The organism is Paraburkholderia sp. BR13439, from assembly GCF_040948805.1.
Lineage (GTDB): Bacteria > Pseudomonadota > Gammaproteobacteria > Burkholderiales > Burkholderiaceae > Paraburkholderia > Paraburkholderia youngii.
The window spans coordinates 57,672-172,572 of record NZ_JBFPKN010000012.1 but is presented as its reverse complement, the minus strand read 5'-3'; the positions used below and the strand labels follow the sequence as shown (position 1 = coordinate 172,572).

Annotated in this window: 102 protein-coding genes and 2 pseudogenes (1 of these 104 running past the window's edge); 64 read left to right on the top strand and 40 right to left on the bottom strand. The window is 62.9% G+C overall.

The genetic code is table 11. The features are described from left to right. Positions 1-8: 8 nt before the first annotated feature. Positions 9-1,349, bottom strand: a complete 1,341-nt coding sequence (locus AB3X96_RS23675) for a type II toxin-antitoxin system HipA family toxin (protein WP_368591638.1) — start codon at positions 1,347-1,349, stop codon at positions 9-11. A gap of 1 nt (position 1,350) precedes the next feature. Further along, positions 1,351-1,605, bottom strand: coding sequence for a helix-turn-helix domain-containing protein (locus AB3X96_RS23670; RefSeq protein WP_018433135.1), 255 nt, complete (start codon positions 1,603-1,605; stop codon positions 1,351-1,353). A 229-nt stretch (positions 1,606-1,834) separates the two neighbouring features. On the opposite strand from AB3X96_RS23670, the gene AB3X96_RS23665 reads away from it, so the two are divergent. From AB3X96_RS23665 to zwf, 5 genes are all read left to right on the top strand, one after another. After that, complete coding sequence (locus AB3X96_RS23665) at positions 1,835-3,175, top strand: NAD(P)/FAD-dependent oxidoreductase (RefSeq protein WP_368591637.1); 1,341 nt, start codon at positions 1,835-1,837, stop codon at positions 3,173-3,175. A gap of 53 nt (positions 3,176-3,228) precedes the next feature. Next, complete coding sequence (locus tag AB3X96_RS23660) at positions 3,229-3,861, top strand: C39 family peptidase (protein ID WP_368591636.1); 633 nt, start codon at positions 3,229-3,231, stop codon at positions 3,859-3,861. Between the two features lie 89 nt (positions 3,862-3,950). Continuing rightward, positions 3,951-4,235, top strand: coding sequence for a hypothetical protein (locus AB3X96_RS23655; RefSeq protein ID WP_368591635.1), 285 nt, complete (start codon positions 3,951-3,953; stop codon positions 4,233-4,235). Positions 4,236-4,318: 83 nt separating this feature from the next. Next, positions 4,319-5,251, top strand: a complete 933-nt coding sequence (lhpI, locus tag AB3X96_RS23650; RefSeq protein WP_368591634.1) for a bifunctional Delta(1)-pyrroline-2-carboxylate/Delta(1)-piperideine-2-carboxylate reductase — start codon at positions 4,319-4,321, stop codon at positions 5,249-5,251. Positions 5,252-5,485: 234 nt separating this feature from the next. Beyond that, entirely contained in the window at positions 5,486-6,967 is a 1,482-nt protein-coding gene (gene zwf, locus AB3X96_RS23645; protein ID WP_368591633.1) for a glucose-6-phosphate dehydrogenase, read from the top strand. Here zwf and AB3X96_RS23640 read toward each other — a convergent pair. Further along, positions 6,959-7,186 carry a hypothetical protein gene (locus AB3X96_RS23640; protein ID WP_368591718.1) on the bottom strand — a complete coding sequence of 76 codons (228 nt, stop codon included), beginning with the start codon at positions 7,184-7,186 and terminating at the stop codon, positions 6,959-6,961. The two genes, zwf and AB3X96_RS23640, sit on opposite strands and share 9 nt — an antisense overlap. Between AB3X96_RS23640 and AB3X96_RS23635 the strand changes: the two genes are divergently transcribed. Beyond that, a complete protein-coding gene (locus AB3X96_RS23635) occupies positions 7,137-8,282 on the top strand; it encodes a nucleoside hydrolase (protein WP_368591632.1) in 1,146 nt (381 codons plus the stop codon). The two genes, AB3X96_RS23640 and AB3X96_RS23635, sit on opposite strands and share 50 nt — an antisense overlap. A 33-nt stretch (positions 8,283-8,315) precedes the next feature. Here the strand turns inward: AB3X96_RS23635 and AB3X96_RS23630 are convergent, their stop codons facing one another. Together AB3X96_RS23630 and AB3X96_RS23625 are read right to left on the bottom strand one after the other, a co-directional pair. Then, on the bottom strand, positions 8,316-9,272 hold the full coding sequence (locus AB3X96_RS23630; RefSeq protein WP_026228225.1) for a LysR family transcriptional regulator: 957 nt from the start codon (positions 9,270-9,272) through the stop codon (positions 8,316-8,318). A 738-nt stretch (positions 9,273-10,010) separates the two neighbouring features. Beyond that, entirely contained in the window at positions 10,011-11,063 is a 1,053-nt protein-coding gene (locus AB3X96_RS23625) for an NAD(P)-dependent alcohol dehydrogenase (RefSeq protein WP_368591631.1), read from the bottom strand. A gap of 336 nt (positions 11,064-11,399) precedes the next feature. Here AB3X96_RS23625 and AB3X96_RS23620 point away from each other — a divergent pair, with 336 nt between their 5' ends. Then, positions 11,400-12,368 (top strand): AraC family transcriptional regulator N-terminal domain-containing protein, encoded by a 969-nt coding sequence (locus AB3X96_RS23620; protein WP_368591630.1) that lies wholly within the window; start codon positions 11,400-11,402, stop codon positions 12,366-12,368. Here AB3X96_RS23620 and AB3X96_RS23615 read toward each other — a convergent pair. The 3 genes from AB3X96_RS23615 to AB3X96_RS23605 are packed head-to-tail and all read right to left on the bottom strand — an operon-like array spanning position 12,365 to position 14,491. Continuing rightward, positions 12,365-13,171, bottom strand: a complete 807-nt coding sequence (locus AB3X96_RS23615) for a molybdopterin-dependent oxidoreductase (RefSeq protein ID WP_368591629.1) — start codon at positions 13,169-13,171, stop codon at positions 12,365-12,367. The genes AB3X96_RS23620 and AB3X96_RS23615 overlap by 4 nt on opposite strands. Beyond that, positions 13,168-13,818, bottom strand: a complete 651-nt coding sequence (locus AB3X96_RS23610; protein WP_368591628.1) for a cytochrome b/b6 domain-containing protein — start codon at positions 13,816-13,818, stop codon at positions 13,168-13,170. Before AB3X96_RS23610 ends, AB3X96_RS23615 begins: the two co-directional genes overlap by 4 nt. A 43-nt stretch (positions 13,819-13,861) precedes the next feature. Next, entirely contained in the window at positions 13,862-14,491 is a 630-nt protein-coding gene (locus tag AB3X96_RS23605; protein ID WP_368591627.1) for a hypothetical protein, read from the bottom strand. A 247-nt stretch (positions 14,492-14,738) separates the two neighbouring features. On the opposite strand from AB3X96_RS23605, the gene AB3X96_RS23600 reads away from it, so the two are divergent. The 3 genes from AB3X96_RS23600 (at position 14,739) to AB3X96_RS23590 (ending at position 17,214) form a co-directional block, all read left to right on the top strand. Continuing rightward, positions 14,739-15,410 (top strand): heavy metal response regulator transcription factor, encoded by a 672-nt coding sequence (locus AB3X96_RS23600; RefSeq protein WP_368591626.1) that lies wholly within the window; start codon positions 14,739-14,741, stop codon positions 15,408-15,410. Further along, positions 15,407-16,807 carry a heavy metal sensor histidine kinase gene (locus AB3X96_RS23595; protein ID WP_368591625.1) on the top strand — a complete coding sequence of 467 codons (1,401 nt, stop codon included), beginning with the start codon at positions 15,407-15,409 and terminating at the stop codon, positions 16,805-16,807. The genes AB3X96_RS23600 and AB3X96_RS23595 overlap by 4 nt, the downstream gene beginning before the upstream one ends. A 104-nt stretch (positions 16,808-16,911) precedes the next feature. Continuing rightward, positions 16,912-17,214, top strand: coding sequence for a putative quinol monooxygenase (locus tag AB3X96_RS23590; protein WP_176384599.1), 303 nt, complete (start codon positions 16,912-16,914; stop codon positions 17,212-17,214). 57 nt (positions 17,215-17,271) lie between these two features. Here AB3X96_RS23590 and AB3X96_RS23585 read toward each other — a convergent pair whose 3' ends face one another. Continuing rightward, the gene (locus tag AB3X96_RS23585) at positions 17,272-18,750 is read right to left on the bottom strand and encodes a diguanylate cyclase (protein WP_368591624.1); all 1,479 of its coding nucleotides are present in this window, start codon (positions 18,748-18,750) and stop codon (positions 17,272-17,274) included. Positions 18,751-18,865: 115 nt separating this feature from the next. Beyond that, positions 18,866-19,624, bottom strand: a complete 759-nt coding sequence (locus AB3X96_RS23580) for a GntR family transcriptional regulator (RefSeq protein WP_368591623.1) — start codon at positions 19,622-19,624, stop codon at positions 18,866-18,868. Positions 19,625-19,892: 268 nt separating this feature from the next. On the opposite strand from AB3X96_RS23580, the gene AB3X96_RS23575 reads away from it, so the two are divergent. The 3 genes from AB3X96_RS23575 to AB3X96_RS23565 all read left to right on the top strand — a co-directional run bounded on the left by AB3X96_RS23575 (position 19,893) and on the right by AB3X96_RS23565 (position 21,952). Further along, positions 19,893-20,234 (top strand): UxaA family hydrolase, encoded by a 342-nt coding sequence (locus AB3X96_RS23575; RefSeq protein ID WP_217709839.1) that lies wholly within the window; start codon positions 19,893-19,895, stop codon positions 20,232-20,234. 92 nt (positions 20,235-20,326) lie between these two features. Continuing rightward, the gene (locus AB3X96_RS23570) at positions 20,327-21,502 is read left to right on the top strand and encodes a UxaA family hydrolase (RefSeq protein WP_368591622.1); all 1,176 of its coding nucleotides are present in this window, start codon (positions 20,327-20,329) and stop codon (positions 21,500-21,502) included. A gap of 177 nt (positions 21,503-21,679) precedes the next feature. Continuing rightward, positions 21,680-21,952: a cation:dicarboxylase symporter family transporter gene (locus AB3X96_RS23565; protein ID WP_368591710.1), complete on the top strand. Its 273-nt coding sequence runs from the start codon at positions 21,680-21,682 to the stop codon at positions 21,950-21,952. 13 nt (positions 21,953-21,965) lie between these two features. Here AB3X96_RS23565 and AB3X96_RS23560 read toward each other — a convergent pair whose 3' ends face one another. Next, entirely contained in the window at positions 21,966-22,169 is a 204-nt protein-coding gene (locus tag AB3X96_RS23560; protein WP_368591621.1) for a hypothetical protein, read from the bottom strand. 80 nt (positions 22,170-22,249) lie between these two features. On the opposite strand from AB3X96_RS23560, the gene AB3X96_RS23555 reads away from it, so the two are divergent. Further along, the gene (locus tag AB3X96_RS23555; protein ID WP_368591620.1) at positions 22,250-23,041 is read left to right on the top strand and encodes a hypothetical protein; all 792 of its coding nucleotides are present in this window, start codon (positions 22,250-22,252) and stop codon (positions 23,039-23,041) included. Positions 23,042-23,052: 11 nt separating this feature from the next. Then, a complete protein-coding gene (locus tag AB3X96_RS23550; RefSeq protein WP_368591619.1) occupies positions 23,053-23,430 on the top strand; it encodes a hypothetical protein in 378 nt (125 codons plus the stop codon). Positions 23,431-23,994: 564 nt separating this feature from the next. Here AB3X96_RS23550 and AB3X96_RS23545 read toward each other — a convergent pair. Beyond that, a complete protein-coding gene (locus tag AB3X96_RS23545; RefSeq protein ID WP_368591618.1) occupies positions 23,995-26,580 on the bottom strand; it encodes an adenosylcobalamin-dependent ribonucleoside-diphosphate reductase in 2,586 nt (861 codons plus the stop codon). Positions 26,581-26,864: 284 nt separating this feature from the next. Further along, the gene (locus tag AB3X96_RS23540) at positions 26,865-27,152 is read right to left on the bottom strand and encodes a DUF3331 domain-containing protein (RefSeq protein WP_013091570.1); all 288 of its coding nucleotides are present in this window, start codon (positions 27,150-27,152) and stop codon (positions 26,865-26,867) included. A 343-nt stretch (positions 27,153-27,495) separates the two neighbouring features. On the opposite strand from AB3X96_RS23540, the gene AB3X96_RS23535 reads away from it, so the two are divergent. Then, complete coding sequence (locus tag AB3X96_RS23535) at positions 27,496-28,590, top strand: AI-2E family transporter (protein WP_368591617.1); 1,095 nt, start codon at positions 27,496-27,498, stop codon at positions 28,588-28,590. A gap of 7 nt (positions 28,591-28,597) precedes the next feature. On the opposite strand, the gene AB3X96_RS23530 is transcribed toward AB3X96_RS23535, so the two are convergent. Both AB3X96_RS23530 and AB3X96_RS23525 read right to left on the bottom strand, forming a co-directional pair. Further along, positions 28,598-29,470, bottom strand: a complete 873-nt coding sequence (locus AB3X96_RS23530) for an alpha/beta hydrolase (protein ID WP_368591616.1) — start codon at positions 29,468-29,470, stop codon at positions 28,598-28,600. A 122-nt stretch (positions 29,471-29,592) separates the two neighbouring features. Beyond that, complete coding sequence (locus AB3X96_RS23525) at positions 29,593-30,705, bottom strand: OpgC domain-containing protein (protein WP_368591615.1); 1,113 nt, start codon at positions 30,703-30,705, stop codon at positions 29,593-29,595. Positions 30,706-31,232: 527 nt separating this feature from the next. Here AB3X96_RS23525 and AB3X96_RS23520 point away from each other — a divergent pair. Together AB3X96_RS23520 and AB3X96_RS23515 are read left to right on the top strand one after the other, a co-directional pair. Further along, positions 31,233-32,411 (top strand): porin, encoded by a 1,179-nt coding sequence (locus tag AB3X96_RS23520; protein ID WP_368591614.1) that lies wholly within the window; start codon positions 31,233-31,235, stop codon positions 32,409-32,411. 426 nt (positions 32,412-32,837) lie between these two features. Then, the gene (locus tag AB3X96_RS23515; RefSeq protein WP_368591613.1) at positions 32,838-33,785 is read left to right on the top strand and encodes a peptidoglycan DD-metalloendopeptidase family protein; all 948 of its coding nucleotides are present in this window, start codon (positions 32,838-32,840) and stop codon (positions 33,783-33,785) included. A gap of 251 nt (positions 33,786-34,036) precedes the next feature. On the opposite strand, the gene AB3X96_RS23510 is transcribed toward AB3X96_RS23515, so the two are convergent. Further along, entirely contained in the window at positions 34,037-34,435 is a 399-nt protein-coding gene (locus AB3X96_RS23510; RefSeq protein ID WP_368591612.1) for a hypothetical protein, read from the bottom strand. Between the two features lie 349 nt (positions 34,436-34,784). Here AB3X96_RS23510 and AB3X96_RS23505 point away from each other — a divergent pair, with 349 nt between their 5' ends. From AB3X96_RS23505 to AB3X96_RS23495, 3 genes are read left to right on the top strand one after another with little or no spacing between them, the layout of a single operon-like run. Beyond that, on the top strand, positions 34,785-35,240 hold the full coding sequence (locus AB3X96_RS23505; RefSeq protein ID WP_368591611.1) for a (2Fe-2S)-binding protein: 456 nt from the start codon (positions 34,785-34,787) through the stop codon (positions 35,238-35,240). A 1-nt stretch (position 35,241) separates the two neighbouring features. Further along, positions 35,242-37,494, top strand: coding sequence for a molybdopterin cofactor-binding domain-containing protein (locus AB3X96_RS23500; RefSeq protein ID WP_368591610.1), 2,253 nt, complete (start codon positions 35,242-35,244; stop codon positions 37,492-37,494). Between the two features lie 17 nt (positions 37,495-37,511). Next, the gene (locus AB3X96_RS23495) at positions 37,512-38,816 is read left to right on the top strand and encodes a cytochrome c (RefSeq protein ID WP_368591609.1); all 1,305 of its coding nucleotides are present in this window, start codon (positions 37,512-37,514) and stop codon (positions 38,814-38,816) included. 86 nt (positions 38,817-38,902) lie between these two features. Here AB3X96_RS23495 and AB3X96_RS23490 read toward each other — a convergent pair whose 3' ends face one another. After that, on the bottom strand, positions 38,903-39,607 hold the full coding sequence (locus AB3X96_RS23490) for an SDR family oxidoreductase (RefSeq protein ID WP_368591608.1): 705 nt from the start codon (positions 39,605-39,607) through the stop codon (positions 38,903-38,905). A gap of 399 nt (positions 39,608-40,006) precedes the next feature. Here AB3X96_RS23490 and AB3X96_RS23485 point away from each other — a divergent pair, with 399 nt between their 5' ends. The 4 genes from AB3X96_RS23485 (at position 40,007) to AB3X96_RS23470 (ending at position 42,066) form a co-directional block, all read left to right on the top strand. After that, positions 40,007-40,453: an Ohr family peroxiredoxin gene (locus AB3X96_RS23485; protein ID WP_368591607.1), complete on the top strand. Its 447-nt coding sequence runs from the start codon at positions 40,007-40,009 to the stop codon at positions 40,451-40,453. 108 nt (positions 40,454-40,561) lie between these two features. After that, on the top strand, positions 40,562-41,008 hold the full coding sequence (locus AB3X96_RS23480; protein ID WP_368591606.1) for an OsmC family protein: 447 nt from the start codon (positions 40,562-40,564) through the stop codon (positions 41,006-41,008). 69 nt (positions 41,009-41,077) lie between these two features. Continuing rightward, positions 41,078-41,350: a hypothetical protein gene (locus AB3X96_RS23475; protein ID WP_368591605.1), complete on the top strand. Its 273-nt coding sequence runs from the start codon at positions 41,078-41,080 to the stop codon at positions 41,348-41,350. Positions 41,351-41,607: 257 nt separating this feature from the next. Next, entirely contained in the window at positions 41,608-42,066 is a 459-nt protein-coding gene (locus AB3X96_RS23470) for a MarR family winged helix-turn-helix transcriptional regulator (protein WP_368591604.1), read from the top strand. A 41-nt stretch (positions 42,067-42,107) separates the two neighbouring features. On the opposite strand, the gene AB3X96_RS23465 is transcribed toward AB3X96_RS23470, so the two are convergent. Continuing rightward, positions 42,108-42,695, bottom strand: a complete 588-nt coding sequence (locus tag AB3X96_RS23465) for a winged helix-turn-helix transcriptional regulator (RefSeq protein ID WP_368591603.1) — start codon at positions 42,693-42,695, stop codon at positions 42,108-42,110. A gap of 156 nt (positions 42,696-42,851) precedes the next feature. Between AB3X96_RS23465 and AB3X96_RS23460 the strand changes: the two genes are divergently transcribed. Then, entirely contained in the window at positions 42,852-43,238 is a 387-nt protein-coding gene (locus AB3X96_RS23460; RefSeq protein ID WP_368591602.1) for an enoyl-CoA hydratase-related protein, read from the top strand. Beyond that, positions 43,228-43,407 (top strand): enoyl-CoA hydratase-related protein, encoded by a 180-nt coding sequence (locus tag AB3X96_RS23455; RefSeq protein WP_368591601.1) that lies wholly within the window; start codon positions 43,228-43,230, stop codon positions 43,405-43,407. Before AB3X96_RS23460 ends, AB3X96_RS23455 begins: the two co-directional genes overlap by 11 nt. Before the next feature lie 181 nt (positions 43,408-43,588). Here the strand turns inward: AB3X96_RS23455 and AB3X96_RS23450 are convergent, their stop codons facing one another. From AB3X96_RS23450 to AB3X96_RS23420, 7 genes are all read right to left on the bottom strand, one after another. After that, positions 43,589-44,245: an amino acid ABC transporter permease gene (locus AB3X96_RS23450; protein ID WP_152854273.1), complete on the bottom strand. Its 657-nt coding sequence runs from the start codon at positions 44,243-44,245 to the stop codon at positions 43,589-43,591. Between the two features lie 2 nt (positions 44,246-44,247). Next, positions 44,248-45,015 carry an amino acid ABC transporter permease gene (locus AB3X96_RS23445; protein ID WP_176105767.1) on the bottom strand — a complete coding sequence of 256 codons (768 nt, stop codon included), beginning with the start codon at positions 45,013-45,015 and terminating at the stop codon, positions 44,248-44,250. 62 nt (positions 45,016-45,077) lie between these two features. Beyond that, a complete protein-coding gene (locus AB3X96_RS23440; protein WP_368591709.1) occupies positions 45,078-45,890 on the bottom strand; it encodes a transporter substrate-binding domain-containing protein in 813 nt (270 codons plus the stop codon). A gap of 62 nt (positions 45,891-45,952) precedes the next feature. After that, on the bottom strand, positions 45,953-47,047 hold the full coding sequence (locus tag AB3X96_RS23435) for an ABC transporter ATP-binding protein (protein WP_368591600.1): 1,095 nt from the start codon (positions 47,045-47,047) through the stop codon (positions 45,953-45,955). A gap of 25 nt (positions 47,048-47,072) precedes the next feature. After that, the gene (locus tag AB3X96_RS23430) at positions 47,073-47,966 is read right to left on the bottom strand and encodes an ABC transporter permease (protein ID WP_368591599.1); all 894 of its coding nucleotides are present in this window, start codon (positions 47,964-47,966) and stop codon (positions 47,073-47,075) included. Further along, positions 47,963-48,946 (bottom strand): ABC transporter permease, encoded by a 984-nt coding sequence (locus tag AB3X96_RS23425; RefSeq protein ID WP_368591598.1) that lies wholly within the window; start codon positions 48,944-48,946, stop codon positions 47,963-47,965. The genes AB3X96_RS23430 and AB3X96_RS23425 overlap by 4 nt, the downstream gene beginning before the upstream one ends. A 5-nt stretch (positions 48,947-48,951) precedes the next feature. After that, the gene (locus tag AB3X96_RS23420) at positions 48,952-50,046 is read right to left on the bottom strand and encodes a PotD/PotF family extracellular solute-binding protein (RefSeq protein WP_368591597.1); all 1,095 of its coding nucleotides are present in this window, start codon (positions 50,044-50,046) and stop codon (positions 48,952-48,954) included. 492 nt (positions 50,047-50,538) lie between these two features. Here AB3X96_RS23420 and AB3X96_RS23415 point away from each other — a divergent pair, with 492 nt between their 5' ends. Continuing rightward, a complete protein-coding gene (locus AB3X96_RS23415; protein ID WP_368591596.1) occupies positions 50,539-51,432 on the top strand; it encodes a LysR substrate-binding domain-containing protein in 894 nt (297 codons plus the stop codon). A 36-nt stretch (positions 51,433-51,468) separates the two neighbouring features. Here the strand turns inward: AB3X96_RS23415 and AB3X96_RS23410 are convergent, their stop codons facing one another. Further along, positions 51,469-52,551 carry a calcium:proton antiporter gene (locus AB3X96_RS23410; protein ID WP_368591595.1) on the bottom strand — a complete coding sequence of 361 codons (1,083 nt, stop codon included), beginning with the start codon at positions 52,549-52,551 and terminating at the stop codon, positions 51,469-51,471. A gap of 298 nt (positions 52,552-52,849) precedes the next feature. Then, positions 52,850-53,209 (bottom strand): BON domain-containing protein, encoded by a 360-nt coding sequence (locus AB3X96_RS23405; protein ID WP_176384552.1) that lies wholly within the window; start codon positions 53,207-53,209, stop codon positions 52,850-52,852. 325 nt (positions 53,210-53,534) lie between these two features. Here AB3X96_RS23405 and AB3X96_RS23400 point away from each other — a divergent pair, with 325 nt between their 5' ends. Both AB3X96_RS23400 and AB3X96_RS23395 read left to right on the top strand, forming a co-directional pair. Continuing rightward, positions 53,535-54,164, top strand: a complete 630-nt coding sequence (locus AB3X96_RS23400) for a DNA-3-methyladenine glycosylase (RefSeq protein ID WP_368591594.1) — start codon at positions 53,535-53,537, stop codon at positions 54,162-54,164. Between the two features lie 226 nt (positions 54,165-54,390). Continuing rightward, entirely contained in the window at positions 54,391-54,738 is a 348-nt protein-coding gene (locus AB3X96_RS23395) for a DUF4148 domain-containing protein (protein WP_368591593.1), read from the top strand. Positions 54,739-55,013: 275 nt separating this feature from the next. Here AB3X96_RS23395 and AB3X96_RS23390 read toward each other — a convergent pair whose 3' ends face one another. Continuing rightward, positions 55,014-55,466, bottom strand: coding sequence for a CBS domain-containing protein (locus AB3X96_RS23390; RefSeq protein ID WP_176105776.1), 453 nt, complete (start codon positions 55,464-55,466; stop codon positions 55,014-55,016). 314 nt (positions 55,467-55,780) lie between these two features. Between AB3X96_RS23390 and ribA the strand changes: the two genes are divergently transcribed. The 8 genes and pseudogenes from ribA to AB3X96_RS23350 all read left to right on the top strand — a co-directional run bounded on the left by ribA (position 55,781) and on the right by AB3X96_RS23350 (position 65,279). Next, complete coding sequence (gene ribA / locus AB3X96_RS23385) at positions 55,781-56,431, top strand: GTP cyclohydrolase II (protein WP_027193807.1); 651 nt, start codon at positions 55,781-55,783, stop codon at positions 56,429-56,431. Positions 56,432-56,650: 219 nt separating this feature from the next. Then, positions 56,651-57,929: pseudogene (locus AB3X96_RS23380) on the top strand (tyrosine-type recombinase/integrase). Positions 57,930-58,644: 715 nt separating this feature from the next. After that, positions 58,645-60,288 carry a fatty acid--CoA ligase gene (locus AB3X96_RS23375; RefSeq protein WP_368591592.1) on the top strand — a complete coding sequence of 548 codons (1,644 nt, stop codon included), beginning with the start codon at positions 58,645-58,647 and terminating at the stop codon, positions 60,286-60,288. Positions 60,289-60,324: 36 nt separating this feature from the next. After that, entirely contained in the window at positions 60,325-60,789 is a 465-nt protein-coding gene (locus tag AB3X96_RS23370) for a MaoC family dehydratase (RefSeq protein WP_368591591.1), read from the top strand. 46 nt (positions 60,790-60,835) lie between these two features. Then, entirely contained in the window at positions 60,836-62,542 is a 1,707-nt protein-coding gene (locus tag AB3X96_RS23365; RefSeq protein ID WP_368591590.1) for an alpha/beta fold hydrolase, read from the top strand. A gap of 65 nt (positions 62,543-62,607) precedes the next feature. Then, positions 62,608-63,030 (top strand): TIGR01841 family phasin, encoded by a 423-nt coding sequence (phaP, locus tag AB3X96_RS23360; protein WP_176365821.1) that lies wholly within the window; start codon positions 62,608-62,610, stop codon positions 63,028-63,030. A 78-nt stretch (positions 63,031-63,108) separates the two neighbouring features. Then, the gene (gene phaZ / locus AB3X96_RS23355; protein WP_368591589.1) at positions 63,109-63,960 is read left to right on the top strand and encodes a poly(3-hydroxyalkanoate) depolymerase; all 852 of its coding nucleotides are present in this window, start codon (positions 63,109-63,111) and stop codon (positions 63,958-63,960) included. Continuing rightward, a complete protein-coding gene (locus AB3X96_RS23350; protein ID WP_368591588.1) occupies positions 63,957-65,279 on the top strand; it encodes a DUF445 domain-containing protein in 1,323 nt (440 codons plus the stop codon). The genes phaZ and AB3X96_RS23350 overlap by 4 nt, the downstream gene beginning before the upstream one ends. Before the next feature lie 13 nt (positions 65,280-65,292). Here AB3X96_RS23350 and AB3X96_RS23345 read toward each other — a convergent pair whose 3' ends face one another. Further along, positions 65,293-68,046: a LuxR C-terminal-related transcriptional regulator gene (locus AB3X96_RS23345; RefSeq protein ID WP_368591587.1), complete on the bottom strand. Its 2,754-nt coding sequence runs from the start codon at positions 68,044-68,046 to the stop codon at positions 65,293-65,295. 265 nt (positions 68,047-68,311) lie between these two features. Between AB3X96_RS23345 and AB3X96_RS23340 the strand changes: the two genes are divergently transcribed. The 5 genes from AB3X96_RS23340 to AB3X96_RS23320 all read left to right on the top strand — a co-directional run bounded on the left by AB3X96_RS23340 (position 68,312) and on the right by AB3X96_RS23320 (position 73,252). Beyond that, positions 68,312-69,061, top strand: coding sequence for an electron transfer flavoprotein subunit beta/FixA family protein (locus tag AB3X96_RS23340; protein ID WP_368591586.1), 750 nt, complete (start codon positions 68,312-68,314; stop codon positions 69,059-69,061). Positions 69,062-69,085: 24 nt separating this feature from the next. Continuing rightward, the gene (locus AB3X96_RS23335) at positions 69,086-70,033 is read left to right on the top strand and encodes an electron transfer flavoprotein subunit alpha/FixB family protein (RefSeq protein WP_368591585.1); all 948 of its coding nucleotides are present in this window, start codon (positions 69,086-69,088) and stop codon (positions 70,031-70,033) included. Positions 70,034-70,047: 14 nt separating this feature from the next. Further along, a complete protein-coding gene (locus AB3X96_RS23330; protein ID WP_368591584.1) occupies positions 70,048-71,832 on the top strand; it encodes an acyl-CoA dehydrogenase C-terminal domain-containing protein in 1,785 nt (594 codons plus the stop codon). A 119-nt stretch (positions 71,833-71,951) separates the two neighbouring features. Beyond that, positions 71,952-72,653: an OmpW family protein gene (locus AB3X96_RS23325; RefSeq protein WP_368591583.1), complete on the top strand. Its 702-nt coding sequence runs from the start codon at positions 71,952-71,954 to the stop codon at positions 72,651-72,653. Between the two features lie 161 nt (positions 72,654-72,814). Next, complete coding sequence (locus AB3X96_RS23320) at positions 72,815-73,252, top strand: hypothetical protein (protein ID WP_368591582.1); 438 nt, start codon at positions 72,815-72,817, stop codon at positions 73,250-73,252. Between the two features lie 47 nt (positions 73,253-73,299). Here the strand turns inward: AB3X96_RS23320 and AB3X96_RS23315 are convergent, their stop codons facing one another. From AB3X96_RS23315 to AB3X96_RS23305, 3 genes are all read right to left on the bottom strand, one after another. Next, positions 73,300-73,635, bottom strand: a complete 336-nt coding sequence (locus AB3X96_RS23315; protein WP_368591581.1) for a hypothetical protein — start codon at positions 73,633-73,635, stop codon at positions 73,300-73,302. Then, positions 73,632-75,962 (bottom strand): nitric-oxide reductase large subunit, encoded by a 2,331-nt coding sequence (locus tag AB3X96_RS23310; RefSeq protein ID WP_368591580.1) that lies wholly within the window; start codon positions 75,960-75,962, stop codon positions 73,632-73,634. Before AB3X96_RS23310 ends, AB3X96_RS23315 begins: the two co-directional genes overlap by 4 nt. A 362-nt stretch (positions 75,963-76,324) precedes the next feature. Next, a complete protein-coding gene (locus tag AB3X96_RS23305; RefSeq protein WP_368591579.1) occupies positions 76,325-77,023 on the bottom strand; it encodes a sensor histidine kinase in 699 nt (232 codons plus the stop codon). Positions 77,024-77,284: 261 nt separating this feature from the next. On the opposite strand from AB3X96_RS23305, the gene AB3X96_RS23300 reads away from it, so the two are divergent. After that, positions 77,285-77,584 carry a hypothetical protein gene (locus tag AB3X96_RS23300; RefSeq protein WP_368591578.1) on the top strand — a complete coding sequence of 100 codons (300 nt, stop codon included), beginning with the start codon at positions 77,285-77,287 and terminating at the stop codon, positions 77,582-77,584. Between the two features lie 38 nt (positions 77,585-77,622). On the opposite strand, the gene AB3X96_RS23295 is transcribed toward AB3X96_RS23300, so the two are convergent. Beyond that, complete coding sequence (locus AB3X96_RS23295) at positions 77,623-78,567, bottom strand: LysR family transcriptional regulator (RefSeq protein WP_368591577.1); 945 nt, start codon at positions 78,565-78,567, stop codon at positions 77,623-77,625. A gap of 560 nt (positions 78,568-79,127) precedes the next feature. Here AB3X96_RS23295 and AB3X96_RS23290 point away from each other — a divergent pair. Then, the gene (locus AB3X96_RS23290) at positions 79,128-79,802 is read left to right on the top strand and encodes a response regulator transcription factor (RefSeq protein ID WP_368591576.1); all 675 of its coding nucleotides are present in this window, start codon (positions 79,128-79,130) and stop codon (positions 79,800-79,802) included. Here the strand turns inward: AB3X96_RS23290 and AB3X96_RS23285 are convergent. Together AB3X96_RS23285 and AB3X96_RS23280 are read right to left on the bottom strand one after the other, a co-directional pair. Beyond that, positions 79,796-80,815, bottom strand: a complete 1,020-nt coding sequence (locus AB3X96_RS23285) for an AraC family transcriptional regulator (RefSeq protein WP_368591575.1) — start codon at positions 80,813-80,815, stop codon at positions 79,796-79,798. The genes AB3X96_RS23290 and AB3X96_RS23285 overlap by 7 nt on opposite strands. Before the next feature lie 134 nt (positions 80,816-80,949). Then, positions 80,950-81,321, bottom strand: a complete 372-nt coding sequence (locus AB3X96_RS23280) for a response regulator transcription factor (protein ID WP_176365831.1) — start codon at positions 81,319-81,321, stop codon at positions 80,950-80,952. 326 nt (positions 81,322-81,647) lie between these two features. Between AB3X96_RS23280 and AB3X96_RS23275 the strand changes: the two genes are divergently transcribed. The 9 genes from AB3X96_RS23275 (at position 81,648) to AB3X96_RS23235 (ending at position 92,470) form a co-directional block, all read left to right on the top strand. Next, a complete protein-coding gene (locus tag AB3X96_RS23275) occupies positions 81,648-82,451 on the top strand; it encodes an enoyl-CoA hydratase-related protein (protein WP_368591574.1) in 804 nt (267 codons plus the stop codon). A 90-nt stretch (positions 82,452-82,541) separates the two neighbouring features. Then, complete coding sequence (locus AB3X96_RS23270) at positions 82,542-83,771, top strand: CaiB/BaiF CoA transferase family protein (RefSeq protein WP_368591573.1); 1,230 nt, start codon at positions 82,542-82,544, stop codon at positions 83,769-83,771. A gap of 45 nt (positions 83,772-83,816) precedes the next feature. Further along, positions 83,817-84,566, top strand: coding sequence for an acetoacetate decarboxylase (locus tag AB3X96_RS23265; protein ID WP_176123060.1), 750 nt, complete (start codon positions 83,817-83,819; stop codon positions 84,564-84,566). 21 nt (positions 84,567-84,587) lie between these two features. Beyond that, positions 84,588-85,790 carry an acyl-CoA dehydrogenase family protein gene (locus AB3X96_RS23260; protein WP_368591572.1) on the top strand — a complete coding sequence of 401 codons (1,203 nt, stop codon included), beginning with the start codon at positions 84,588-84,590 and terminating at the stop codon, positions 85,788-85,790. 18 nt (positions 85,791-85,808) lie between these two features. Next, a complete protein-coding gene (locus AB3X96_RS23255) occupies positions 85,809-86,741 on the top strand; it encodes a 3-hydroxyacyl-CoA dehydrogenase NAD-binding domain-containing protein (RefSeq protein ID WP_368591571.1) in 933 nt (310 codons plus the stop codon). Between the two features lie 61 nt (positions 86,742-86,802). Beyond that, a complete protein-coding gene (locus AB3X96_RS23250; RefSeq protein WP_368591570.1) occupies positions 86,803-88,356 on the top strand; it encodes a phospholipase D family protein in 1,554 nt (517 codons plus the stop codon). A gap of 60 nt (positions 88,357-88,416) precedes the next feature. Further along, positions 88,417-89,217 (top strand): TrkA family potassium uptake protein, encoded by an 801-nt coding sequence (locus AB3X96_RS23245; RefSeq protein ID WP_368591569.1) that lies wholly within the window; start codon positions 88,417-88,419, stop codon positions 89,215-89,217. Beyond that, positions 89,214-90,965 carry a SulP family inorganic anion transporter gene (locus AB3X96_RS23240; RefSeq protein WP_368591568.1) on the top strand — a complete coding sequence of 584 codons (1,752 nt, stop codon included), beginning with the start codon at positions 89,214-89,216 and terminating at the stop codon, positions 90,963-90,965. The genes AB3X96_RS23245 and AB3X96_RS23240 overlap by 4 nt, the downstream gene beginning before the upstream one ends. A gap of 53 nt (positions 90,966-91,018) precedes the next feature. Then, positions 91,019-92,470: a DUF2252 domain-containing protein gene (locus tag AB3X96_RS23235; RefSeq protein ID WP_368591567.1), complete on the top strand. Its 1,452-nt coding sequence runs from the start codon at positions 91,019-91,021 to the stop codon at positions 92,468-92,470. Positions 92,471-92,508: 38 nt separating this feature from the next. Here AB3X96_RS23235 and AB3X96_RS23230 read toward each other — a convergent pair whose 3' ends face one another. Continuing rightward, positions 92,509-97,986, bottom strand: a complete 5,478-nt coding sequence (locus AB3X96_RS23230) for an AAA family ATPase (RefSeq protein ID WP_368591566.1) — start codon at positions 97,984-97,986, stop codon at positions 92,509-92,511. Between the two features lie 621 nt (positions 97,987-98,607). Here AB3X96_RS23230 and AB3X96_RS23225 point away from each other — a divergent pair. The 9 genes from AB3X96_RS23225 (at position 98,608) to AB3X96_RS23185 (ending at position 109,563) form a co-directional block, all read left to right on the top strand. Then, positions 98,608-99,270 (top strand): response regulator transcription factor, encoded by a 663-nt coding sequence (locus tag AB3X96_RS23225; protein WP_368591565.1) that lies wholly within the window; start codon positions 98,608-98,610, stop codon positions 99,268-99,270. Between the two features lie 33 nt (positions 99,271-99,303). Further along, the gene (locus tag AB3X96_RS23220) at positions 99,304-101,904 is read left to right on the top strand and encodes an ATP-binding protein (RefSeq protein ID WP_368591564.1); all 2,601 of its coding nucleotides are present in this window, start codon (positions 99,304-99,306) and stop codon (positions 101,902-101,904) included. A gap of 306 nt (positions 101,905-102,210) precedes the next feature. Then, positions 102,211-103,164, top strand: a complete 954-nt coding sequence (locus AB3X96_RS23215; protein ID WP_368591563.1) for a 3-hydroxyacyl-CoA dehydrogenase NAD-binding domain-containing protein — start codon at positions 102,211-102,213, stop codon at positions 103,162-103,164. 241 nt (positions 103,165-103,405) lie between these two features. After that, positions 103,406-103,846 (top strand): hypothetical protein, encoded by a 441-nt coding sequence (locus tag AB3X96_RS23210; protein ID WP_368591562.1) that lies wholly within the window; start codon positions 103,406-103,408, stop codon positions 103,844-103,846. 368 nt (positions 103,847-104,214) lie between these two features. After that, positions 104,215-104,574 carry a hypothetical protein gene (locus AB3X96_RS23205; protein WP_368591561.1) on the top strand — a complete coding sequence of 120 codons (360 nt, stop codon included), beginning with the start codon at positions 104,215-104,217 and terminating at the stop codon, positions 104,572-104,574. A 3-nt stretch (positions 104,575-104,577) separates the two neighbouring features. Beyond that, the gene (locus AB3X96_RS23200) at positions 104,578-104,865 is read left to right on the top strand and encodes a YtcA family lipoprotein (RefSeq protein ID WP_176123046.1); all 288 of its coding nucleotides are present in this window, start codon (positions 104,578-104,580) and stop codon (positions 104,863-104,865) included. A gap of 19 nt (positions 104,866-104,884) precedes the next feature. Continuing rightward, complete coding sequence (gene mdtN, locus AB3X96_RS23195; RefSeq protein ID WP_368591560.1) at positions 104,885-105,943, top strand: multidrug transporter subunit MdtN; 1,059 nt, start codon at positions 104,885-104,887, stop codon at positions 105,941-105,943. 9 nt (positions 105,944-105,952) lie between these two features. Next, a complete protein-coding gene (locus AB3X96_RS23190) occupies positions 105,953-108,079 on the top strand; it encodes an FUSC family protein (protein WP_368591559.1) in 2,127 nt (708 codons plus the stop codon). Positions 108,080-108,138: 59 nt separating this feature from the next. Next, a complete protein-coding gene (locus tag AB3X96_RS23185) occupies positions 108,139-109,563 on the top strand; it encodes an MdtP family multidrug efflux transporter outer membrane subunit (protein ID WP_368591558.1) in 1,425 nt (474 codons plus the stop codon). A 92-nt stretch (positions 109,564-109,655) separates the two neighbouring features. Here the strand turns inward: AB3X96_RS23185 and AB3X96_RS23180 are convergent, their stop codons facing one another. From AB3X96_RS23180 to AB3X96_RS23165, 4 genes and pseudogenes are all read right to left on the bottom strand, one after another. Then, on the bottom strand, positions 109,656-111,035 hold the full coding sequence (locus AB3X96_RS23180) for a glutamate decarboxylase (RefSeq protein ID WP_342920792.1): 1,380 nt from the start codon (positions 111,033-111,035) through the stop codon (positions 109,656-109,658). 123 nt (positions 111,036-111,158) lie between these two features. Then, positions 111,159-112,850: an aspartate-alanine antiporter gene (gene aspT / locus AB3X96_RS23175; RefSeq protein ID WP_368591557.1), complete on the bottom strand. Its 1,692-nt coding sequence runs from the start codon at positions 112,848-112,850 to the stop codon at positions 111,159-111,161. Positions 112,851-113,207: 357 nt separating this feature from the next. After that, positions 113,208-113,618, bottom strand: a pseudogene (locus tag AB3X96_RS23170) (hypothetical protein); the annotation flags it as partial. Between the two features lie 7 nt (positions 113,619-113,625). Continuing rightward, positions 113,626-113,754 carry a hypothetical protein gene (locus AB3X96_RS23165; RefSeq protein WP_368591556.1) on the bottom strand — a complete coding sequence of 43 codons (129 nt, stop codon included), beginning with the start codon at positions 113,752-113,754 and terminating at the stop codon, positions 113,626-113,628. A gap of 587 nt (positions 113,755-114,341) precedes the next feature. Here AB3X96_RS23165 and AB3X96_RS23160 point away from each other — a divergent pair. Continuing rightward, positions 114,342-114,901: the 5' portion of a response regulator transcription factor gene (locus tag AB3X96_RS23160; protein WP_368591708.1), read on the top strand. The gene runs 58 nt beyond the window's last position; the window shows 560 of its 618 coding nt (coding positions 1-560); it begins with the start codon at positions 114,342-114,344; its stop codon lies beyond the right edge, outside the window.

Sequence of the window (114,901 nt, the reverse complement as noted above, 5' to 3'; positions counted from 1 at the left end):
CAAAGCGTTCAACTCGCCGGCATCGTGTCGAGCCGGGCCGCCGAGTTTTGAAGTCCCTTAAAAATCCGCTCGGCGACCTTGGCCGGAAAGCGCTCGGGCAACGCCGCCGACACCCGCTCGATCACGCCGGGCGTCTGCTCGATCAGACGCTGGATCAGCGGCTCGGCGTTGGCGCCGTACGAACACTTCAACGCCATCGCGTTGAAATGACGTCGCTGCACGTCGCGAAACGCATCGTGCTTGCTGCGCGACCACAGACCCATCGCAAGCCGCGCCTTGTACCACGACCACTGGTTCGGGCCATTGCCTTCGACCGGCCAGATCGACATCACGTCGTAAAGCGGCGTCAGACGGTACTGGCCACCCGCGAGCAGACGGATGCTGAAGTTCTTCGCGTGGCCGTCCGGCGCGGCCAGCATCCAGAACAGGATCTGGCTCGCGAGCAAGGTCTCGAGGTCCTGCCGCGCATCGACCGACTGCTGCAGAATCCGCGCGAGATCGAGCACGCCGGGGCCGCCCTCGTTCTCATACTTGCGATGCGACGGCACGCCGTACACCTGGCAGAAATCTTCCTGCGGCAAACGCAATAGCCAGGTGCCGCTCGAATGCATCTGCCGGTCGAAGCGTTCGACGGCGAGCACACGCTGCTGGCCGAAGCTGAGCACCTCGGTGTTCGCGACCGGCAGGCCGAACTCGCGCAGAATCCGCATGCACAGCCACTCGTTTTCGACCGACGTGCTCAGATCGGCGAGCCGGTTGCCGACTAGCCCCAACGGCAGCTTGAAGATATGCGTGGTCGGCGTCGCGCCGTGCGGCCGCTGCCATTGGCCGTCGTGCCACAGCAGCGCGGTTTTCTCCTGCGCGCCGGCGAGCGAGATGCGGAAGTCGTCGGCTTCGTCGGGCGCGCCGAGCGTCGGTTTGCCGACCGTTTGCGCGAGCAGCGCCTCGATGTCGTCGTCGGAGAGCGGCGTGCCTTCGATGCGCTGAACCCCGGCCGGCGCGTCGTCTTCGCCGAGCAACTGGACCGCGCCGACGCAGTCGCGGCCGATGGCCCGCAGCAGGTCGAACGCGTCGAGCGTTTCGGTCCGGTAGCGCTGCGCGATGCGTTTGCGGATAGCGTCGCTGTCGGGCAGCAGGTTGTCGAAGTAGTTGAGCACCCGCGGCCCTTTGTGCGTCATGTTGCCGGGCGTGAACGGCAGCGACAGCGACAACGGACGACCCGCCGGCGACGCGATCCAGGCGGCGTCGTAGGCGAACTCCATCGGACCACGCGCGGGCAGGCGCCAGACGCCGACGCGCTCGCCGTTGGCCCAGACCGACAATGCCTTCGAGGCGGTTTGCCGGGCCATCTCACCACTCGACGTTCGGTGCCGGCTCGGCGCTCGGCTGATTTTTGTCGCGCAACTGCAGTTGCAGGCCGTAGGCGCCGCACAGCGCGAGCAGCTGCGTAAGCGTGAGCCCGCTCGCATCGGTTTCGAGCGCGGAAATGCGGCTTTGGCTCACGCCGACGCGCGCGGCCGCCTCGGTCTGCGTGAAGCCGGCCTGGCGGCGGCTGGCCGCCAGCAACTGCGCGAGCTGGTCCGACGTGGTGATCAGATGGAGCATGGCAGATTATTTGCGAGACGAATAAACGCAATTTATGCGTTACACGAATATTTGTCAAATATTTGCCTGACAGATAATCGACGATTATCCGTGTGACGGATAATCGCGGAATCGGCAGGAGCCGGGGCGTCGTCCCGGCTGCGACCAGCAGCGTGGCGAACTCACGCGGCATTGCGGACAATGGCCGCCACTGCGAAGATGACGCCCACGTCTCCAACCCGCCCAACCAATGACCACGACTTACCCGCTGCACTCGACCTTCACGCCCGCCGACCAACCGTTTCCCAGCCGCGCCGACGTCGTGATCGCGGGTGCCGGCATCATGGGCTGCGCGGCCGCTTATTACCTGGCGCGGCGCGGCCTGTCGGCGGTGGTGCTCGACAAGTCGCGGATCGCCGGGCAGCAGTCGTCGCGCGCGTGGGGCTTCGTGCGCCAGCAGGGTCGCGAAGCCGCCGAGGTGCCGCTGATGATGGCGTGCATTCCATTGTGGAAAGAACTCGAGCGTGAGCTGAATTTCGATCTCGAATGGCGCCAGGGCGGTTGCCTGTATGTCGCGACCAATGACGAAGACTGGACCTCGTTCCAGCAATGGCTCGAGGTCGGGCGTCAGTATGGCCTCGACACCCGCACGCTCGACCGCGGGCAGATCGACGCCGTTGTCACCGGCATGCAGGGGCCCGCGCTCGGCGGCCTATACACGCCAAGCGACGGTCAGGCCGAACCGCGCCGGGCGGCCGCGGCGTTCGCGGCGCGCGCGGCCGAAGCCGGCGCGCTGTTTTTCGAGGGCTGCGGCGTGGTCGGCGTCGAACGCGCGGGTGGCGCGATCGCCGGCGTGGTCACGGAGCGCGGCACGATTCGTACCTCGCGTTTGATCTGCGCGGCCGGCGCGAGCAGTTGGCGGCTCCTCAGGACGCTCGGTCTCGAACTGCCTCAGCAGGCGGTGCGCGGTACCTGCATGCGTACCAATCCGCTGCCGCCGATCACGGCGTCGACGTTCTGGGGGCACGGCCTCGGCATCCGGCAGCGCGCGAACGGCGCGATCAACCTCGCCGACGACATGCAGGTCGACGTCGACATGACGCTCGGCCATTTCCGCGCGCTCAAATGGTTCTTGCCGGAACTGTGGACGCAGCGCGAGAAGTTCAGCTTCCATCTGAACGGCGCCTGTCTGCGCGATCTGCGCGAGCGTCTGCCGGGCGGCGTGCCCGACGCCGAACGTGTGCTTTATCCGCGCGACCCGCATCCGCAGCCGAACCCGAGCCACGCGCCGCGCGCGCTGAACAAGCTGCGCGCGCTGTTTCCGGCGTTGCGCGACGCCCAGGCGGTCGAGGCGTGGGCCGGGCTGATCGACGTGTTGCCCGATGGAATTCCTGTGATCGATGCGCCGCCGCAGGTCCCTGGCCTGACGATCGCGACCGGTTTTTGCGGACATGGGTTCGCGATGGGGCCGATCGTCGGCAAGCTGCTCGCTGAACTCAACGATGGCGGCAACGCGTCGCTCGATCTGTCGGCGTTCCGTTTGCAGCGTTTCTTCGACGGCACAATGAAGCGGCCGCGCAGCATGCTGTGATCGTGCGCAACGCAACCCCGACCCGGTACAACTCAACCCGACCGATACCAGCGATGACCGAACCCGTTCTCCGCCACGCCGATGTTCCGTACTACACGCAATGGGGCAGCCCCGAGTGGGTGCGCGACATCGTCGAACAGCAGCGCGATCCGTGTGACGACCCGCACTGGCAGCGCAGCGGTTTCGCCGACCCCGAGCGCTATCGTTTCTGGGCGCAACGCCTGTGCGGGCTGACGTGCCTGGAATCGGCGCTCGACTACTGGGGCATCGATCACGCGCCGCGCGCCGCATTGCTCGACGACGCGCTGCGGCACGGCGTGTATCTGCTGCGCGACGATGGCGGTGTCGACGGGCTGATCCACCGGCCGTTCGCCGACTGGGCGGGACCGGCCTTCGGTCTCGATATCGACGTGATGCCGCAGGCGTCGCTCGAGGAGATCGCGGCGCGGCTCGACGCCGATACGCTCGCGATCGTGTCGGTGAGCCCCGAGATCCGCTATCCGGAGCGGCCGAACCGGCAGCGGGGCGGTCATCTGATCCTGCTGCACGGCCGGGATCGCGACGGCGTGTGGTTCCATAACCCGTCGGGTGTCGCGCCGCATCAGTCCGACGTGTACCTGCCGTTCGCGACGATGTCGCGTTTCTATGCGGGGCGGGGGATGACGCTCGGCCGCTGCACGAGCTAGCTGGCGCGCTGGGCATGACGCGGCCTTCGTGATTCGGGTCTGCTTCCTGCTGAGGCAGCATCTTCGACGTGCGACCTATCGGAGCTCCCATGAATCGAGCCTTCCGCCTGCTTGCCGCCAGCCTCGTCGTGCTCGACGCTGCCGGCGCCGCGCAGGCCGCGACCCGCGAAGAACAGGCCCATGCGTGCCGTCATGATGCGTTCCATTTCTGCGCGGCGGAGATTCCGCACCGGGCGAAGATCATCGCCTGCATGAAGCGGCACCTCGACGAACTGAGCCCGGCGTGTCGGGCGATGTTCGGCAACGGCAACGGCAATGGTAACGGCAACGGCAAGAACGGCGACCAGAACCGCGACGGTAACGGCGGGAAGTAGCCGCCCACACGACTAGTCAATTTTCTTGCGCTCGGTTACGGTGACGCCATGCCCACTCCATCCAGCATTGGACCGTCCCGCCCATGACCCGCCCGACCACGCAGATCTTCGACGCCGCCGCCACCGTGCGGCTGATGCCTTATGCGGCGCTTGTCGACGCATTGCGGCGCGCAAGCATCGACTACGCGCAACGACGCATCGTGAGCCCCGAGCGGCTCGTCGTGCCGCTGAACGCCGGCGGCATCATGCTGTCGATGCCCGCCACCGCGCCCGATCTGGCGATCCACAAGCTCGTCAACGTGTGCGCGAGCAACGGCGCACGCCATCTGCCGACGATCCACGGCCAGGTGATGGCCTTCGATGCCGATACCGGCGAGACGCTGTTCGTGCTCGACGGTCCGACCGTGACGGGCCGTCGGACCGCGGCGATGTCGATGCTTGGCATCGCGACATATGCCGCGCGAACGCCGCGCGAATTCCTGCTGATCGGCACCGGCACGCAGGCGCTCAATCATCTGGAAGCGATCGGCGAACTGTTTCCCGACGCGTGCGTGTGGGTCAAGGGCAGCGCGCCCGCGCGCGCCGAAGCGTTCTGCGCGGCGCAGTGGGGCAAGGTGCGTGAGTTGCGGCCGCTCGCGGAAACCGGCGCGACGATTCCGGCTTCGGTCGAGGTCGTGATCGCGTTGACCACGAGCAAACAGCCGGTCTACGACGAGACGGCGCGCGCCGAGCGGCTCGTGATCGGTGTCGGCGCTTTCACGCCGCAGATGGTCGAGATCGGCGCGACGACGATCGCGGGCAGCGCGCTGTTCGTCGACGACGAGGCCGGCGCGAAGCACGAGGCCGGCGATTTCATCCAGGCGGGCGTCGACTGGGCGCGGGTGGGCGGGATCGCCGCGGTGCTGGGTAAAACGCAGCCGGTGCCGGCGGGACCGGTGGTGTTCAAGAGCGTCGGCTGCGCGGCGTGGGATCTGGCCGCGTGCCGGGTCGCGCGAGACGCGCTGGCGCGCGGCTGACCGTCGGCGGTCCACCCGCCAAAATCACGCAAAATATCCCGAAAAAACAACCGCGTGGCGCGCAAGCTTGGCAACTTGCGCTAACCTGCGGCAGATGTTGCCGTGCAAACTCTCTCAAAACGTTGCACCATAGAAGTTTGCCGGAAAAAGCGCCATACCGGACGTGAGCGATAGCCCGTCCGCCCGCCGCCGATTCCTGATCGACGCCTTCCCCCTAGACGCTGCGACCGTGCCATGACGACCCATCAAGCTCCTGCCACATCCGACCTGCCGCTCGACATGATCATCTTCGGCGGCACCGGCGACCTGTCGTTCCGTAAGCTGCTACCCGCGCTGTACATGGCGCATCTGCACTGCAATCTGCCGCCGGACACCCGCATTCTGACGATCGGGCGCAAGCCCTGGTCGCGCGAGGAATACATCAGCGAATTCATGGAGCAGAAGGCCAAGCCCTTCATCGACAAGAAGGCGTTCGATGCATCCGCGTGGGACAAATTTCTCGCGATTTTCGAATACGTGCGGATGGACGTCGATTCGCCCGAGGACTACCAGCGCCTGAAAGAAGCATCGCGCGACGGCGTGAACCGCGTGTTCTACCTGGCGACGTCGCCGGATCTGTTCACCAATATCTGCGACAACCTGGCGTCGGCTGGGCTTATCGACGGTAATTCGCGTGTGGTACTCGAGAAGCCGCTCGGCCACGATCTCGCGTCCGCGCAGGAGATCAACAACGCGGTCGGCAAGCATTTCGAAGAATCGCAGATCTACCGGATCGACCATTACCTCGGCAAGGAAACCGTGCAGAACCTGATGGTGCTGCGCTTCGGCAATCCGATTTTCGGGCCGCTGTGGCAGGCGCCGTACATCAAGAGCGTGCAGATCACGGTGGCCGAAACGGTCGGCGTGGGCACTCGCGCGGGGTTCTACGACAAAACCGGCGCGCTGCGCGACATGGTGCAGAACCACCTGCTGCAACTGCTGTGCATCGTCGCGATGGAGCCGCCGGTGTCGCTCGATCCCGACGCGGTGCGCGACGAAAAGCTGAAGGTGTTGCGCTCGCTGCGGCCGATGACGCCCGAGGACATCGCCCGCGACACGGTGCGCGGCCAGTACACGGCGGGCGCGGTCGATGGCGAGGCGGTCAAGGGCTACCTCGAAGAAGAAAACGTGCCGGCGGGCAGCCGCGCCGAAACCTTCGTCGCATTGCGCGCGCGGATCAACAACTGGCGCTGGGCCAACGTGCCGTTCTTCCTGCGCACCGGCAAGCGGATGCAGAAGAAGCTGTCGGAGATCGTCATCGAATTCTCCGAGCTGCCGTTCTCGATCATTCCGAGCAATGGACGCACCTACGGTAACCGGCTGGTGATCCAGTTGCAGCCGGAAGAGTCGATCCAGCTGCAGGTGCTCGCGAAAGAACCCGGCAGCGGCATGCACATGCTGCCGGTGAACCTGAACCTGGACCTGCAGCAGGCGTTCACCGAGCGTCGCGCGGAAGCCTATGAGCGGCTGCTGATCGACGTGATCCGCGGACGGTTGACACACTTCATGCGCCGCGACGAACTCGAAGCGGCATGGGCGTGGGCCGAGCCGATTCTCGACGGCTGGGCGAAGTCGGGCGAGCGGCCGCGCTCGTATTCGGCGGGCACGTTCGGACCGGCGGCATCGACCTCGCTGATGACGCGGGAGAACGCCGTGTGGGCGGAGGAATCACAGTAATGCGCCTTTGACGGCGCGCAATTCGAGGCGGCTCGCGACGTTGCAGTGGCGTCGCGAGCCGCTTTTGCTTGCGCTGTCGTTGTGCGTTGATTGTTCGTCATTCACATGGCTTGCGCCTATGATGGTTTCCTTGTCCGCGTCACTCAGCGGCATTTCAAAGGAGGCATCGATGAGGCGAATTCTCGTGGCATTGATCTGGGCGGCAAGCGTGGCAATCACACTCGATCTCACGGCTTACGCCAGCACCGGTGTCAATGCCCGAAGCGATCCGCCGAAGGTGATCATCGACAGCGACTACAACACGCTCGGCGACGACGGGCAACTCGGCGTGATGGCCGCGCAATTGCAGGCGCAGGGTTCGCTGAAAGTGCTCGGCATTACCGTGGTGTCCGGCAATCAGTGGCTCAAGCAGGGTGTTGCCGATGCGTTGAAATCGGTCGAGCGGCTCGGCGTCGAACAACAGATCGGCGTGTATGCGGGCGCGAATTACGCGCTGTCGCACGACTTCACGACGATCCAGCGGGAACTGAAAGAATTCCCCGGCGGGGACGGTTACATTGGCGCATGGAGCAAGCCCGAGCCAAAATCGGCAAGCGAGCTCGTCGCGCCGCCGGATGGCTTCGCGACGCACACCAAGGTGCGAAGCCAGAGCGCGATCGACTTCATCGTCGAATCGGTGAAGCGCTATCCGGGCGAGGTGACGATCCTCGCAATCGGTCCGCTGACCAACATCGCGGTGGCCACCCGCGAGCACCCCGAAATCGTGCCGCTGATCAAGCAAATCATCTACATGGGTGGTGCGATCGACGTGCCGGGCAATACCACGCCCACGGCCGAGTTCAACTGGTGGTTCGATCCCGAAGCGGCGAAAACAGTGCTGCATCTGCCGATCAAACAGACGGTGATTCCGCTCGACGTAACGAATACCGTGCAAATGGACAAGGCGCTTTACGATCGCATTGCACACGATCCGGCGAAGCAGACCATCATCACGCAACTGTTCAGGACGCTGAACGGTTACGGCTACGACGGCAAGAACGGCTTCGAGACCAATCCGAACTACACGACGAACATCTGGGACACGCTGACGCTCGCGTATCTGATGCATCCGTCGTTCGCGACGCAGACCGTCGAAGAGTGGGTGGATGTGGATACGAGCTTCGGTGCCAACGATGGCAAGGCAACGGGCTACGCGAGTTCGCCGCCGCCGGGTCTGCAGAAGATGACGGTCGTCAAACGTTTTGATAATCCGGCGTTTTTCAATTTGTATGTTGATTTGTTGACGAGGCCGGTGCCGGTGCGGCCGATGGACTAATCAACGCGCGAGCGCCGCGCGCCCGCACCCGCTTTATGCGGGATGCAGGCCGCGCAGCAACTGACGCACGCGCGACAGATCCTGCTCGACGTGGCCGGCCTTCTCGAACAGCTCGGCAAGCCAATCGACGAACGCGCGCACGCGCGGCGACACGCGGCGGTTTTTCACGTACGCGACCGAGACCGGCATCGGCACAGGTTTCCATTGCGGCAGCACTTCATGCAGCAAGCCCGAGTCGAGGTAAGGCTGTGCGGCGATGCGCGCGGGCTGGATCATGCCGAGGCCTTGCAGTCCGCAGGTGAGGTACGCCTGTTCGTCGCTGACCTGCACGAAGCCGTTGAGCTTGACCTTGCGCGCTTCGCCGTCCACTTCGAAATCGAAGTCGCATTCGCGGCCGCTATGCGGCGACACGCAGTTGACCGCGACGTGCGCGCGCAGCTCGTCGAGATCGGCTGGCGTGCCGTGGCGGGCCAGATAGGCTGGACTCGCGCAGGTGACCTGATCGAGCGTGCCGAGTTGTCGCGCGACGAGATTGGAATCGGGCAATTCACCGAGCTGGATGCTGCAGTCGATTGCTTCGGAAACCATATCGACGGTGCGGTTGCTGACGCCGATCGCGAGATCGAGGTTCGGGTAGAGGGCGTGGAACTCGTCTAGCGATGGAAGCACGATTGCGCTTGCTACTGCGCTCGGCATTTCTATGCGCAGGCGGCCGGTCAGGTTGTCGGTCGAGTTGCGGATGCTGGCTTCCATTTCGTCGATGTCGGCCAGTATTTGCGCGCAGCGTTCGTAATAGGCGGCGCCTTCTGGTGTGATGCTCAGGCGGCGCGTCGTGCGGACTAATAGCGCTGTTCCTAGCAGGGCTTCCAGGTTCTGTACGATCGTCGTCGCGGTTGCGCGCGGAATGTTCAATGACTCCGCTGCGCGGGTGAAGCTGTTGGTGTCCACGATTCGGATGAATGTGCGCATTGCAGTTATTCTGTCGATCACTGGGATGCTCCAAATGAGGTTTCTTTTTTTTGCCTGCGGCGGTTCTTTTGTCTTTGTTCCTGTGGTGTTGGCCTTTCCTTGATTCCTTGTCGGTCTATTAGCGTTGCCCCTGTGCGGGGCGGCACCTACTTTCTTTGCTGCTGCAAAGAAAGTAGGCAAAGAAGACAGCTCAAACCGCTAATTCTTAAGCGGGCACCGTGCCCCACAAGCGGCAGTGGTGCATCTGGAATCCGTGCCCCCGCACATTCGACGGCAGTGACAAAGCCGTCATCCATCCCACTCCGCACTACGTGCGTCGCGGACCGGTATGCAGGGGAAACCAGTGTGTTTTTCGTGTTAGTGGGGCCATCGGCTGCGCTCGGCGACAAGCCAAAACAACCAATGGTTTGAGAACAGTGCTTCGGCGCGCGCAGCGCCGCCGGAGGTATGACAGCCTTGTCACTAACGCGGAATGTGCGAGGGCACGGATTCCAGATGCGCCACTACCTCACGCGGACCGAGGGACCCGCTTATGAGCTAGCGGTTTGAGCTGTCTTCTTTGCCTACTTTCTTTGCAGCAGCAAAGAAAGTAGGTGCCGCCCCGCACAGGGGCAACGCTAATAGACCGACAAGAAATCAAGGAAAGGCCAACACCCTAAGAACAAAGAAAAAGCGCGAAGGCAAAAAAACACAACAACAAAACAGAACCCGCGCCGCAGGCGCAAAAAAACCACCCGCTGCGCGGCAAACAAGCAGCTATTACTTCCGCAACGAATCCATATCAATCACAAACCTGTACTTCACATCGCTCTTGAGAATCCGCTCATAAGCCTCATTGATCTTCTGCATCGGAATCATTTCAATATCCGAAGTAATGCCATGCTCCCCGCAGAAATCGAGCATTTCCTGCGTCTCGGCAATACCGCCAATCAGCGAACCAGCAAGGCGCCGCCGCTTGAAGATCAGATTGAACACCTGCGGCGACGGATGATCGTGCTCCGGCGCACCGACCAGGGTCATCGTCGCATCGCGCTTCAGCAGATTCAAAAACGGATTCAGATCATGCTGTGCAGCCACCGTATTGAGAATGAAATCGAAGCTATTCACATGCGCTTCCATCTCCTGCGGATTCTTCGAAACAACAACTTCATGCGCGCCAAGCCGCTTCGCATCCTCGATCTTCGACGGCGACGTCGTAAACAGCACGACATGCGCGCCCATCGCACGAGCCAGCTTCACACCCATATGGCCGAGTCCACCGAGGCCGACAATCCCGACCTTCTTGCCCGGGCCCACGCCCCACGTGCGCAGCGGCGAATACGTGGTGATGCCCGCGCACAGCAGCGGCGCGACACCCGTGGGGTCGAGATTCTGCGGCACGCGCAGCGTGAAAGCCTCGTCAACGACCAGTTGCGTCGAATAGCCACCGTATGTGATCTGTCCGTCGACGCGATCCACACCGTTGTACGTGCCCACCCAGCCGTTCTCGCAATACTGCTCGAGACCTTCCGCGCAGCTTGAACAGGTGCGGCACGAATCGACCAGACAGCCGACCGCGACCAGTTCTCCGACCTTGTACTTCGTGACGTTCGGACCGACCGCGGTCACGCGGCCCACGATTTCGTGGCCCGGCACAACCGGGTAGATGGTGTTCTTCCATTCGTTGCGCGCCTGATGCAGGTCGGAATGGCACACGCCGCAGTACAGCACTTCCATCTGCACGTCATGGGCGCGCGGTGCGCGGCGCTGGAATTCAAATGGGGCGAGCGGCGTGGTGGCGTCGGTCGCTGCATAGGCATACGTCGTGCTCATGGGTAGCTCCAGCAAAGAGGGTGATGGCGCAACATGCGACGCGCCGGCGATGCGCAACACTGGGTTGCGGATGCGGCGGGCCGCTGCATGAACCGGAGTCGGGAGCGTGCATAGGTGGCCAACATCAGCGTCCAGCAGACTGATGGTGGCCAATTACCGCGCACGCTGCGCGCGGCGAAAAGGGCGATCCGGCAGGGTTCCCATCTTAGGAGTCCGACACCCGCCGGGGAATACCTGATTGTCTTGAAGGTTTGCCTAAAACTCTGGAGGAGCAGCGCGATACACCGTTTGGTGCTAAATTCCAGGCATTATTCTCCTGGCTGTCACCATATCGTCATGTCCACTCAAGCTGTCGATTCTGTTACGAACGATGCGGCGCAGCGCCGCGTGCTCGAACTGTTCAATCTGCTCGCGCCGAATGCCGGCATTACGCGTTCGAGCCTCGAAGGCGTCGACCTGCTGCGCGCGAATCAGCCGATGGCGCGCAGGCCGGTGATGTACGAGCCGAGTATCGTGATCGTCTGCCAGGGACGCAAGCGCGGCTTTATCGGCGATCAGGTGTTCCAGTACGACGCGCAGCAGTACCTGGTGTTGTCGGTGCCGTTGCCGTTCGAATGCGAGACCGAAGCAAGCGAACAGGAGCCTTTTCTCGGTATTTCCGTGCGCGTCGATCTGACGATGGTCGCCGAGTTGCTGATGGCGCTCAACGAGACTCAGGGTATCGCGCAGCACGAACCGGCCGGCATCTACTCGACGCCGCTCGATCCCGCGCTGAGCGGCGCAGTGAAGCGTCTGATGGAAGCACTCGCATCGCCGCTCGATGCGCGCATCCTCGCCCCTGGCATCGTGCGGGAAATCTGTTATCGCGTGTTGACCGGCGAGCAGGGCGGCGCGATTCGCGCGGCGCTCACGCACCAGAATCACTTTGGCCGCATCGCCAAGGCGCTGCGGCGCATTCATGCGGACTACCACGGCTCGCTCGATGTCGATACGCTCGCGGCCGAGGCCGGCATGAGCCTCGCGGTGTTTCACGCGCAGTTCAAGGCGGTGACCGCGACGTCGCCGATGCAGTACGTGAAGACCACGCGTCTGCATCACGCGCGTCTGATGATGGTGCAGGATGGCTTGAATGCCGGCGCGGCAGCCGCGCGGGTCGGGTACGAAAGCGCGTCGCAGTTCAGCCGTGAGTTCAAGCGGCTATTCGGCCTGAGTCCCGTCGACGAGGTCAAGCGCATGCGCGCCGCTCACGATGCGCCGCTGCCGCGCGCGCACAAGCCGGTGCCGCGTTACGTGACCGCGGTCTAAAGTCCGCTGAACCAGTTATAGCCCTGATCTTCCCAATAGCCGCCGGGGTTCGTGTTGGTGACGAAGATCGCGGCGATATGCTTGGGGTTCTTGAAGCCGAGCTTGGTCGGCACGCGCAGCTTCAGCGGATAACCGTATTTGGCCGGCAGCGGCGCGTTGCGGAAAGCGAGCGTCAATTGTGTTTGCGGATGCAGCGCGGTCGCCATGTCGAGGCTCGAGTAGTAGCGGTCCGCGCATTTGAAGCCCACGTAGCGCGCGCTCAGATCGGCGCCGATCAGTTCGAGAAACGCGCGAAACGGCACACCGCTCCATTGTCCGATCGCGCTCCATCCCTCGATGCACACGTGGCGCGTGATCTGCGAAACCTGCGGCAATTTGCGCAGCTGCTCGAGACTCCAGCTGCGCTTGTCCGCGACGAGCCCCGACACTTCGAGCCGAAAGCTCGAGCCGTCGATATCGGGTGCATCGAACTCGGGATAGAACGCGTTGAACGGAAACGGATCGGTGATATCGCGCGCGGCATAGGTCGGCGCTAGCTTGTTGCGATTGAAGAGCCACGCCTGCACGCGATCGTTCCAGCGCGACATCGCCCACAGCACCTTGTCGACAGAATCATTGTCCTGCAGGTTGCAGCCGGACAGCATCGCGAGCGCGCCAATGGATAGCGAGGAGCGCAGAAATAAGCGGCGTTGCAATTGCTCGATTTGCGGCCGGTGCTCGGCAAGCACGATGCGTGAGCGGCGCGCGCCGTCTGTGTTGGCGTGCGTATCGTTCGCCGTGTCGGTTCGTTGCGGGGCGCTCATGCGCGAGTCCCGTGTGGGGCTTGATTGATCCGCTGCGTGCGGTGCCGCGCGCGTCCAGTGAACATCGGCGGCAACGTGCGCGGCACCAGCAGCACCAGCAGCAGATGCACGACGACGAAGCCGACCACGCCGGCCATCGCGACGAAATGCACGCGCCGCGCAAAATCGAAGCCGCCGAACAGCGCGGTCAGCCACGAGAACTGCACCGGCTTCCAGATCGACAGTCCCGATGCGACGAGCAGCACGCCGAGCAGCAACACCAGCAGATACAGCGCGCGCTGCACGGCGTTGTACCGGCCGGTCTCGTGCGGCAGTCTGAAGCGCAACGCGAGCGCCGCATCGCGCGCCACGTCGCGGGCACGCACCGGCAGCAGCTTGCGACGCAAATGGCCGCTCGCGACGCCGTACGCGAAATACAGCAGCCCGTTCACGCACAGCAGCCACATCGCCGCGAAGTGCCATGCGATCGAGCCGCCGAGCCATCCGCCGACCGTCGCCCATACGGGAAACCGGAACGGAAAGATCGGCGACGCGTTATAGATCGCCCATCCGCTCATCACCATGCAGACCATCGCGAACGCGTTGATCCAGTGCGTCACGCGAACGAAGAGAGGATGAACGATCAGAGATGCTTGCGAGTCGGGCATTGGCTTCAAAGACGAGAGGGAGGAAGACGAACGAAGTGCCGCTTTACATCGGCGGCGTCACGCCATGCTCACCGGCCGAAATGAAATTCGCCGCCATCGAGCCGTCCGCCTCCTTGTGCGCAAACAGCACGACCTTCGCGCCGGGCGTCAGCAGCGCGCGGCTGCCTGGCTCCAGACTGACGATGGGCACATCCTGCGGAATCACGATCTTCTTCTCGCCGTCCTTATACTTGACGGTGATCGTGCGGCCGTTGCTGACCACCAGCGAGCCGACCGTGCCGTTCGTCATCGTGCTGTTCGCGCCGAGATCCCACGGTCGATGACCTTCGCCCGAGCCGCGCATGCTCGGCGGGAACACATGCACTTCGAGCGCTTTCAGCGTGCCGTCGGACTGCGGAATCGCGGCGGTGCCGACATAGCTGTCCGGCTTGATGTCGGTGACGTTCGCGAGCGTGACGCCGCGAATCGGCGTGTCGGCGGCGAGCTTCACGTCGACGTCCTGGCCGTCGCGCGTGTGGACTTTGAGCAGATCGCCCGACAGCGACGTGACCGTGCCGCGCACGCCGGTCGGCACGGCAGTCTGGGCCGAAGCCGCGAACATCGTTGCGAACAGCGCGACGGCGAGTGCGGGGACGGCGAGGGCGCGCAGCGTGCGTGCGCGGACAGTGTTCATGCGGGTCTTCATCAGGCAACTCCAGGAAAGGGATGCAGCGTGGTGGATGGTGCTGTCAGACTAGCCGCCACATCCGCTCATCAAGGTGACGGGAGGATGACAAAAACGTCATCAATGGCCGACGGCGGCCACGTAGAATGGCCGCCGGGGGAGCGTCGCAGGTTTCTTCGAGCGCTCCCGTCAGGCGTTTATTGCGCGCGCGAGCGCGGCCTTGCGGGTCGAATCGTGCGCAGGAGCGACGAGCATCATGAGCATTCTGGTTATCGAAGACGATCCGAAAACCGGCGACTATCTGAAGAAGGGCTTGCGCGAGAATGGCTACGCGGTAGACCTCGCGCGCACCGGCACGGACGGCCTTCACCTGGCGCTCGGGCACGACTACGAACTCGTGGTGCTCGACGTGATGCTGCCCGGCATCGACGGTTGGGAAATCATGCGGGCGTTGCGCGCGGGACGCGATTTGCGGGTGATTTTCCTGACCGCGCGCGATCAGGTCAGCGACCGCATTCGCGGTCTGGAACTCGGCGCCGACGACTATCTGGTCAAGCCGTTCTCGTTTACCGAGTTGGTGCTGCGCATTCGCACGCTGTTGCGCCGTGGCGTGATCCGCGAAAGCGACGTGTTCGAAGTCGCCGACTTGAAGCTCGACGTATTGCGCCGACGGGTCACGCGCGAGGGCCTCGATATTCCGCTGACCAACAAGGAGTTCATGCTGCTGCATCTACTGGTGCGCCGCGAGGGCGAAGCGCTGTCGCGTTCGCAGATCGCGTCGGAAGTGTGGGACATGAATTTCGATAGCGACACCAACGTGGTCGACGTGGCGATCAAGCGCCTGCGCGCGAAGGTCGATCACCCGTTCGAGAAGAAGCTGATTCACACGGTGCGCAGCATCGGCTACACGTTCGGCGACGGCGCATGAGACTCTGGACCGAACGCTCGCTGATCGCGCGCACCACGTTGCTGTTCGCGCTGATCGCCTGCGCGGTGATCGGTTCCCTCGGCGCGTATTTCTATCATTCCGCCGAAGTCGCGCTGCAACGCCGCGCCGATGTCGTGCTGAGCGGCCGCGTCGAGCATTTCAGCCGCATCGTGCACGACCTTTACTCGGTCAGCGAATTGAAGAAGCGTCCGCTGCTGTTCGAGACGATGCTCGGCGCGGAGGAGGACGTGCTGATCTTCCGGCGGCCGGGCGAAGCGCCGTTCGTCGACGTGAATCCGGGCGGCCTCGCGGTGCCTGATTTGCCGCTCGCCCCGGCAGGTGATCCGCCGCGCGCCACCGACGTCCGTCGGACGCACCTTGCCGACGGCGTGCCGGTGCATTGGGCGATCGCGACCGCGACAGCGCGCGAGGATGGCACCGAAGTCGAGGTGATCGCCGGCCATCCGATGACACATGAAATGCGCATGCTGGCCGAGTACCGCAACCGCATCGTGCTGGCGACGCTGACCGGCATGCTGGCTGCGACGCTGCTCGCTTACTGCGTGCTGCGCCGCGCGCTGCGACCGGTGCGCGAGATCGCCACCCGCGCCGCGCAAATCAGCCCGACGAATCTGGCGGTGCGGCTCGACGATCAAGCGGCGCCGGTGGAACTGCGTCAACTCACGCACGCGTTCAACGCAATGCTCGATCGTCTCGCCGACGGCTATCAACGCCTGCAGCAGTTTTCCGCCGATCTCGCACACGAGATTCGCACACCGGTCGGCGCGCTGGTCGGCCAGACCCAGGTGGCGCTCGCGCAGCCGCGCGAAGCCGACGAGTATCAGCAACTGCTCGAATCGAATCTGGAGGAGCTGAATCGCCTGAGCCATATCGCGGAGAACATTCTGTTTCTCGCGCATGCGGATCATGCGGCGTTGTCGATCGAGCGGCAGCCGGTCGATCTGCATGGCGAGCTCGTCAGAATCGCCGACTATTTCGAAGGCCTGGCCGACGAACGCGGCATGCGTTTCGAAGTCGACGCGGCAGGCATCGCGTCGGCCAATCCGATGCTGTGCCGCCGCGCGATCAACAATCTGGTCGTCAACGCGGTGCGTTACGGCGCGGGCGGCACGATCGTGCGCCTGCGCGGCGAGCAGGACCAGGCGGGCGCGCTGGTGACGGTCGAGAACGAGGGCGAGCCGATTCCGGCCGCGCAACTCGACCGGCTGTTCGATCGCTTCTATCGCGGCGACTCGGCGCGCAGCGCGTTCACGGAATCGAACGGACTCGGGCTCGCGATCGTGAAGGCGATCATGCATCTGCATGGCGGCAGCGCGCGCGTCGTGTGTCCGCTGCCGGGCGTGGTGCGTTTCGAGCTGCGCTTTCCGGGCGCGTGACTTGCTCGCGGGGTAGGTCCGGCGCCGCGTCAGACGCCGCCGCCTATACTTTTCAAAGCGCTTTGAAAGGATCATTCGCTGCCGACCTCACCAGGAGTCGCATCATGGTCAAGCTCGCTTTGTATGTCCGTCTGGAAGCCAAGCCCGGCAAGGAAAAGGAAGTCGAGGCGTTTCTGCTCGGCGGCCTGCCGCTGGTCGAGCAGGAACCGGCCACCGCAGCGTGGTTCGGTCTGAAGCTCGGTCCGTCGATCTACGCCATTTTCGATGCGTTCGACGACGAAGCCGGCCGCGACGCGCATCTGAACGGCAAGGTCGCGGCCGCGTTGATGGAGAAGGCGGCCGAGCTGTTCGCGTCGCCGCCGAGCATCGTCAGGCTGGATGTGCTGGCAGCCAAGCTGCCGGGCTGAGTGAGCTCGAGCGTCGAGCGTTGCGCCGGCGTGGCGAACGCCTGACGCCCTCGGCCGTTACTTCGCCGCCGCGTCCACGCCCGCCTGCGCGTCGTAGTGCGCGCGCTTTTCCTCATACATCAGCAGATCGGCGCGCTGCACGCCCGCTTCCAGCCGATCACCGCGCTGGCAGGTCGCGGCGCCCATCGAGAAGCTCAGCGGCGAGCCCGGATAGAACTGGTTGTTCATCTCGACCAACTGGCGAATCGCGTCGATCATCGCCGCGCCACCGCGCTCGTCGGTATCGGGCATCAGGATCGCGAACTCGTCGCCGCCAATCCGCGCCGCGTGGAACGGCGACTCCATCGCCTTCGCGAGCACTTCGCCAGCCCGCCGCAGCAGCGCGTCGCCGGCCGCGTGGCCGAGCTGATCGTTCACCCGCTTCAGGCCGTTCAGGTCGGCCATGATGATCGTGACGGGCCACGGTCCCTTGCGTTCCAGCCGGTTCAGTTCGTCCACGTAGAACGAGCGGTTGCGCAGCTTGGTCAGCACGTCGTGCTTGCCGAGGAATTCCAGGTAGGCCTCGGCCTTCTTGCGCGCGGTGATATCGGTCAGCGCGACGAGCACGAGATCCCAGTCCCGCTCGTGGCCGGGCAGCACCGAGAATTGCAGGTGTACGTGAACCTCGTTGCCGTCGAGTGAATAGTTGAGCACCTCGCGCTGCTGGAACAGCTTGTTGTCCCACAGGTCGATCAACTGCTCGCGGAAATGCGGGCGCATCTCGTCGCGGAACACGTCGGCGAGGCGCGCCAGCAGCGTCTTCTTGTCCTTCGCGCCGAACATACCGAGCGTGTGGTGGTTGACGTCGAGCACATGGATTTCCGCCATGCAGCGTTCGACGAACTCGGGATGGACGTCGGTAAACACCCGGAAATCGTTGATGCCGGCCGCGCGCGCGCCGTCGAGCAGGCGTTTGACCGCGCTGAAATCTTCGACCCACAGCGATACCGGCGAATGTTCGAAGAGCCCGCGCGCGTATGCCTCCGCCTCCGCGACACGGCGCCGCGCGCCTTCGAGCTCGGTGATGTCTTCGGTCGACACCAGCACGCGGTCCCAGCGTTGCTCGTGACCGGGCAGCACCGCACCCTTGAGCAGCACGTCGAGGCGCCGCCCGCCGAGCGTGTAGTTGACCGTGTGGCTCGTGAAGTTCGACTGGCCGGCCCAGAGCTGGCACAGCTCCTCGAGGTGCGTTTTCAGCATGTCGTCACGGAACACCGACGCGAGGTTGCTCGTCAGCGTGTCGAAATCGGCGGCCTCGAATTGCGTGAGCGTCTGCCGATTGACCTTGATCACGCGGATGCGGTGAGCGCATTCGGCAACGTGGCGCGGGTCTACGGCGAAATGGGCGCGCAGATCGGTCACGCCCGCGGCTCGCCATTCATCGAACAACGCGCGCACGCCGCTGAAATCTTCGAGCCACAGCGACACCGGCGCGAGTTCGAACATTCCGGAGTCGTCGTTGATGGGCGCCGCGCCGTCCGTGAGGGTATCCAACATGAGGTTCTCGGAATCGGAAGTGCGGCTATTTTAGACAGGTTGGCGCCGGCCGAAAATGAAAGACGATTGGCCTGTCGTTTTTGCGCAGATGTGCCTGGCGAGTGACGGTGGTCCGCTATTTCTGATCGTCGCGCGCCGCGCGCGTGCCGATGTACTCGTAGTCCTCGGTATTGAGCCGCGAAATGCGCAGTTCCACCGCGCTGCGGTGATACGAGTACGCGATGCGCCGAATCTCGAGCAGCGGCGCGCCGACATCGACGCCAAGCTGCGCGCTTTCGAGCTCATTGGCGAGCGCAACGCTCACACGCTCATCGGTCTCGACCACGTTGATGCCGAAACCGTCCTGATAGAAGTTGTACAGCGTGTTCGGCCGGTTGCGCAGCTTGCTTTCGGTCAAGCCGGGAAACAGTGCTTCGGGCACGGTGATATGTTCGATCAGCACGGTCTTGCCGTGCAGCGCGAGCCCGTTGACGAACTGCAGCACGCGCGCGCCGGTCTCGATACCGAGCGCGGCGGCCGCCTCGCGCGACGCTCGCGCCTTCTTGAACCCAATCAGCGTGACGACCGGGTAGGCCTTGTCGCCATCGCGCCGCACGATGCGAAAGAAGCGGAAGAAGTGCCGGTCGCGCTGATGCATCGCCACGAAGGTGCCGAGCCCCTGATGACGGATCAGAATGTTCTCGGCGCACAGCTCGTCGATGGCTTTGCGCAGCGTGCCGATCGACACGCCGAAGCGTTCGGCGAGGCGCTTTTCCGAAGGAATGCATTCGCCGCCTTTCCATTCGCCGGCCGCGAGCGCCGCGAGAATCGCGCTCTTTACCTCCTTGTACCGTGTGGCGCCCACTGCGGGCGCATTGATCGCGAGCGTGCTCATGAAAACCTCTGGGATACGCGAGTCGTAGCTCGCCTGCGTTGAACCTGGCCTGATTCTAAACGACCAGGTCATCTAATACATCTGGATGAATCGTATGTTGTCGGCGATTCGCGACAGCGGCAGGGGTCTTCGTTTAGTCCTCTAACACATATATATGACCTAGTTGACATTGAGTAAGTGGACGCCTAGTATCGATCCACCGCGGCGCACCTGACTGCGCTGCCCCGGCGGCACCCCCGCCGCGTTCAAACTACGAATGGAGACGCTCATGAGCAATCCCACGGCAGACATCAACGACACCGCAGCGGGCGCGTCGGCGCCACGCAGAACGATCCACATCGTGCTGCACGAGGCGAAAGACACGGTCGGCGTGGCGGTGGTCGAGGGCATCAAGGCGGGCATGCAGCTCAACGCTTGGATCATGGATGACGACGCAATCGTCACCGTGCCGGCGAAGCAGGACATTCCGATCGGTCACAAGGTCGCGCTGAAGGACATGGCCGTCGGCGACACGGTGTTCAAGTACGGCGTCGATATCGGCAAGGTGGTCGCGCCTATCAAGGCCGGCGAGCACGCGCACGTGCACAACATCAAGACGAAGCGCTGGTAAGCAACGCGCGCAATTGCTGCTTGTTTTGCCGCATCCCGCTTCGCGGCATCGAGCCGCCCCTCACTGGCATCAAACCAAATGAGAGAGACACCATGAGCGTGATTGACCTGGATACCACTTTCCGCGGCTATCGTCGCGACAACGGCCGCGTGGGCGTACGCAACCACGTGATCATCCTGCCGGTCGACGATCTGTCCAATGCCGCGGCACAGGCGGTCGAACACAACATCAAGGGGACCATGGCGCTGCCGCATCCGTATGGGCGGCTGCAATTCGGCGCCGACCTCGAACTGCATTTCCGCACGCTGATCGGCGCGGGCAGCAATCCGAACGTCGCGGCGGTGGTCGTGATCGGGATCGAGGAGGGCTGGACCAAGCGTGTCGTCGACGGTATTGCGAAAACCGGCAAGCCGGTGATGGGCTTCGGCATCGAACTGCACGGCGATCACGACACGATCATGCGCGCGTCGAAGGCCGCGAAGGAAATGGTGCAGTACGCGACCTCGCTCGATCGCGAGGCGTGCCCGATCTCGGAGCTATGGGTGTCGACCAAGTGCGGCGAGTCCGACACCACGTCGGGCTGCGGCTCGAACCCGACCGTCGGCAATGCGTTCGACAAACTCTACGGCCTCGGCACCACGCTCGTGTTCGGCGAGACCTCGGAGCTCACGGGCGGCGAGCAGATCGTCGCCGCGCGCTGCGCGAACGACGGCGTGCGCGAGCGCTTCCAGTTCATGTTCGACCGCTACCAGGACATGATCAACCGCTGGAAAACCGATGACCTGTCCGAGTCGCAGCCGACCAAGGGCAATATCGCGGGCGGCCTGACGACGATCGAGGAAAAGGCGCTCGGCAACATCCAGAAGATCGGCAAGAAGTGCATGGTCGATGGCGTGTTGGACAAAGCCGAGGAGCCGACGCATTCGGGACTGTGGTTCATGGATTCGTCATCGGCCGCGGCCGAGATGGTGACCTTGTGCGCGGCATCGGGCTTCGTCGTGCATTTCTTCCCGACGGGACAAGGCAACGTGATCGGCAATCCGATCGTGCCGGTCATCAAGATCTGCGCGAATCCGCGCACGGTCCGCACGATGGGCGAGCATATCGACGTGGATGTGACCGGTATTCTGCAGCGCGAGCAGAACCTCGACCAGAGCGGCGACAAACTGCTCCAATGCATGATGGCGACGATCAACGGCCGTTTCACCGCAGCCGAAGCGCTCGGTCATCGCGAGTTCGTCCTGACGCGTCTGTTCGAAAGCGCCTGACACGGGCGGCTTGGCCGCCGCGGCGAGCCGCACGGCTCGCCCGCCGCGGTCCCCACCTTCCCGGCGCATGCCGGCACGGAGAAGCGGCCAACAATGCCCCCGTGACCGGCAGCTCATGCGGCAGTGGCGCCGGCTCGACATCTGGCAGCAGCGAGTGGAGGAGACACCATCTTGCGCGTGCTCAAACATCTCTACGTGCAGGTCCTGATCGGACTTGCGGCTGGCATTCTCGTCGGTCATTTCGCGCCCGTGTTCGGCGTGCAGATGAAACCGCTCGGCGACACCTTCATTCGCCTCATCAAGATGCTGATCACGCTGGTGATCTTCTGCACAGCGCAGGTGGTGGCGAAACTCCAGATGTCTCCATCGATTGGTCGCGTTTGGGCAATCACCCCTTCAGCACGGCCTCGCGCGCTTCCCGAACCTGACGGGCGGCCTCGATGTCAGTAAGACGCTGTGCTTCCTACTGCAGGCCATTGAGTGTGACGCCGTCGCGCAGGAAGTTGCTGGCACCTTCGAGCACCGCGCGCAAGCACGCAACGGTGCGCATTCCCGTTTCGTTCAACTTGATGATCATCCCGTGATGATCAACACCCTCAGGTGTTCCCGTCGACAGCGCTTTGTTCTGTCTCGTCGAAGTCCGAGGAGATTTTGGGCGATCGCCCATGTACGGGCCGCCTGTCGCACGGTAATTATCTGACTGCTGTCAACCCCGGCAGCGACTTCAGATAGACCATCGACACACCTATGTCCCTGTCCGTATTTGAGATGCACTCCGTGGAGCTGTTCTGCCAGCGGCCACCGGGTGCCTGTTATGTCATCTGCGACGAATGGCACTATAAAGCATGCCTCGGCAAGGCAGCAGACCGTGAGAAGGCCAGGGCGGAGACCCGGGAATTTCTTGAGATTGCCGAACTGAATCACAGGAAGTGGGAGGAGGACCGGGAACTGGTCAGGCGTATCCAGAAGAGTGGCTGGCTGTTTTTCCATAGCGCGCGGCACCGTAACCCTGACACCGATGGCTGGTGGGTCATCGTTGCTCTTCTCGAAGAGGTTCGCCGGGGCAAGCTGCTTGCCATTAAAGGTCCGCGTAATAGCCTGTTTCCGTCACCCTACAGCAGCACGCCGTTAAGGAATCCCGTAGCGAGGACCGGCAGTAACCCGGACGGCGAGTCTGTGCTCTCTGTCCAGTACGATCCAGCCACCTGGCAAACCCGGCTGAACGCTGCGCGCGCAGCCAGAACTCGCGATAGAGCCGCATCAGCGCTGCTCGGCGATGCCCAGCCGTTCCACTTTCAGCCGCATTCCGCCGATGGCGATACATTTGAAGTTGCTGGCATTCCTAACATGACCGGTAATTCGAACTCTTGGATTGAAAGCGGCCCCGGTATGAAGAAGCAATGGCGCATGTTCGATTCTAATGGCTCGGCAGCGGTTGACATAGACTTTGATTCCCACCACGGGCAGCCTAATCCGCATGCACATAACTGGGATGGCAACGTGCGCGATCAAGGTTGGCCCGTTTCAATTCTCCCTTAGTGAGGCAAACTGTGACAGATATTGACGCAACGCTCCACGCGTATGATTACTTCCATGACTGGCATGTCGAAAGCATCGTGCTACAAAATGAATCTGACTTGACTTGTCCTGACACATTGATTCTGGGTCTCAAACTCGGTGCGCGTCGAGTCACAGCCACCTTTCAAGGAGTGACTCGTCTAGGGCTTGAGAACGGCGGTACAGTCAATATCGTGCTGTCGATGGAGAGGGCACGGCCAGACACGCAAGTTGAAGCACTTGCACGCAATCTGTTGAAGTGCTCATTGCCGGGTAAAAGAACAGCCCAACACATTGTCTATCTGCATCCGACCGCCGGCTTTGCGATCGCTATAGAGTTCGATTCGTTCATCATCCGGGAACATGCATAGTGGAGACGAATATGCCGCCCCTCACAAGTCGTTTTTTTTGTGCCTCTCTCTTCGACCGCTTCTACAATCAACCCGCCATGCCGGAGACATGCACCGCCCACTCTTCCTTCATCGGGTAGCGCTGTTCCGGCAGGTCAGTCTTGTGATAGGCAACATCAACCTTGTTCGCGACCCGACATTACGCTCCCCAAACTGGTAAGCCATGTGCTTCGAGCTTTTGATGGAAGGCGCGGTTTTGTTCGGGACGCTCAATGTGCCCGATTTCGTGAAGCTGATGTCGGGCAGTCGTTCCGGCGCATGAGTAGTCGGTGTTGTGATGGGAAAGGCCCGCCGAATCCATCGTACAACGCGGCCCGATGCGGCAGGGCAACTATCCTGCACGTCGTCGAGCCAAAAACCTGCATTCATCTCGGCGAGGGGGGCAGCAGTCGCATCGTTTTAGCCCGGGGCGACGCGGCGGCTGAATGCGACCTTTTCGGACCTCACGGCCTAGATTAGTTGCCACGGTCGCTTTGCGACCTTACGGGGGTACTCACATCCACGCCGCTCGCTCCTCACCTCCCACTACCCGCACGCCCCCACCTCCCCGCACGCGGTACAAAAATCGCAGCCATCCTTGCGAATCACCGCATTCGCGCCACACGAAGCGCATTTGCGTCCGAGCATCGTGTGCAGCCCTTGCGTGCCGTTCGGCTGCAGCAACGCGTCGGCGCTATCCGCCGGATTCGGACGCAGGCCGAAATCGGCGGACAGCGCCAAGTCTGTTTTCATTTGTCCGCGCGGCAAACGCGCAAGCATCCGCGATGCGACCTGATTGCCCTCGGCGTCGAGAAAGCCGCGTCGATACAGGATCTGCTGGATCGCGAACGCGAGCGCCGCCACTTCGGAATCGTGCCAGCGCGGCGCGCGATGACCGTCGAGCCGCTGCACGTCGCCAAGCCGCACCTGGCCGCGATCCCACGACACCTTGCGCATATCCTGTAGATTGCGCGCGACGAAGCCGCCGCGCGCGGCCAGCGACAGCGAACGCATCGTCGCGGTGATCCATTGCTGCGACTCGTCGCGCTGACCGACCGGAATGAAGAACTCGATCGGCCGCTCGATCGTCACGTCCTCGCCGCCGAGTCGCCCCGTTACCTCGATGAACGACACCGCGACATACAGCGATTTCTTGCCGGCCTGCGTCAGATACTCGACCTTCTCGATGATCGCCGGCAATTCGCCCCTGGGCCGATGATCGATCGCGATACGCAGCGGGTCCTGATCCATCTCGGCGAGCGTGTCGTCGGCCTGCGCGGACGACACGCTCAGCACCGCGCCGAGCGTGTCGTTCGGGCGATAGGTGGCAAGGCCTTTCAGCCCGCTTTTCCATGCATCGAAGTAGAGGCTTTCGAACGCGTCGAACGGATAGTCGGCGGGCACGTTGACGGTCTTCGAGATCGATGTGTCGACGTACGGCTGCACGGCCGCCATCATGTCGAGATGGTCGCGCGCGGACATCTGCAGCGCGCTGACGAAATAGTCGGGCAGGCTGGTCACATCGCCGCCGAGCTCGCGATAAAGCCGGTATGCGTAGTCCTCGACGTCGAACGATTCACGGCCGCCGTCGGCCATCACCTTCATGCGCGTATAGGTCCACGAGAACGCCGGCTCGATGCCGTTCGACGCGTTGTCCGCGAACGCGAGGCTCACGGTGCCGGTCGGCGCGATCGACAACAGGTGGCTGTTGCGGATGCCGTCGCGGCGGATCGCCTGTTTGATGTCGTCAGGCAGACGCGATGCGAAGGTGCCGGCTTCCAGATAGCGCGCGGCGTCGAACAGCTCGAACGCGCCGCGCTCCTCCGCGAGTTCGACCGACGCGCGATACGCTTCGTCGCGCATCAAGCGCGCGATGCGTACCGCGAAATCGCGGCCTTCCTGCGAGTTGTAGCGCAGGCCCATCATCACCAGCGTATCGCCGAGGCCGGTGAAGCCGACGCCGATGCGCCGCTTCGCGCGCGATTCGGCGTATTGCTCGGGCAGCGGCCACAGCGTGACGTCGAGCACGTTGTCGAGAAAGCGCACCTGCGTGCGGGTGCGGCGTGCGAGGCCGTTCCAGTCGAACGACGGCTGGCGCCCCTGCATCTGCGCGAACGGATCGACGACGAAGCGCGTCAGATTGAGCGGTCCGAGGTTGCAGCAGCCGTAGGCGGGCAGCGGCTGCTCGCCGCACGGATTGGTCGCGCGGATCGTTTCGACCGCGCGCAGATTGTTGTCCTCGTTCATCCGCGAGATGAACACGATGCCGGGCTCGGCGACGTCGTACGTCGAGCGCATGATGCGGTCCCAGATCGCGCGCGCTGGACGTTCGCTATAGACCCACAGGCCGTCATCGCGCTGCCGCACGTCGCCAGCGGCGCGCAGCGCCGGCGACGGCTCGGCGCGATGGACCAGTTGCCACGGCTCGTCGTTCTCGACCGCGCGCATGAATTCGTCGGTGACGCCGACCGACACGTTGAAGTTGTTCCAGCGCCCCTTCGAATGCTTGGCCTCGATGAATTCGAGCAGGTCCGGATGGTTGCAGTCGAGCACCGCCATCTGCGCGCCGCGCCGCGAGCCCGCGCTTTCGACGGTGCGGCACGATGCGTCGAACACGTCCATGTAGCTGCACGGACCCGAGGCGGCCGAACTGGTCGTGTGAACCCGCGCGCCCTTTGGCCGGATCGCGGAGAAGTTGTAGCCGACGCCGCCGCCGCGGCGCATTGTTTCGGCCGCCTGCAGCAGCGCGACGTAGATGCCCGGCAAACCCTGTTCATCGACGCCCTGAATCGAATCGCCGACCGGCTGCACGAAGCAGTTGATCAGCGTCGCGGCGATGCCGCTGCCCGCCGCACTCATGATGCGGCCCGCGCCGAGCGCGCCGTGGCGCATATTGTCGAAGAACTGTTCCTCGACCGACGCGCGCAACTCGGGCGGCTCGGCCTCGGCGACGCCACGCGCGACGCGGCGATACACGTCGTCGGCGGATTGCTCGTCGCCCTTCGCATACTTTTCGAGCAGCACGTCGAGCGAGAACTGCTGCGGCGGGATCAGCGAAGCGGGTGGAGCGGAGGAAGCGGGAGGCGTGGAAGCGGCGGTGGCCGCGCGGGTTTGCGGCGTGTCTTCTGCCATGATCGGCCCTCAAACGGCGTCGCGGCGGGCGCGGCGCGGTGGTGGAAGGCGCGCAGCCGGCGCCGGATAGCGAGCCGGCGGTCGGGCGGGCGCAACGAATCCACCTTAACGCACGAGGCGCGGGGCGGCAACTGTGAGCGGGGCAGCGCGGCGGCGGATCATGCGATGCCGCGGCGGCCGGGCACACGGTCGTTAGGGGCGCATGGGCGGTAGCGAGACAGACCGCGACGGCAACGAGGTTGAAACTCGCGCTCCGGCCGCGGTACCCGGGAACGTTCCGTGCGTCAGGCCGCTTCGAGCAGCGGTTCGAGAATTTCCGCGCAGATCATCGCGGACGCATTCGATGGCGCCGGGCGCTCGGCCGGCTTGAACACCGGGTCACCGCGGCGGATCTTGCGGCGCGACACCGCGCAGGTGCCAGACGAATGCGCCGAGCGGCGGCGCCAGCGCTGTTCACCGTAGTGGCAGCGGCCCGGCTCGACCCAGCGGATCACCAGCGTCGTGTCGGAGCTCTCCAGAATTTCGATGCGTACGCCATTGCTACCGTCGAGGGGGATGGACTCCAGGGTCATCATCGGCTCCGTATTGTGGAGTGCCGAATTTAGTCCCGTGTGCGCCGGATAGCCATTGTGTCATCGTTGAAACACCGTTCCGGAATTAGCAATAATCACACTTGACATTTGCGACTTGCTGAAATGACGGGCGTTGCAAGCATTTTTATGTGATTTTTTAATAATGCACATTTTTGCAACGCTGTGTTGCATATGGCGCGACGAGGAGGGCGGCCGGGAAAAGGGCGGCAACGCTTCCTTTAAGATGTTGGATGTCGGGCGGCGAACCGAGCCGTCAGTGTAGCGGGTTTGAATTTTTCAGGTCGGCTCGCGCGCACACTGTTCAAAAAACACCAGAGTTCACATGATTTCACGCCCTCCCGCCGTCCCGCCCAACTCTCCGGAAACGTCGTCCGTCGCCGTCGAGCGCCAGAAAAAGCAGAGGGTCGCGTCGGTCGTGCTCTATATCGGGCTCGTGCTGCTCGCATTGTGGGTGGTGCGCGATTTCATCGTGGTGGTGGCGTGGGCCGCGGTCGTCGCAATTGCGCTGTGGCCGCTGCTGCACAAGGTGGCGGGGAGCCGCTGGTTCAAGGGGCGCACGACCCTGCTCGCGACCGTCTTCACGCTGGCGATTGCCGTGCTCGTGCTGCTGCCGGTCGGGCTCGGCATCGCGCAGGCGCTGCGCGAGGCGCATGAAGTGAACGAGTGGTTCCGCAGCGCTCAGGAGAACGGCATCCCGCTGCCGGACTTCATCAACCGTCTGCCGTTCGGCGTGCAGCAGATCAGTTCGTGGTGGCAGGCCAATCTCGCTCAGCCGCTGCGCGACTCGGCGGCGATGAAAGGCTTGCACAGCGAAACGGTGATGACGCTCGGCCGGCATTTCGGCGCTCGCGCCGCGCATGCGGCGATGGTGTTCGCGTTCATGCTGGTCACACTGTTCGTGATTTTTCAGGCGGGGCCGCGTCTGTCCGGCTCGTTGCTGAAGGCCGCGCGACGCGGTTTCGGCGATAGCGGCGCGGACCTCGTTGCGCATATGGGGACCGCTGTGCGCGGCACCGTGTCGGGCTTGATCGTGGTCGGCGTCGGCGAGGGCCTGCTGCTTGGCGTCGCGTACTTCGTGACCGGCGTGCCGCATGCGGCGCTGCTCGGCTTCGTGACGGCGATTGCCGCGATGCTGCCGTTCTGCGCGCCGATCGTGTTCGGTCTCGCGGCGCTGTGGCTGCTCGTGCAGGGCTCGATGGTCGCAGCGGCCGGGCTGCTGGTATTCGGCGCGGTCGTCGTGTTCGTCGCCGAGCACTTCGTGCGGCCGGTGCTGATCGGCAACTCGACGCGTCTGCCATTTCTGCTTGTGCTATTCGGCATTCTCGGTGGCGCCGAGACGTTCGGGCTGCTGGGGATTTTCATCGGCCCCGCGCTGATGACGGTGCTGATGGTGCTGTGGACCGATCTCGTGGAGTAGCGCCGGCTCAAGGCCGCTGATTCGACGGATGCTCCAGCGCCGGCGGCTTCACGCAGCCGAGCGTGTATTTGAGCGCGGCTGGCAACAGCGCGCTCCATACGTCCCACGTGTGGCCGCCGTCGATGATCCGCAGCGCCGCCGGATTGCCCGCGAGCCGCAGATGCGTGTACAGCAGCGACGCGTCGGCCTGGATGTCGAGGTCGTCGTCGCCGGATGCGATGAACATCGGCAGGCGATACGGCTGGCTCATATAGCGGTCCCACTGCGCTGGGTAGTTGAGCTCGTGCCAGATGTGCGGATCGAACTGGTGCTCGCCGAACACACCGACCCGCCGCGCCGCCGACGCGCGCGGCGGCTCGTTCGCGTAGATCGCGGGACTCAGCAGCAGCGCGCCGCAAAACATCTCGGGCTGCGTCAGCGCGTAGCGCAGCGCGCCGAAGCCGCCCATCGATACACCGCCGATCATCCGGCCGCCGCGCTGCGTCGCGACCGCGTAGTGCGTTTCGATCTCGGGCAGCAGATCGCCGAAGAACGCGCTCTCCATCTTTTCCTTGCGGTCGACGTACCAGTCCGTGCCGCCTTGCGGCATCACGATCACGACCGGTGCAATCTCCTTGCGCTCGATCAGCGTGTCGGCGGCACTCTGCAGATGACCTTGCGCGAGCCAGTCGTTGGCGTCGCCGTTATTGCCGTGCAGCAGGTAGAGCACCGGCAGGCGCGGACCGTCCGCGCGATAGCCGGCCGGCAGGTAGATCGTGTAGTTCCAGTCGCGGCCGAGCGCATCGGAATGGAAGCTGCGGCTCGCGACCGTGCTCGCGAACGCGGGCGCGCCGACGGCGGAGGCAAGCAGTGCGAGGGCGAAACAGAGGAATCGACGCATGTCAGTGAGGATGGCCGGCTCGCGCGGGATTCGCGCGCGGCCGTCATCCTATCAGCATTGGCGCCAGATTTGAGATGGAAAGTGGCGGACAAACGGACGGCGCTTTATGCGCGCAAAGTTCTTCAGCCTGAGGTTCGCAGCCGCCCGTCAACGAACCGCCCGACGAAGCGCTTCAGCGGCTCCACGCCCAGCGCGACCGCAAACAGCGCGCCGACCGCGGCCGCATCGGCGAGCAGTCCGAGCGGATAGTTCAGGTAACCATCGGTCGCCGCGTAGAGCACCGAGTCGATCACCAGCGAAATCACCGCGCCGGCAATGAAGCACAGCAAGCCCTGACGGCCGATCAAGCCGACCCACGGCAGTCGCCCCGCGACCTTCTTCGCCCACCCGAGCTCGATCAGATTGGCGACGAGCCACGCGATCGCGAGGAAGTTGCCCGCGCGCAGATAGGACAGATTCTGCTTGAGGCTTCCGGGAAGGGGCGTGTGCAGCAGAACCAGCTTGTAGTAGGCGGCGCCCACGACCACCGCGAACGCCAGCACGCTGACGAGCCAGCCGGACCGATGCGCGCGGGTTCGCTGATACACCGGCTGGCAGCGCGCGAGCACGCCGAGCACGAACAACAGTTGCCACGCGAACGGGTTGAAGTCCCAGTGCATGTCGGGCGCGGCAGGCAGGTACTTGTTGATCGCCGGCGCGCCGGCCCACAGCGCGACGCTGCCGGCGACCAGCAGCCACGGCTTGCTGCGCGCGAGCGGCAGGATTGCGGGGACCAGCAGCGCGAAGAAAGCGTACATCGGCAGCACCGACGCGAGGTACGGCTGGCGGCGCAGCAGCACGATGTCGCGCAGTGCGGCGAGCGGCGTGTCGATCAGGTCGTCGAGATCGGTCGTGGCGAGATTCGGCCCGTCGATGCTGAATGCGGTGAGTACCGCGCTGACCAGCAGCATCAGCCCGGCGGTGACGAGAAACGCGCGATAGATCTCGAACGAGCGGCGCACGAAGCGGCCGCGCGCGATCGTCTCGTTGCGCCGCTCGGCGAGCGTCGCATAGGCGGTGGCGGTCGCGAAGCCGCCGAGGAACACGAACACTTCGGCGGCATCGCACAGCGCGTACGCATGCAGCGTCACGCGCGACAGAATGCTGCCGCCGATGTGATCGACCACGATGATCAGCAGAACCAGTCCGCGGAAAAAGTCCAGTTCGATCAGGCGGGAGGAGGGCTTGTCAGGCATTGTTCGAGTCAAAAGCAGCCCCGTGCGACGGCGCGCTGATCCAGCGCGGCGGGCGTCTCACAAGGCTTTCTAATATTGGGATTGGGTGCTGCGGCGGGAAGGCGATCCGGGTTGGCGTCGCCTGTGGTCCGCGTCGCCGACTTGGGCCGCCATTTCCAGGCGGCGGGTCAGCGGGCTGTAAAGAGGACCTTCGCTGCGGCATCGAGTTCCGTTGCATGGCAGCAGAGGCAGGGGATTATATTTCTTTTCATGACAATCACGCAGCGAGACCGGCAGCCGCGGCTGCCGTTTACCTGAACCGACCTTACGAAAAAAGAGGAAACAACGCGCAGTGGAGAATTAGCAACATTCCCGATGCTTGGCGCATCCACTCATGGACGGCCGGACGATGTCGTGTGAGGATTTCTGGAAAGCGCAGCCATTGGAGCAGTCCTCAGAACTGCTGGGAAAGTGATGAGAATAAAAAGCAAAGAGAACAAAGCGGCCGGATCGAGTTGTCCTATCACTCGAGGTGCAGGGAGATCATCATGAACAAGCAAGTGTTCGCGCTGGCTGTCTCCGTTGCTGCGTCTTCCGTTCTTGCCGTGCCTGCCGTCGCGCAGACTAGCGTCACGCTGTATGGCGTGATCGACGAAGGCATCAACTACACGAACAATGTCGGCCACGGCCATGTTTACGAACTCGCCAGCGGGCTTGCACAAGGGAGCCGCTGGGGCCTGAAGGGCGCCGAGGATCTGGGGGGTGGACTGAAGGCGATCTTCCAGCTCGAGAATGGTTTCGATCTGAATTCCGGGCGCCTCGGGCAGGGCGGTCGCCTGTTCGGCCGCCAGGCTTTCGTCGGACTCAGCTCGCAGGCGTACGGCACCCTAACGTTTGGCCGACAATACGATTCGGTCGTCGATTATCTGGCGCAGACCACGGCCAACGGCAATTGGGGCGGTCAGCTGTTCTCGCATCCGTACGACAACGACAACACCGACAACACGTTCCGCCTGAACAACACCGTCAAGTACGCGAGCCCGTCGATCTCGGGCTTCCAGTTCGGCGGCACGTACAGCTTCAGCAACGACACGAGCTTCGCCAACAATCGCGCGTACAGCTTCGGCGGCCAGTACACGTATGGCGGGCTGCTGGTCGCGGCGGCCTATCTGCAGGCCAACAATCCTGGCGGCAGTGCGAATGGCGCGGTCGCCACGAACGACGCCGGCTTCGTCGCGACGCGCATGCGCGTGTTCGGCGGCGGCATCACCTATACGTTCGGACCGGCGACGGCGGGCTTCGTCTACAGCAACTCGAACTATCTGGAGCCGACCGCAAACGGCTATCTCGGCATCGAGCCGCTGGTGCCGCTCGTGCCCGTCACGCCGCCGGGCGTGCTGCTGAACTCGCTCAAGTATCAGAACTTCGAGATCAACGGCAAGTACCAGATCTCGCCGGTGCTGTTCGTCGGCGCGCAGTACGTGTACACGATGGAAACCTACGACGCATCGAACGGCGGCGTGAAGCCGCGCATCCACACATTCGGGCTGATGGCCGACTACAACCTGTCCAAGCGCACCGACCTCTATCTGCAGGGCGCCTATCAACAGGTCGCCGGCGATTCAACACTGTCGATCCTCGACTTCGCATTCATCCCCGGCACGCAGTCGCCGTCGTCGACGTCGAAGCAGGTCGTCGTGCGCGCGGCGATCCGGCATAAGTTCTAGTTCGCTGCTCGTCGAACGCGGATCGGCCAGCCTTCGAATTTCGAAGGCTGGCTTTTTGTGCTCTCCGCCTCGACCGATGACTATTCAAGTTCCCCCCGCATCTGCCGATAAGCCGAAGGTCAACGAGTCTGAACGCGCCGCGGCGAAGCGGCGATGTGTGCGTCGTTGATGTGCCCAAATACCTGCCGTCGTAACGCGGAAATACGGCTCGTAACGTCTGTATCAGAGTGTGTGGCGCGGCGCGTTTTTATTAAACGGCACTTTAGAATTCCGCGACAAATTTAATCGGCGAACAGGCACGGAATGAGCGCCGTACGAGGCAGCTTCGCCGTGTTGCCGCGAAGGCCGCGCGGCCGAACAACGCGCGCCATGTCGGCGGCAGCGGCGTATCCGGCTTGCGCCTCTATACAGCAGGAGTCGGACAGAATGAGAAAGCGATTCGACAGAACGATCCTGGCCGGTCTCGCCGGCGCATGGGTCGCGCTGGCCGTCAGCGGTTGCGCGAACGTCGGGCAGCCGAATGCGCAGAACGATGTGGCAAACAGCAGCAGCGCAGCGTCCGGCGTGCCGGCGGCGAATGCGACGGGGACAGGGTCAGGCGATGCGGCGGCAGCCGCGCCGCTGTCGATCGATGCCAGCGATAACACCTCGCCGAAAAAATCGCCGCCGCTCGTGTATCGGGTCAGGCGCGGCGACACGCTCGCGCGGGTCGCGCAGCGTCACCACATCAGCGTCAAGCAGTTGCAGGCATGGAACGGGCTGAAGGCGTCGGCGCGGCTGAAGCCGGGGCAGGTGCTGCACGTTGCGTCGCCGGAGACGGTGCGCGCGGTGAAGGCGGCCAATGCGGCGGCCGCCGCGAAGGCGGCGGCGGGGTCCGCGGCGCCGAGTGATTCACAAGCGACAGCGCCCACGTCGGGGCAAGCTTCGACGCAGTCCGCCGCACCGGCTCTGAATGCCACCGAAGTCCGCCAGGTCACGCAGGAAACCCGCCGGCATGCGAGCAGCGTGACGCTCGCGTGGCCTGCCGCGGGCAGCGTCGTCGAAGCGTTTCAGCCGGGCGAAACACGCGGCATCGAGATCGGCGGCAAAGCGGGCGATCCGGTGCGAGCCGCCGCCGACGGCAAGGTGATGTACGCGGGCACCGGACTGAACAGCTACGGCAGTCTGATCATCGTCGAACACAACAAGGATTTTCTAACCGCGTATTCGCACAACCGCAGGCTGCTGGTCAAGATGGGCGATATCGTCCGCAAGGGTCAGCAGATCGCGGAGATGGGCGACGAGAACAATTCGCGTGTGTCGGTCGGGTTCGAAGTGCGGCACGACGGTAAGCCGGTCGATCCGCTGCGTTACCTGCCGCAGGGGCGCAGTTGAGCTTTGGCGTTCCCGCAAAAGCTCACCTTGAATTTATTCAGCTAACCCAGGTAATCTGGTCGGCCGCGCCTTCCAGGCGGTCGACAAATCGTTGCAAAAGTACCTTCACGTCAGAGCATTTCGCTCAATTTACGCAAAAGTACCGGCCATCGACGATGCCGCACCGACGTGCGGCCGCTTATCAACGGTGAGGAAATGCAGGAGCCGGCAAGCAGCGCACGCGCCGCCGCCGTGCTCCGCGCGAATCGCCGTTAGGTCGTTTGCACGGCGCGCAGCAAACGCGATACCTCGCCGTGGTAATGCAGGATCGCCGGATCGGCCTGCAACAGCGGCAGATAACGCGGCAAAAAGTGGTTGTTCGGTTGTTCGGGCGAGAACAGTCCGATCACGGCCTCGGCCGTCGCGAGACGGTCGCCGGCCTCGGCCTCCGCGTCGTCGAGAATCTCATCGACGCTCGCGATCACCGTTGAAAGCGGTGTCAGCCAGCGAAACCCCGAACCGTTGATCAGCACCTGCAGAAATGCCGCCGGCGTCACCGGGCCGAACTCCTTTTCGTATACGGCGCGTTCGTGATCGAGAATCGCCTTGTGCAGCGCAAGCAATGGTCGGCGAACATCCGTGAGGAATTGAATGCATTGCGGGTCGTTCATCGGCGGCTCCAGCGGCTGAGGTGACACGACGGGATCGCGCGTCGCAACACCACTCGGTGCGATGCAGCGGGTCGCGCGACGGATCGATCCATCGATGGTAACGCATCGCCCCAGCCGGCACATGCGATCCACCCCGCATAACATGCGACGTGCCGCCTGGCACCGCCAAAGCATAGTTCTTTCGACACGACTACAATCGGCCGGTTTTCTGGCGACACCCGCTCGATCACAGGCCGCTTTTCATCGCGGATTAGCGCGACATGCCGAACAAAACGGCGCATGTTCGCGCTCTGGTGCGGTGTCGCGATCTAAACCGCGTGACCACGACAACATCCCACCGGAGCCGCTCATGACAACGCTCAATATCAACGGCGAATCCCATACCGTCGATGCCCCGCCCGACATGCCCCTGCTGTGGGTGCTGCGCGATCTCGTCGGGCTGACCGGCACCAAGTTCGGCTGCGGCATCGCGCAATGCGGCGCATGCACCGTGCATCTCGATGGCGTCGCGGTGCGTTCGTGCGTGTTCCCGGCGGCGGCGGTCGGCGACCGCAAGATCGTCACGATCGAAGCGGTCGGCGCCACGCCCACGGGCCAGAAAGTGCAGCAGGCCTGGCGTGAACTCGACGTCGTGCAGTGCGGCTACTGTCAGTCCGGGCAGGTGATGTCGGCGGCGTCGCTGCTGGCGCGCAATCCCAATCCGAGCGACGCGGACATCGACGCCGCGATGGCGGGCAACATCTGCCGCTGCGGCACCTATCACCGCGTGCGCGCGGCGATCAAGCAAGCCGCGAAGGGGGCCTGACATGTCCCAGGGATTGCTCGATGCGCAGAACGGCGCGCAGCCGACCGACACCAACATGCGGCATGCGCACGGCATCTCGCGGCGCACGTTCCTCAAATTCGGCGCGACGGTCGGCGCCGCGGCTGGCGGCGGTCTGCTGCTCGGCTTCAGCATGCCGGCCGCGAGCCAGGATCAGAAGTCGGGCAAGAGCGTGATCGGCGGCGATGCGAACGAGGCGCCGCAAAGCGGCGTGTTCGCGCCGAACGCGTTCATCCAGATCGACACCGCCGGCAAGGTCACGCTCGTGATACCGAAGGTCGAGATGGGTCAGGGCGTCTATACGTCGATTCCGATGCTGATCGCCGAAGAACTCGAAGTCCCACTCGACTCGGTCACGCTCGATCACGCGCCACCCAACGAAAAGCTCTTCATGGACCCGCTGCTCGGCGGGCAGTTGACCGGCGGCTCGACGTCGATCCGCTTCGCGTGGGAGCCGATGCGCCGCGCCGGCGCGACTGCGCGCATGATGCTGATCAACGCGGCCGCGCAGCAGTGGCAGGTCGATCCGGCCAGTTGCCATGCACAGGCTGGGCAGGTGGTCCACGCGGCCAGCAATCGCAGCGCGAGCTATGGTCAGCTCGCGCAGGCGGCGTCGGCGCTTCCCGCGCCGCAGAACGTGCCGTTGAAAGACCCGAAGGATTTCAAGCTGATCGGCACGCCGGCGAAGCGTCTGGATTCGCCGGAGAAAGTCGACGGCACCGCGCAGTTCGGCCTCGACGTGCGCTTGCCCGGCATGGTCTACGCGGCGATCGCGAACTGCCCGGTGTTCGGCGGCACGCTCGCGAGCGTCGACGCTGCGCATGCGAAGCAGATTCCCGGCGTGCGCGAAGTCATCAAGCTCGACAACGCGGTCGCGGTGATCGGTGACCATACCTGGGCCGCGAAGCGCGGTTTGCAGGCGCTCGATATCAAGTGGAACGAAGGCGCGGGCGCGCAGGTATCGATGAAGCGCATCGTCGACGATCTCGCGGCGGCCTCGCAACACGGCGGCGCGGTGGCGCGCAAGGACGGCGACGTCGGCCGCGCGTTCGGCGATGCGAAGTCGCGCGTCGACGCGGTCTACCAGCAGCCGTTCCTCGCGCACGCGACGATGGAGCCGGTCAACGCCACGGTCCACGTGCGCGGCGACGCGTGCGAAATCTGGCTCGGCTCGCAGGTGCCGACGCGCGTCGTCGATGCGGCGGCCGCGGTCACGGGCTTGCCTGCCGACAAGATCATCGTGCACAACCATCTGCTAGGCGGCGGCTTCGGGCGGCGGCTCGAAACCGACATGGTCACGCAGGCCGTGAAGGTGGGCAAACAGGTGTCGACGCCGGTCAAGGTGCTGTGGACGCGAGAGGAAGACATCCAGCACGACATGTACCGGCCGTACTACTACGACACGATCTCAGCCGGGCTGGACGCGAACGGCAAACCGATCGCGTGGCAGCATCGCATTGCCGGTTCGTCGATCATGGCGCGCTTTGCGCCACCCGCGTTCAAGAACGGGCTCGATCCCGACGCGGTGGAAGTCGCCGCCGATCTGCCGTACGACCTGCCGAACCAACTGGTCGACTACGTGCGCGTGGAACCGCACGCGGTGCCCACCGCGTTCTGGCGCGGCGTCGGGCCGACGCGCGGCACGTTCGTCGTCGAGAGCTTCATCGACGAGCTCGCCGCGCACGCGAACATCGATCCGGTGCAGTACCGGCGCAATCTGCTCGGCAAATCGCCGCGCGCGCTGAACGTGCTGAACGTGGCCGCGCAGGCCGGCAACTGGGGCAGCGCGCTGCCGAAGGGGCAAGGGCGCGGCATCTCGGTGATGCACGCGTTCGGCAGCTTCTTCGCGATCGTCGTCGAGGTCGCGGTCGAGCAGGGCGAGGTGACGGTCAAGCGCGTGAACTGCGCGGTCGATTGCGGGATGTACGTGAATCCGAACACGATCGAGGCGCAGGGGCAGGGCGGCATCATCTTCGGCATCACGGCGGCGCTGTACAGCGAGATCACGATCAAGGACGGCCGCGTCGAGCAGAACAACTTCACCGACTACCGGATTTTGCGCATCAACGAGACGCCGCCGATCGGCGTGCATCTCGTGAAGAGCGGCGAAGCGCCCGGCGGCATCGGCGAACCAGGCACCGCGGCGCTCGCGCCCGCGCTGACCAATGCGATCTATGCGGCCACCGGCACGCGGCTGCGGCAGTTGCCGGTTGGCCGTCAACTGCACAGCGCGTAACGCGCAAGGAGCCCGACATGAAAAACATGCTGAAGGGTCTTGGCGCGGCGCTGTGCGTCGCCTGGCCGTTGCTCGCGCAAGCGCCTGCTGGTGCCGCGACTCCGGCGGTTGCCGGCGCAGCCGATCAAGCGCTCGTGCAACGCGGCGCCTATCTCGCTCAACTCGGCGATTGCGCGGCCTGCCACACCGCGCCGAAAGGCAAGCCGTTCGCCGGCGGTCTGCCGATGAACACGCCGATGGGCCGCATCTACGTGACCAACATCACGCCCGATGCGCAGACCGGCATCGGCGGCTACACGGAAGCGGACTTCGCGCGAGCGCTTCGGGAGGGTGTCGCGAAAGACGGGCACAACCTGTATCCGGCGATGCCGTACCCGTCCTACGCGAAGGTCAACGACGACGACGTGAAGGCGCTGTACGCGTTCTTCATGCACGGTGTCGCACCGGTGCAGCAGGCGAATCGCGAGTCCGACATCAAGTGGCCGCTGAACATGCGCTGGCCGCTGATGTTCTGGAACATGGCGTTTTTGCAGAAGGGCGCGTATCGCGACAAGCCGGGCAAGGACGTCGCGTGGAATCGCGGCGCGTATCTGGTGCAAGGGCTCGGACATTGCGGGTCGTGTCACACGCCGCGCGGCGTTGCGTTCCAGGAAAGCGCGCTCGACGAAAGCGGCAGCGCGTTCCTGAGCGGCGCGCTGCTCGACGGCTGGTTCGCGTCGAACCTGACCGGCGAGCACAACAGCGGGCTCGGCCGCTGGAGCGACGAGGATCTGCGCACGTTCCTGAAGACCGGCGCGAATCGCCATGCGTCGGCGTTCGGCGCGATGACGAGCGTGATCAACAACAGCACGCAAGCGCTGAGCGATCAGGACGTCGCGGCGGTGTCGGCGTATCTGAAGTCGCTGCCGCCGGTCGGCGGCAACGGCGCGGCGGTCTATACGTACGATCCGCAGGCGACGAAAGTGTCGCTCGATCGCCCCGCGAACGATGCCGGCGCGCGCGTCTATACCGCGTATTGCATGCATTGCCACGGTGTCGACGGACGCGGCTTCGCGCCGATGCTCGCGCCGCTTGCCGGCAATCCGAACGTGCTCGCGAAGGACGCATCGTCGCTGATCAACGTGACGCTGAACGGCACCGGCGATCTCGTGATCAACGGCGTGCCGTCGCCGTTCCCGATGCCTGGCTTCGCTGCGGTGCTCGACGATAAGCAGATCGCCGACGTGCTGAGCTTCGTGCGCGCGGGCTGGAACAACGGCGCACCGGCGGTTGGGGCGGCGGAGGTGGCGAAGTTGCGGCAATCGACGCAGGCGGGGCGGTGATCGAGAGGTGAGTGCGGTGAAATGCAAAAGCGGCAACCCATGCAGCGCGGGGTTGCCGCTTTTTTGGCAAGAGCGCTTCCGCGCGATCAGCGTGGCGTCGAGTCGTTCAGATAGATGCCTACCGACAGTCCAGCCTTCACCTGCCGCGTGAATTCGTCGGTGGACACTTCCTCCGAGCCTGCCTCGATAGCCTCATACGCCTGGCGCACGACGTCGGCCGGCGTTGCCTTCGGAACTTCCAGGTCGCGCACCAGATCCGTATCGATAAAGCCAGCATGCAGCCCGATGACCTGCGTGCGTTGCTCGCGCAGCGATTGACGCAGGCCGTTGGTCAGCGCCCACGCGGCCGACTTCGAAACGCCGTAGGCAGAGAGAATCGGCCGGTTCACCCAGCTCGCGACCGACAGCACATTCAGGATCGCGCCGCCGCCGTTCACGGCGAGGCTCCCCGCGAACGCTCGTGACATCGCCAACATGCCAAAGACATTGGTTTCGAAGTGATCGCGCAACGCGTCGAGCGCGCCGTCGTCCGTCAGGCTGCCGAGTCGAGCGATGCCGGCGTTGTTGATGAGCAGCGTGACGTCGCGAGCCGCATCGGCAGCCGCGGCCACGGCTGCCGGATCAGTCACGTCGAGCTTGACGGGGACGACTCCAGGCAAGGTCACGCTGGCCGGATCGCGGGCGCCCGCATAGACCTTCCGCGCCCCTCGTTGGAGCGCCTGTTTCGCGAACTCGAGGCCAAGCCCGCGGTTCGCGCCCGTCACGAAAACGACAGCATCTTCGATCTTCATAGTCCTTCCTTTCACGTGGTGAGTCGCATGCGCGCCGGCTCGCGGTGCGCGTGAGATGCGGTGGAAACGAGGCTGCATTCGCTAACCGAGCCGTTGCGCCGCGCCTTTCCCGCGCAGCAGCCAATCGCGTCGCGCAGCCAGCGCCGGATGGCTTATGTCGGACGATTCGTGACCTCTCACGCGTCGCATATGACAATGGGCGCAGCATATAACTATGATATTCATACCGTCAAGTGCGGCGAGGCTCTGGGTGAACATTCGTTTTCTCTATTGATTGCTCGCATGCGATTAAATCTTTTGCGATTGACAACGGGCGCGTCCTTGTCCATTATTCGACGCAAGCGATTACATCGCATGCGATCTAATGCGCTTAACCCCTCATTCACACAGGAACCCATCATGACCCGGATCGATCGAGTCCTCTTTTCAGGCAATTCCCACGCCACGGTCAATCACGACCCCGAGCTCCAGCGCGGTGAGCACGGCGTGCTCGACCTCAAGCTCTCGGCGCTCAACGGTGAAAGCCGCGATTTCATTGCCACCGAGCTGCACCCGCGAGCCGAGCAGATGTTTGCCGGGGCGTGGTCAGCCTGTTACATCAGCGCCTTCGAAATTGCTGCCTCGCTGACGAAGGTCACGCTGCCGTCCGACTATTCGGTGGACATCAAGGTCAGTATCGGCACGGTCGGCAACGGGTTCTGTCTCGGCGCGCAGTTCACCATCCGTGCGCCGGGTCTGGCAGCGGAAGTTATCGAGGCGATCGCGAACCGCGCCCACCAGATCTGCCCGTACTCGAAGGCCGTGCACGGCAACATCGAGGTCAGCCTGAACGTCGTCACAGCATGACTTATATATCGCACACGATTGAATCGCACGGGAATCAAATCGGCTTGGCACCCGCTTGACACCCGCTTGATACCCCGTTTGTTACCACCATACACACAGGAATCCATCATGGAAAAGATCGAAAAAGTCCTCACTGCAGGCAACTCCCACGCCACGGTCAATCGCGACCCCGCTGCACAGCGCGGCGAGTACGGCGTCTATGACCTGAAGCTAACCGCGCCTGGCGTCGAGTCGCTCGACTATATCGGCACCGAACCGCACCCGCGAGCCGAGCAGCTGTTTGCCGGCGCCTGGTCGGCCTGCTACACCACCGTGTTCGGCATGGCGGCCCAACTGAACAAGGTCACGCTGCCGCCCGACTATTCCGTGGACATCCGGGTGAACATCGGGCAGACCGGGGCCGCGTGGTTCCTCGGCGCCGAGTTCGACATCCGCGTGCCCGGTGTGGACAAGGAAGTCGTCGAGGAAATTGCGCACCTGGCTCATCAGATCTGCCCGTACTCGAAGTCGGTGCGCGGCAACCTCGAGGTCAGCACCAACATCGTCACGGCGTAATCCGTCAGGGCACGTGTCTCGGCCCGGGGCAGGTGCCCTTTACTGAACATCTTTGAGGGAATTCCCATCATGAAGACCAAGCTCATCGTTGCACTGCTCGTCGCAGTTTCCGCGTCCGTCACCGCACCCGCGTTCGCCAGCGGCTATGGACCGGCCCCGTTCTACAAGCCTTCGGTTGGTGCACCGGCATCGCAAAGCGGTCAGAGCCTGCGAACCGTCGCCGCCGAGCGCGGCTACGAAGCTACCCCTGAAAAGGCGTACGGCGGAGCGGTTTCGGCACAGTCGCAATCGGGCAGCCATGTCGCCGTGAGGTCGAGTGACAAACTCTTCGCACACCACTAGGTCGTCGATCCCACCGTCGCTCGGCTGCCGCGCATCCTCGTTGCTGCTGCGCGCCGGTCACGGCAATCGGACGGTCGACGATTTAGCCACTGAGAAAGAAGCAGCGTTCAGAGCGGTTCTACGGTGCCGTACTGGGCGCTCTTCGCCGACGGTGGGTTGTCGCCTTCTGGCAGCGATGCGCCATATGTTGTAGCGCGATATAATCGTATGCGATATATATCTTGCGAAACGTCAGGCTCCAGCCAAGGAGGGTACACATGAAACCCAAGGATCAACTGGCACCCGAAAATCTGATGCTTTCCGATTACCTGTGCTTTGCGGTCTATTCCGCGAACCTGGCTTTTGGCAAGGCATACAAGCCGATACTCGAGGAACTTGGGCTTACCTACCCGCAATACATCGCGATCATTGCGTTGTGGGAGGAGGACAACCAGACCGTCAGCGGTCTTGGCGCCAAGCTGTTTCTCGAGTCCAACACGCTTACACCAATGTTGAAGAAACTCGAGGCGATGGGCTATCTGGAAAGGCAACGCGATCCCGGCGACGAGCGCCAGGTGCGAATCAGTCTCACGAAGAGCGGCCGGCGGCTGCGCGAAAAAGCCCTGAAGATGAACCCCGTCGAGACCGGCCTTGCGTCCGACGAGTTCGCGAAAATTCAGGCATCGGTCGTGATGTTGCGGAACAATCTCATCAAGTCAGTCCAGAACGACGAATGAACGCGTAACGGTCGCATAGCAGGGGCGCCTATGTCAGACATTCAACGGACTTTTTGGCGCTTCACGGGGGACTTCACGGTCGATCGGACCTCGCGGGGACCTTTAGACGAGCGAGTGCGATCAGCCGCAGGGCTGCCGGTCTTCGCTGCATCCTGTCGCGTCGCGCGCTCCTGCGCGTAGGAAGGGCTTAGTTCAGTCTTCAGATCTTCGCGCCGCAATGGTTCACCGCAGGCCTGGCAAACCGTGCCAATGCCGGCATCGTTGCCGCAGGTGACGTGCGTGAAGCGTACTGCGACATCCTCGCCCTGCGGTTTGTGCCACTTTTCGCCCCATTCGCGAAGCGCCAGCATGACAGGGTAAAACGCTCGGCCCATCTCGGTGAGTTCGTATTCGTAACGAGGGGGCGTTGTCATGTAGCGCTTGCGCTCGATCATGCCGTCCGCTTCGAGCCGTTTGAGCCGGGACGAGAGCATCTGCGGCGTCGCTTGCGATTGTGCCACCAGACTGTCGAACCTTCGATTACCCATAAACAGTTCGCGCAGGATGAGAACAGCCCAGCGGTCACCGATGACAGCCTGAGACAGCGCGATTGGGCACAGCGTATCGCTCTTGTCGGGCAATCCACTCATTCAAACCTCCATCGAAATCGCTGCGATCGTAAGTATGATAATCATAGCAATTTTGGCAGGGGTTTGCGGCTCAACGCACTCGTGAGGCGTGAGGAGCCGGTGACTCGCTTGATACCCTGATTCACACTGGAACCCATTCGTTTTAGGAGAAGCACCATGTCCGACTCTTCGCAGTTCGACATCGACCGCAGCAATCCTGGCCGGTGGACGATCACTTTCAGCAACCCGGCGATCAATATGTTCGTTCCCGCGACGATCGTCGAATTGGACGCACTGATGGCCGATCTCGAGTCGGACCCGTCCGTCAAGGTCGTAGTGTTCCAGTCGGCGAATCCCGATTTTTTCGTCGCCCATCTCGACGTGGCGAAAGCTGCCGAACGACCAGAGGTACTCGGCCTTTGGCGCGACTTCGTACTGCGCCTCTCGTCCGCGCCAGTGGTGAGCATCGCAAAGATTCGCGGCCGTACGCGCGGTATCGGCAACGAGTTCGTGCTTCGCATGCGACATGCGGTTCGCCAGCAGGCAGAATGCTTTGTTCGGTAACCCCGAGGTCGGCGTCGGCCTGGTCCCTGGCGGTGGAGCGCTCGAATGGCTGCCGCGCCTGGTCGGCCGTTCGCGGGCGCTCGAGATCGTTCTCAGCGCCGACGACTTCGATGCCGACGTCGCCGGACGATATGGCTTGGTGAACCGCGCGTCGGGCCAAGCTCCGTAGCCTCGCCTACGGCGTGCCGAGCGACTTTGAACTGAATTTCGGCAAGTACATGCCCACGCTAGGGCCGGCGGGCGACGATCACACGGTCCCGCCGCTTGACGGCGCGCCAAAGGGCTGAGCCCCGTCGTGCAATCCGTACGGCGCACGCCGGCGCGGCGTGCCGCGCATAGCCTCCCATCACTCAGCGATGCTGCCCGACCTTCTGCCGCTTCTCCAGCACGCGCGCATACCAGGTCAGCGGAAAACACATCGCGAAGTAGATCATCGCGACCATGCCGTAAATCGGAAACGGCCGGAACGCGGCATTCGTGATCATCGTGCCGGTCTTCGTCAGTTCGATGAAGCCGATGATCGACGCGAGCGCGGTGCTCTTCACCACCTGCACAAGAAAACCGACGGTCGGCGCGACCGCGATCTTCAGTGCCTGCGGCCACACGATATAGCGCAACTGCTGGCCGAACGTCATGCCGAGGCTCGCGCCCGCCGCCCACTGACCGCGCGGCACCGCTTCGACGCAGCCGCGCCAGATGTCGACCAGATAAGCGCTCGTATAGAGCGTCAACGTGACGGCCGCGGCGGCCCACGGCGACACGTCGATGCCGATGAGCGGCAAGCCGAAGAACGCGAGAAAGAGCTGCATCAAGAGCGGCGTGCCTTGAAACACCTCGACGTACAGCACGACGATGCGGCGTAGCCATGCGATCGGTGACACGCGCATCGCGAGCAGCACGAGCCCGACGACCCCGCCGCCGACGAACGCGATCAGCGACAGCAGCACCGTCCAACGCGCGGCGAGCAGCAGATTGCGGGCGATATCCCACAGCGTGAATTCGACCATGATCAGCGCTCCGTCGGCAGGGTACGCGCGCCGCGCCACATCAGGCGGCCGCGCCAGTTGCGCGGCAAGCCGTCGTTGCCGCTGCTGCTGTTGTTGGCGCCACGCGCGGCGCGGCCCGCGAACAGCCCGCGGCCGAAGCGGTTCAACAACTGCCGCAACACGATCGACATCAGCAGATAGGTCGCCGTGATGATCACGTAGCTCTCGAACGAACGGAAGTTGCGCGACTGGATGAAGTTCGCCGCATAGGTCAGGTCGGGCACCGAGATCTGCGACACGACGGCCGAGCCGAGCATCACGATCAGCACCTGGCCGAGCAGCGCGGGAAACACGTTGGCGAGCGCCTGCGGCAGCACGACGTAGCGGAACACCTGGCGTCCATGCAGGCCGAGCGCCTCGGCGGCCTGCACCTGGCCGCGCGAAATCGAATCGATGCCGGCGCGCACGATCTCGGTCGCGTACGCGCCGAGATTGACGCTCATTGCCAGAATCGCGGCCTGGATCTCGTCGATATGAATGCCAAGGCTCGGCAGGCCGAAGAACACGAAGAACAGCTGCACGAGAAACGGCGTGTTGCGGATCAGCTCGACGTAGCTCGCGACCAGCCAGCGCGCCCACTTCGGCCCGGCCGCCGCGATGCTCGCGCCGGCAATCCCGACGAGCCCGCCCGCCAGGGTCGAAACGGCCGTGAGACCGAGCGTCACGGCGGCGCCGCGCGCGAGCATCCCTGCATAGAGGCCGAAGCCGCTGAAATCGAATGCGTAAGTCATGGCCTCGTGCCCATCGTAGGATCAGTTTGCGGCGCGGACTTCACAGCACCGCGCCACGGGTTTCAGAGATCGGCTGGCAGCGGCGCGCGCAGCCACTTCTGCGAGATCGCGTTCATCGTGCCGTCCTTGCGGGCCTTGGAAATCGTTTCGTCGACCTTCGCCTTCAGGCGCGGCTCGTTCTTGTTCAGACCGACGTGATCGGGCGAGCTGAACAGCGCGAACTTCTGCTCCGGATCGTTTGCCGGATGCCGCGCGAGAATCGTCGCGCCGACGTCGTTGCCGACCACCATCAACTGTACCTGACCAGAAAGAAACGCCGAAATAGCGCCGTTCGGATCGTCGAAACGTTTGATGTTCGCCGACGGCGGCGCGATCTTAGTGACGCTCAGGTCTTCGAGCGTGCCGCGCGCGACCGAGATCGACTTGCCGCCGAGATCGGCGGCGTTCTTCACCGGCAGCGACTTCGGACCGAACACCGCGAGGTAGTACGGCGCGTACGGCTGCGAGAAGTCGATCACTTTTTCGCGTTCCGGCGTCTGGCCGACCGACAGCAGCATGTCGGCCTTGTGGTCGGCGAGGAAGGCCATGCGGTTGTCGCCGGTCACCGGTACCAGTTCGACCTTCGCGTTGAGCGCCTTGCCGATCAGATTGGCGACGTCGATGTCGTAGCCGACCGGCTTCATGTCCGCACCGATCGAGCCGAACGGCGGATAGTCTTCAAACACGCCGATGCGCACGGTGCCGGACTTCGCGATGTCGTCGAGCGCGTCGGCATGCGCGGCCGATGGCAGCGCGCCGAGCGCGGTGATTGCGAGCGTCGCGGCGAGGGTCGCGAACACGCGGCGGGTCGATTGGAGAGCGGGGCGCTGGTTCATCATCTGGTCCTCTGTCGTCATGCGGTTTTATCGAAGCGAAGCGTGTGGGATGGGTTCGGGTATCAGGCGGTGCGCGCTGCGATCAGCTTACAGGCGTGCGGCGGCAGCTCGGCGAGCACCGGCATGCCGAGCGCGAGCCCGGGCGTTTCGCGCGGCGTGGTCGCGGCGGTCAGCGTGAAGCCCGCGCAATCGATCGTCGCTTCGAGCGAGGCGCCGACGTCGCGAATGAATGTGACGGTGCCGGGCAGCCGGTTCGCGTCCGGTGTCTCCGTGGCCGCCTTCACGCAGATGTCCTCGGGGCGGATCAACAGGCGGATCGCGTCGCCGCTCGCAACCGGCTGCCGCGCCTCGGCGAGCGGCGCGCTGGGGCTCGACGTCACCGCGATGCGCCGTCCGCCCGGCAGGCTCACGACGCCCGCGCCGTCGTACTGCACCGGCAGGATATTGCCGAGCCCGATGAAGTCGGCGACGAACTCGCTGACGGGATCGCGGTAGATGTCGAGGGGCTTGCCGACCTGCGCGATGCGGCCTTTCTCCATCACGACGATCTCGTCGGCCATCGTCATCGCTTCGCGCTGGTCGTGCGTGACCATGATCGTCGTGATGCCGAGGCGTTGCTGCAGCAAGCGGATTTCGACCTGCATCGCTTCGCGCAGCTTGGCGTCGAGCGCGGACAGCGGTTCGTCGAGCAGCAGCAGTTGAGGCTCCGAAGCAATCGCGCGCGCGATCGCGACGCGCTGACGCTGTCCGCCCGACAACTGCGTGACCGGCCGGTTCGCCATGTGCGGCAGCTGGATCAGTTCGAGCAGTTCGGCGACGCGGCGCGTTTGCTTCTCTTTTGCGACCTTGCGCAGCTTCAGCGGATACGCGACGTTCTGCGCGACCGTCATGTGGGGAAACAGCGCGAGCGACTGGAACACCATGCCGAAGTCGCGCCGGTTGGCCGGCAGCCACGTGATGTCGCGGCCGGCGAAATGGATGCTGCCCGAGCTCGGCGTTTCGAGCCCGGCGATCATCCGCAGCAGCGTGGTCTTGCCGCAGCCTGACGGGCCGAGGAAGCAGACGAGCTTGCCGTCGGGCACGCTCAGGTCGACGTCGTCGACGGCATGCACGGCGCCGAAGCGCCGCGTGACGGCTTGCAAGGTCAGATGGGTCATCGCAGGCTCCAGCAAGGTGGCGGGTTCACAGCGCGACGCCTTCGTCGCCGATCAGCTTTTCCAATAGCCAGATCAGCGCGAAGTCGATCGCGACGATGACCACCGCGAAACAGAACACGGTCGGATCGAGCGACGACACCGTGCGGCTATAGAGCCACACAGGTAGCGTCATCGTGTCGATGCTATACAGGAAGAACGTCACCGTGAACTCGTTGAACGACACGATGAACGCGAACAGCATGCCGGCGAGAATGCCGGGGCGCATCAGCGGCAGCACCACGTCGACGAGTGCGCGGCCGGGGCTCGCGCCCATCACGAGCGCGGCTTCCTCGAACTCGGGGCCGATCGATGCGACCGACGCCGCGCAGTTCTTCACCGTGAACGGCAGCGCCAGGATCACATGCGCGATGATCAGCCGGCCGACGCCCAGCTCGACCGGCAGCACGTTGAACACCAGCAGCAGCGACAGGCCGAGCATCACGAGCGGATAGACGAGCGGCAGCGCGACCAGCTGCTCGACCGCCGGCTTGCCGCGAAAACGGTAGCGCGACAGTGCATACGCGGCGGGCACGGAGACCAGCGTCGCGATCAGCATCGTCGATAGCGCGACGATGAGGCTCGTGATCAGCGCGGCGCCCATCGACAGCGTATCGGTCGCGTCCGGTGACACGAAGCTGTGCCACGCCGCGCGATACCAGTGCAGGCTGTACGCGTGCGGCGGGAATTCGAGCGTGTCGGCCGCGCTGAACGACATCGCGATCATCGTCAGGATCGGCAGCGCGGCGAGAAACAGCACGACGCCGGCCACGAGCGCGGTTGCGCGGCGGAGCTGGCCGGGCATCGTATCGGGCAGGCGCGGGAAGCGCGGCGAACGAGGTTCGGTGCGCGGCAGGCGCGAAGCTGGCAGCGGCGTGCTCATGAGTTAGGCTCCCCGGTCAGACGTTGGGTGCGGCGCACGAGCCGTTGCGAGAGCGCCATCACGGCGAGCGTCGCGACCATCAGCACGATGCCCGAAGCGGAGGCCGCCGGCCAGTTCAACAACGGCGCGACCTGATCGTGCACGAGCACCGCGAGCATCGGCACGCGCCGGCCGCCGAGCAGCAGCGGCACCGCGAACGCGCTCGCGTTATACGCGAACACCAGCAGCGCACCCGACACGAGGCCCGGCATCGCGAGCGGCAACAGCACGTGGCGCAGCGTTTGCCAACGCGTTGCGCCGAGCGTCGCGGCGGCTTCCTCGTACGAGATCGACACCGCACGCATCGCGCTGGACAGCGGCAGAACGGCGAGCGGAAACGCGGTCTGGATCAGCCCCAGCAGTACGCCATGCTCGCGATACAGCCACATGACCGGACGCTCGACGAGCCCGCTCGCGAGCAGCGCGTGATTGAGCAGGCCCGCCGGGCCGAGGATCACCAGCCAGCCATAGCCTTGCAGCAGCAGATTGACCAGCAGCGGCAGCAGCACACCCGCGAGCAGCAGCCGGCGCGCGAGCCGCGAGGTCGTGCGCGCCATCGCGAGCGCAACCGGAATCGCGAGCACGACCGCGCACAGCATGCTCTGGAACGCGAGCCGCAGCGTCAGCCACAACGACTTCAGGAAGTAGCCGTCGAGCAGGTCCGCGTAGTTCTGCAGCGTGAAGCTGCGCCATTCGTTGCCTGACGTGCCGAAGCTCATGCGCAGCACGACCAGCGCGGCCGCGCCGAGGATCGCCAGAAACACCAGGATCGGCGCGAGCAGCAGCCACGGCCGGGCTTTCGCGAGCGTCGTTGCGCCGCCAGCGGGGGCGGTCAAGGCAGTCTCGACGACTACGGAAGCGCAAGAAGCGCCGCCGGGCGTCGGACCCGGCGCCGCTTCGTCCGGCATCATCGCGGCACGCCGCGGGAAGCGCGCGAGCATCGTGGTTACGCCGAGAAGATTTCGGTGTACCGCTTGATCCACGCCGGCTGCACGACGGCGAGCGCCTTGTCGTCATGCAGCACGGCTTTCTCGGCGATCTGCTGCGGGCTCGGCACGAACGCGCGGCTCTCGGCCGGAATCATCGCTTTCGAATTGACCGGGCCGTTCAGCACGTCGGCGACCATACGGCCTTGCACGCCGGCGTCGAGCGAATGATTGATGAACGCGTGGATCAGGTCGCTGTCGCCCGGATGCGCTTTCGGGATCACCGTGAACATTAGCTGCGTCGCGAAACCTTCCTTCATGCCGTAGGTGACGCCCATCTTGTACTCGGGCTTGCGGATCTGCTCCGGAAAAAACGCCGGCGAGTAGATGCCGCCGATGTCGAGCGAGCCGGTGCGGAACAGGTCGGCCACCTGGTTCGGGTTCTCGCCGAGCGTCATCACGTGGTCTTTCAGTTGCGCGAGCTTCCTGAAGCCGGGCTCGATGTTCTGCTGCGAGCCGCCGTTCATCTTCGCGGCGATGATCGCGAGGTCGACCGCTTCGGCCCACTCGGGCGGCGGCAGGAATACGCGACCGCCGTATTTCGGGTCCCACAGTGCCTCGTAAGACGAAGGCGGAGTCTTGACCGTCGCGGTGTTGTAGATGAGGCCGTCGGACCACAGCAGATAGCCGACGCCGAAGCCGTTCGCGCCGGTGCGGTATTGCGGCGCGACGTCTTTCAGGTTCGGCAGGCGGTCGAGCTCGGGCTTCATCAGCAGGCCCGCGTCGGCGAGGCCGGCCGCGCCGACGCCGGCGAGCGTGATCACGTCGTAGGTCGGGCGCTCACCCGCCGCCTTGACTTTCGCGACCATGCCGGAGGTGCCGTCGGCGCGATCGGCGATCACCTTCGCGCCGGTCTTCGCGGTGAAGGTCGCGGCGATGTTGCGCAGCGCGGCCGTGCCGGTATCGTCGGACCATGTCAGGATGCGCAGCGTCTTGCCGCTGAAGTTGTGCTCCTGTGCGCGCAGATTGAGGAACGGCATCGGCAGAGCGGATGCCGCGAGCGCCGTACCGATCGTCTTGATGACCTGCCTTCTACCGCGTTTGATCTGCTGCATGACGGTCTCCTTTGATGAACGCCCGTTGCCCATGAATCGCTATGACCGCTGCCGGATGAACCGTGCGTGGAGGCACTGTAGGTTTGCCAAAATCACGCAACAATCGAAATATGCGCATGGGTGGCATGACCTGCGCTCATGGCTCGCGGTGCGCGCGCGCGGCGGCGCGCGGTTCAGCGACGCGACAGGAGACTACGGGCGACGGTGCATGCGGGTTAACGTCCATCTCGGACCGGTGAATACGGGGGTGCATCGAGGTATGAGGAAAGCTCGGTTCTGGTGCGGGTGCCGCAGGCCTTTCGCACCACGGCGGTGCGACATCGGCCGGAACGCGCATTTTTCGCGTGCCATGAGCCGAACGCATGCGGGTTGGCCCGCGCGCCGGCTCGTGCGCGCGCGGCCGATCGCGTATGCTTTGGGCATTGCGGGCAGGGCGGCGACGGGCGCTGCCTCAGCCGCGCAATGATTTTTTCTGATCCGGGACGACATCCGATGCGACGCCTACCGCCGCTCAACGCGCTGCAGATTTTCGAAACTGTCGCGCGGCATCGCAGCTTCACGCGTGCCGCCGACCATCTGTGCCTGACGCAAGGCGCGGTCAGCCGGCAGATCATCGCGCTCGAGGAGTACTACAAGTTTCCGCTGTTCAAGCGTCACGCCAAGGGGCTGACGCTGACCGCCGAGGGCGAAATGCTGCTGCCGACGGTCAAGGAGAGCTTCGCGCGGATCGAGGAAATGTCGCTGCGCCTGACGCGACAGCGCACCGATCTCGCGCTGAAGGTGCCGACCTGCGTGATGCGCTGGATGCTGCCGAAGATCATGCGCTTCCAGTCCGAATATCCCGATCTGCACGTGCAGATCACGACCACCTGGCAGCACGACGTCGATTTCCAGAGCGAGCCGTTCGACGCGGCGATCATCTACGGTTCGTCGCCCGGTGCGGACGTGCAGGCGGTGTCGCTGTTTGAGGAGCGTCTGACGCCGGTCTGCACGCCCGAGCTGCTGAAGGACAAGCCGCTCGCGCAGGTGGCCGATCTCGCGCGGCACACGCTGCTGCATCCGACGCGCGATCACCGCGACTGGAAGATGTGGCTCGCGAAAGTCGCGGAGACCGATGCGACGGGCGCTGCCACGATCGACGCGGAGCTCGGCCCGAGCTTCGATACGCTCGACATGGCGACCAATGCCGCCGCGCAGGGCTTCGGCGTCGCGATCAGCGATCTCGCGCTGATCGACGAGGACGTCGCGGTGCGGCGCCTGATCCGGCCGTTCGACACCGTGCTGAAGACCGGCTGGCGCTATTACTTCGTGTATCCGGAATCGGTCGCGCAACAGCAGAAGCTGAATCTGTTCCGCGACTGGATGGTCGAGCACTGGGAAGAGTGAGTCACCGTCCGCCCTGGCGTCGGATAGGACATCAGATCAAGGCGCGAACGACAAAAACAGATAAGCCGCGAACAGCGACAGATGCACGGCGCCTTGCAGAATCGTCGTGCGTCCGGTGCTGAGCGTCAGCGTGGCGACCACCAGCGTCAGCGCGAGCAGCACCATGTCCTTGCCGTTGATGCCGAGCACGATGGGCTGACCGATATACAGGAACACCCCGGCGACGGTGGGAATGGTCAGGCCGATACTCGCCAGCGCCGAGCCGAGCGCGAGGTTCAGGCTGGTCTGCAGACGATCGGCGCGCGCTGCGCGCAGCGCCGCGAGTCCTTCCGGCAATAGCACCAGCGACGCAATCACGATCCCGACCACCGCCGGCGGCGCGCCCGCGCCGAGCACCGCGGATTCGACCACCGGCGACAGCACTTTCGCGAGCAGCACGACCGCGACGAGACTCACCAGCAGCAGCACGCCGCTGATGGCTGCGAAGCGCGCGCCCGGCGGCTCGGCATGGACGTCTTCGTCGGGCACGCCGGCGAGGAAGTAGTCGCGATGGCGCACCGTCTGCACGAACACGAACACGCAGTACAGCACCAGCGACGACCCACCGGCAAACGCGAGCTGCGGCGGCGACAGGACCGGCCCGGGGCTGGTGGTCGTGAAGTTCGGCATCACGAGCGTCAGCACCGACAGCGATGCGAGCACCGCCAGCGCGGCCGCCGCGCCGCGGCTCTGGAAGTCCTGTTCCAGATGGCGGATGCCGCCCGCCAGCAGACATAGCCCGACGAGCCCGTTGCAGACGATCATCACGGCCGCGAATACCGTATCGCGCGCGAGGCCGGCTTTCTCGGGACCGGACGTCAGCATCACCGAGACGATCAGCGCCACTTCGATCACGGTGACGGCGACCGCGAGCACCAGCGTGCCAAACGGCTCGCCGACGCGATGCGCGACCACTTCGGCATGATGGACGGCGGCAAACACGGCCGCGCACAGCGACACGCCGACCAGCGCGAGCAGCAGCGCATTGCCCGGCATCGCATAGGCGGCACCGAGCACGATCCAGCTAATGAGTGGCGCGACGAGGGTCCAACGGGGCAAGACGGTCACCGGCGAAGTCATGCGGCCTTCCTTTCGGTGCGTGTATGAACTTGAAGTTATATCTTAAGGATCGACCTTAAGCTTTTAAATTATAAGGGGAAAGTTGTCCCAATAGACCCGCGCTGCACGGAGTCGTGCGTTCAACATATCGCGGTTTCGAGGGCGTGGGGAAATCGTCGCGTCGGGCGGTGCGAGGGCTGCACCGGGGGCAATCGTGTCGAGCGAGGGATCGGAGGGGAAATTGGCGTCGCGACGGAGCTTTCCGCCATCGACGCCAGCTTGCTGCTTTTACCGCAACTTCTTCGGCTGGTTCACCGGCTTACTGGCCGATTGCGCGGATCGACAGTGCGCTCTTCACCGACGTCACGCCATCCACGCCTTGAGCGGCGTTCGTCGCGATTTCGATCTGAGCCTGCTCCGGCACCGAACCTTCCAGCGTGACGGCGCCGTTGCGTGCGCGCACGGTGATGTTGCCGACGGTCAGGCCCTTCGTACGTGCGAGCTTCGCGCGGACCTTCTTCTGCAGAGCGCGATTAGCCTGTTTATCCTGCTTGGTGGTCGGTGCCGCTGCCGCCGGCGCTTCGGTCGCGGCCGCATCGCTGCTTTGCGCGTACGCGTTGAGGGAAGCGAGAACGACCAGCGCGCCGCCGATCACCTTGATTGCCGAGAATGCTTTCATTCAACCATCTCCTATTGTCGTAGAACGTCGATCCCCCGGATGGGGTCGATTTTTTTTACACCAGCGGGTACAGCGGGATTCAATGCGAATGAAACAGGTACAGCAGCCATGCGAACACTTTCAGCCGACACGGATGTTTCCGCGGGCCGCGAAGTGCGCGCCGAGACATGCAAACGGCCGTGTGACCGGCCGGAAGCACACGATACAGCAATTGGTGCCATGTTGACTTGCTGACGCAGAAAATGAGGCGTCGGTACAACGAATTTGCAGATCGCAACCGGTCTATGACGTGGGATTTCAGCACCGACTTAAGGACATCCAGCCCATGCGAAACGAAGCTCTTCCGATCCGACCATTACACCGCGACGATCTGCCCGTCGATACGGTCGAACTCGCGCGCTTCATGGTCGGCAAATATCTCGTGCACGATCTGCCCGAAGGACGCTTGAGCGGCCGCATCGTCGAGACCGAGGCGTATCCGCTCGGCGATTCGACGAGCCACGCGTTTATCGGACGTCGTCCGTACAACGGCTCGATGTTTCTCGCGCGCGGTCATGCTTACGTGCGGCTGACCTACGGCGTGTCGTACATGCTGAATATGTCGTCCGAAGCGGAGGAGGTCGGCGCCGGCATCCTGCTGCGGGCGATCGAACCGCTCGAAGGACTTGCGCTGATGGAAGCGCGCCGTCCCGGCGTGCCGCTGCGCGATCTCGCCCGCGGACCCGGCCGGCTGACAGTGGCATTCGGCATCGGCCAGGCGTTCGACGGCCACGATCTGTGTGCGGGACGCGGGCTATGGATCGGCGTGATCGAAACTGGCGATGCACCGGTCGGCGTGACGACGCGCATTGGCCTTTCGCGCGAGATGCACCGGCCGCTACGATTTTTCGAGCCGGGCAGCGCGTTCGTCAGCGGCCCGCGCAAGCTGCTGACGATTCCGCATTCGGGCGCATGACGTTCGGAAACATCAGACGCAAAGGTGACGTTCCGTACATTTGTTGCCCGGAGCATCATGCGGGGCGGATCGACTCCGAGATATTCCTCGGCATTATTGCGATCAAAACAATTTTCTATCTCACAATTAAGGGTTTTCCCTTGTTCATGCGGTGACTAGACTGAACTTGTTCGCTGCACACCACGGTGTCGGCGATGCAGATAAAACACATTGGAGGGAAGTCATCATGAAATCGCTGATCAAGGCAGTTGCCATTGCAGCCGTTGCTGCCGCGCCGATCGTATCGTTCGCGCAATCGAGCCAGCAGCCGGTCACCCGCGCCGAGGTTCGCAACGAACTGATCCAACTGGAGCGCGCGGGCTATAACCCGTCGACGTCGAACGACGCGGAATATCCGGCCGACGTCCAGGCCGCCGAACAGCGCGTGCAAGCGCAAAATCCGGCCGTCGCGCAAACTCAGCCGACCGCTAATACCAGCGGTTACGGCGCGCCGATGAGCGGAGCGACGCAAGCGGGTCGCGTGACGCAGCCGCAGCCGACGAGCGGCCCGAAGAGCGTGTATTTCGGCAACTAATTTCCCTAACCGGTAACCACGCACGCAGCACCACGCTGTGCGCCGCTTTCGCGGGCGCACAGCGTTTCGTACCAGGTACTGTTTTCAATCGAGCGCGCCGTACCCATGAGCCGCGAGCGTGCCGTCCGTGCGCGCGTTGCGTTCCTCTTTCCGAAGGAACCTCCGCTGCCGCAAGGTAGCTTGGCCCAAGCTCTTCGAGGCTTGGGCTTTTTTTGCTCCCGGTCCCGAGCGGATGAACGGCCAGGCGATCGCTCGGCGAAGCTCGTGCTTCAGCGTCATTCGCCGTGGAGTCGTTCGCCGTGAATATAGAACTCGAGTTGCTGGATGGTGAACTGCTGTTCCGCGATAATGTCCTTCACGAGGTCCCCAATCGACACCATGCCGATCAGCCGGTCGTTCTCGATGACAGGCAGGTGACGCATGCGCCGCTCGGTCATCAGCGCCATGCACTCTTCGGTCGTCTGGTCGGGGCGAACGAAGCGCACCGCCTTCGTCATGATGTCGCGTACCGGCGTCGCCTTCGACGACCGGTCCATCAGCACCACCTTGCGAGCATAGTCGCGCTCCGTGATGATGCCGGCGATGCTGTCGCCGTCGGTCACCACCAGCGCGCCGATACCCTTCTCGGCCATCAACCGGATCGCCTCATAGACGGAGTCGTCGGCGCCAATCGTGTAGACGTTGGAGGGGTTCGGTTTCGTTCTGAGAAGCTGTGCAACGCTTGACATGGAGCGGCTCCGTTTCGCAATGCAGCACGCCGAAGTGGCGCGCTGTCGTGAGGGACAGGCGATTCCAGTATAGGCGCGAGGTTCGCCCGCGGTACACCGGGAATACCTCTGGCACGCCGGACGATGCGCGCTGGATCGGCCAGATTCGCACGGACTTGCCGGTCCCGTCGTGGGGCGCCAGCCGTTGTCGCGGGGGGCTGCGTTCCGTGCTCGCGAAGGGGCATCCGGGTGCGGCAGGCGGATTAGCGGTAAACTCGCAGTCCACACCTTATCCCCGGCTCGCCGGGTTCATGCCTGCACCATTGCTTAACGCCATGCTCACGTCTCAGGATTCATCGCCCGCAGCGGACGGCGCCGTCACCGGCGAATGCGTCGTTCTAGACGCCACCGCCACGCTACCCACGCGCTATGGCACGTTCACTTCCTATGTGTTTCGCGTGCTCGACAGCGGCGCCGAACATCTCGCGCTCGTAATGGGCGATGTCGCCAACCAGTCGTCCGTGCTGACGCGCCTGCATTCGGAATGTCTGACGGGCGACGTGCTCGGCTCCTATCGCTGCGACTGCGGCGAGCAGTTAGACCTCGCGCTGCGCTATATCGCGGCTGAGGGTTGCGGCGTGCTGCTGTATCTGCGCGGCCACGAAGGACGCGGCATCGGCCTGTCGAACAAGATCCGCGCGTATGCGTTGCAGGAGCAGGGGCGCGATACCGTCGAAGCCAACCTCGATCTCGGCCTGCCCGACGATTCACGCGAATACGATTCGGCCGCGGGCATCCTGCGCACGCTGAAGGTCACGTCGGTGCGGCTGATGAGCAACAATCCCGAGAAGTTCGACACGCTGTCGAAGCACGGCATTCCGGTGTGCGAGCGTGTCGCGCTCGCGATTCCGATGCGCGAGGAAAACGAGCGCTATATCCGCACGAAGCAGCTGAAGTTCGGGCATTACTTCGACGAGAACGAGTAGAGTAAATTGCGGACCTTTCCAGGTGAGTCCGAAGAGTTCCGTCGAAGTACATAAGTGGCTGAATTAAAACGAGAATCGAGCGGAATTCCGCACCCCGGTCGATGTCTCTGCGATTATTTGCACTTGCCTAAACTTGCCGCATCAGCGTAGGTTTTCCAGCATTGTTTGGAAAACCTACGCCGCGTATCCTTTTCTTGGAAAACCTACGCCGAGGGAAGAATGCGTTTTGATGCCCGCGCCGCGGCCAAGCTGCCAAGCGGCGAGCACCTGACCTTTGAGGGATTTCCTGGACTACGCCTCCACGCTTTGACGAGCCGCAAGTCATGGACATATCGCTATAAGTCGCCGGTCGACGGTCGCATGCGACAGGTGAAACTCGGTGCGTGGCCGGCGATGTCATTTGCCGCAGCGATCGCTGCGTGGGAAGCGAACCGCGCCGAGCGAGATTCTGGCGCTGAACTTTCAGCGATGCGTCGAAAACGGGAGAAAGAGACTGTTCGTCCATCCCCAGGCGATTACACCGTCGAACAACTGTGCCGAGACTATCTGCGCGGGCATGTAGAGGTAAATGGGAAGGCAAAGGGGGGCGGTCGAGGTCGCGCGTATATTCAAGGCGATGTTGGGACCTATCGCTGGTATGCCCGCGGCGAGCGTCAGACGCGCTCAGGCTTTTGATTTCCTGGAATCATATCGAGCCACACCTGCGCTGGCGGCGCGACTTCGCATGGAACTTGGTAGCGCCTGGCATTACGCGCTGGATGCTGGTCGTCTTCCTGAAAACACCGCTAATTGGTGGAAGGAAGTTCTAAGAGGACGATTGAAGAGCAAAGGGCGCAAGATCGAGGGCAAATACACAGGTACCCAGAAAAGAGTGCTGTCGGTACACGAACTTGGCACATTGATCCGGTGGTTGCCGAACTTCAGTTTGACTGTTGCCGATGCTTTGACGCTCTACCTCTGGACAGGCACAAGAGGTGGTGAGATCGTCGCTATGGAGAGCACCGAGATTGCGGAGGAAGCCGACGGTCTCTGGTGGACGATTCCGAAGCAAAAGACCAAAGTGCTCCATAACGAGAAGGCAACGGATCTGCGCGTGCCACTCATAGGCCGCGCCGAGGTCGTTGTGCGACGTCGCCTCGATCAGGTCAAGGGAACTTTTCTGTTTGCTTCGTCGCGCGGGACGCCGATGAATCAGACCGTGGTGGTCCAACACGGTGTCTACTACCATCAGCCATATTGCAAGATCGCTCCGAAGCATGAACGCCCGCGTTTGCCCGTCTCGCATTGGTCAGCTCACGATCTTCGACGCACAACTCGGACCCTGCTTGCAACGCTCGGATGCCCCAATGATATTGCCGAGGCGGTCCTCGGCCATGTTCAGCCTGGAATCGTCGGTATATACAATCGCCACACCTATGACAGGGAGCGACGCGAGTGGCTCACACAGTTGTCCCATCGGTTGGAAGAGATCGCCGTGACTTATTCAATGAAGACGTAAGTCCTAACATCAAGCCAGAGCGACGTCATACAGATCGGGGTGGCGTGCTTTTGATCTCGCACAACTGCCACCACGAGCGGCTATCAACTGGCACGCGCGAGACTTCATTCCTCTCAGGCCATCGGCACGAGATCGACCTTGATTGAACTTCAAATGGAAGAGATTCACGCCCGAAAGCAAGGGCTCAGCGAGTTTTGACTCAACGTTGTTTACGAATAAGCCGCTGCGGAACATCTAGGAAATGAACGGTCCGATGATTGCACCGTCAAACGAGGTTTTATTCTTATGAGTTGGTTTGCCAAGATTCGCATTACAAATTAAATTAAAAAGTAGCTACTCGACCTCATCTCCAGAGTGATCGGCACACTCCAGTACGATAACTGCGTTCGCCGACACGACAATTGACCGTCCAGCGAGCAGAGTCGGGCAGGCGGAAGTGCCCACTCGACTGAGAACGTCTTCCGAATCCCTGAATCCCGTTGAAATCCTCGCGGGTGCCGCCACGCACAGCGGCACGTCTGCGCGCGCGTCCCCCATGGGCTGCCCTCGTCCGCCTCTTTCTTTCCTCGCCTCACCCCCTCGCTCCCCCGTTCAGGGGATGTTCCGCCCCCTTGTCTGAGCCGAAGATGACGTCATTCGGGATGTCACTGTCCACCAAGTAGTACGACAAATCGGTGCCAGCCCGCCATCCACCTTCAGACTCAAGGAGAGATTGATGCAGGACGACGTGCAGAAAGCGGCGCCTTCGGCCCATACCTATCCGCTGTTGATCAAGCAACTGCTGCATACCCCATGCGTTCAGGCGCCGGACCAGGAGATCGTCTACCGCGGGCAACTGCGCATGACCTATTCGACTCTGCGCGAGCGCATCGCGCGCCTCGCCAGCGGCCTGAAGGGGCTCGGCGTGCAGCATGGCACCACGGTCGCTGTAATGGACTGGGACAGCCATCGCTATCTGGAGTGCTACTTCGCCGTGCCGATGATGGGCGCCGTGCTGCAGACGGTCAATGTGCGTCTTTCGCCCGATGAAATCGCGTACACGATCGACCATGCCGGCGCCGAGGTGCTGCTCGTGCACACCGACTTTCTGCCGGTCGTCGAATCGATCAAGGACAAGCTCGAGAACGTGCACACCTTCGTCTATATCGACGAGCCGGACAGTGTGGCCGCCGCGCATTCGATCGACTTCCTGGCGGAATACGAAGCGATGCTGGCGCAGAGCGAAGCGCACTATGACTTTCCCGACTTCGACGAGAACACCCGCGCCACGACGTTCTACACGACGGGCACGACCGGCCTGCCGAAAGGCGTCTACTTTTCGCACCGTCAACTCGTGCTGCATACGCTCACGCTGATGGCGGCGCTGGCGAGTCCCGTGTCCGGTCAGCGCTTCCATCGCGGCGACGTGTACATGCCGCTCACGCCGATGTTCCATGTGCACGCGTGGGGCATGCCCTATATCGCGACGGTCATGGGCGTGAAGCAGGTTTATCCGGGCCGCTACATGCCGGACCGCCTGTTGCACCTGGTGCGCGACGAAGGCGTCACGTTCTCGCACTGCGTGAGCACGATTTTGCACATGCTGCTCAACAACGCCGAGTCCGGGTCGGTCGACTTGAGCAAGTGGAAGATCGTGATTGGCGGCGGAGCCTTGCCGCAGGGTCTCGCGCGCAGTGCGCTCGAGCGCGGCATCGACATCTTCGCCGGCTACGGCATGTCGGAGACGGGCCCCGTGCTGAGCCTCGCACAACTGCCGATGGGCAGCGAGGCGGTCGATCTCGACGAGCAGGTGCGTCTGCGCTGCAAGACGGGCTTCCCGGTTCCGCTCGTCGATCTGCGCATCGTCGATGAGGAGATGAACGACCTCCCGCGCGACGGCAGGGCCAGTGGCGAGATCGTCGTGCGCACCCCCTGGCTCACGCAGGGCTACTTGAAGAATCCCGAGGCCTCGGAGCAGCTCTGGGCGGGCGGCTATCTGCATACGCAGGACATCGCCAATATCGACCCGACCGGCAATCTGCAGATTACCGACCGCATCAAGGACGTGATCAAGTCGGGCGGCGAGTGGGTGTCCTCGCTCGAGATCGAAAGCCTGATTTCGCTGCATGCAGCCGCGGCCGAAGTGGCGGTCATCGGCATCAAGGACGAGAAGTGGGGCGAGCGTCCCGTGGCGCTCGTCGTGCTCAAGCCGGGCGCCAAAGCGAGCGAGAACGACATCAAGCAGCACGTCATGACCTTCGCCACGTCGGGCCGGATCTCGAAGTACGCCGTGCCGCAGATCGTCAAGTTCGTCGATGCACTGAAGAAGACGAGCGTCGGGAAGATCGACAAGAAGTGGCTGCGCGAGCAGTTCGCCTGATCGGTCATTGACAAGGTAAAAAGAGGAATACTCACCATGAGCATCAAGGGATACAGCATCGCCACGATCGACGAATTCGTGGGCCACGAGTTCGGCGTATCGGATTGGGTCGTCGTCGATCAGGCACGCATCGACGCATTCGCACACTGCACGGGCGACCGGCAATGGATTCACGTGGACGTCGAGCGCGCCAGACGCGAGAGCCCGTTTGGCGGCACGATCGCGCACGGTTATCTGACGCTTTCGCTGCTGGCCGCGCTCGCCATGGAGATCGGCCTGATTCCGGAAGACGCGACGGCGGGCCTGAACTATGGGCTGGACAAGGTGCGCTTCATGACGCCGGTGAAGGCGGGCGCCCGGGTGCGCAACCGCGTGAGCCTGGTGTCGGTGGAGAAGAAGGGCGGCGGCCGCATCATCGTCAAGACGATGAACGAACTGCAGATCGAAGGCGAAGACAAGCCCGCGCTGGTCGCCGAGACCCTCGCGATGCTCGTGGCGTAATTCGGGCGTTCAAGGACGCGCAATGCATCGGATAAGGAGCAGGAAAATGGCGGCAACCCCGAAAGACAATTCGCAGAACGAACAGATCGACGATATCTCGGCGTCGGCAACGGAAGGCATGCTCGGCCCCAATCCATTCGTCGGGCTGCGGCCGTGCGATATCCTGGCCACGGCGCAGCAGATCGGCGCGCAGGCCGTGCGGCAGCCCGCGCTGCTGGTCGAACAGGAAGCGGCGCTCGTGCGTAATCTGCTGGCCGTGCTGGGCGGCAATGCGAAAAGCACGCCGCCCGCAGGCGACAAGCGTTTCGCCGACCCTGCGTGGCAGGACAACACGTGGTATCGCATGGCGCTGCAGGGCTATCTGGTATGGCGCGACGCCCTGAGCGGTTTTGTCGACCGCTCTGCACTGGACCCGAAGAGCAAGGAACGCGCGCAATTCGTGATGTCGCTCTTCACCGATGCGCTTTCGCCCACGAACACGCTGCTCGGCAACCCGGCGGCGCTCAAGAAGGTCGTCGATTCGGGCGGCGCGAGCCTGATTGGCGGGCTGAAGAACGCCATGTTCGACATGCTGAAGAATCAGGGCATGCCCGCTCAGGTGGACAAGAGCGCCTTCGAGGTGGGCAAGAACCTCGGCACTTCGCCGGGCGCGGTGGTGTTTCGCAACGAAGTGCTGGAGCTGATTCAGTACAAGCCGACCACGGAGGAGGTCTATGGCCGTCCGCAATTGATCGTGCCGCCGCAGATCAACAAGTTCTACGTGTTCGACCTCTCTGAAGGCAAGAGCATGGTCGACTACCTCGTGAAGAACGAGTTCCAGGTGTTCGCGGTGAGCTGGCGCAATCCCACGGCAGCCCAGAGCCACTGGGACATGGATACGTACGTCTCGGCGCTGCTGGAGGCCATCGAGGCGGTGCGCGACATCACAGGCAGCGACGATGTGAACCTGCACGGCGCATGCTCCGGCGCGATGACGATTTCGGCACTGCTCGGGCACCTCGCGAACCGCGGCGACAAGACGGTCAACGCCACCACGCTGATGGTCGCCGTGCTGGACAGCACCGCCGATTCGCAGCTCGGCCTCTTCTGCACGCCCGAAGCGATCGCGGCGGCCAAGCAGAACAGCCTTGCGCGCGGCGTGCTCGCGGGCGAGGAGATGGGGCGCGTGTTCGCGTGGATGCGGCCCAACGATCTGGTGTGGAATTACTGGGTCAACAATTACCTGCTGGGCAAGGCGCCGCCCGCGTTCGACATCCTCTACTGGAACAACGATACGACCCGCTTGCCCGCGCGCTTTCATGGCCAGCTGCTCGACATTTTCATGGGTAACCTGTTCAGCAAGCGACACGCGCTCACGGTGCTCGATACGCCGATCGATCTCTCCGAGGTCACGTGCGACACCTACGTGGTGGCGGGCATGACGGATCACATCACACCGTGGAAGGGTGTTTACAACACGGCGCGGACGTTCGGCGGCAAGACGCGCTTCGTGCTCAGCTCGAGCGGTCATATCCAGAGCCTGATCAACCCGCCGGGCAATCCGAAGGCGAAGTACTTCATGAACCCGGAATTGCCTGCGGATGCGGATGCGTGGCTCGCAAGCGCCACGCCCGAAAAGGACTCGTGGTGGGGCAACTGGCGCGAGTGGCTGGCCAGCCGCTCGGGCGAGCGCCGCAGCGCGCCGGCATCGCTCGGCAACGAGCGTCACGCTGCGCTCGCCGACGCACCGGGAACGTACGTGACCGAGGCCTGATATACGACCCGTCGTTCTTACGCTGTGCATTGTTTTTTCAACGTAGTACTAATGGAGCTTTGATCGTGGAATCTACCAATCCGACTCATCTTTTCGCCGAATACACGAAGGTTCTCGGCCAGTTCAAGCTGCCGGGTGTCGATGTGGCCGCTATTCTCGAATCGCGCCGCAAGGACATCGAGGCGCTGGCCCAGGCCAACAGCGCGGCGCTCGCGGGCGTGCAGTCGCTTGGTCTGAAGCAGGCCGAGATCCTGCGCACGACTATGACCGAGCTGCAGTCGCTCGTGGCGAAGCTGGGCGCGCAAGGCGCGGCGCCGGGTGCGAATGCCGGCGAAGTCGTGCAACAGGCGCTGCATAAGGCGCTCGTCGACATGCAGGAACTCGCGGATACGGCTTACCGTGCGCAGTCGGACAGCATCGCGGTCGTGACGAAGCGTGTGGCCGAGCACGTCGAGGAGCTGAAGGCGCTCCTGCAGCCGAAGAAGTAAGAGGGTACGGCGATGCAAAACGCCGATGTTTTCAATGACGCGTCCCGCAGCGAGACACCCGTGCAAGAGGTCGAGTAGATGAGAGCAGAGGCTTGCAGTCCCGATTCGAGCGGTGGCCCGGCCAGCATGCAGATCCAGACCGTCGACATTGACGGTCAGGTCCTGCGCGTGGGCGTCCGTCACGGCAGCGACGCTTCCCCGCCGCTGCTCCTCTTCAACGGCATCGGCGCGAATCTCGAGCTGGTGGAGCCGTTCGTCGAAGCGCTGGGGGACGTGGGCGTCGTCATCTTCGACGTGCCCGGTGTCGGCGGGTCGCCCGTGCCGCTCGTGCCGTACCGCTTCTCGACGCTTTCCGTGCTCGCGGACAAGCTCCTGACGCGGCTCGGCTACGACGGTCCGGTCGATGTGCTCGGGGTCTCGTGGGGCGGGGCGCTCGCGCAGCAGTTCGCGCGCCTCTACCCCACGCGTTGCCGCAGGCTCATTCTCGCGGCGACGTCGCCGGGCGTCATCATGGTGCCGGCGCGGCTCTCGGTGCTCGCGAAGATGATCGGACCGCGCCGCTACACCGACCGCAGCTATATGAAGCAGGTGGGCGCCGAGATTTATGGAGGTGCTTACCGGCGCGATCCCAGGTTGCTGGAGGAGCATAGCCGGCATATCCATCCGCCGCGCGGCCGCGGCTACCTCTATCAGCTGCTGGCCGCGTCCGGCTGGACCAGCCTGCCGTGGCTCGGTGCGCTGCGTCAGCCCACGCTCGTGATGCACGGCAACGACGACCCCATCGTGCCGCTGACCAACGCGAAGATACTGGCGGCCCGCATCCGCAACTCGACGCTGTACGTGATCGACGACGGTCATCTGTTCCTGATCGCGCGTGCGAAGGAAGTCGCGCCTGTGGTGCGCCGTTTCCTGCGTGAGGAACTGGCGTGAACGACGCAATTAGCGACGAAGTCAGCGCAGGGACCGATGGCGGCGAAACCCCGCTGAATGCGGCTGACCAGGCACTGGCGGCGCACAAGGCGCTGCGTCTCAAACGCATGCAGCGCACCGCGACAGGTCTGCTCGCTGTCGTGTTCGCGGTGCTGCTCGCATGCGTTTTCCTGAAGGCCAGATATCCGTGGCTTGCCGGGCTTCCGTGGCTTAGGGCATTCGCGGAAGCCGGTACAGTGGGCGCCATCGCGGACTGGTATGCGGTGGTCGCGCTGTTCCGGCGGCCGTTCGGCCTGCCGGTTCCGCATAGCGCGATCATTGCGCAAAACCAGCAGCGCATTGCGGAGAGCCTCGGCAAGTTCGTCGAGGCCAATTTTCTCGCGCCCGAACTCATCATTGGCCGGCTGAGCGGCCATAACGCCGCGCGCTCGCTGGCCGTATGGCTCGCCGAGCCGGCGCATAGCCGGGCCATCGGCGACGTGGTGGCCGATTCGCTGCCGCGTCTGCTGAACGGCATCGACGACACGCACGTCGAGCAATTCTTCGAGCGCGTGGCCACACCGCAATTGCGCTCGCTCGACGTTTCTCGCGCCGTCGGCGAGATTCTCAAGGTCCTGACCGAAGGCAATCATCATCAGCCACTGCTGGACCGGGGGCTGGCAGGGCTCGAGCAATGGCTCGCGGCCAACGTGGACCTGATCAAGGCGAAGTTCAGCGAGGCGTCGAGATACACGCCCGCGCCGCTTGACGCGTATATCGTGAGGAAGTTCGTCGAGGGCATCGTCGCGCTGCTGCACGAGGTAGCGGCGAGCCCGGAGCACGAGCTTCGACACCAGTTCGACGAAGCGGTGCAGGACCTGATCGTCCAGTTGCGGAGTTCACCCGTCTATCGGCGCTTTGGCCGGTCATTGATGCGCGACTGTATCCGCCATTTCAGAAACGAAGCCTATGCGCAGCGCGTGCTGGGCCACGCGCGTGAGCGCGTAATCGCCGATGTCGAACGTGAGGATTCCATTGTGCGTAGCACGCTGGCCGGTGTACTCGCAACGCTTGGCAAGAGCGTGAGCGAGGAGCGCGCGATCCAGCACAAGCTCAACGCGTGGTGGCTGGAGCTGGCGCGCGATCTGGTAGTGCGCTATCGCCACCAGCTCTCTGCGCTGATCACCGACGTCGTGAAGGGCTGGAACGCGCAGGAAGTCAGCGGCAAGATCGAGGCGGAGATAGGCCGCGATCTGCAATACGTGCGGATCAACGGCACGCTGGTGGGCGGAATGGTCGGCGTGTTGCTGCATGGGCTCGCGCTCGTCATTGTGACGTGACGCGCCGCACGATTCAGACACTTCCGACCAACCCCAACGATTGCGCTCGCGCCACCGCCTGCGCGCGCTTGTCCACCGCGAGCTTCACGAAAATGCTCTTCACGTGTGACTTGACGGTCTCCGGCGCGATGCCGAGCGTGCGTGCGACCTCCTTGTTGGACTGGCCGTGCGCGATCAGCCCGATGATGTCGCGCTCGCGTGCGCTGAGCGGCTCGCGCTCCGCGTTGCGTGCGCGGGTGTCGCCGGGCAGATACAGCGCGCGGCTACCGTCCAGCAAACGATCGACGTACGCCAGCAGCGGCTTCGATTGCGCCTCGCCACGCAGCGCTTCGCGCACCGCCTGTAGCAACGGCACGATCTGCGGCCCCTGATCGACGATGGATTGGTAGAGCTCCGCGGGCGCCGCGGCCTTCAAGACTTCGCGAAAGGTCTCGACGGCCCGCGCGCTTTCGTTTGCCGCCATCCAGACGAGCGCGAGCACCGTGCGCAGGCGCAGCGCGAGATAGAAGCCGTGCCGGCACTCGATGGTTTGCAGCGTGGCGGTCAAGGTGTCGGCGGCGTCCTGCGCGCGGCCCTGCGCCATCGCGAGATATGCGCGCGCGAGCCCGCGGTAGGTGGCGATCTCCGCCGCAGCGGACGTTGCTGCGGCGCTCGCCGAATCCGCGAGCCGGTCGAGCTGCGCAACGCTGGCCGCGGCTTCCACGATGCGGCCTTCGGCGAGATTGAGCCGCGTGCGTTCGACGAGGGCGCCGGCGCTCAGGCGGTCCCATTTGCGCGCGTAGGCCAATGCCTGCGCCCGGTCGATCAATGCATAGGCCTGTGCGGTGTCAGAACGCGCCCCTGCGGTACGGATGAGCAGCCGGTAGGCCATCAGCGCGCTGTCGAGCAACACGGCGGCGTCGATAACGGGCATCAGGTCGCTCACCAGCGCTTCGGCTTCGTCCAGCCGTCCTTGCTCGTAGCGCAGTTGCGCGATCATCGGCGCGACTTGCGCGACGGCGATGGACTTCGGACCGGCGTGCCGCTCCGCGAGCCGCATGGCTTCCTGAAAATACCGCTCAGCCAGCGGGAAGTGCAGTTGCTGCATCTCCACGTGACCCAGCAGCGTGAGCCGGTAGACCGACGCGAACACGTTGCGCGAGTCTTCCTCGATCGAATATGGAACCCACTGCACCGCGTAGAGTGCTTCCAGGTTGCCCATTTTCCAGTGTGCGAAGCGCACGACGTTGGAAGCCACGTTGGTGGTCCAGACGTCGGTCGATGGCCGCTTGAGGCAGTCTTCGGCAAGCGCGAGGCAGGCGTGCGCGTCGTCCTGAAGGGCGGCCACGACAGAGCGGATCGCCTGGCATTCCCAACGAACTGAAGCGGGATCGGTACTCGACGCGGCGTCTTTCTCGATCGTATCGAGCATGGCGAGCGCTTCGTCGAAGCGCATGGCAAGCGCCATTCCCCAGGCGATGGCGAGCGTGACCTTGGTCTGCGAGCGCATCAGGTGCGCCGGGAACTGCCGCTGCCAGCCGAGCAGCGTGAGCAGGTCGCCTTTCGTGACCAGCGCCATTGCGCAGCGCCCTATCAGCGAGACCGCCTCTTCCACATCTCCCGCAGCGATGGCATGCCTGACCGCGTCGGTCCATTGGGCCTCCTGGGCGTACCACTGGCATGCGCGGCGATGCAGGTCGGCGACCTCGTCGCGGTGCTGCGTTTGCAGGCGCCGGTGCAGGTATTCGCCCATTAGATGATGGAAGCGAAACCAGGTGCCGTCGAGATCGAGCGGTTCGAGCAGCAACTGGCGCGCGGCGATCGACTCCAGCATGGCCTGGCTCGTCCTGACGCCGGTGACCGCCTCGCACAGCGGCGCGCTCAGCCGCTCGAGTATCGAGGTGCGCAGCATGAATTCGACCATGCCGCCAGGCAGGCGCTTGACCATGTCCTCCAGATAGGCCGCGAAGGGGCGCGACGCCCCCGAGGCCGGCGCGACCTCCGCATCCGGCTTGTGTGCGGCGCGCGCCAGCACCGACGCGGAAATGCGCAATGCGGCGGCCCATCCCTCGGTGCGGGTAAAGAGCAATTTGATGCTGGATGCATGCAGCTTGCCCGGGCACTCGTGCTCGACAAAGCTGCGCGTTTCGTCGAAGTCGAAGCGCAACGTGGAGGCGTCGAGCTCCAGCAGGCTGTTGCCGGCTCGCAGGCGGCCGAGCGGCAGTGGCGGGTCGGTGCGCGTGCAGATCACCACGTGCACATGCGAAGGCGCGTTTTCGACCAGAAACGACACCGCGTCGTGGACGGCCGGAAGGCTGATCAGATGGAAGTCGTCGAGGAAGATGCAGACTTCGTCGTCGACCTCGACGAGCTCGTTGATGAGCGTCGACACGATCGACTGCGCGGGCACGAGCGACGCCGCTGTCGTGAGCCCGATGGCCGACGCGCCGACGCCGTCGCACGCCTGCTGCAGGGCCTGCGCGAGGTGATAGAGGAAGCGCGCGGGCTCGTCGTCTTCGCTGTCGAGCGACAGCCACGCCACCAGTACGCCGTCCCTGCGCAAGCGTTCGAGCCAGGTCAGCGCGAGCGAGGTCTTGCCGAAGCCCGCTGGGGCCTTGATGACGGTGAGACGTTTGTTCTCGGCCTCGCCGGCGAGACAGACAAGGCGCGGACGGTCAATCAGGCCCGCGGGAAGCCGGGGCGGATAGATTTTCGTCGCGAGCAAAAGGGGAGGTCTGGCCGTGAACGCCCCTCCAGTCACCGCTCCTGACGCTTCGCTCACGTGCATGGGCTGCTCCGTGTCTGCGGGTTCGCCCCGGCTGCGTCCCCTTTTTTTTCGATGGATCACCCCTGTATGGGGGATATTGCACCGCGTCAGCCTGAGAGACCATGGCATCTAATGAAGCGGACGGAAAAATGATAGCCCAACCGCTACGAAGCTGGTGCGGTTGAGCGCGACGAATTACGTTGCAGCGCACAAGGCCCAGCTTGGGAAGCACGGAGAACAGTTCGTTTTCGGACCATTTGGATGATCTAAAGGAGCGGAGCAGGCAATGAAAGTACTTGTACCAGTCAAGCGCGTCGTCGATGCAAACGTGAGAGTGCGCGTGAAAGCCGACGGCAGCGGTGCGGATGTCGCAAACGTGAAGTTCTCGATGAACCCCTTCGACGAGATCAGCGTGGAGGAGGCCGTTCGCCTGAAAGATGCCGGCGCCGCGACGGAAGTGGTCGCCGTGTCCTGCGGCGTGCAGGGCTGCCAGGAAACGCTGCGTACGGCGATGGCGACGGGCGCCGACCGCGGCATCCTCGTCGAAACCGATGTGGAGCTGCAGCCGCTCGCCGTCGCCAGGATTCTGAAGGCGCTGGTGGACAAGGAGCAGCCGCAGCTGGTGATGCTGGGCAAGCAGGCCATTGACGACGACGCGAACCAGGTCGGCCAGATGCTGGCTGCGCTGCTTGACTGGCCGCAGGCGACGTTCGCCTCGAAGGTGGAGATCGGCGACGGCAAGGCTGTCGTGACGCGTGAGATCGACGGCGGCCTGGAGACGATCGAGGTCGATCTGCCCGCGGTCATTACGGCCGATCTCCGTCTGAACACGCCGCGCTACGCGAGCCTGCCCAACATCATGAAGGCGAAGAAGAAGCCGCTCGACGTGGTCAAGCCCGACGCGCTGGGCGTGGACGTCGCGCCGCGACTGGAAACACTGAAGGTAGCCGAGCCGCCGAAGCGCGAACCCGGTGTGCGCGTGGCCGACGCCGCGGAACTCGTGGCGAAGCTGCGCAACGTGGCCCAAGTGATCTGATACGCCAAGGAAAAGGAAACAGAAATGACAGTCCTCGTAATTGCAGAGCACGACAATCAGGTGCTCAAGGCAGCGACCCTGAACGCCGTGACCGCCGCCGCGCGTCTCTCAGACGACATCCATGTGCTCGTGGCCGGATCGCAATGCGCGAACGTGGCCGAACAGGCGGCGCGCGTTGCCGGTGTGACCCGCGTGCGCATCGCCGATGCCGCCCATTATGGCCATGCGATGGCCGAAAATCTTGCGGCGCTCGTCGTGAGCATCGCTCCTGAATATAGCCACGTGCTGGCGCCGGCCACCACGACCGCAAAGAACGTGACGCCCCGCGTGGCCGCACTGCTCGATGTCGCACAAATCTCGGACATCATCGCCGTGGAATCCGCCGATACGTTCGTGCGCCCCATCTACGCGGGCAACATTCTCGCGACCGTGCGCAGTGCCGACCGCATCAAGATCATTACCGTGCGCACGACGGCCTTCGACGCCGCGAGCGCGCAAGGCGGCGACGCAGCCGTCGAGCCGCTGGAGGCAGCACCCGAAGTGCCTCGTGCCCGTTTCGTGAGCCAGCAACTGACGCGCTCCGAGCGCCCTGAGCTGACCTCCGCGCGACGTGTGGTTTCCGGAGGACAGGGGATGGCCTCCGGCGATAACTTTGCACTGCTTGAAGATATCGCCGGCAAGCTTGGCGCAGCGGTGGGCGCTTCGCGCGCGGCGGTGGATGCGGGCTTCGTGCCCAACGACTATCAGGTGGGGCAGACCGGCAAGGTGATCGCACCGCAACTCTACGTTGCGGTGGGTATTTCGGGTGCGATCCAGCATCTGGCAGGCATGAAGGACTCGAAGGTGATCGTCGCGATCAACAAGGATGAGGAAGCGCCGATTTTCCAGGTCTGCGATTACTGGATCGTCGGCGACCTTTTCAAGGTTCTGCCCGAACTCTCGCGCGAACTGGACACGTTGCAGCAAGGCTGACGAAGGAGCCCATCATGACGACCTATATTGCCCCTCTGCGCGACATGCGCTTTGTGATGACCGAGCTGGCTGGCCTCGACTCGATCGCGGCATTGCCCGGTTTCGATGACGTCTCGCCGGAGCTCGCCGATGCCGTGCTCGACGAGGCGGCGAAGTTTGCGACCGAAGTACTCGACCCGCTCAACAAGCCCGGCGACGCGCAGGGTGCGCGCTTGACGAAACATGGCGTGGCTTCGGCGGAGGGATTCCCGCAGGCCTATGCGCAATACGTTTCCGGCGGCTGGTGCGGCCTCGCCGGCGACCCGGAATTCGGCGGACAGGGCTTGCCGGAGCTGATGCACGCGGCCGTGGTCGAGATGTGGAATTCATCGAACATGGCATTCGCGCTGTGCCCGATGCTGACCGCCGGCGCAACGGAAGCGATTCGCCTGCACGGCTCGCAGCCGCTGAAGGAGCGCTATTTGCCGAAGCTCGTGAGCGGAGAATGGACCGGCACGATGAACCTGACCGAGCCGCAAGCCGGCTCGGATCTCGCGGCCGTCCGAACGAAAGCCGAGCCCGATGGGGAGCGCTATCGTATTCGCGGCCAGAAGATATTCATCACGTGGGGCGATCACGACATGACGGACAACGTGATCCACCTCGTGCTCGCGCGCCTGCCTGACTCGCCCGAAGGCGTGCGCGGCATCTCGCTTTTCCTCGTACCCAAGTTCCTGCTGAACGACGACGGCTCGCTTGGCGAGCGCAATGACGTGCGCTGCATCTCTCTCGAGCACAAGCTCGGCATTCATGCGAGCCCGACTTGCGTGATGAGTTTCGGCGAAACCGAGGGCGCGATCGGTTACCTGATCGGCCAGCAGAACCAGGGCCTGGCGCACATGTTCACTATGATGAACGAAGCGCGTCAGAAGGTGGGCATCCAGGGCCTCGCGATGGCGGAGCGGGCCTGGCAGCAGGCCCGCGAATACGCGAAGGAGCGCGTGCAAGGGCGCCTCGCGAGCGGCAAATCGCCCAACGCGGTTGCGATCGTGCATCACCCGGACGTGCGCCGCATGCTGATGACGATGAAGGCGCAGGTGGAAGCGATGCGTGCCTTTGCCTACGTCATGGCAAGCGACATGGACCGTGCGCACCGGCATCCCGACGGCGACGAGCGCGCGCGTCACCAGGCTCGCATCGATCTGCTGATTCCGGTGCTCAAGGGCTGGTGTACCGAACTCGGTGTCGAAATCGCGTCGATGGGCGTACAGGTGCATGGCGGCATGGGCTACATCGAAGAAACGGGCGCTTGCCAGTTCCTGCGCGACGCGCGGATCGCGACCATCTACGAAGGCACGACCGGCATTCAGGCGGCAGACCTGGCCGGCCGCAAGCTGGCGTCCGATCGAGGCATGGCGATGGCAGCGCTGATTGCACAGATGCGCGAGATCCTGCCTGCACTGGAGCGCAACGCCGATGCGCAAGTCGTATCGATCGGCACGCGTTTTGCCGCGGCCGTGCACGCACTCGAAGACGCTACCGCCTGGATGCTGGGCGCGTTCGCCAAAGACGCCGACGAAGCACTCGGCAGTTCGGCGGATTATCTGATGCTCGTGGGCTACGTGTGCGGTGGCTGGCAGATGGCGCGCGCGGCGGTGGTGGCGTCGCAGAAGCTGGCGGCGCAGGAAGATCCGGAGTTCTATCAAGCGAAGCTCGCCACCGCACGGTTCTACGCGGAAAAGATCCTGCCCAAAGCGTCTGCGTTGCTGGAGGCGATCAAGGCCGGCACATCGGGCGCGGTCGTCATCGAACAGCTGTAAAGCAGTTGAACGAAATTTTCAGAAACCTCCGTTGAAGTCAATTCGGAATCCATATCAAAATGAAAGTGAAGAAATTCGTATGTCTCGCCCTGATACCCGGGGCGATATGCAGTAGCGCGATGGCCCAGAGTGCGGGCAGCCTCATCACCAGCGTGGGCGGGGCGTGGCTCGACTTCGGGCAATCGTCGGCGACGCCCATGACAAGCACCACGGCGTTCGGCACCTATACTTCGCCGGGCACGGGCGGGCAGATCCACAATACGTTCACCGCCGAACTCTCGATGACGTATTTCGTCACGGACCACATCGCGCTCGATCTGGCGAGCGGCATACCGCCCAAGCTCAAGCTCTATGCGCAGGGCAGGGTGACGCCGGTCGGGCCGAGCGGTCCGGGGCTCGACCTGGGCAACCTGCAGCCGCTCGCCACCACGCGATCATGGCCGCCGATCCTCTTCGTGAAGTATTACCTTGGGGATGCGCAGTCGAAATTCCGGCCGTTCGCGGGCGTCGGCGTGAATTACACATGGTATTCCCATACCGAACTCAACTCGACTTTTAGCGGCGCATTGCAGCAGTTCGCCGGGCCGGGCAGCCATGTCGAGAGTTCCTTGAGTCCCTCCTGGAATCCAGCGTTCAATGCGGGCGCCTCGTACAATTTCAGCAAGAACTGGTACGCCACGGCATCGGTCACCTATTTGCCGCTCAAGACGAATGCGACAGTGACGGCCTATGCCGCCAATGGACAGCCTGCGCTCACGAACAAGACGCGAATCACTGCGAATCCATGGATTACGTTCGTGGGGGTTGGATACCGCTTTTGATCGGACTGGATGCGCGACTCGTTCGGCCCGGCGCTCGCGCCCCTTCCATCGACATGGATAAGCGGCTAACACCATTGTGCAATTGATTTGCGGACCGCTTTGCGCTTAAGCTTCTATTGCTGGTCGAGCCGGCGAGCCGATTGTTCAAGGAGAAGATGCTCGTGAAAGTCTCTCATTTGCCTCGATGCGTCACCCTCGGCGCAGCGTTCGTCTCGAATGCGATTTATGCACAGGAGATCGGAGCCAGCCTCGATTGCCATCTCGGTCCCCACGCGTTCATCGAGCAACTGGTCGATGAAAAGGAGATCGATCCTGTACCCATGAAAGTGTCGGCCAACTCGGTCAACGCGTACCGGCTCAGGCCGAATCAGAACTTGACGGCACTCGGATTCACGGTGCGGGCCGTCTTCGGCTTTTCCCCGAACGACGACATGTTCACCCAGAAAATCAGCGAAGGTGAAACGCCCCATCGCGTCTACGGTGTCGTCGTCATGGCAGGGAAAGAGGCGGTCAGCGAACGCATTCGCGAAACGGGTACCCCGGCGACGGTAAGGGAAGTCATGCCGCTCGTCATGACGGCGGTCGTTTGTGACAAATAGCCTTGCCCCGAACACATCGTACCCCGTGAATCATTCCCGCCGGCCGGTCAGAATGGCGGGTGACACTCGAAGGTCAACTCCGTTCCTTGTTGTTCAAGTTCGCGCCCGCTGCGTATGAAGTCCAACCGGGTGCCGACCTGCATGCCGCGTTTGGTGCAGTAGTCACTGGCGCTGCTGACGGCCTTTCGATATGCGCTGACCCACGACAGTCGAGCGCCCCGCGTACTGGCGGTGACGGTAAACACATTCGGCTTGTCGGTAGCGGCGACATCCGAAGTGCTCGTGCAGGCCGCCAGTGATAGGACACAGGCGGCGAGCGACGCGCAGATGAGCGGATTTTGCAATCCGCTCCGGGCGATACCCAATAGGTCGAGGCTGCTCACAGCGACTGCTCGGATGCGACGGTCACAGACGGTGCCTCGGCAATGGCCGCTGCGCGCTGCGCGAGAATCTTGACAATAAAGTCCCAGGCCATCAACAGGGCACCCATGGCGAACACGATGTCACCCGGCATGCGCATCCACTGCCAGAAGGTGGTGGTGCTGTAGAACTCGAGGCTTCGCGCATACGCATAGCCGTGCGTGTAAACCGCCAGCAGTTGCGGCCAGCCAACCGGGTAGAAGTTCATCGCGATCCACATTACGAGGCCGGCGTTGTAGAGCCAGAATGCCCACACGCCGCAGCGGTCGCTCCACGCGCGCTGGCCGTTCAAATAGCGCAGGACCATGTAGATCAGACCAATGGCGAGCAACCCGAACGCGCCGAACATCGACGTATGCGCGTGGTTCAGCGTGAGGAAGGTGCCATGCTCGTAATAGTTGACCAGCGGCGCATTGAGCGTGCCGCCGCCGAACACCCCAGCGCCCACGAAGTTCCAGAATGCAGAGCCGAGAATGTAGAGATAGGCAAGTCGATACGGGAAATCCGTTTCGTGCTGGATGTGACGCTGCTGCTCGATGGCTTCCAGCACCAGCAGGAACAGCGGCAAGACCTCGAGGAACGAGAACATGCTGCCGAAACTCACCCAGAGGCTCGGTTCGCCTGCCCAGTACATATGATGGCCAGTGCCGAGCACCCCGCCGACCATAATGAGGATCCATTCGAACAGCACTGCGCGCTCAACCATCTGCCGCGACACCAGTTCCAGCGCCATGAGGAAGTAGCCGGTCACCGCTGCTGCGAACAACTCGAAGGCAAGCTCGACCCAGAGGTGCACGACCCACCAGCGCCAGAAATCGGTGATCGAGAACGACGGGTTGGGCGAGCCCAACGGAATCATGCCGAATACATAGAGCACCGTGACGCTCAGCGTGGCGGCCCAGAGAAGATGCTCGATGCGGAACAGGCCGTAGAGCGTTCCGCCGCTTTGCCTGAACAGGGCTTTGAGGGTGGGCCAGAATGCACGCAGCAATACCAGACACCAGACGGCGAGGCCAACAAAGAAGAGGACCTGCCAGAAGCGGCCCAGCTCGAGATACGACAGTCCCTGGTTACCGAACCAGAACCAGTGTGCACGGATGACGCCCATCACACCGAGGTAGTCGCCGATCAGCGCCCCAGCCACGATGACTACCAGTACCCAGAAAATGAGGTTCACCAACGCACGCTGCCCGGCAGGTTCACGCTTGCCGATCAAGGGCGCGAGGAAGAGGCCCCCGGCGATCCAGCTCACGCCGATCCACACGATCGGCGCCTGCAGGTGCACGCTGCGCAAGGCGGCAAACGGCAGCCACTTGTCCACTTCGATGCCGTAAAAGCTGGTGCGATCGGTGTAGTAGTGCGCCATGATCGAACCCGCGAGGATCTGTACCAGCAGGACACCGGCCACCACCAGGAAATACTTCCAGAGCGCACGCTGGCTGGGCGTGGGTTCCCTGAAGCCTCGCAGCACCGGTTCGAAGGTTTCGGTCCCGGCCTTGGGCTCGATCCAGAGGCGAAATATCATCAGGATCGCGCCGATCGCGAAGAATATCATCGTGAACGAAATCCACGTCCACTGGAACGTGGCAGCGGTGGGCGAGTTACCGACCAGGGGCTCGGGCGGCCAGTTGATGGTCCATGAGTAGTCCTTGCCGGGCCGGCGGGCGACGGTCGTGAGCGACGAATACAGGATGAAGCTCGCGGTTTGCGTGGCGGTGGATGCGTCGAGCGAACGTGCCCCTGTATAGCCTTGTGCAAAATTGTCGTTGAGCAGCGCTGCGCTGATGCGTGGTCGCAGCGCCTGAATCGCCTGAGCCACGCTGTCCGGAAGCACAATCTGCTGCTGACTCAGATCGATGCCCTGCAGTTGTGCCTGCATGGTACGCGTGACGCTTGCCTGCTGATCGGCCGTCGCGGCGTCAAACGACTTGCCGTAGCGAGATAACGCCAGATTGTTCCGCACCTCCTTCGCCAGCTCGACGAGGTACTTGGCGGTGAAATCTTCACCAAAGTAGGACCCCATGCCATACAGGCTGCCGAAATCCATCAGATCCGCTTGCTGAAATCCCGACTTGCCCGCGACGATGTCGGCGTAGCTCATCACCGGTGCGCGGTTGGGCGCGACCATCTGCTGTGGCAGTGGCGCTGCCTGCTGATAGGTGGCGCGCGTTGCCAGGATCATTCCCACCCAGCAGAGCGCGGTGACCACGATGAAAACCCAGATCAGGACCCGGCTCGTGCGATCTTGCGGACAACGATTGCCCGCGGTGAGCGGCGGCTTTGCATTCATGGTTCCATTCCTTCGCGAAATGCCCGTGCACAGTCTTCGGCGATCAAATACTCGTTTGCGATTCCGAGTATCAGTCCTTTGCGGCTGCCAAGTGGCGGATTGGATAGATCTGGAGTGTGATCGGTTTCAATTTAAACAAGTGATAAGGAGTGCAAATGCAGGTGATAGCAATTGACCTCCGGCGCCACGAGAGCCGTTCAGCACCCGGAGCGGATATCATCATGTCGCAATTGCGAAAACAAGAAAATCGTACCAACGGCTCGCGTAGCCCCCCAGAAGGGTAGTGGGATCATACATGTGTATGTTGGGAGTCGTTCCGGGTTAGAAAAACGTGGCGGCGCGCCATGCCGAGCCACCACGATTCACTCAGCGTTGGCGCTTGCTTCAATCACGGGCGATCGACATTGAAACGTTGCACCGTGCCCGGCGTTATTGAATGCCAACATGATTCCGCCATGTGCATCGATGATCGAACGGCACATCGCGACACCTATCCCCTTGCCACCGCGTTTCGTCGTGAAAAAAGCGTCGAACAACCGATAGGCATGCTCCGGCGCGATTCCGATGCCGGTGTCGCGCACGCTGACGATCAGAAATCCGCCGGTTTCCACGCACGATTCGATCAGGAGCTCGCGCGGCCTGTCATCGATGTCTGCCATGGCCTGAATACCGTTCAGGATGAGGTTGATGAAGACCTGCTGAAGCTGAACGCGATCGCCAAGCAGGGGCGGCAGTCCGCGAGCAAGGCGCAGTCGCAGCGGGACGCGGTGGTTCGATACGTCGTGGCCGTCATGAACCAGGTCGTTTAGCTCCAGTCGTGTCGCTTGCAGCGCAGACGGAGTCGCGAGGCTGCAAATGGACCGGACGATTTCGCTCGCACGCTGCCCGAGGCCAATGATGTTTTGCGCGCTGGCCGTCGCTTGAGCAAACGTACCCCTGGAAGCGGCAGTCTGAGCCGCGCGAAGACACCCGAAGAAGGCGAAGGTCAGGCAGGCATTTGTCGACGCCGGCCGCCGGCTGCTGGCGCAAGAAGACGCGTCCCAGGTTTCGCTTCGCCGCATAGCGGCCGAGGCGGGCTATTCGCCAGCGTCCATTTACCAGTACTTCGATGATCAACGGGCGCTGTTCGTCGCGGTTCGCGAAGACGATCTCACGGCTGCGGCGGAATACTTCGCGGAGGTGGCGTCGTGTGTGACCGATCCGATCGAGCGCGTGCGCCAGGTGTCGTTGCGCTCGGTTGACTATTGGCTCAGTCGTCCCGAGCAGTTCGACTTCCTGTTTGCGATGGCCGGGAAAAAACCAATATTGCAGACGATGACGAAATGCGCTTCGGCGAGTCGCCCGTCGTCATGCGAGCGCTCAATGTTTATTATCATGCCGTTGACGGGTTATTCGACGCGCTGCCGGAGCCGCCGTTACCCAATCGGCTTGCCGGGGACACCCTGATCGCAGCAATCTACGGTGTGGTGATCGTGCCTCGCGCGACTCCGACGAAGCGTTGGTCCGACACCTGCATGATGGTCAAACTGACCGTCGACGCGATCATCGACAACTGGGTCTCTGGCAGGGGGCGAGACGGCCATCCCAGACGCAGTCTCTCGATGAAGCGCAAGCCGCGGTAGGCGCTATCGCCGTGCCGGACCGCCTGTCTGCGGCAGGCTCACGCCACCTGCAGATCACTCGTGTCGTAGAGAACCAGTTGATCGTTCTTGCTGGATTCAGCAAAACTGCCTTTCAGATGTTCAACCCACGTTCTCACCTTTGCGTCGAGAAACATCTTCGACGCAAAGAGTGCGTAGATGTCAACGTGTTCAAACTGGCAGGCAGGCAGTATGTGCACGAGGCGTCCATCGCGGAACGCATCAACGGCTGCATGCAGCGGCAGTAAGCCCACTCCCATCCCAAGTTCGAGGGCATTGGCAAGCGAAGATTGCGAACTGATGCACAGCCCGGGTTGAACAGAAACCGTTTCGCAGCCGTTTGACCCTTGCGACGTCAATTCGACGTTGTCCGACCAGGAGGGGGCGAGACAAACGACACCATGGTTCGAAAGGTCCGCGAGCCTGTTGATCACCGGATGCACGTCGAGATAGTTTGGAGACGCGCACATCACGCTGTAGGAACTGCCAAGACGCGTACCGATAAGCGAAGAGTCGCGCAGCACCTCGGTCGCCACGACGGCCATGTCGAATTCACCGGCGAGAAGGTTGACCGGAGAGTCCGATAGCGTCAGCCCAACCTGCACGGACGGATGCCGCTCCCGATAGGATCTCACTGCGGGCACCAGATAGTGTTGCGCAAGCGATTGGGAGGCGTGAACCCTAAGGCAGCCAGTGGGACTGATGTGAATCGATTTGGCTTCAGCTTCTGCCTCGTCCAGGGCTTCGAGAATCGAGTGGCAACGCGCCAGATAGCGCTTGCCCGCGGGCGTCAAGGCAATCCGCCGCGTCGTGCGATGCAGGAGTCGCGTGGCAAGATGCTGCTCGAGGTCGAAAATGAGCCGCGAGACTGAACCCGTACTCATGTTCAGCTCCCGAGCCGCCAACGTATAGCTTGCGCCGTCGGCCACACGCTCAAAAATCCGCATGCTCTTCAACAAATCCATGATCGTCTCTCCGCTCCGGACTTCAGTCCAAACCTCGATGAAAACCCTTTCGAAGGTTCGAGCCATCCATGTCGATTCGTACCGGATAGAAGGTAACGTAGAGGCGTTCCGGTGACAAATGTGGGATCGGTTGTGGAGATCACGTGATAGGCCAGGTGAATCATACGTTCGTATAACCGTGCGGAATGAAGGTTCGCTGCTATGCAGCGATTTCCCGCCAAGCGAAAGGAGACACCTTGCTATGGCGCGTGTAGCCCGGACTTTCGACCATGAATGGCATGCTCAGACCATCCAGACCGTGGGGGCAAGGATATTCTCACGATACGGGACCGCATTCGCCAATACGGGGCGCGGCTGCGCCCGGTAACGTGGAATCGGTTTGCCTGTGAGTGGAGATGCCGAGCGTAGCGGTTCGCAAGTCAGGGTATGAGCGATCAAGTTCGGCAAGCAAACGGCGTGACTGTCCCGAGGCCGCGCCGGGTCTACGTTGGGCCGTCTCACAGTTGCTGCCGGTGCGGGAGAACGAGATGCGTGCTGAGCCGGTTTCGGCCGTTACGAACATGAACCCTGCCGACGGTCTGGTCTCGATGGTATACGTGATCGACGACGACGAGGCGATGCGCATTGCGCTCGTTGACCTGTTGCATTCAATCGGGCTACGCGCTCAGGCGTTCCCGTCCTGCCGCGAATTTTCGGCATGCCATAAGGAGGACGTACCGAGTTGCCTGATTCTGGACGTCAGGTTGCACGGTGAGACTGGGCTCGCATTCCAGGATGAACTCGTGAAGAGCGGTATTCGGATGCCAATCATCTTCATGACCGGGTATGGCGACGTCGCCATGTCGGTGAAGGCGATGAAAGCCGGCGCAGTGGACTTTCTCCCTAAGCCTTTCCGCGACCAGGACATGCTGGATGCGGTCACCGATGCGTTGACATGCGATAGCGAGCGGCTCGCGGCCCACCGGGCGCTCGCCGCGCTACGCGCTTGCTACGATTCCTTGAAGCCTCGGGAGCAGCAGGTGATGCTGTTCGTCGTGGACGGCTTGATGAACAAGGAAATCGCCAGCGAGCTGAAGCTCAGCGAAATCACCGTCAAGATTCATCGCGCTCAGGTTATGAGAAAAATGGCCGCGCGCTCGGTCGCGGATCTCGTCAGAATGAGTGCAGCGCTTGGCATAGAGACGCCAAAAGGCAAGCCTGCATGGGTGGCGTGGGACGCGCAGGAAAGCTATTGATCTTCATCGCTTTCAGCGGCATGTCGGGCCGCTGTGTCGCTCGAATCGGTGCCGCTGCGCATACGCAATTGCTGCGGTGTAACACCCATCCTTCTGCGCACAACGCGGGTAAAGTGCGACGCATCCGCAAAGCCAGCGCGGCGCCCAATTTCACCCACCGTCGTCCGCGCGAATATCTTCGATTCCAGCATCCGCAGCGCACAATTCATCCTCGCATCGAGCAGCTGATCGGCGAAGGTCTGCTGGCATCCCGCTAGCGCTCGATGTAGTGTGCGCACCGAGATGCCGAGCGAGTCGGCGACAGCTTCGGCGGTCAGGCCATGCTCGTGGCAGCGCTGGGCGAGGCAGTCGCTCACGCGATCCCGCAACGATCGCTCGGCAGGCTTGCTGTGGGGCTCTTGACCGCTCATCTCATGGGCGATGAGCGCGAGCAGGGCGCCCACCTGATCGGCGAGCACGCTGTGCGGGATAGGCGCGTTCGCAACCGCATCAGGCAACAGCTGGACCAGGTAGGCGGCAAGGGCGGCGCCCCAGTTGGAATTACCCGGAATGCGCCGACCAACAAGAGAGCCAACGTCGGGAATCCAACGTTTGAGCCACTCAACGGGAACGCCGACGTTGAGAAATTCGTACCAACGCACGAGATCAATGCCGCAATTGAGGTCCGAATCGACGAGTACGAGGTCGCCGGGCGCGAGGCACAGATCGTTGCGATGCGAGACGTGATAGGTGTTATTCAGGCTCATCATCAAGTGATACTGGCGCTTGCCGCTGCGCGCCAGTTCGCTGCGTCCCCGGCCGCAGGTGTGCGGAGTGCCCGACTGCCGCACGACCGTCAGCGGACCACAGGCCACCACAGTCATGTTCGCTTCGAACTCGCGTGGATTGCTTGCCCGGACATACAGGGGGATCATTGCCGAGGTCAGCACATCCGCCCAGACGTCAAGGCGTTGAGGGGCAGGCAGGTCACGGGTCGACCACCGCGCGACCTCTGCAATTCCACTGCCGTTCATGAGCGAATCCCCTGGGTTGGGTGGGAAAAGGGCTGCCACGCCGCCACAAGAAGTATAGGCGCTAGCCTCGACGAGGTTGCGTAGCGGATTGCGGCATTGTAGCGAAATCCTTACTACAGGATCGCGAGGAAAGGCTAAGGCTGACGTAAAGCATGGTTCAGCCACCGCTCCAGCTCGTCGGGGTCCATCGGCTTTTCGAGCAAGGCAAACGCGCCGGTCGCGAGAACTTCGGCGCGCAGAGAGGCAGTTGGACCCGCGGTGATGAAAACGACGGGAGGCGCGAGTCCCAGTTCGAGAAGGCGGCTATACATCGCCAACCCGGACATACCCGGCATCTTGATGTCCGAGATGAGGAATGCCGTGTTGTGAACGTCCTCTGAATCCAGGAATTGCTCCGCGGAATCGAATGCCCGCACGATCCACCCGAATGCTTGCACGAGGCGCGCAGTCGCCGAGCGGAAAGGCTCATTGTCATCGACGATGGAAACGACCTGGGGCGCACGCATGCAGCGATCCCTCAACTAGCTTTGCTCAGTGAGCGCTACGCAATCGTGCATCAGTACCAGGCTGCGAGCCAAGCAATGAAGATTGTTCGTTGGTGTGATCGGCTTACACCAAAGTATGACTCGCTTGGCGCTTCGTATGGGCAGCGCTGGTGCATGCCATCGAGACTTCGCCCGCTGAACTGCATTCCGTTCGATTCTCCCATCGTCGACTTGATTACGGTACGGGAAAATCGGGCGGATTAGTGCGTAGATAGTGAGTGACCGGCAATCGCGGTGGTGGTGAAATTGTCCACGAGTTGAACAATTCGTGTGGAATCCACAGACTCATGGAACAGACACTTGCACAACAATCGTTTGAAACGATTGTCTATGAACAGCGCAACGCTGCCGCTGTCATCACGCTGAATCGCCCCGAGGTCCTCAATGCGCTGAACCAGAAAGCCATCCGTGAATTGAAAGCGGCATTCGAATGCGCGCGGGACGATGCGCGCATTGGCGGCGTCATCGTGACCGGTGCAGGCGATCGTGCATTCATTGCGGGAGCGGACATCGGCGAACTGGCCACCGCAACGCCTGTCGAGGCCGTGCATGCAGCACGCGCCGGACAGGCTTTGCTCGATCTCGTCGATAACCTGGGTAAGCCTGTCATCGCGGCAGTCAATGGTCTCGCGCTCGGCGGCGGATGTGAAACGGCGTTGGCGTGCACGATCCGTCTGGCAACCCCTAACGCGAGATTCGGGCAGCCCGAGATCAGGCTCGGTCTCATTCCCGGCTTCGGCGGAACGCAGCGCCTTCCTCGCGTGGTGGGCAAAAGCGTTGCCCTGCAACTCATCCTCACTGGCGAAATGATTCCGGCAGAAGAAGCACTTCGCATCGGGCTCGTGAGCGAAATCGTCGAGCCATCGAAATTGATCGGCCGCGCGCAAGAGATCCTCGCGAGGATCAACGCGAATGCGCCGCTTTCGGTGCGCCATGCGATCGCGGCTGTCAATCGCGGTCTCGATGGCTCGCTCTCCGAGGGACTTGCGCTCGAAGCGGCCTTGTTTGGGGTATGTGCCTCCACCGACGACAAGACGGAAGGCACGAAAGCCTTCCTGGAAAAACGGCCTCCGAAGTTCACAGGTCGATAAAACGCGGCTCTCGCCACTCCCTTCGCGATCGGCTGCGCCGCGCGCGCAAGCTATGGGAAGCGGGCAGATCAAAATCATGGAGGTGACTCGATGAACGTCGGCAATCACATCTTCTCCGGTTTGAAGGTGCTCGACCTTGCGAGCTACATCGCGGGCCCTGCCGCGACGACGATCCTTGCCGACTTCGGCGCCGACGTGATCAAGGTCGAACCGCCGGGCACCGGGGACGTCTACCGCTACTTTTCGGCGATGCCGCCGAACCCGACGAGTGACGTCAACTATGCATGGCAACTGACGAACCGCAACAAGCGCGGCATTGCGATCGACCTGAAGAAGTCCGACGCCAAAGAAGTGCTGCATCGCCTCGTGCGCTGGGCCGACGTGGTCGTCGTGAACTTCCCGCCGCGCGTCAAGGCGTCGCTCGGCTGCACTTACGAGGACTTTGCGCCGCTCAACGACAAGCTCATCTACGCCGACGTCACGGGGTATGGCTCCGAAGGCCCGGAGGCCGACACGCCCGGATTCGATGTCACCGCATACTGGGCGCGCTCCGGCCTGATGGAAGTCACGCATGACGCCGGCAGTCCGCCGACGCTACCGATCCCGGGAATTGGCGACCACGCGACGGCCACGACGCTCTATGCGGCGATCGTAACCGCGCTCTACGTGCGCGCGACGACCGGCAAGGGCAGCCATGTCTCGACCTCGCTGATCGCCAACGGCATCTGGGCCGCGGGCGCGTGGGTCGAAGGCGGCCTGAACGGCGGCCACTTCTTTGCACAGCACGACCGCAAGTCGCCGCCCAATGCGCTGCTCAATCCTTACCAGACCGCCGACAAGCGCTGGATTCTGCTCGTTGCGGCGCAGCGCAAGGACTGGCCGGGCTTCTGCAAGGCGATCGGCAAGCCCGACCTGCTGGAGGACCCGCGCTTCCTCGACGAGAACCGCATCGCCAACTCCGCACAACTGGTCGAGATTCTCGACCCGATGTTCGCGAGCCGGCCGCTCGCGTACTGGAAGCAGGTGCTCGATGCCGGCCGCGTGATCTTCGGTGTCGTTCAGGTCGCGAGAGAAATCATCGACGACCCGCAATTGCCGGCCAACGGGATCGTCGTACCGCTCGCGCAGCCCGGCGGGAAGGAAGCCCGCACCGTCAGCAGCCCGTTTCAGGTGTTCGGCTCGCCGAAAGTGAAGCCCACGGCGGCCCCGCAACTCGGTGAACACGGTGCGCAGATCCTGCAGGAACTGGGGTTCGGCGACGCCGATATCACACGGCTGAACGATGCGGGCGCGGTCGCACGATTCAAGGGCGCGTCGTGAGCGAGGCCACGCCTTCCACCCCGCACGGCAACTATGGAGCGTTCCATGACTGAAGACGAAGTGCGCGCATCGGCCTACGCGATGCCACTGACGAGCCCCGCCTATCCGAAGGTGCCGTACCGGTTCGTCGATCGCGAGTTCGTGATCATCACGTATCGCACCGATCCAGAGGCGCTTGCGCGAGTGGTCCCGGCTCCGCTCAGGCCTGTCGAGCCGATCGTCAAGTACGAGTTCATCAACATGCCCGATTCGAGCGGGCTTGGCTCCTACACCGAATCCGGCCAGGTGATACCCGTTACGCTCAATGGCGTTGCCGGCGGCTTCACGCATGCGATGTTTCTCGACAGCGAGGCCGGCATCGCCTCCGGTCGAGAATTGCTGGGCTTTCCGAAGGTGCTGGCGCAACCGAAGCTGGAGGTGCGCAACGACGCTCTGGTCGGCACGCTCGACTACAACGGCGTGCGCGTGGCCACGGCGACGATGGCCTATAAGTACAAGCCGCTCGATCTCGCTTCGGTCAGGAAAACCCTCGAGGCGCCGGGCTATCTGCTGAAGATTCTGCCGCACGTGGACTGCACGGCGCGCGTGTGCGAAATCGTCAGGTACTACATCGAGGACCTGACCGTCAAAGGGGCGTGGACAGGTCCGGCGTCGCTGGAACTGCATCCGCACTGCTTCGCACCGGTCGCGAAGCTCCCGGTGCTAGAAATCCTCTCAGCCGTGCATCTGCTGACCGACCTGTCGCTAGGCAGGGCAGAAGTGGTCTACGACTACCTTGCCCATACACCGTCCTGATTCACCTGTGCGAGACACACCATGCCAGAGACAAAGCCTCCCCGCGCGCTGCCGGCCCCCGATAGCGACTTCTACATGATCCACCAGGTCTTGAGCGAAGACGAGCAGGCACTCCTCGCAAGAGTGCGGAGTTTCATGGAACGGACCGTGGCGCCCGTCATCAACCAGTACTGGGCGGAAGACAAGTTTCCGTTCGATCTGATACCGGGCCTTCGCGATCTGAACATCGTCGGCATCGGCTTCAAGGGGTATGGTTGCCCCGGCGGCAGCGTTCTGCTCGGCGGCTTCATCGCCATGGAGCTTGCGCGCGTCGACGCCTCGATCGCGACGTTCTTCGGTGTGCAAAGCGGCCTCGCGATGGGCTCGATCTACCTCGGCGGTTCGGAAGAGCAGAAGCAGAAGTGGCTACCGCCTATGGTTCGCCTCGAAAAGGTCGGCTGCTTTGGGCTGACCGAACCGCTCGTCGGCTCGGGCGCCGGTGGCGGGCTCCTCACCACCGCGAAGCGTGATGGTGATACCTGGCTGCTCAACGGCCAGAAACGCTGGATCGGCAATGCGCCATGGTGCGATCTCTCCATTATCTGGGCTCGCGACGTCGACGACGACCAGGTGAAGGGATTCATCGTCGAAAACAGAACGACGCCAGGGTTTTCGGTCGCTAAGATCGAGCGCAAGGTCGCGCTGCGGGTCGTGCAGAACGGCGTCATCACAATGGAGGACTGCCGCGTGCCTGAAGAAAACCGCTTGCAGGGCGGTTCGACCTTCCGCGACACGGCGCGCGTGCTGCGCCTAACGCGCCAGTATGTGGCCTGGGAGGCGGTGGGCTGCAGTATGGGCGCCTATGAGCACGCGCTCAAGTATGCGCAGACGCGCGAGCAGTTCGGCAAACCGATCGCGTCGTTCCAGTTGGTCCAGGATCTGCTCGCAAAGATGCTCGGCAATATCACCGCCTCTCAGTGCATGGTCGTACGCCTCGCGCAACTCCAGGACCAGGGCAAGCTCAAGGACGAGCACGCCTCGCTCGCCAAGGCGTTCTGCACGGTCCGCATGCGCGAGACGGTCGGCTGGGCGCGCGAGGTACTGGGCGGCAACGGCATCGTGCTCGACTATAGCGTCGCGCGCTTCATGGCCGACTCGGAAGCGCTCTATTCCTATGAGGGGACGCGCGAGATGAATTCACTGATCGTCGGCAAGGCGGTCAGTGGGTTCAGCGCGTTCGTCTAACGTCACGGAGTCCGTACCATGAGCAAGACAATCGAGCGCGTGACGATCATCGGAACTGGGGTCATCGGCGCGAGCTGGGCGGCGCTATTTCTCGCCAAAGGTCTGGATGTGGTCGCGACCGACATCGCCCCCGATGCAAAGCAGAAGCTCGACGAGTTCATCGCGGCTGCGTGGCCGGCGCTGGAGCAACTCGGGCTCGCGCCCGGCGCATCGCCTTCGAAGCTTCAGTTCACGGACAACTTCGAAGAAGCCGTAGCTGGGAGCGATCTGGTCCAGGAAAACGGACCCGAGCGTATCGCCTTCAAGAAGGACCTCTACCGTCGTCTCGACGAAGCACTGGCGCCCGAGGCGATCATCGCATCGAGTTCGTCGGGCCTGACGATGAGCGAAATTCAATCCGCCTGCCCCAATCATCCCGAACGGTGCGTGATCGGTCACCCGTTCAACCCGCCGCACCTGATACCGCTGGTCGAGATCGTGGGCGGCGCGAAGACCTCGGAAGAGACCATCGAACGCGTCAGCGCGTTCTATCGCGGCCTCGGTAAGCGGACGATCCGCTTGCGCAAGGAGGTTCCGGGCCACGTCGCCAATCGGCTTCAGGCCGCCCTGTTTCGCGAAGTGGTTCACCTGATCGCGGAGGGGGTCGTCAGTGTCGGCGATGCGGATGCCGCGGTTTCGTGGGGCCCGGGTCTGCGTTGGGGGATCATGGGGCCGAGTCTTCTCTATCATCTCGGCGGCGGACAGGGCGGCATCGAGCACTTCTTTGATCAGTTCACTGGTCCACTGACTGCCTGGTGGCACGTGCTCGGAACCCCGGAACTGACGCCGGATGTGCGGGCGAGCATCATCAAGGGTGTCCGCGAGGAAGTCCAGTCCCGCTCGCTGCAGGAGCTCGCAACGTATCGAGACGAGGTTTTGATGGGGCTGCTTCGGCTGCGGAATAAGGAGTAGTGCCTTTTCGCGCTCGAGAGCCAGGTGTGATCCCGCTTCGATGTTCGAGCGAGGTGCGAACATGAAAAATCTGCAGCATCTCATTGCAAGCGTGCTCGTCTTCATGCTGGCCGCGTGCGCCGGTTTGCCTCCACAGACGAACCGGCCGCAGACTTTTGCGCTTCAAGACACGCAAACTACACGGCTCGGCGCGCTAGTCGCGCCCGAAGAGCAGAAGCATCCGGGCGAGACGGCGTTTCATCTGCTGCCGGACCCTACCGATGCGATCGTGGCCCGCATCGCGCTCGCCGAAAAAGCCGACCGTTCGCTCGATCTGCAGTATTACATCTGGCACGACGATCTGGTCGGCCGAGAACTCGCGGCGGCGTTACTCGAGGCAGCGGACCGGGGCGTCCGCGTTCGTGTCCTCCTCGACGACCTGGGCACCAACCCGGACGACCAGGTGCTGCTCGCGCTCAACTCGCATCCGAATGTGAAGATCAGGCTGTTCAATCCGGTCGCAAGCCGGAACTTCAAGTCGCTTGCTACTGCTCTCGAATTATCGCGGGTGGACCGGCGCATGCACAACAAGGCAATGGTCGCGGACAACGAAGCCGCGATTCTTGGCGGGCGCAATATCGGCGACGAATACTTCGGTGCCTCGAACGTGGTGGCCTTCGGGGATCTGGATGTGCTGGTGCACGGGCCCGTCGTCCGGAAAGTCTCGGAGGCCTTCGATCAGTTCTGGAATTCCGAAGCGAGTTATTCGATCGAGCAACTGGCAGGGCATCCGGCGGAATCCTCTGCGCTGCCCGCCTACCGCGCGAAACTGGATGACTACATCAAATCGGAGCATGACTCTGCGTATGTCGCGCAGGCGAGAGAACGGCTGGCCACGGTCTTCGAACCGGGCGGCACCGAATTTGCCTGGGGAGAAGCCACGCTTCTGTACGACGATCCAGCCAAGATCACCCGCGACCCGACTGACACGCAAGGCCACTTGATGACGCGGTTCAAGGCCCTGAACCTGAAACCCGCACAGCAGATGCTCATCATCTCGCCTTACTTCGTGCCGGGCAAGGAAGGGGTCGCCTGGATAAGCGATCTGACCGCGCACGGGGTGCGCGTCACGGTGTTGACCAATTCGCTGGCGGCAACCGACGTCGTCGCCGTCAATGCCGGATATGAGCACTACCGCAAAGCGCTCCTCGAGGCCGGGGTACACCTCTATGAACTGAAGCCGGTCGGTTCGGCCGACGTCAAATCACAACGGAAGTTCTTCGGTTCCTCAAGGGCCTCGTTGCATGCAAAAACGTACGTGTTCGACCGGCAAAGCGTTTTCATCGGCTCGATGAATCTCGATCCTCGCTCGAGCCATCTCAACACGGAAATCGGTGTGCTTTGCAATAGCCCGGCAATTGCCGGCCAGGTGGTCGACGACGTCGAGCCGCACCTGGACCGGATTGCCTGGCGAGTGGAGCTGCGTGCCGACGCGAACGGCTCGAACCGGATCGTCTGGATCGATACCACCGAAAACGGTGCTGTAACGGAATTGGACTCGGAGCCGGACGTCTCTCTTGGGCGGCGTACGAGCGTCTGGTTCATGGGCCTGCTGCCGATCGAGTCGCAGTTATGAGCGCAATGGCGCGCTGCTCGCCGAGTGGCGACAACCGGTGTTTGACCGTACGAGGCAACCATGTGGATTTTCCGTGTCGATGAGCCGCGTCTTGGGCGTATCCGCGTTCGGGAATGGCGCCGCCGTGCGCGACATACCCTCGGGCTGCTCCTGCTGCTTCTGGGCGGCGCCACCACCGGGCTGATCGTGCTCGACCGTTCGAATGACTCTTTTCTCAACAGGCTGTTCACCGCGCTTTGGGATGGGGTCAATCTCGTCACGACGATCGGCGACTTCGCCGAGTTGAACGAACGTCAAAAGGTTTTCATGCTGCTGGCCATGTTCGCGACGTTGGTGGTCGGCGGATTCGCGGTGTCGAAGCTGACCGGCATGTTGTCTGGCGACGATGTGATGGCCTATCGGGAGAACAGGATCATGGAACGCAAGCTCGAACAGCTCGCCAATCACGTCGTCGTGGTTGGATTCCATTCCCTCGGCATGCTGGTCGCCGATCGATTGCGTGATGCGGGGCAGTTGGTCCTCGTCCTCGTCGGTGATGAGGGGCAGGCCGAACGTGCGGCAGATCATGACCATATGGTCGTGCTCGGCTCGCCCGACGCGTTCGACGACGTGCTCAAGGATGCACGGCTCGATAGCGCCAGCGCGCTCGTCGTCACGACACCCGACAGCAACAACAATCTGGCAATCACCTTGCTCGCGCATACGCTGAATCCCTCGCTCCCGATTGCCGTTCCCGGTGAGAATCCATTGAGAAAAGGGCTGTTCGAGAACGCTGGCGCATCCAACGTGATCATCGGCGATGAGATCATCGCGGATGCACTGGTCGGCAAGCTCACAAACCGAGTGGAGGCGACAACATGAAACCTGCTGCTTCGATGGAACCTCTCCTGCATCGCATGCCTTTTTTGCAGGGCCTTTTACCGATCAACGCCGCACAGCTGCCGCACGACGTCGTTGCCGGAATCACGCTGGCGGCGCTCGGCATTCCCGAAGTGATGGGGTACACGAAGATTGCCGGCACGCCTACGGTCACCGGCCTCTACACGATCCTGCTGCCTCTGGTCGCATTCGCCTTCTTCGGGGCATCGCGCCAACTGGTGGTGGCTGCGGACTCCGCCACGGCGGCCATCCTTGCCGGTATGTTGACCGCCGTCGCCGCGGTGGGCAGCAAGGAATATGTCGGCCTGACCAGCACCGTTGCGCTGATGGTAGCGGTAATGCTCGTGATCGCGCGCGTGTTCCGGCTGGGATTTCTCGCCGACTTCCTTGCCCGAAGTGCGCTGATCGGCTTTCTGACAGGCGTCGGCGTGCAGGTCGCGGCGGGCGAGTTCGCCGGACTGCTCGGGCTCCCGAAAGCGGGGCATGGGCCGATCATGCAAGTCGTGTCCGTGTTTCAGCGCATCGCTGAGACGAACACACCGACGGCGGCGTTGGCCATTGCAGTGCTCGCCGTGATCGTCGGGTGCAAACGCTTCGCGCCGCGCGCCCCAGGCGCGCTGATCGCCGTGATCGGCTCTATCGTGGCGAGCGCGATGTTCGGTTTTTCCTCGCACGGCATTGCGGTTACGGGTGACGTGCCGGGCGGCTTGCCTTCGTTGTTCCTGCCGCCGATGCATACGAACGCGATCAACCAGGTGCTCGCCACGGCCGCATCGTGTTTCATCGTCATCATCGCGCAGAGCGCCGCAACCGCGCGCGCGTATGCCAACCGCTACAACGAGAAGGGCGACGACAATGCCGACATCATCGGCCTCGCGGCTGCGAATGCTGCGGCGGCGTTCACGGGCACGTTCGTCGTCAATGGGAGCCCGACCAAGACGGAGATGGTGGACGAAGCGGGCGGCCGCACCCAGGTCGCTCATCTTACGACGGCAGCAATCGTCCTTCTGGTGTTGCTGTTTCTCACGAAGCCGCTTGGTTTTCTGCCTGCCGCGGTACTGTCGGCCATCGTCTTCATGATCGGTGTGAAACTGATCGACGTCAAGGGGATGGCCGAGCTGTACCGCATGCAGAAGGACGAGTTCGTCGTGGCGTTGCTGACGGCGGGCGTCGTGGTGTTCGTCGATGTGATGCACGGCATTCTGGCTGCCGTCGTACTTTCGCTGATCGCACATGCGCGGCATAGCTACCGGCTGCGCACGCGTGTGCTGACGCGCGGCCTCGCGGACCGGTGGCTCGCGCATCATGTGGCACCCAATCTGCTCGCGGCACCCGGTATCGTTGTTTACCGGTTCGAGGCCGATCTGTTCTACGCGAACGCCGGCCGCTTCACTGAGGAAGTGCTCAAAGTCGTGACCGAAGCGAGCCCACCCTTGCGCTGGATCGTGGTCGACGCGACCGAGATCTACAACATCGACTACACGGCGGGCAAGACCTTGGTCCAACTGGGCTCGGAACTCGACAAGCGCGGTGTCGGTATTGCCGCCGTCGCGCTTGCGACGGGCGTGCGACACCAGATCGAACGGTATCAGGCACTGCGTGCGCGCGGCGCGCATCGCGAGATCTTTGCGACGGTCGACGCTGCAGTCGACACGCTGCGCGATCTGGCGCCCACGCCATCGACATCCGAAGCGGGATCCGCGCCTGCTTCGGGCACCAAACCGGCATGAGGCAGGCAATCTGACGAGGCGGCCTTGACGCTGAATTGAAAGGAAGGTGGCACATGCTCAATACCGTTGCTGCGAATCATCCCGGGCCCGCTACGGAATGCATCGATCGGAAGACCATGGTGGTACCAGGCGATCCTTCCACGATGTTTGCGGGCCGCGGCACGCTGGCCATGAGAATGGAGCGTGGCAAGGCGGCGCGCAAGGCGGTCTCGCGTGACAGGCTCGCCGACTGCAGGATCGAAGATCGGGATCCGCTCGCGCTACTCGAAGCGTCCAACGCAGGCCGGGTGACGGAGCTGATTCCGATCCGCTACGGGCGTATGGTCCAGAGTCCATTCGCGTTCTATCGCGGCGCGGCGCCGCTGATGGCGTTCGACCTGTCGAGGCTGCCGCACTCCAACGTGAACGTGCAGCTCGGCGGCGATGCACATCTGGCCAATTTCGGACTGTTCGCGAGCCCGGAGCGTCGCATTCTGTTTGGGCCAAATGACTTCGACGAAACGTTGCCGGGCCCCTTCGACTGGGATGTGCGCCGGCTAGCGGCCTCGTTCGTGATCGCAGCGCGTGAGCGCGGATTCGCCACTCGCGACCAGCGCAGCGTCGTGCGCCGGTTGTGCGAGACGTTCCGGCGCCGGATGGCCGGGTTCAGCCGCATGGACACCCTCGACGTCTGGTACGGCCAGTTCGGGACCGACAGCATGCTGGCCATGGCCGATTCGGAACGGGAACGAAAAAATGAACGGGCCGTCATCGAGATGGCCCGGCTGCAGTCGTCGCGCTCCGTGATGAATCATTCGACCGAGTTGGTTAACGGCAAGCTGCGCATCAAGGATGTGCCGCCGCTGGTGTATCACGTTCCTCTGGAAAGCCCGCACGACCAGAAGCACTACGATGCGCTGGTACGGCACTTCTTCGCCGACTATCGGCTGACGCTTCCGGATGACAGGCGCGCCCTGTTCGACCGCTATGAACTGGTGGATGTAGCAATACGCGTTGTGGGAATTGGATCGGTGGGCACCCGCTGTTATGAGGCGCTTTTCATGGCCGATGGCGAGTGTCCGCTGTTTCTGCAATTGAAGGAGGCGAGGGCTTCGGTTCTGGAGGACTATTTGCCGCCGAGTCGCTTCCCTAATCACGGCCAGCGCGTCGTGAACGGGCAGCGCCTGCTGCAGTCGGCCAGCGATATTTTTCTCGGCTGGTCGAAGATGCAGCATACGGGCAATGACTTCTACGTGCGACAACTGCGTGACATGAAGGGCGCCTTCGACTTCACGACCTTCGAGGCCGAAGACCTCAGCGAATACGCGGCCTCCTGTGCTCATGCACTGGCGCATTCGATGGCGAAAGCGGGCGATCCGGCGCTACTCATCGGATATCTCGGCAAGTCGGAGGAATTCGACGAAGCCATCGAGCGGTTCGCCCTCGCGTATGCCGATCAGAATGAGAAGGACTGGTCGGTCTTGAAGGCCGCAGTCAAGGCCGGTCGTGTTCAGGTTCTGACGTGATTCAGTGGGGCGGCCCCCGGAGGTCGCGGTCCCGAAGCTCAGTCCGCGATATCTTCCGCGTCGTTGGTCGGAAGTACGATTTGAAAGACGCTGCCGCTAGACGTGTTCGCGTCTGCCCACATGCGTCCCCCGTGTGCCTCGACGATCGATCGGCAGATCGACAGCCCCATACCCATGCCGCCTGACTTGGTGGTGTAGAACGGGTCGAAGATTCGCTCGATATTTTCCGGTGCGATGCCGGGCCCCGAATCCCGCACCGTGACGCGTACGCCGCCTGACCCGTTCGGCGAGGTCTCGATCAGCAGTTCGCGCGGCGCGCCGGTCTCGCTCGTCATCGCTTCGAGAGCGTTGAGTATCAGATTGAGCATCACCTGTTGCAATTGAACGCGGTCTCCACGGACCATCGGCAAGTTTTCCGAAAATGCCAGTTGCACCGATACGTCGTTCTCCGTCAGATCGCCACGGCTCAGTTCGACGACCTCGACGATGGCTTCGCTGATTCGCAGGGTATCTTTGTGCTGGGGGGCCTTCGTGACGAGTTCGCGGATACGGGAGAGTACGTCCCCCGCCCGTATGGCATCGGCGACGACTCGATCGAGCGCCTGCTTTGCCTCTCTCAGCCGCGGCGGCTCGGAGCGCAGCCACCGCATGGCCGCCTGCGCGTTAATGGCCGACGCGGCGATCGGCTGCTTGATTTCGTGGGCGATCGAGGCGGTGAGCTGGCCGACCGTCGCCAGGCGGTTCGCACGCGCGAGCGAAGATTGCATCTCGCGATAGCGCTGTTCGGCTTCGCGTGTTTCGGTCTCGGCACGCTTGCGCTCAGTCAGATCGATGACGAAGGCTACGCCCTCGTCGGAGTGCTCGCAAAAAGCGGCAAAGCCGATCAGGATCGGCACCCGTAGGCCATCCTTACGGGTGTATTCCTTTTCGAAGGGTTGGACGATGCCGGCCGTCTTCAGCTCGACGAGCGTGCGCAAATCGCGCTCGCGCCATTCGGGTGGGCTGAGGTCTTCCCGTTTGACCCGGCCCGCAACGATATCGGTCCGGTCATAGCCTACCATCTGAAGAAACGCATCGTTGGCCTCGACGATCTGGCCATCAAACCGCCAAATGAAGATCCCGATGATGTTGGCCTCGACGAGGCGCCGGATCTTTGCTTCGCGTTCCGCCAGGTCGAGATACAGCCGGGAATTTTCGAGCGAAATGGCCGCTTGAGATGCCAGCAGTTTCAGCATGGCGATCCGCGCTGCGGTAAACACGTGGGACGCGAGATTGTTTTCGAGGTACAGCACGCCGAGCAGTTTGGCGCCGTTGATCAGCGGAAGGCAAAGTATGGACCGTGCGCGAAACAGGGCGATATACGGGTCGGAGGAAAACGGGTTCCGAGCCGATGCATCGGCAAGGATCACGGTTTCACGGGTTCGCGCGACGTAATGGACGATGGATTCCGGCAGCGCAGCGCCGGATCGCGGCTGCGCGACGACCATGTCGCTGCCAGCGAAAGCTTCTGCCTCGGCCTGTAATTCACCGTCTCGCGGTGTGATCAGGAGGCCGCGCGCGGCACCCGCATATTCGATCGCATGGCGCAACAACGTATCGATCAGACGTTCTGGAACGACCTCGCCGAAAACGGCCTGCGAGACCTTGATGACGGCGGACAGATCGAGGTGCTCCGCAGGTGCGCCGATCGTGATCGCCGGGCGCACGCCCGATTCCTCCGCGAGGAACTGCGGGAATCGCTCATCGAGTTGCCGCACTTTTGCATCGGCACCCCAGCGAAGATAACCCGAACGGGCCTCGCGCATATGCAGACGCGCGACTGCTTCGAACCCGCGTGCTGCGTAGAATTGTGCTGCCGTTTCGCAGGCGAGCGCTTCGTTATGGACGAACCCGCTTTCGCGTGCCGAGCGGATCGCCAACTCGTAAAGGCGCATCGTTTCTTCGAGTTCCGTGCCGTCGAGGCGCGCAATTTCGGCCGCCACCAATGCTCTTCGGCTTTCGAAATTTTCCGGGCAATTCGCGGCCCATGCCTGTAGTTTTCTGTGATCGACTGCCATCGCGTCCAGATGCTGCCTGCGCTGAAGCGGTGACTCCATCTCGCAGATCGCAGCGCGCGAAAGGGCGTCGAAAAAGTGATATTCCACTATCTCGAGCGATCCGAAATGCTTCGTCAGAACAGGTTCAGCCTTCGATGATGCCTCGAGGGCTATCCGATAGTCGCCCGCAAAGAAGCGGGCCTGGAGCTTTCGAATCCAATACCAGCATGCCACCGCCGCTAAAGCCGGCTTGCTGGAAAAATTCAGCTCGAACTGGTGTTCATTGAACTGGTTATCATCGAACGATCCGAACTTCTGCGTGAGTCCCCGAAGCGTCCTGACAAGCTGACGCTGCGGCGTGATGAGATCCGCGCCAAATCCGAATCGAACCGCTCGCGCGAAATCGAGGCCATGTTCGGCGCCACGTTGCACCTCGACGAGTGGATCGCCAGCTAGCAGAAGATTGGTGTTGAGGTGGGCACAGCTGTATGCCGCATAAGTGCAATCGCCGATCTGGCTGGCAACGTCCATGGCGCGATGCAGAGGTTCACGGGCCATTCGGACAGGATTCGTCCATTGCGCGACGAGACCGAACGTCTCATACGTCCGCGCCTGAAAGTGTTTCATCGCGCGTCGTTCGACCAGTTCATAGCCGAGCCGCGCAAATCGGAATCCGGCCGGATAGTCGCCGAAATAGAAACCGGCTATCAGACCGAGCCGTACGTAGGCGGCGCACGACGCATCGCAAATGCCGCGATCGAGGCTAAGATTGACCGCTCGACAGATCAACAGGGCGTAGAGGTGGATGTCTGTAAACAGCGCGGCTGGAAAGAGCCTGGTCAGTACGTCAAAGGAGGCAATGCTCGCAGCGTCGCTCATCACGGGCAAGTCGACGAGTTCCTCGATCGTGCGCTTTCCTAGCGATGTCCAGATCCGCGCGTATTCGACTTGCACCTGCGCTTCGGTTGGATGCGCTGAGCAGTCGACGCCCTCATGACGCAGATAATCGAGTGCGGCGGCGACGCTGCGATCACTCTGGCCGAGCATGACGTAGACATCGGCTTGCTGGCTTGTGACCATCGCCCGTTCGATGTTATCGGCAGCGCGTGTCGACAACATCGCCAGATGGTTTTCGGCTGACTTCAGATGGCCCGTCAACATTTCGCATTCGGCGCGGTGAATGGCGAGGGAGAAGGCGAGTCGATGCTGGCGCGCCCAACCGTCTTCCATCAGCAGCTCCGCGCCTGCCTTGAGGTAATTGAGCGCTGACGCGTAGGCCGCCGACATCATGGCGTACTTGCCGGCGAGCAGGTTCAGCTCGGCGACCAGTTGACGCTCCTCTGGTGTCACGATCAGTGCATTCGCACGATCGAACTGGCTGACAATATCGAAGACCGACTGCTCCCTTTTCGCCGGTGCAAGTCGAGCCGCGAGCAGCCGCCCAATGCGCAGGTGCATGCCTGCCCGGCTTGCGACTGGAATCAGCGAATAAGCTGCCTCCAATATCCGGTCATGAGCAAACCGGTAGGCGCCCTCCTGACGGATGATCAACTGTTGGCGGACCGCCTCCCACAGGTTGGCGCTGATCGTTCGCTCCGAGCTCTCGAACACGGTTGCAAGTGTGGCCGCTTCGGCGATGTTGCCGAGGCATGCGAGTAACTGAAGGGTTTTCAGGGTTCTGGCGGGCAGGCGGCTGAGCTTCCCGACCATGAGCTCGACGACGTTTTCCGTATGGCCCATGGCGGCGATTTGGCGCAGATCCCATGACCAGCACCCGAGCGCATGATCGAAGCTGAGCAAGCCCTCGTCGACGAGCGCCACGAGAAACTGGAGCGTGAAGAAAGGGTTGCCGCCGGTCTTCTCTTGTAGCAAACGCGCAAGCGGTGCCGCGCGCTCCGGTGCGCAGCGCATTGAATCGGCGATCAATTGCCCAAGCGTGTCGGGCATCAGCGGCTCGAGCCTGATTTCATGCACGGCCGCGCCCATCCCATGGATTGCAGCGAGCTTGCCCGTGAGCTCATCAGTCGCATCCACTTCGTTATCGCGGTAGGCACCAATCAACAGAAAGTGCTGCAAGTCCGATCGTGTCAACAGGAAATCGAGCAGATCGAGCGTCGCCGCATCGAGCCACTGGAGATCGTCGAGAAATAGCACGAGCGGATGTTCAGGCGTGGCGAAGACCTGAATGAAGCGCCGGAACATGAGCTGAAAGCGGCGTTGTGCATCTTCGGGGGGAAGCTCGGGGACCGGTGTCTGTTCGCCGATCACGGTAGCGAGCGCCGGCACCAGGTTCAGGATCAAGGCCCCGCCCGGATCGAGTGCTGCGCAAAGCGCGGCACGCCAGCGGCCCAGCTCGGCTTCCCGGCTACCGAGGAGCGGCCGAATCAGGCCCTGCAACGCCTGCGCCAACGTCGCGTAGGGGATATCACGCTTGTATCGATCGCACTTCCCAGCGGCGAAGATGCCTCGCGAAGAGCCGAGCTCCTTCTGCAATTCGTGTACGAGAGCCGACTTGCCGATGCCTGAGTGGCCGGTGAGGAGCACTAGCTCCGCTTTGCCGCCGCTCACGCGATCGAAAGTGCGCAGCAACGTATCGAGTTCGCGCGCCCGGCCGTACAGCTTCTCGGGGATCAAAAGCCGGTCGGGTGTATCGCACACGCCGAGCAGGAAGTCGTCGATGAGTTTCGCGGTTTCCCACTGGACCAGACAACAGCGCAAATCGTGCTCGACGCCGAACGCAGTCTGGTACCTGTCTTCAGCCGACTTGGCGAGCAGCTTCATGACGATCGCCGAAACTGGCCCCGGTATCGTCCTGTCGAGCTCAGCTGGAGGCACCGGCTGCCGCGCGATATGGCAGTGCACCCATTCCATCGGGTCGGACGCGCTGAACGGCAAGACGCCCGTCAACATCCTGTAGTAGGTCACACCCAACGAGTAAAGGTCGCTACGCGAATCGACCGACCGGTTCATTCGTCCGGTCTGCTCAGGCGCCATGTAGGCGAGGGTCCCCTCTATGAACTCGGGCGGCTTCGGCGTTTGATGCTCGCGCGGTAGTTGCATAGCGATGCCGAAGCCCGTCAACCTTGCCACGCCGGTCGCGTGATTCACGACGATGTGGGCTGGCTTCACGTCCTTGTGGACGAGCCCCCGCGCGTGAAGCTTGCCCAAGGCGATGACAATGCCGATGGCGATCCGAAGAAAGTCTTTCGTGTCCATTGGCGAGGTGAACCGCTCGAGCGGTTCGCCGCCAGGATCCTCGAGCACGAGCGCAACGTGACCATGTTCGCGCAGCAGCATGAGCGGCCGCACCGCCGCCGCTTCGTCGAGTTCGTCCGCGAGCGCGTACTCATGCGCAAGGCGATCGACGACAGCCTGACTCGGATGAGGGTCCGCAGGCCGCACTATCAGCACGGACTCGCGGATGCCATCCGCGCTGACTCGCGATCCCCGGTAGAACGCGCACTCGCCGTCTTCCCACACGAACTGAAGGGGATCGCTCGTATCGATATCAACCGAACCGAATGAGACACTCAACTCGCTCCCTCCCGTGTCAGGTGGTCTGGCCTCGCTGGAGTCGGAAGTGGCTACCCAAGCCGATGCGCCCCATCCTGGGATCGTATGACTATTGGGCTGCGGATGATCTATACCACCGGATCGCCGTCGTCAGTGATGTCAATCATTCTGCAATCGTACTCTTGGCGAAAGCGTTGCTTTCGGATTTAGAACCTTTACGGCCGCCAGGCAGGTTTAAATATCGCATAACTGATTGTTCAAGCGCTCGCCCTTAACGGCGCCCAACTTTGCGCGCGGCTCTGTAAGCGTTGTTAAGCGACTAAGGAATTCATTGCCGCGCTGGGACCTGGTGCCCGGCCCGGCCTTTCCTTCGGTTTTTCGGACGGCACTATACTTAAGCGTTGCTGTTGCGTGCATTTATTGGATAAGATCCGGGGCGTTAAAGCAAATTTCTCTACCAGACGACACAAGCTCGAACACAGTAGGACCACGGTGTCAGCCGATGTTGATCGCTATGGGGTGGCGCAGTATGGCATCCGGTTAGTTGTAGCGGACTCACCAGGCAGCGTTCCCACATGGAGAAAGAAGATGAGTGCGATACCGTTTTCGACTTCGATCGCCGGGACGAGCGGGGGCGCACAATCGGTGGTCTATGTCATCGACGACGATGAGTCGATGCGCATCGCGCTGACGAACCTGCTGGATTCCTTCGGCCTGCATGTCGAGACTTTCGCCTCGCCCCGGGAATTTCTCGCGTTCCCCAAGGCCGACATCCCTTCCTGCCTGATTCTCGACGTCAGATTACGTGGCGAAAGCGGCCTTGCCTTCCAGCAGGAGGGCGCAAAGAGCGGCCTGCGCATGCCGGTTCTGTTCATGACGGGGTACGGCGATGTTCCGATGTCGGTCAGGGCAATGAAAGCTGGAGCGCTGGACTTTTTCACCAAGCCATTTCGTGAGCAGGACATGCTGGATGCTGTTGTCCAGGCACTGGCGCGCGACCATGAACGGCTCGTCGCGGAACAATCGGTGGCATCACTTCGCAACGCTTACGAATTACTTTCGTTGCGCGAGCGAGAAGTCATGGGTTACGTCATAGCGGGTTTGCTGAACAAGCAGATCGCCTCCGAGATGGACGTCAGGGAAGTGACGGTGAAGATCCATAGGGCGCAGGTGATGAAAAAGATGGCGGCACGCTCCGTGGCGGAGCTTGTCAGGATGGCGGCGGCCTTGGGGGTCGAGCCAGAAGCCTGAGCGACGATGTCTTCGGCCCGGGGTGCGTTCTACATGGTAGATCTCTCTACTTATCGGTTGACCACGCTGCGGACCGGCGAGTACACGCTGCGCCGCGGCACTCGCGACGGGCTGAATCCTATTTTGCTCGTCACGCCGGCCGCGTCAGAGCGTGCGGAGCTGGTCAAACGGCTAGAGCATGAATATTCGCTCGAATCCGAGCTCTGCTCCGACTGGGCGGCGCGGCCTATCGCGCTGTTGCACTTCGAAGGCAGTACGACGCTTGTGCTCGAGGACCCGGGCGGGGAGCCGCTTGATTGTCTCGTCGGTCATTCGTTGGACATTCCAAGCTTTCTGCGTGTTGGGATCGCGCTCGCACAGGCGCTTGACCGCATGCATGAGCGAGGGCTGATGCACCTCGACATCAGGCCCGCGAACGTCGTCGTGGACATGGTCCGTGGCCACGCCTGGCTGACCGGGTTCAGCATCGCTTTGCGGCATCCGCGTGAGCATCGGCTTCCTGACCGGCCAGAAATCATTGCTGGAACGGCCGCCTATATGGCGCCCGAGCAGACGGGCCGGATGAACCGCTGCGTCGATTCGCGCAGCGATCTCTACGCGTTGGGCGTCACGCTTTATGAAATCCTGACCGGTGCGCTGCCGTTCGTCACGAAGGATCCGATCGAATTGATCGATTGCCACGTCGCGCGCCAGCTCATTTCGCCCAGCGACGTTCCGACCGGGGTACCCCTGCAGATTTCGAGCGTGTTGATGAAGCTCCTGGCAAAGACTGCCGAGGAGCGCTATCAAACTGCCGCTGGGGTGGAGGCAGACCTTAGAAAGTGCCTCGCAGCATGGGAGGCCGCCGGCCAGCTCGAAACGCTCGATTCTGGTCAGCGCGGCCCCGGTCTCGCGCTCGCTGCCCAGTTCGAAGAGCGGCACCCTGAATCGCGCGAGCGTGCGCCGGCCGCGTTGCTGCCGACAATCGAAGCTTCGACCGAGCAGATCGATCTTGGTACCGTCGTCAGGATGTCTCAAGCCATAGCCAGCGAGATCGTTAGCGACAAGCTGATCGAAACACTGATGGTGCTGGCCGTCGAGCACGCTGGAGCAGACTACGGGCTGCTGGTTTTCCCCCAGGAGGGGAAACTTCGCGTCGAAGCCGAAGCGAGTGTCGATCGGGGGGCCGTGCGGGTGCACATCGTGCGGGCGGCGGTCAGGTCGGCGCAGGCGGCGGTATCCATCCTCGATCAGGTCGCGCGCAGCAAGCAGCCCGCGATTCTCGACGACGTGCGAACACTCGGCGCCCAGCCCGCCGACGCGTACTTCAGTCACAAACCCGTGCGCTCCATCCTGTGCCTGCCGCTGATCAAGCAGGCCGAGCTGATCGGCATGCTGTACCTCGAGAACAGTCTCGCCTCGCATGCTTTTCCGGCCGCCCGGATCGCGGTGCTGGAACTCCTTTCGTCGCAGGCGGCGATCTCGCTGGAAAACGCGCGTCTCTACGCCGAGCTGGTTCACGAAAACGCGGATCGGCGCGATGCCGAAGAAGCGCTCAGAGCGAGCGAGGCATCGCTCAACGAGGCACAGAAGATAAGCCACACCGGCAGCTGGCGGTGGCGGCCCGAAACCGGCGATGTTTCGTCTTCGGAAGAGCTGCGGCGCATCTTCGGGTTCGAAACGAAGGCGCAGGCGTCATATGAGTCGTTCCTGGGGCGCATCCGTCCTGAAGAACGAACGTCGTTCGAGCGGGTGCTTGAAGGCGCGGTACGCGAAAGACGGCGGTTCCGGCACGAGCATCACATCGAACTCCCGGGCGGTGCCGTCAGATATCTGCAAGTGGTGGGGCAGCCCGATGTCACGGCATCTGGGGCACTGGAATTCATCGGCACCGTAATGGACATCACGGAGCGCAAGCGTGCGGAGGAGGCGCTAAGAGATGCGCAAACGGAACTCTCGCGCATCGCCCGCCTGACGACCATGGGCCAGCTGGTCGCTTCGATTGCCCACGAAATCAATCAGCCGCTGGGTGCGATCTCCGCCAACGGCACAGCATGCATGAACTGGCTCAACCGCGAGAATCCCGATCTCGCTAGCATGCGCGGCGCGATGGCCCGCATCGTTCAGGACGCCCACCGCGCGGGCGACGTGATCCGCGGTTTGCGCGCGCTCGTATCGAAGTCGGGGCCGCAACTGACGAAGGTCGACATCAACGACGCCATCGCGGACGTGCTGGCGCTGACCCGGGTCGAATTGCAAGAGCAGGGCGTGGCGCTTCGCACCGACCTGGCGCCGGACGTCGGTTTCGTATTTGGCGACCCGGTGCAACTGCAGCAGGTGCTGCTCAACCTGATCATGAATGGGATCGAAGCGATGGCCGCAGCGACTCCCGACCCGAAAGCGCTCACGATCACGTCACAGGCCGCGGAAATGGGCGGTATCCGCGTTGCCGTGCAAGACACCGGCGCAGGGCTCGACCCGGCGACGTCCGACCGGCTGTTCGAGCCGTTCTTTACGACGAAGCTCGTCGGTATGGGCATGGGACTATCGATTTGCAAGTCGATCGTCGAAGCCCACGGCGGCCATCTGTGGGCGAGGCCGAATGCGCCGCATGGCGCAGTCTTTCAGTTCGTGCTGCCGAACTGCGCCCCCTAGGGTCCGTTCACATCAATAATGGGCGTGTGCCGGCGCTCTCCGATCGTAGCGATGTGCCGTACGACCGTTCAATTTCCCCTTCCTGCGTGTCAATTCGCAGCCGTTCAGCTTCGGCGGGACGCGATTGTCGAAATGCACAAAGACTCTCGTTGGATTCTCCAATGTTTCGCGGTCTTGACATTGGTAGATTAATTTAACTTCTGCCTGAATACCCAGGCTGGCCGCCAGCATGGCGTTCGAGCGACAACGGGGTCCCTCGCGTTCGTGACGCCGTGCATTGCACATCTGACTATAAGGAACGTCTCGGTGACGAAGCAAATCAACCGTGTTGCGGTGATTGGCACGGGCGTGGTCGGCGCGAGTTGGACCGCATTATTTCTCGCGAAAGGACTCGACGTCGTCGCAGTCGACCAGGGGCCCGACGCCGAGCAGCGCTTGCGGCACTATGTCGACGCGGCGTGGCCGGCGCTCGAAGCGCTTGGCCTCGCGCTCCGAGCCTCGCGCTCCCGTCTGACCTTCACGCGCGACTTGCAGGGCGCCGTGGCGGACGTTGGCTTCGTCCAGGAAAATGGTCCCGAACGGATCGACTTGAAGCGCGCGATATATGAAGGGCTGGACGTTCTCCTTCCACCGGACGTACCCATCGCTTCGAGTTCCTCCGGCCTCACGATGAGCAACATCCAGGTGGGTTGCAAGTCGTATCCACAACGCTGCGTGATCGGGCATCCGTTTAATCTGCCGCATCTCATTCCGCTCGTCGAGATCGTTGCAGGCGAACAGACGTCAGAGGAGACCGTCAACAAGGTCACGGCCTTCTATACGTCGCTCGGCAAGCGCACGATCCGTGTTCGCAAGGAGGTGCCTGGTCTTGTGGCGAACCGGCTACAGGCAGCATTGTGGCGGGAGATGGTGCATCTCGTGGCAGAGGGCGTGGTGAGTGTGGCGGATGCCGATACCGCGGTGTGTCATGGCCCCGGAATGCGATGGGGATTGATGGGACCGACCATGCTGTTTCATCTCGGCGGCGGGAAAGGCGGCATCGAGAACTTTCTCGATCAGTTCACCGGACCGATGACCGCATGGTGGAAAGTGCTGGGGTCGCCCGAACTGACGCCGAACATGCAGCAGGCGATCATCGACGGTGCGCGGCGCGAGGCAGCGGGCCAGTCTGTTGGCGACCTTACGGCGCAATGCGAGCGCATGCTGCTTGACCTGCTGAAACTGCGCCAGGGTGCGGACTCTGAGGCAGGCACCTCATGAAAAATGCGTGTGCCCGATAAGCGCTGTTTCCCCCGTTCGTTCGTGTTCTGCGCCGGCCCCTATACCAAAGGATGAGTCGGACAAACAGCGAGTCAGGGCCACCGACACGTTCGTACAATAGATTTCTTCGCGTTGCCGGGCTACCTTGCAAGCATGGACGGTACGGTTTCGCGGCTCGTGTTCGATGCCCCAATCACTGGCGCCGGCTCGAGAACGAAGGTGCGACGCGAAGAGGCGGGAAATGTTCAGGCAAGCCGAAAATGATTTTGGATCCCTAATTCAGGCGACTTCGGGGCACGTGGTGCACGGTGGAGCCCAGCCGCCTGCGGGTCACGCCTTCACGATCGCGACGCTGCTGATCTGCTGGTGGACATTGGTGGAGACGGCGCTGGACTTCGTCACGGGATATGGCAACTGGGACTTTGCTTCCGCCATTGCCACCAACCTTATCGTGGGGATCGCCGGACTCGCCGTGGTCATGAATGTCCGCTTTGCTCGCGAAATTTTTGCGTTTATCTGCGGCGTCAGCATTCTGGCACTCGGCTCCAGGCTTCCGCTTGCGTTCGGCGATTCGCTGTGGATTCCGCTGATCTCGCTGGTCGACTGCGGAGGCAAGCTCGTTTTTCTGGTTTTTGCCTGTTCGCCGCCCCATGAGAATGGCAGGCGGGTCCCGTCGCTCTGACAGGTCAGGGGCGTTTGGAATGAGACCTACCGAGCGATTCGTATGGGCGCTGCTTGTCCTGGCAGTGTGCTGGATTCTGGAAATGTCGACGCACGAACGACACCGAGGATTCCATGAACGATTGTTCCACGAGCAGTGCGACGCCCGCGACTACGTCGTCGAGATATATCGCACTGCATGGACACCAAAGGATACGAAAGCAGCGTGCGACGAAGACCTGTCACCACGGCCGCCCCTCGCGCGCGCGAACGACGATAACGCGTGCGATCCACTGCAGGACGGCGCTGGAAAATCGTCCATAACAAAAGCTGCGCAATGAAGACATTGCATATCGCCGCTTGCGCGTGATTGGCCATGAGGAGAATCGTATGAATGAGTCGCAAGGTTCGGTGGATAACAGCAGTGCCGATGGGTCATCCGACGTTGCGCTGGCGGCACTCGTCACCGCGATCGAAGTATCCGTTCTCGACGGGACGCTCGACAGCCGGTGCGCCGCCAGCCTCATCTGCCGATTGAAGGGAGAGGCGACTCACATCATCGAGAGCGGCTATTCCACGCCTGCAGGACGTTCAGAAATGGAGCGCGCTTTTGGTGCCGTCGAGGCTGCGCTGCTAAGACATGACGCGCACCGTTTCGTGGCAACCTATGCAGCCTTGCGAACAGGGGACGCCTTGTCACACGTTGGCGCGCAACTGCCGGGGGCGAAATCCGGTTGGCAGGCGGAGTGACATATGCCACTCACCACGGGCGGAGATCCGAAGCGTCCAATTGGCGCCGCCGTGATAGCAACGATTTCCGTTTCAGGGTGCGCAAACTACTCGCCGTCGCTCAACGTGCTCGGCGCGTACTTTCCCGACTGGCTGTTTTGCATTGTCGCGGGCGTCGTGCTGACGGTCGTCGTCTATCTGGTTCGGAAGCGCTTCGGGGTGGACCACCTGCTGGCGCCCTCCGCCGTGGTGTATCCCACGCTGGTCGCATTCCTGTCACTCGCCCTCTGGCTGGCGTTGTTCCAATATTGAATCCGCTTCAGGTGAGCTAATGGCGACAGGTGCGAGCAAGACCGGGAAGAAGGCGTGGCCGGCGGTCCTCCTGGTCGTGGCGACGCTGTTGCTGCTCTTTCTCGTGATCCGGCTGCTGGACCGCTCACCTCGCACCGACGATGCCTATGCTTATGCGGATACCATCGACGTCGTGCCCGAGGTCAACGGCCGCATCGTCGAACTGGCGGTGCGCGACAATCAGGCGGTAAAGCAGGGAGATCTGCTGTTTCGCATCGATCCACGCCCGTACGAGGATGCGCTGGCGAGAGGCAAGGCATCGCTCGTCGCGCTCGATCGTCAGATCGAGCTGACTCAACGCACGGTCAACGCGCAGCAGTACAACGCACAGTCGGTGCGCGCGGCTGTCGAACGCTCCCGTGCCGCGGCGAATCAGGCGTCCGACACCTTGCGCAGGATGGAGCCGCTGCTCTCGCACGGCTATGTGTCGGCAGAAGATGTCGACCGCGCACGCACGGCGCAGCGCGCAACCGAGGCCGAACTCAGCGCCGCGCAGCTACAGGCCCAGCAGGCGGCAGCGGCGGTGAGCGGGGTGGACGCGCTGGTCGCGCAGCGTGCCGTCATCATGGCCGAGATCGCGATTGCCGAACTGCACCTCGAATATGCAACGGTGCGCGCACCATTCGACGGACGCGTTGTCTCGCTGAAGACATCGACGGGGCAGTTCGCTTCCACACTCAAACCGGTCTTTACGTTGATCGACACGCGCCACTGGTATGTAGTCGCGAACTTTCGCGAGACGGAACTGAAGGATGTGCGCGCAGGCACGCCCGCCACCGTCTACCTGATGAGCGACACCGGGCAGCGCTTTGACGGCGTAGTCGACTCGATCGGCTACGGCATCGCTTCGGATGAGGCCGGCCTTGCCCTGCCTGGCGGTCTGCCGCACATCGAGCGCACGCTGAACTGGGTGCACGTGTCGCAACGCTTTCCGGTGAAGATCCTCGTGGGCAATCCGAACCCGGAGCTGTTTCGCGTCGGCACGTCAGCCGTGGCCGTGTTGCGGCCTGGGCGCGGCAATCACGGCGAAGGCCATTGAGGAGCACGGATGGCCGCTGCCGACTACCTTCCCGACACGCTGCGCGATGCCGGCGCATTCTTGAAGCAGGAGCTAGCGTCGTTCCCCGGGCGGATGAACGTGACGCTGCGCTGCATGCTGACGAGCGCGATCGTGATCGTCGTGTCGATGGCGCTCGAAGTGCCTGAGCTTGCCTTGTCGCTGCTGGTGGTGTTTTACGTCACGCAGTCGAACGTGGTGTTCACGCGGCTCGTCGGCATCATGTTCATTCTCGGATCGACGCTCGGCATCGGCCTGTCGATCCTCCTGCTGAAGTTCACGTACGACTATCCTTTGGTGCGCATCGTCATTGCGAGTCTGGCGTTCTTTTGCAGCGCGTACCTGATTCGCGTGCTGAAAATCGGCGTGGTGTTCTTCATTGTCGCCATTGTTGTCATCTACGTGCAGAGCTTCGTCGACCGGACCGACCAGGCGGACCTGCTGATCCGCGCAGTATTGTGGGTGTGGGTGGCCGTCAACTATCCGATCGCGCTGACGCTGCTGGTCAATACGCTGCTGTTGCCCGCGGAACCGCAGTTGCAACTCAAGGCGGAGATTCATCGGCAACTCGAGGCGCTCGATGTCCGGCTCGTGCAGCTGATCGAGGGCGGCGCGAGCAATGTGCCGCTTACGCCCCTCACGTCGGCGGACGTCCAGCAAGGCGCGCTGACGCTGCAAAAACTGCTGCGGTTCGCGACGATGCGCGACGCCCGCTATCGCGAGCATCAGGCGACGCAGCTTGCATGTATCGCGACGGTATCGCGTCTTTATCGCGCGGCGAGCGAGCTGCCGCTAGAGTGGCGAGGCGCGTCGGCGGCACAACTGAAGATGCTTCGCGAACTGCAAGCGAACGTGCGCGCGCTCGACGAATCGGTGGCGCTGGGCGAGCCGTATCGTTATGTGAGCACCACCACCGTGGTTGAACGCAAGGCCGCCGACACGATGCCCGCAGCCACGGAATTGCAGCGGGCGCTGCACGCCTACGCCGAACTCTTCGCGAGCGGCACGACGCCAGGCGCTTCCGCTCCGAGCGAACCGATGGTCGCGCCCGACGCGTGGACCAACCCGGCCTATGCGCGCTTCTCACTGAAGACGCTGCTCGCGGTGTTGATCTGTTACGTGTTCTACAACGCCGCAGACTGGCAAGGCGCCCATACGATCATGCTGACCTGCCTGATTGTCGCGCTGCCAAGCCTCGGCGCATCGGCACAGCGTGCGTTGCTGCGGCTCGCCGGGGCCGCGATCGGCAGCGCGCTCGCGCTTTTCATGGTCGTGTTCGTCGTACCGCGCCTCGACGAAATAACGGGTCTGCTGCTGATGACGCTGCCCGTCATCGCGTTCGGGGCGTGGATTGCGGCCGGCTCGGAGCGAATCGGCTACGCCGGCATCCAGCTGGTGTTCACCTTTTCGCTGGCATTGCTCGCGCGATTCGGCCCAGTCATCAATCTCACGGAAATCCGAGACCGCATGGTGGGCATCCTGCTGGGCGTTGGCGTCGCGACCTTCGTGCAGATGGCGTTCTGGCGGGAAGGCGAGGGCGACGCGCTGCGGCAGAAGCTCGCCACCATGCTGCGGGCGATCGCCGCTCAATTGCGCCCACCGCAAACCGGTGTGACCGGGCACGACGAATTACCCTATGCGCAACGCCAATTGCAGACGTGGGCCGTGCTGGCCGATTGCGAGGCGACGCTCTCCCGTGTCGCTCTCGAGCCCGACTGGCGGGAGACGGACCAGCCGCAACTGACGCTGCGTGCGCAAACCGTTCTCGCACAGGGGCGCGAGATCATGCTGGCGGGCGATGCGTTGCGTACGCTGGCGGGGCGGGCCGAATTATCCGACCCAGGTACCGCCGACGCCGTGCGTTCGGCCCAGGACCAGGCATCAGCCGAGCTTGCGCGATATGCGGAGGAACTGGCGGCGAACCCACCGGCAGCCCGCGCACCGCGACGCATCGAGATCGTTGCGCAAGCCGTCGAACCGGCGCTCGCGGCCAGCGCACCGCTCATCGAGGCCGCGGACAACCTGTCGCGGCAGGTCGCGGGGTTGCCGGAATGGGCTGCTAACGCCGGCCTCCCGGAGCCCGCGGCGGCGCCATCGTCACAGGCCCTGCGATCATGATCGCGCGGGCGCATCGGCGAGGCGTGTCGTGGCACCGACGCTGCCTGTGCATCGCGTGGATGGCGTCTATGCTGCCGGGCTGCGCGCTAATTCGCCATGACAGCCCGCCGCATACCGAGATCCCGCCTACGCAGATCAATCTCGCGAACGATATTCATCTCGCGCGCGACGGGTGGCCCGCCGCCCGCTGGTGGACGCGCTACAACGACGCGCAGCTCGACGCGCTAATCGACCATGCGCTCGCCAATGCCCCGACGATGGTGATCGCGCGCACTCGCGTGGCGCAGGCCAAGTCGGACGTGGACCTCGTCAGGACGGGATCGAGCCTGCAAGTCAGTGCGATGGCCCTGCTCAATCGCGAGCATGTCTCGGCGAACGGGTTTCTTGGGCCGTTCGCGCAGAACGAACCGGCGTTGGGTCTCACGGGCCCATGGTACACGGAGGGCGTGGTCGGACTGGGCGCGAGCCTGAACGTCGACATTTGGGGCAAACAGCGCGCGCAGATTGCGGCTTCGATTGGCGTGACGAACGCGAGGCTTGCGGAGACATCGGCGGTCGAACTCGAAATATCGACCGATGTCGCGCAGATCTATTTTGGTATCCAGACGAATTACGAGCTTATCGATCTATTGAACGAATCACACGAGATCGCGCAGTTTGCGGTGCAGGCGCACGAGGCGCGTGCGGCGCGCGGCCTCGAGCCCCGTACGCAGTTCGAAGAGGCCCGTGCGCAGCAGTTGGCCATCGAACGGCAGATCGTATCCACGCAGGCGCAGATCAAGCAGTTTCGGGAATCGCTGCGGGCGCTGGCGGGCGCGGGGCCCGACGGCTTGCCGGAGATCATGCCCGTTGCGCTGCCGGCCTCGCAGGCTGCCTTGCCGGCGACGCTCTCCTATGAGCTTCTCGCCCGGCGCCCCGACTTGCAGGCGATGCGCTGGTATGTGCAGTCGTCCTTCGACCGGATCGACTCTGCCAAGGCCGCCTTCTATCCGAGTTTCGACATCAAGGCGTTTTTCGGCTACAACGCCTTGCATCTCGCCGATCTGTTCACGCACGCAAGCCGCCAGATCAACCTGATTCCGGGCCTGTACCTGCCGATCTTCGATGGCGGCATGCTTAATGCGAACCTGAGCGGCGCGCGCCAGGGGAGCAACCTGTTGATCGAGCAGTACAACCAGGCCGTACTCAATGCGGTTCGCGATGTCGCGCAGACGGGTAGCCGTTTGCAGGCGCTCGACGCCGAAACCGAATTGCAAAAACAGCGCATCGAATCGGTGACGTTCACGAGAGACAGTGTCGAAGCGTCCTGGCAGCGCGGACTGACCAGCCAGCTCGCGGCGCTCGAGGCGCGCCAACCGGTGATTGTCGAGCAGGTCGCACTGCTCGCGCTGAACGGGCAGGTGCTCAGTCAGGAGGTCGCGTTGACGAAGGCGCTGGGCGGTGGCTATCGCGCCGATGCGCCCGTCGAACTGAAGCCTCGCTGAGGCCTGGTGCCAGTGCAGTGCGCCCCGAGGAAACCGAGCCCGGGGCGCCAAGGAAGAGCAATCAGTGGAAGGCAGATTTCCGGCGCGACCCTTCAGCACTTGGCCGGCGACCTGTTCTCCGGCAGGTGCTGGTGCAGCTTCGGTGCGGTCGCGCTGCCGCCGTGAGTCTCGAGGTACTTGCACGCATTGACGATGTCACGCGCCAGCATCTGCGCCACATTGTGATTGATGTGCGGGCGGACCACCACGCGCAGGCTCTTGACTTCCTCGGCGTTGGCCGGCATCGAATACGCGGAAAGCACCCAGCCCTTTTCACGGACCTTGTTGGACACATCGAATTCGTTGAACTTCGTGACGCTCTTGTCGAGCGTGACGGCCACCACCGGAATGCGCTGCTCCTCGTTCATGATGGTGAAATAGCCGCTGTCGACGAGTGTCTGACGCAAGGCGATGGCGTTGTCCAACGTCTGACGCATAATCCGCTGATACCCGTCGAAACCCAGGCGCAGGAACTGATAGTACTGAACGGCGATCTGGAAGGCGTTGCGGCTGAAATTCAGCGTGGCCGTCGGCATTTCGCCGCCGAGGTAGTTCACGTAGAACACGAGATCCTCGTTGAACACGCTGCGTTCACGGAAGATCACCCAGCCCAGTCCCGGCGGCGTGAGCCCGTACTTGTGCCCCGATGCGTTAATGGACTGGACGCGCGGCAGCCGGAAGTCCCAGCGGTAGTCGGGATACAGGAACGGATTGACGAAGCCGCCCGATGCGCCGTCGATATGCATCGGAATCGAAATGCCTGTCCTCGCTTCATAAGCGTCGAGCCAGTCGTGAATCCCCTGGATGTCGTCGTCCTCGCCGGTGAAGGTCTGCCCGGCGATGGCAACGACAGCGATCGTATTTTCGTCTACGTACTTTTCCAGTTCGTCCGCCGTTAGTCGATAGTTACCGGGCTTGAGCGGAACGATCCGCGGTTCCACGTCGAAATAGCGCAGGAACTTCTTCCAGACGATCTGGACGTTGCCGCCCGTTACCATATTGGGGCGTGTGGCATCCTTGCCGTCCCGTTCCCGCTTCTGGCGCCAGTTCCATTTGTGGGCGAGACCGGCGAGCATGCACGCTTCCGATGAGCCGACCGTTGCGGTGCCGTACGGTTCGACCCCCTCCGGTCCGTTCCAGAGCTGGTGCAGCCATCTCACCATGCGCGTTTCCATGGCGAAAAGCTGCGGATACATGTCGTGGTCGATATAGTTCTTGAACATGTTTCGCTTGGCGATCTCGACCGCTTCAGGCTCAGCAAAGGTCGTGACGAACGACGACATGTTCAGCATCGGGTTCGTGTCGGTCCATTCCTGACTGAGGACGAGTGCTTCTGCTGCCCGTGCAGCGATGCCGTGTTGAGGAAACTCGTTTTCCGGCACGTTGATATTGAACTCTTCATATGACGACACTGCTGCAATTGGCGTAGCCATTGACTATCTCCTGGGGTTGAACATGCCCTCGGCAAGATGTGCATTGCCGGGTGATGCAATTGCTGGAGCGGCGTGACAGGACACGCCGCGCGCGCTTCATTGAGTGCGTACTGGGCTGTGGTACTACTTGAGTATCATGACGACGACCATGCCCCAGATCGTCAGCAGCGTATTGCCGACCGCATATGTGACGGTGTAGCCGAGCCCTGGAACCTGGCTTCTCGCGGCGTCGCAAATCATCCCCAAGGCTGCTGTTGTCGTGCGGGCGCCGGCGCAACAACCCAGCACGATTGCCGGATGGAACCTGAACACGTACTTCGCGATGAACATGCCTAGAATCAGCGGGACTGCGGTCGCGAAGATGCCCCACAGAAAGAGGCTGACGCCGAGTTGCTTCAGGCCGAGCACGAAACCGGGTCCCGCCGTAATACCTACCACGGCGATGAAGACATTCAGTCCTACTGAGTTCATGAACCAGATCGTCGGCTCGGGCACGCGTCCGAATGTCGGGTGGATGGCACGCAGCCAACCGAACACGATGCCGGCGATCAATGCGCCGCCCGCCGTGGAGAGTGTCAGCGGAACGGCTCCGATATTGATGGTGATCGCGCCAACGAGCGCACCGATCGTGATCGCCAGCCCGACGAAGGCAACGTCTGCCGCATTGGTCGCCCGGTCGAGCGTGCCCAGCGCCTTGGCTGCTGCAGTCGTGTCCTGAGTCCGGCCAACGAGCGTGATCGTGTCGCCGCGGTGAAGCTGCGTGCTCGGAAGCACGGGGATCGGCGTCTCGGTCGGGCCGCGCTTGATCTTGCGGATGAAGACGCCGCGCGCCGCGGGAAGCGTGGACAGCTGTTGGAGTGTCTGGCCATCCACATCCTTTGCGGAGACATAGACATCGACTCCCTCGGCAGGAACCGCCAGGAGTTCGGCGTCGTCGATCTCGGCTCCGTTCGTGCCCAGCGTGGACACGAGCTGGTCGCGGCGCCCGGCGACGGCCACGACGTCACCCGTTGCCAGGACGTAGTCGAGCCTTGCTTCCTCGATTGCGGTACCGCGTCGGATACGTTCGATAAACAGACGCATGCCCTCGGCCTCCAGGGCTTCGACCTGGCGGACGGTCAGACCGACGAAAGGGCTCTCGCTCGCAATGCGAAACGCGCGCAGTTCGTATTGGTGCCACGCGCTACCCGCGCTGATGATCTGCTGTGTACCGCCGAGGCTGGCTTCGTATTCCTTGCAAGCCTTGACGAGATCGATCCGCAGGAGCTTCGGGCCCAGTTGGGCGAGGATGATGGCGGAGCCGACCGTGCCGAATATATAGCTGACGGCATACGCAGTCGGCATGGCATCGAGCAACGCCTTCGTTTGCGTGGCGGGCAGTCCGAGTCGGCCGATGGCGTCCGTCGCCAGCCCCATCGACGCCGAAATGGTCTGCGAGCCAGCGAGAAGGCCGGCGGCGGACCCGACGCCGTAACCAGCGATCTTGGCGGCGGCAATGGGGGCGGCAAGACACAGGACGCACTGGACAACCGAGAAAAGCGCCTGAGGAATGCCATCCTTGGCGATGCCTCTGACGAACTGCGGTCCGACGCCGTAACCTACGGCAAAGAGGAACATCAAAAAGAATATCGACTTGACATTAGCGGAGATGGGAATGCCTAGCTGTCCTATGGCGATGGCGGCAAGCAACGTCGAGGTGACGGCGCCGAGACTGAAACCCCGATAACTCTTTCCCCCCACCCAATATCCGATCCCTAGCGACATAAAGATCGCTATCTCAGGATGGCTGCGCAGCGTTAATACCAGCCAGTTCATTTTGTGATCCTCCGTAGCATGTGCTTCAAGAAGTCAATGAAAATAAAACAACGTTGCATTCCTAAGTAAAATATCGAAAGCATTTGTGCCTCACTTCGATTGCGGCGGCGGTGATCACGTTCTCCGCCGACTTCTGCGTCACATGTCACGGGGGCGTCATACAAGCCGCTGGCCGGCGTCAGATTCCACATGCGGATCGTGGGCGCCTCGCGGCTACATTTGCACAGCGGGAGGGGGCGGGTTGGTCGAGCGCTTTCGTGGGGAATCGCGAGCGTGCGTTGTCCGCGTACGAGGTGGATGCTTTGCCGGAGAGCGCGCGTTGTAATCAGGAGTCGGACAGTCCTCCGGCACCGAAAGGATGCATTCACTGCTCAGGCCGTATTCACGCGCGATCGATAGCAGCCTGTCCGCCCAATCCCAGACGCCGTATATATCGTGAACGTTTTGCAGACAGACCAGCAGTGCGACAGTGCGTTTGTCGTAAATATCGATCCCGGCGTTCAACAGCGCTTTGGACAATGCGGCAACGCCGGCGTCCATGTAACGGGGCCAGCCGGTCCCGGACCCGGGCAGGTAGCGTACCGGAACGCCCTCGATCGTGGATCGGTAATCGGACGGCCGTATGAAGCTGCCAACCGGACACCCGCCGCATGGGCCGCGGTACGCAGCGCCTCCGTTTGCGAGAATACCCGTGCGGCGTTGCGAAAGGAGGTGATTGACGGAGCGGTCAAAGATTTCCTGATCGCTCAAAAAGTGGATGGTGCGCATGGCTGACCTACTGAACACAGATCATGTTGAGATCGATGGTTCTGCGATAGACGCTCTTGTTGAGCCACGGGACGAACGTGTACTCGACATACGCGTTGCTGCCCACAAAAATCCATGTATGTAGCGTACTTAACATAGTGGACTCCTAACAGTTGCTGGATATCATGAGGTCATCGACTGTGCGATGGTGGAAGCTCAAGTTCTTTCCGTCGATGACACCAAAGGTACGCGTGCAAGGCGAGAAAAACCATCGTACGAACGGGTGGCGTGGTTCTTCATTCGCGTGAGCGGTTCATACAGGGGTATGCTCGGGTCATCTGGATGCTGGCACCGCAAAGGAAATGGCGGGAGCGGTGCGAAGGAGGTCGTCAGGAAGCGCGAAGTCGTTCGCTGAGGGCGAGTAAATACGCGCCACTCGCGTTGGCTATACGAAGATATAGTCGTCCTGGACCAACGCCTTAATCGGGCAACCACATGCACGTTTGCCGATACGCAGCCGCTGCGGTATTTTTCACTCGTCGCTATTTGTCGGGCGTCGTTCGACTCGCCCGCGCAAGCTTTCAAAATGCTTCTCAATCTCCGACGCCCCATTTGGCCGCAATCAGAATAGGGCGGCAACAATCGGCCGAGAGGGCCGAACGAAAGACCTGAAATTAGGAGAAGCCGTTGAGTTCAGGATCTGGCTTGACTTCGACGAAGGGCGCGTCTGATGGTCCGCCGTCGATGGTGTACGTAATCGACGATGATGAAGCGGTGCGAATCGCACTTAACGCTCTCCTGCGCTCGGCCGGATTGCATGTGGAGACTTTCTCAGCCTGCCGCGAGTTTCTGGCGTTCCCGAAGAAGGCTGCGCCGAGCTGCCTGATTCTCGATGTGAGGCTGCAAGGCGAAACGGGGCTTGCATTTCAGAAGGAGCTTGCAAGGAGCGAAATCCGGATGCCGATTGTTTTCATGACCGGATACGCCGACGTTGCGATGTCGGTCAGAGCCATGAAAGCCGGTGCCTTCGATTTTCTCGCCAAGCCGTTTCGGGACCAGGAGATTCTCGATGCCGTTACCGACGCACTGGCGCGCGACGGCGAGCGCGTCCAGGCCGAACAGGCGCTTGTCGCGCTGCGCGCTGCCTTTGCTTCGTTGACCACTCGCGAACAGGAGGTCGTCCGTTATGTCATCTCGGGCCTGATGAACAAGCAGATTGCCGCGCAGATGAAACTCAGCGAAGTCACCGTCAAGATTCATCGAGGACACGCAATGAGAAAACTGGCTGCGCACTCCGTTCCGGA

Excerpts from the sequence above, each read along its gene's own strand:
- AB3X96_RS23445 (WP_176105767.1), bottom strand. The coding sequence starts at position 45,015 with ATGACTTACGCATTCGATTTCAGCGGCTTCGGCCTCTATGCAGGGATG.
- AB3X96_RS23390 (WP_176105776.1), bottom strand. The coding sequence starts at position 55,466 with ATGTCAAGCGTTGCACAGCTTCTCAGAACGAAACCGAACCCCTCCAAC.
- zwf (WP_368591633.1), top strand. The coding sequence starts at position 5,486 with ATGACGACCCATCAAGCTCCTGCCACATCCGACCTGCCGCTCGACATG.
- AB3X96_RS23275 (WP_368591574.1), top strand. The coding sequence starts at position 81,648 with ATGGAACAGACACTTGCACAACAATCGTTTGAAACGATTGTCTATGAA.
- AB3X96_RS23425 (WP_368591598.1), bottom strand. The coding sequence starts at position 48,946 with ATGCTCGCGCGCTTCCCGCGGCGTGCCGCGATGATGCCGGACGAAGCG.
- AB3X96_RS23570 (WP_368591622.1), top strand. The coding sequence starts at position 20,327 with ATGAGCGTGATTGACCTGGATACCACTTTCCGCGGCTATCGTCGCGAC.
- AB3X96_RS23410 (WP_368591595.1), bottom strand. The coding sequence starts at position 52,551 with ATGACTTCGCCGGTGACCGTCTTGCCCCGTTGGACCCTCGTCGCGCCA.
- AB3X96_RS23675 (WP_368591638.1), bottom strand. The coding sequence starts at position 1,349 with ATGGCCCGGCAAACCGCCTCGAAGGCATTGTCGGTCTGGGCCAACGGC.
- AB3X96_RS23475 (WP_368591605.1), top strand. The coding sequence starts at position 41,078 with ATGAAGACCAAGCTCATCGTTGCACTGCTCGTCGCAGTTTCCGCGTCC.
- AB3X96_RS23480 (WP_368591606.1), top strand. The coding sequence starts at position 40,562 with ATGGAAAAGATCGAAAAAGTCCTCACTGCAGGCAACTCCCACGCCACG.
- AB3X96_RS23505 (WP_368591611.1), top strand. The coding sequence starts at position 34,785 with ATGACAACGCTCAATATCAACGGCGAATCCCATACCGTCGATGCCCCG.
- AB3X96_RS23655 (WP_368591635.1), top strand. The coding sequence starts at position 3,951 with ATGAATCGAGCCTTCCGCCTGCTTGCCGCCAGCCTCGTCGTGCTCGAC.
- AB3X96_RS23620 (WP_368591630.1), top strand. The coding sequence starts at position 11,400 with ATGTCCACTCAAGCTGTCGATTCTGTTACGAACGATGCGGCGCAGCGC.
- AB3X96_RS23510 (WP_368591612.1), bottom strand. The coding sequence starts at position 34,435 with ATGAACGACCCGCAATGCATTCAATTCCTCACGGATGTTCGCCGACCA.
- AB3X96_RS23595 (WP_368591625.1), top strand. The coding sequence starts at position 15,407 with ATGAGACTCTGGACCGAACGCTCGCTGATCGCGCGCACCACGTTGCTG.
- AB3X96_RS23240 (WP_368591568.1), top strand. The coding sequence starts at position 89,214 with ATGAAACCTGCTGCTTCGATGGAACCTCTCCTGCATCGCATGCCTTTT.
- AB3X96_RS23665 (WP_368591637.1), top strand. The coding sequence starts at position 1,835 with ATGACCACGACTTACCCGCTGCACTCGACCTTCACGCCCGCCGACCAA.
- AB3X96_RS23310 (WP_368591580.1), bottom strand. The coding sequence starts at position 75,962 with ATGAATGCAAAGCCGCCGCTCACCGCGGGCAATCGTTGTCCGCAAGAT.
- AB3X96_RS23515 (WP_368591613.1), top strand. The coding sequence starts at position 32,838 with ATGAGAAAGCGATTCGACAGAACGATCCTGGCCGGTCTCGCCGGCGCA.
- AB3X96_RS23415 (WP_368591596.1), top strand. The coding sequence starts at position 50,539 with ATGCGACGCCTACCGCCGCTCAACGCGCTGCAGATTTTCGAAACTGTC.
- AB3X96_RS23205 (WP_368591561.1), top strand. The coding sequence starts at position 104,215 with ATGAATGAGTCGCAAGGTTCGGTGGATAACAGCAGTGCCGATGGGTCA.
- AB3X96_RS23430 (WP_368591599.1), bottom strand. The coding sequence starts at position 47,966 with ATGAGCACGCCGCTGCCAGCTTCGCGCCTGCCGCGCACCGAACCTCGT.
- AB3X96_RS23305 (WP_368591579.1), bottom strand. The coding sequence starts at position 77,023 with ATGCGGCGAAGCGAAACCTGGGACGCGTCTTCTTGCGCCAGCAGCCGG.
- AB3X96_RS23465 (WP_368591603.1), bottom strand. The coding sequence starts at position 42,695 with ATGAGTGGATTGCCCGACAAGAGCGATACGCTGTGCCCAATCGCGCTG.
- AB3X96_RS23545 (WP_368591618.1), bottom strand. The coding sequence starts at position 26,580 with ATGGCAGAAGACACGCCGCAAACCCGCGCGGCCACCGCCGCTTCCACG.
- AB3X96_RS23345 (WP_368591587.1), bottom strand. The coding sequence starts at position 68,046 with ATGCACGTGAGCGAAGCGTCAGGAGCGGTGACTGGAGGGGCGTTCACG.
- AB3X96_RS23225 (WP_368591565.1), top strand. The coding sequence starts at position 98,608 with ATGAGTGCGATACCGTTTTCGACTTCGATCGCCGGGACGAGCGGGGGC.
- AB3X96_RS23470 (WP_368591604.1), top strand. The coding sequence starts at position 41,608 with ATGAAACCCAAGGATCAACTGGCACCCGAAAATCTGATGCTTTCCGAT.
- AB3X96_RS23460 (WP_368591602.1), top strand. The coding sequence starts at position 42,852 with ATGTCCGACTCTTCGCAGTTCGACATCGACCGCAGCAATCCTGGCCGG.
- AB3X96_RS23340 (WP_368591586.1), top strand. The coding sequence starts at position 68,312 with ATGAAAGTACTTGTACCAGTCAAGCGCGTCGTCGATGCAAACGTGAGA.
- AB3X96_RS23290 (WP_368591576.1), top strand. The coding sequence starts at position 79,128 with ATGAACCCTGCCGACGGTCTGGTCTCGATGGTATACGTGATCGACGAC.
- AB3X96_RS23660 (WP_368591636.1), top strand. The coding sequence starts at position 3,229 with ATGACCGAACCCGTTCTCCGCCACGCCGATGTTCCGTACTACACGCAA.
- AB3X96_RS23575 (WP_217709839.1), top strand. The coding sequence starts at position 19,893 with ATGAGCAATCCCACGGCAGACATCAACGACACCGCAGCGGGCGCGTCG.
- AB3X96_RS23260 (WP_368591572.1), top strand. The coding sequence starts at position 84,588 with ATGCCAGAGACAAAGCCTCCCCGCGCGCTGCCGGCCCCCGATAGCGAC.
- AB3X96_RS23580 (WP_368591623.1), bottom strand. The coding sequence starts at position 19,624 with ATGAGCACGCTCGCGATCAATGCGCCCGCAGTGGGCGCCACACGGTAC.
- AB3X96_RS23670 (WP_018433135.1), bottom strand. The coding sequence starts at position 1,605 with ATGCTCCATCTGATCACCACGTCGGACCAGCTCGCGCAGTTGCTGGCG.
- AB3X96_RS23180 (WP_342920792.1), bottom strand. The coding sequence starts at position 111,035 with ATGGCTACGCCAATTGCAGCAGTGTCGTCATATGAAGAGTTCAATATC.
- AB3X96_RS23370 (WP_368591591.1), top strand. The coding sequence starts at position 60,325 with ATGAGCATCAAGGGATACAGCATCGCCACGATCGACGAATTCGTGGGC.
- AB3X96_RS23440 (WP_368591709.1), bottom strand. The coding sequence starts at position 45,890 with ATGAACCAGCGCCCCGCTCTCCAATCGACCCGCCGCGTGTTCGCGACC.
- AB3X96_RS23285 (WP_368591575.1), bottom strand. The coding sequence starts at position 80,815 with ATGAACGGCAGTGGAATTGCAGAGGTCGCGCGGTGGTCGACCCGTGAC.
- AB3X96_RS23520 (WP_368591614.1), top strand. The coding sequence starts at position 31,233 with ATGAACAAGCAAGTGTTCGCGCTGGCTGTCTCCGTTGCTGCGTCTTCC.
- AB3X96_RS23395 (WP_368591593.1), top strand. The coding sequence starts at position 54,391 with ATGAAATCGCTGATCAAGGCAGTTGCCATTGCAGCCGTTGCTGCCGCG.
- AB3X96_RS23255 (WP_368591571.1), top strand. The coding sequence starts at position 85,809 with ATGAGCAAGACAATCGAGCGCGTGACGATCATCGGAACTGGGGTCATC.
- AB3X96_RS23245 (WP_368591569.1), top strand. The coding sequence starts at position 88,417 with ATGTGGATTTTCCGTGTCGATGAGCCGCGTCTTGGGCGTATCCGCGTT.
- AB3X96_RS23420 (WP_368591597.1), bottom strand. The coding sequence starts at position 50,046 with ATGCAGCAGATCAAACGCGGTAGAAGGCAGGTCATCAAGACGATCGGT.
- AB3X96_RS23190 (WP_368591559.1), top strand. The coding sequence starts at position 105,953 with ATGGCCGCTGCCGACTACCTTCCCGACACGCTGCGCGATGCCGGCGCA.
- AB3X96_RS23615 (WP_368591629.1), bottom strand. The coding sequence starts at position 13,171 with ATGAGCGCCCCGCAACGAACCGACACGGCGAACGATACGCACGCCAAC.
- AB3X96_RS23625 (WP_368591631.1), bottom strand. The coding sequence starts at position 11,063 with ATGAGCACGACGTATGCCTATGCAGCGACCGACGCCACCACGCCGCTC.
- AB3X96_RS23635 (WP_368591632.1), top strand. The coding sequence starts at position 7,137 with ATGAGGCGAATTCTCGTGGCATTGATCTGGGCGGCAAGCGTGGCAATC.
- AB3X96_RS23335 (WP_368591585.1), top strand. The coding sequence starts at position 69,086 with ATGACAGTCCTCGTAATTGCAGAGCACGACAATCAGGTGCTCAAGGCA.
- AB3X96_RS23250 (WP_368591570.1), top strand. The coding sequence starts at position 86,803 with ATGAAAAATCTGCAGCATCTCATTGCAAGCGTGCTCGTCTTCATGCTG.
- AB3X96_RS23210 (WP_368591562.1), top strand. The coding sequence starts at position 103,406 with ATGTTCAGGCAAGCCGAAAATGATTTTGGATCCCTAATTCAGGCGACT.
- AB3X96_RS23280 (WP_176365831.1), bottom strand. The coding sequence starts at position 81,321 with ATGCGTGCGCCCCAGGTCGTTTCCATCGTCGATGACAATGAGCCTTTC.
- AB3X96_RS23270 (WP_368591573.1), top strand. The coding sequence starts at position 82,542 with ATGAACGTCGGCAATCACATCTTCTCCGGTTTGAAGGTGCTCGACCTT.
- AB3X96_RS23265 (WP_176123060.1), top strand. The coding sequence starts at position 83,817 with ATGACTGAAGACGAAGTGCGCGCATCGGCCTACGCGATGCCACTGACG.
- AB3X96_RS23590 (WP_176384599.1), top strand. The coding sequence starts at position 16,912 with ATGGTCAAGCTCGCTTTGTATGTCCGTCTGGAAGCCAAGCCCGGCAAG.
- AB3X96_RS23610 (WP_368591628.1), bottom strand. The coding sequence starts at position 13,818 with ATGCCCGACTCGCAAGCATCTCTGATCGTTCATCCTCTCTTCGTTCGC.
- AB3X96_RS23535 (WP_368591617.1), top strand. The coding sequence starts at position 27,496 with ATGATTTCACGCCCTCCCGCCGTCCCGCCCAACTCTCCGGAAACGTCG.
- mdtN (WP_368591560.1), top strand. The coding sequence starts at position 104,885 with ATGGCGACAGGTGCGAGCAAGACCGGGAAGAAGGCGTGGCCGGCGGTC.
- AB3X96_RS23375 (WP_368591592.1), top strand. The coding sequence starts at position 58,645 with ATGCAGGACGACGTGCAGAAAGCGGCGCCTTCGGCCCATACCTATCCG.
- AB3X96_RS23200 (WP_176123046.1), top strand. The coding sequence starts at position 104,578 with ATGCCACTCACCACGGGCGGAGATCCGAAGCGTCCAATTGGCGCCGCC.
- AB3X96_RS23500 (WP_368591610.1), top strand. The coding sequence starts at position 35,242 with ATGTCCCAGGGATTGCTCGATGCGCAGAACGGCGCGCAGCCGACCGAC.
- AB3X96_RS23605 (WP_368591627.1), bottom strand. The coding sequence starts at position 14,491 with ATGAACACTGTCCGCGCACGCACGCTGCGCGCCCTCGCCGTCCCCGCA.
- aspT (WP_368591557.1), bottom strand. The coding sequence starts at position 112,850 with ATGAACTGGCTGGTATTAACGCTGCGCAGCCATCCTGAGATAGCGATC.
- AB3X96_RS23400 (WP_368591594.1), top strand. The coding sequence starts at position 53,535 with ATGCGAAACGAAGCTCTTCCGATCCGACCATTACACCGCGACGATCTG.
- AB3X96_RS23365 (WP_368591590.1), top strand. The coding sequence starts at position 60,836 with ATGGCGGCAACCCCGAAAGACAATTCGCAGAACGAACAGATCGACGAT.
- AB3X96_RS23165 (WP_368591556.1), bottom strand. The coding sequence starts at position 113,754 with ATGTTAAGTACGCTACATACATGGATTTTTGTGGGCAGCAACGCGTAT.
- AB3X96_RS23295 (WP_368591577.1), bottom strand. The coding sequence starts at position 78,567 with ATGGATTTGTTGAAGAGCATGCGGATTTTTGAGCGTGTGGCCGACGGC.
- AB3X96_RS23555 (WP_368591620.1), top strand. The coding sequence starts at position 22,250 with ATGTCCCTGTCCGTATTTGAGATGCACTCCGTGGAGCTGTTCTGCCAG.
- AB3X96_RS23330 (WP_368591584.1), top strand. The coding sequence starts at position 70,048 with ATGACGACCTATATTGCCCCTCTGCGCGACATGCGCTTTGTGATGACC.
- AB3X96_RS23435 (WP_368591600.1), bottom strand. The coding sequence starts at position 47,047 with ATGACCCATCTGACCTTGCAAGCCGTCACGCGGCGCTTCGGCGCCGTG.
- AB3X96_RS23485 (WP_368591607.1), top strand. The coding sequence starts at position 40,007 with ATGACCCGGATCGATCGAGTCCTCTTTTCAGGCAATTCCCACGCCACG.
- AB3X96_RS23450 (WP_152854273.1), bottom strand. The coding sequence starts at position 44,245 with ATGGTCGAATTCACGCTGTGGGATATCGCCCGCAATCTGCTGCTCGCC.
- AB3X96_RS23325 (WP_368591583.1), top strand. The coding sequence starts at position 71,952 with ATGGCCCAGAGTGCGGGCAGCCTCATCACCAGCGTGGGCGGGGCGTGG.
- AB3X96_RS23235 (WP_368591567.1), top strand. The coding sequence starts at position 91,019 with ATGCTCAATACCGTTGCTGCGAATCATCCCGGGCCCGCTACGGAATGC.
- ribA (WP_027193807.1), top strand. The coding sequence starts at position 55,781 with ATGCTCACGTCTCAGGATTCATCGCCCGCAGCGGACGGCGCCGTCACC.
- AB3X96_RS23585 (WP_368591624.1), bottom strand. The coding sequence starts at position 18,750 with ATGTTGGATACCCTCACGGACGGCGCGGCGCCCATCAACGACGACTCC.
- AB3X96_RS23495 (WP_368591609.1), top strand. The coding sequence starts at position 37,512 with ATGAAAAACATGCTGAAGGGTCTTGGCGCGGCGCTGTGCGTCGCCTGG.
- lhpI (WP_368591634.1), top strand. The coding sequence starts at position 4,319 with ATGACCCGCCCGACCACGCAGATCTTCGACGCCGCCGCCACCGTGCGG.
- AB3X96_RS23300 (WP_368591578.1), top strand. The coding sequence starts at position 77,285 with ATGCGCTTCGGCGAGTCGCCCGTCGTCATGCGAGCGCTCAATGTTTAT.
- AB3X96_RS23220 (WP_368591564.1), top strand. The coding sequence starts at position 99,304 with ATGGTAGATCTCTCTACTTATCGGTTGACCACGCTGCGGACCGGCGAG.
- AB3X96_RS23525 (WP_368591615.1), bottom strand. The coding sequence starts at position 30,705 with ATGCCTGACAAGCCCTCCTCCCGCCTGATCGAACTGGACTTTTTCCGC.
- AB3X96_RS23490 (WP_368591608.1), bottom strand. The coding sequence starts at position 39,607 with ATGAAGATCGAAGATGCTGTCGTTTTCGTGACGGGCGCGAACCGCGGG.
- AB3X96_RS23600 (WP_368591626.1), top strand. The coding sequence starts at position 14,739 with ATGAGCATTCTGGTTATCGAAGACGATCCGAAAACCGGCGACTATCTG.
- phaZ (WP_368591589.1), top strand. The coding sequence starts at position 63,109 with ATGAGAGCAGAGGCTTGCAGTCCCGATTCGAGCGGTGGCCCGGCCAGC.
- AB3X96_RS23540 (WP_013091570.1), bottom strand. The coding sequence starts at position 27,152 with ATGACCCTGGAGTCCATCCCCCTCGACGGTAGCAATGGCGTACGCATC.
- AB3X96_RS23405 (WP_176384552.1), bottom strand. The coding sequence starts at position 53,209 with ATGAAAGCATTCTCGGCAATCAAGGTGATCGGCGGCGCGCTGGTCGTT.
- AB3X96_RS23560 (WP_368591621.1), bottom strand. The coding sequence starts at position 22,169 with ATGGGCGATCGCCCAAAATCTCCTCGGACTTCGACGAGACAGAACAAA.
- AB3X96_RS23185 (WP_368591558.1), top strand. The coding sequence starts at position 108,139 with ATGGCGTCTATGCTGCCGGGCTGCGCGCTAATTCGCCATGACAGCCCG.
- AB3X96_RS23530 (WP_368591616.1), bottom strand. The coding sequence starts at position 29,470 with ATGCGTCGATTCCTCTGTTTCGCCCTCGCACTGCTTGCCTCCGCCGTC.